Source organism: Actinoplanes subglobosus (assembly GCF_042650585.1).
GTDB classification, from domain to species: Bacteria; Actinomycetota; Actinomycetes; order Mycobacteriales; family Micromonosporaceae; genus Actinoplanes; species Actinoplanes subglobosus.
Genome location: NZ_JBHSBL010000003.1, coordinates 113,098 through 226,802, shown reverse-complemented (window position 1 = coordinate 226,802; position 113,705 = coordinate 113,098). Strand labels below are relative to the sequence as shown.

104 protein-coding genes and 1 pseudogene (1 of these 105 running past the window's edge) are annotated in these 113,705 nt (G+C 69.8%); 70 read left to right on the top strand and 35 right to left on the bottom strand.

What is annotated here, in order from left to right; genetic code table 11:
- The 5 genes in view from ACFO0C_RS03095 to ACFO0C_RS03075 are tightly spaced (at most 31 nt apart) and all read left to right on the top strand, a layout consistent with a single transcriptional unit that may run on beyond the window.
- Positions 1–1,425, top strand: the 3' portion of a protein-coding gene (locus tag ACFO0C_RS03095) for a menaquinone biosynthesis decarboxylase (RefSeq protein WP_378064928.1). The gene continues 36 nt to the left of window position 1, outside the view; the window shows 1,425 of its 1,461 coding nt (coding positions 37–1,461); the start codon falls outside the window, past its left edge; the stop codon is at positions 1,423–1,425.
- Positions 1,413–2,318, top strand: a complete 906-nt coding sequence (gene mqnP / locus ACFO0C_RS03090; protein ID WP_378064983.1) for a menaquinone biosynthesis prenyltransferase MqnP — start codon at positions 1,413–1,415, stop codon at positions 2,316–2,318. The genes ACFO0C_RS03095 and mqnP overlap by 13 nt, the downstream gene beginning before the upstream one ends.
- Before the next feature lie 31 nt (positions 2,319–2,349).
- The gene (locus tag ACFO0C_RS03085) at positions 2,350–2,862 is read left to right on the top strand and encodes a SigE family RNA polymerase sigma factor (protein ID WP_378064927.1); all 513 of its coding nucleotides are present in this window, start codon (positions 2,350–2,352) and stop codon (positions 2,860–2,862) included.
- Complete coding sequence (locus ACFO0C_RS03080; protein ID WP_378064926.1) at positions 2,846–3,880, top strand: hypothetical protein; 1,035 nt, start codon at positions 2,846–2,848, stop codon at positions 3,878–3,880. Before ACFO0C_RS03085 ends, ACFO0C_RS03080 begins: the two co-directional genes overlap by 17 nt.
- 16 nt (positions 3,881–3,896) lie before the next feature.
- Positions 3,897–4,520, top strand: a complete 624-nt coding sequence (locus ACFO0C_RS03075) for a UbiX family flavin prenyltransferase (RefSeq protein WP_378064925.1) — start codon at positions 3,897–3,899, stop codon at positions 4,518–4,520.
- Here ACFO0C_RS03075 and ACFO0C_RS03070 read toward each other — a convergent pair.
- A complete protein-coding gene (locus ACFO0C_RS03070; protein WP_045740459.1) occupies positions 4,517–4,792 on the bottom strand; it encodes a BldC family transcriptional regulator in 276 nt (91 codons plus the stop codon). The genes ACFO0C_RS03075 and ACFO0C_RS03070 overlap by 4 nt on opposite strands.
- Positions 4,793–5,004: 212 nt before the next feature.
- On the opposite strand from ACFO0C_RS03070, the gene ACFO0C_RS03065 reads away from it, so the two are divergent.
- The 4 genes from ACFO0C_RS03065 to ACFO0C_RS03050 are packed head-to-tail and all read left to right on the top strand — an operon-like array spanning position 5,005 to position 9,426.
- Positions 5,005–5,454, top strand: a complete 450-nt coding sequence (locus ACFO0C_RS03065) for an Lrp/AsnC family transcriptional regulator (protein WP_093620032.1) — start codon at positions 5,005–5,007, stop codon at positions 5,452–5,454.
- A gap of 8 nt (positions 5,455–5,462) precedes the next feature.
- Entirely contained in the window at positions 5,463–6,560 is a 1,098-nt protein-coding gene (locus tag ACFO0C_RS03060) for a PLP-dependent cysteine synthase family protein (RefSeq protein ID WP_378064924.1), read from the top strand.
- Between the two features lie 33 nt (positions 6,561–6,593).
- Positions 6,594–7,883, top strand: coding sequence for a hypothetical protein (locus ACFO0C_RS03055; RefSeq protein ID WP_378064923.1), 1,290 nt, complete (start codon positions 6,594–6,596; stop codon positions 7,881–7,883).
- 58 nt (positions 7,884–7,941) lie between these two features.
- A complete protein-coding gene (locus ACFO0C_RS03050; RefSeq protein WP_378064922.1) occupies positions 7,942–9,426 on the top strand; it encodes a hypothetical protein in 1,485 nt (494 codons plus the stop codon).
- Here the strand turns inward: ACFO0C_RS03050 and ACFO0C_RS03045 are convergent.
- The 5 genes from ACFO0C_RS03045 to ACFO0C_RS03025 form a co-directional block, all read right to left on the bottom strand.
- A complete protein-coding gene (locus ACFO0C_RS03045) occupies positions 9,410–10,039 on the bottom strand; it encodes a putative glycolipid-binding domain-containing protein (protein ID WP_378064921.1) in 630 nt (209 codons plus the stop codon). The two genes, ACFO0C_RS03050 and ACFO0C_RS03045, sit on opposite strands and share 17 nt — an antisense overlap.
- Before the next feature lie 346 nt (positions 10,040–10,385).
- Positions 10,386–12,278, bottom strand: coding sequence for a DEAD/DEAH box helicase (locus tag ACFO0C_RS03040; protein ID WP_378064920.1), 1,893 nt, complete (start codon positions 12,276–12,278; stop codon positions 10,386–10,388).
- 280 nt (positions 12,279–12,558) lie between these two features.
- A complete protein-coding gene (locus ACFO0C_RS03035) occupies positions 12,559–13,062 on the bottom strand; it encodes a hypothetical protein (protein WP_378064919.1) in 504 nt (167 codons plus the stop codon).
- A 745-nt stretch (positions 13,063–13,807) separates the two neighbouring features.
- Positions 13,808–14,107: a pentapeptide repeat-containing protein gene (locus ACFO0C_RS03030; RefSeq protein WP_378064982.1), complete on the bottom strand. Its 300-nt coding sequence runs from the start codon at positions 14,105–14,107 to the stop codon at positions 13,808–13,810.
- 1,387 nt (positions 14,108–15,494) lie between these two features.
- Entirely contained in the window at positions 15,495–17,105 is a 1,611-nt protein-coding gene (locus ACFO0C_RS03025) for a C40 family peptidase (RefSeq protein WP_378064918.1), read from the bottom strand.
- Positions 17,106–17,305: 200 nt separating this feature from the next.
- Here ACFO0C_RS03025 and mqnE point away from each other — a divergent pair, with 200 nt between their 5' ends.
- From mqnE to fliQ, 9 genes are all read left to right on the top strand, one after another.
- On the top strand, positions 17,306–18,475 hold the full coding sequence (gene mqnE, locus ACFO0C_RS03020) for an aminofutalosine synthase MqnE (RefSeq protein ID WP_378064917.1): 1,170 nt from the start codon (positions 17,306–17,308) through the stop codon (positions 18,473–18,475).
- Between the two features lie 20 nt (positions 18,476–18,495).
- Positions 18,496–18,906, top strand: coding sequence for a hypothetical protein (locus ACFO0C_RS03015; RefSeq protein ID WP_378064916.1), 411 nt, complete (start codon positions 18,496–18,498; stop codon positions 18,904–18,906).
- Positions 18,907–18,918: 12 nt separating this feature from the next.
- Positions 18,919–19,236 carry a DUF4229 domain-containing protein gene (locus tag ACFO0C_RS03010; protein WP_378064914.1) on the top strand — a complete coding sequence of 106 codons (318 nt, stop codon included), beginning with the start codon at positions 18,919–18,921 and terminating at the stop codon, positions 19,234–19,236.
- Positions 19,237–19,300: 64 nt separating this feature from the next.
- Positions 19,301–19,627, top strand: coding sequence for a PadR family transcriptional regulator (locus ACFO0C_RS03005; RefSeq protein ID WP_378064913.1), 327 nt, complete (start codon positions 19,301–19,303; stop codon positions 19,625–19,627).
- 104 nt (positions 19,628–19,731) lie between these two features.
- Positions 19,732–20,367, top strand: a complete 636-nt coding sequence (gene lepB / locus ACFO0C_RS03000) for a signal peptidase I (protein WP_378064912.1) — start codon at positions 19,732–19,734, stop codon at positions 20,365–20,367.
- Between the two features lie 226 nt (positions 20,368–20,593).
- The gene (locus ACFO0C_RS02995) at positions 20,594–21,532 is read left to right on the top strand and encodes an ABC transporter substrate-binding protein (RefSeq protein WP_378064911.1); all 939 of its coding nucleotides are present in this window, start codon (positions 20,594–20,596) and stop codon (positions 21,530–21,532) included.
- Positions 21,496–22,587 carry a FecCD family ABC transporter permease gene (locus ACFO0C_RS02990; protein WP_378064981.1) on the top strand — a complete coding sequence of 364 codons (1,092 nt, stop codon included), beginning with the start codon at positions 21,496–21,498 and terminating at the stop codon, positions 22,585–22,587. The genes ACFO0C_RS02995 and ACFO0C_RS02990 overlap by 37 nt, the downstream gene beginning before the upstream one ends.
- A gap of 5 nt (positions 22,588–22,592) precedes the next feature.
- Positions 22,593–23,354 carry an ABC transporter ATP-binding protein gene (locus ACFO0C_RS02985; RefSeq protein ID WP_378064980.1) on the top strand — a complete coding sequence of 254 codons (762 nt, stop codon included), beginning with the start codon at positions 22,593–22,595 and terminating at the stop codon, positions 23,352–23,354.
- Positions 23,355–23,482: 128 nt separating this feature from the next.
- On the top strand, positions 23,483–23,752 hold the full coding sequence (gene fliQ, locus ACFO0C_RS02980) for a flagellar biosynthesis protein FliQ (protein ID WP_378064910.1): 270 nt from the start codon (positions 23,483–23,485) through the stop codon (positions 23,750–23,752).
- A gap of 66 nt (positions 23,753–23,818) precedes the next feature.
- Here fliQ and ACFO0C_RS02975 read toward each other — a convergent pair whose 3' ends face one another.
- The 7 genes from ACFO0C_RS02975 to ACFO0C_RS02945 form a co-directional block, all read right to left on the bottom strand.
- Complete coding sequence (locus tag ACFO0C_RS02975; RefSeq protein ID WP_378064909.1) at positions 23,819–24,994, bottom strand: S8 family peptidase; 1,176 nt, start codon at positions 24,992–24,994, stop codon at positions 23,819–23,821.
- A gap of 105 nt (positions 24,995–25,099) precedes the next feature.
- Complete coding sequence (locus ACFO0C_RS02970) at positions 25,100–25,861, bottom strand: VOC family protein (protein ID WP_378064908.1); 762 nt, start codon at positions 25,859–25,861, stop codon at positions 25,100–25,102.
- 48 nt (positions 25,862–25,909) lie between these two features.
- Positions 25,910–26,650, bottom strand: a complete 741-nt coding sequence (locus ACFO0C_RS02965; protein ID WP_378064907.1) for an ABC transporter permease — start codon at positions 26,648–26,650, stop codon at positions 25,910–25,912.
- Positions 26,647–27,054, bottom strand: coding sequence for a hypothetical protein (locus ACFO0C_RS02960; protein ID WP_378064906.1), 408 nt, complete (start codon positions 27,052–27,054; stop codon positions 26,647–26,649). The genes ACFO0C_RS02965 and ACFO0C_RS02960 overlap by 4 nt, the downstream gene beginning before the upstream one ends.
- Positions 27,038–27,532, bottom strand: a complete 495-nt coding sequence (locus ACFO0C_RS02955) for an ATP-binding cassette domain-containing protein (protein ID WP_378064905.1) — start codon at positions 27,530–27,532, stop codon at positions 27,038–27,040. The genes ACFO0C_RS02960 and ACFO0C_RS02955 overlap by 17 nt, the downstream gene beginning before the upstream one ends.
- Positions 27,529–27,927 (bottom strand): winged helix-turn-helix domain-containing protein, encoded by a 399-nt coding sequence (locus ACFO0C_RS02950; protein WP_378064904.1) that lies wholly within the window; start codon positions 27,925–27,927, stop codon positions 27,529–27,531. Before ACFO0C_RS02950 ends, ACFO0C_RS02955 begins: the two co-directional genes overlap by 4 nt.
- Positions 27,924–28,556: a transporter gene (locus tag ACFO0C_RS02945; protein WP_378064903.1), complete on the bottom strand. Its 633-nt coding sequence runs from the start codon at positions 28,554–28,556 to the stop codon at positions 27,924–27,926. Before ACFO0C_RS02945 ends, ACFO0C_RS02950 begins: the two co-directional genes overlap by 4 nt.
- 62 nt (positions 28,557–28,618) lie before the next feature.
- Between ACFO0C_RS02945 and ACFO0C_RS02940 the strand changes: the two genes are divergently transcribed.
- On the top strand, positions 28,619–29,047 hold the full coding sequence (locus ACFO0C_RS02940) for a GNAT family N-acetyltransferase (protein WP_378064902.1): 429 nt from the start codon (positions 28,619–28,621) through the stop codon (positions 29,045–29,047).
- A gap of 142 nt (positions 29,048–29,189) precedes the next feature.
- Positions 29,190–30,743: a hypothetical protein gene (locus ACFO0C_RS02935; RefSeq protein WP_378064901.1), complete on the top strand. Its 1,554-nt coding sequence runs from the start codon at positions 29,190–29,192 to the stop codon at positions 30,741–30,743.
- Here the strand turns inward: ACFO0C_RS02935 and ACFO0C_RS02930 are convergent.
- Together ACFO0C_RS02930 and ACFO0C_RS02925 are read right to left on the bottom strand one after the other, a co-directional pair.
- Positions 30,724–31,590, bottom strand: a complete 867-nt coding sequence (locus ACFO0C_RS02930; protein ID WP_378064900.1) for an LLM class flavin-dependent oxidoreductase — start codon at positions 31,588–31,590, stop codon at positions 30,724–30,726. The genes ACFO0C_RS02935 and ACFO0C_RS02930 overlap by 20 nt on opposite strands.
- The gene (locus ACFO0C_RS02925; RefSeq protein WP_378064899.1) at positions 31,590–33,596 is read right to left on the bottom strand and encodes a HelD family protein; all 2,007 of its coding nucleotides are present in this window, start codon (positions 33,594–33,596) and stop codon (positions 31,590–31,592) included. Before ACFO0C_RS02925 ends, ACFO0C_RS02930 begins: the two co-directional genes overlap by 1 nt.
- 268 nt (positions 33,597–33,864) lie before the next feature.
- Between ACFO0C_RS02925 and ACFO0C_RS02920 the strand changes: the two genes are divergently transcribed.
- Complete coding sequence (locus ACFO0C_RS02920; RefSeq protein WP_378064898.1) at positions 33,865–34,716, top strand: menaquinone biosynthetic enzyme MqnA/MqnD family protein; 852 nt, start codon at positions 33,865–33,867, stop codon at positions 34,714–34,716.
- Between the two features lie 78 nt (positions 34,717–34,794).
- On the top strand, positions 34,795–36,312 hold the full coding sequence (locus ACFO0C_RS02915; RefSeq protein ID WP_378064897.1) for a hypothetical protein: 1,518 nt from the start codon (positions 34,795–34,797) through the stop codon (positions 36,310–36,312).
- Between the two features lie 17 nt (positions 36,313–36,329).
- Here the strand turns inward: ACFO0C_RS02915 and ACFO0C_RS02910 are convergent, their stop codons facing one another.
- The 3 genes from ACFO0C_RS02910 to ACFO0C_RS02900 all read right to left on the bottom strand — a co-directional run bounded on the left by ACFO0C_RS02910 (position 36,330) and on the right by ACFO0C_RS02900 (position 41,167).
- Complete coding sequence (locus ACFO0C_RS02910) at positions 36,330–37,286, bottom strand: aldo/keto reductase (RefSeq protein WP_378064896.1); 957 nt, start codon at positions 37,284–37,286, stop codon at positions 36,330–36,332.
- A 106-nt stretch (positions 37,287–37,392) separates the two neighbouring features.
- Positions 37,393–38,208: an SWIM zinc finger family protein gene (locus ACFO0C_RS02905; RefSeq protein WP_378064895.1), complete on the bottom strand. Its 816-nt coding sequence runs from the start codon at positions 38,206–38,208 to the stop codon at positions 37,393–37,395.
- Position 38,209: 1 nt separating this feature from the next.
- Entirely contained in the window at positions 38,210–41,167 is a 2,958-nt protein-coding gene (locus ACFO0C_RS02900; protein ID WP_378064894.1) for a DEAD/DEAH box helicase, read from the bottom strand.
- A 105-nt stretch (positions 41,168–41,272) separates the two neighbouring features.
- Here ACFO0C_RS02900 and mqnC point away from each other — a divergent pair, with 105 nt between their 5' ends.
- The 21 genes and pseudogenes from mqnC to ACFO0C_RS02795 all read left to right on the top strand — a co-directional run bounded on the left by mqnC (position 41,273) and on the right by ACFO0C_RS02795 (position 64,083).
- Positions 41,273–42,508, top strand: coding sequence for a cyclic dehypoxanthinyl futalosine synthase (mqnC, locus tag ACFO0C_RS02895; protein WP_378064893.1), 1,236 nt, complete (start codon positions 41,273–41,275; stop codon positions 42,506–42,508).
- Between the two features lie 294 nt (positions 42,509–42,802).
- On the top strand, positions 42,803–43,498 hold the full coding sequence (locus tag ACFO0C_RS02890) for a demethylmenaquinone methyltransferase (RefSeq protein WP_378064891.1): 696 nt from the start codon (positions 42,803–42,805) through the stop codon (positions 43,496–43,498).
- Positions 43,499–43,565: 67 nt separating this feature from the next.
- On the top strand, positions 43,566–43,808 hold the full coding sequence (locus tag ACFO0C_RS02885; protein ID WP_378064890.1) for a hypothetical protein: 243 nt from the start codon (positions 43,566–43,568) through the stop codon (positions 43,806–43,808).
- A 120-nt stretch (positions 43,809–43,928) separates the two neighbouring features.
- Positions 43,929–45,224, top strand: a complete 1,296-nt coding sequence (locus tag ACFO0C_RS02880) for a geranylgeranyl reductase family protein (RefSeq protein WP_378064889.1) — start codon at positions 43,929–43,931, stop codon at positions 45,222–45,224.
- A gap of 92 nt (positions 45,225–45,316) precedes the next feature.
- Positions 45,317–45,682, top strand: a complete 366-nt coding sequence (locus ACFO0C_RS02875; RefSeq protein WP_425319650.1) for an NADH-quinone oxidoreductase subunit A — start codon at positions 45,317–45,319, stop codon at positions 45,680–45,682.
- A 6-nt stretch (positions 45,683–45,688) separates the two neighbouring features.
- The gene (locus ACFO0C_RS02870; RefSeq protein WP_378064888.1) at positions 45,689–46,360 is read left to right on the top strand and encodes a NuoB/complex I 20 kDa subunit family protein; all 672 of its coding nucleotides are present in this window, start codon (positions 45,689–45,691) and stop codon (positions 46,358–46,360) included.
- On the top strand, positions 46,357–47,064 hold the full coding sequence (locus ACFO0C_RS02865) for an NADH-quinone oxidoreductase subunit C (RefSeq protein WP_378064887.1): 708 nt from the start codon (positions 46,357–46,359) through the stop codon (positions 47,062–47,064). Before ACFO0C_RS02870 ends, ACFO0C_RS02865 begins: the two co-directional genes overlap by 4 nt.
- A complete protein-coding gene (locus ACFO0C_RS02860) occupies positions 47,061–48,386 on the top strand; it encodes an NADH-quinone oxidoreductase subunit D (RefSeq protein WP_378064885.1) in 1,326 nt (441 codons plus the stop codon). The genes ACFO0C_RS02865 and ACFO0C_RS02860 overlap by 4 nt, the downstream gene beginning before the upstream one ends.
- Positions 48,383–49,153, top strand: a pseudogene (nuoE, locus tag ACFO0C_RS02855) (NADH-quinone oxidoreductase subunit NuoE); the annotation flags it as partial. The gene ACFO0C_RS02860 and the pseudogene nuoE, both read left to right, overlap by 4 nt.
- 62 nt (positions 49,154–49,215) lie before the next feature.
- Positions 49,216–50,532, top strand: a complete 1,317-nt coding sequence (gene nuoF, locus ACFO0C_RS02850) for an NADH-quinone oxidoreductase subunit NuoF (protein WP_378064884.1) — start codon at positions 49,216–49,218, stop codon at positions 50,530–50,532.
- Entirely contained in the window at positions 50,532–53,027 is a 2,496-nt protein-coding gene (locus tag ACFO0C_RS02845; RefSeq protein WP_378064883.1) for an NADH-quinone oxidoreductase subunit G, read from the top strand. Before nuoF ends, ACFO0C_RS02845 begins: the two co-directional genes overlap by 1 nt.
- Positions 53,024–54,409, top strand: a complete 1,386-nt coding sequence (gene nuoH / locus ACFO0C_RS02840; protein WP_378064882.1) for an NADH-quinone oxidoreductase subunit NuoH — start codon at positions 53,024–53,026, stop codon at positions 54,407–54,409. The genes ACFO0C_RS02845 and nuoH overlap by 4 nt, the downstream gene beginning before the upstream one ends.
- 1 nt (position 54,410) lies before the next feature.
- Complete coding sequence (gene nuoI / locus ACFO0C_RS02835; protein WP_378064881.1) at positions 54,411–54,986, top strand: NADH-quinone oxidoreductase subunit NuoI; 576 nt, start codon at positions 54,411–54,413, stop codon at positions 54,984–54,986.
- The gene (locus ACFO0C_RS02830) at positions 54,983–55,726 is read left to right on the top strand and encodes an NADH-quinone oxidoreductase subunit J (protein ID WP_378064880.1); all 744 of its coding nucleotides are present in this window, start codon (positions 54,983–54,985) and stop codon (positions 55,724–55,726) included. Before nuoI ends, ACFO0C_RS02830 begins: the two co-directional genes overlap by 4 nt.
- Entirely contained in the window at positions 55,723–56,022 is a 300-nt protein-coding gene (gene nuoK, locus ACFO0C_RS02825) for an NADH-quinone oxidoreductase subunit NuoK (RefSeq protein ID WP_093620071.1), read from the top strand. Before ACFO0C_RS02830 ends, nuoK begins: the two co-directional genes overlap by 4 nt.
- Positions 56,023–56,033: 11 nt before the next feature.
- On the top strand, positions 56,034–57,956 hold the full coding sequence (nuoL, locus tag ACFO0C_RS02820) for an NADH-quinone oxidoreductase subunit L (RefSeq protein ID WP_378064879.1): 1,923 nt from the start codon (positions 56,034–56,036) through the stop codon (positions 57,954–57,956).
- Positions 57,953–59,491, top strand: a complete 1,539-nt coding sequence (locus ACFO0C_RS02815; RefSeq protein ID WP_378064878.1) for an NADH-quinone oxidoreductase subunit M — start codon at positions 57,953–57,955, stop codon at positions 59,489–59,491. Before nuoL ends, ACFO0C_RS02815 begins: the two co-directional genes overlap by 4 nt.
- A gap of 1 nt (position 59,492) precedes the next feature.
- Complete coding sequence (nuoN, locus tag ACFO0C_RS02810) at positions 59,493–61,025, top strand: NADH-quinone oxidoreductase subunit NuoN (RefSeq protein ID WP_378064877.1); 1,533 nt, start codon at positions 59,493–59,495, stop codon at positions 61,023–61,025.
- Between the two features lie 335 nt (positions 61,026–61,360).
- Positions 61,361–62,320, top strand: a complete 960-nt coding sequence (locus ACFO0C_RS02805) for a polyprenyl synthetase family protein (RefSeq protein ID WP_378064979.1) — start codon at positions 61,361–61,363, stop codon at positions 62,318–62,320.
- 172 nt (positions 62,321–62,492) lie between these two features.
- Complete coding sequence (locus ACFO0C_RS02800) at positions 62,493–63,287, top strand: IclR family transcriptional regulator (RefSeq protein ID WP_378064876.1); 795 nt, start codon at positions 62,493–62,495, stop codon at positions 63,285–63,287.
- Between the two features lie 103 nt (positions 63,288–63,390).
- The gene (locus tag ACFO0C_RS02795) at positions 63,391–64,083 is read left to right on the top strand and encodes an anti-sigma factor family protein (protein WP_378064875.1); all 693 of its coding nucleotides are present in this window, start codon (positions 63,391–63,393) and stop codon (positions 64,081–64,083) included.
- A 4-nt stretch (positions 64,084–64,087) separates the two neighbouring features.
- Here the strand turns inward: ACFO0C_RS02795 and rarD are convergent, their stop codons facing one another.
- The 3 genes from rarD to ACFO0C_RS02780 form a co-directional block, all read right to left on the bottom strand.
- On the bottom strand, positions 64,088–64,987 hold the full coding sequence (gene rarD / locus ACFO0C_RS02790) for an EamA family transporter RarD (protein WP_378064874.1): 900 nt from the start codon (positions 64,985–64,987) through the stop codon (positions 64,088–64,090).
- A gap of 97 nt (positions 64,988–65,084) precedes the next feature.
- Positions 65,085–65,459, bottom strand: a complete 375-nt coding sequence (locus ACFO0C_RS02785) for a phage holin family protein (RefSeq protein ID WP_378064873.1) — start codon at positions 65,457–65,459, stop codon at positions 65,085–65,087.
- 85 nt (positions 65,460–65,544) lie between these two features.
- Positions 65,545–67,314: a type VII secretion protein EccE gene (locus tag ACFO0C_RS02780; RefSeq protein ID WP_378064872.1), complete on the bottom strand. Its 1,770-nt coding sequence runs from the start codon at positions 67,312–67,314 to the stop codon at positions 65,545–65,547.
- Between the two features lie 233 nt (positions 67,315–67,547).
- Here ACFO0C_RS02780 and ACFO0C_RS02775 point away from each other — a divergent pair, with 233 nt between their 5' ends.
- From ACFO0C_RS02775 to ACFO0C_RS02755, 5 genes are all read left to right on the top strand, one after another.
- Positions 67,548–67,865 (top strand): WXG100 family type VII secretion target, encoded by a 318-nt coding sequence (locus ACFO0C_RS02775; RefSeq protein ID WP_378064871.1) that lies wholly within the window; start codon positions 67,548–67,550, stop codon positions 67,863–67,865.
- Positions 67,866–67,886: 21 nt separating this feature from the next.
- The gene (locus ACFO0C_RS02770) at positions 67,887–68,180 is read left to right on the top strand and encodes a WXG100 family type VII secretion target (protein ID WP_378064870.1); all 294 of its coding nucleotides are present in this window, start codon (positions 67,887–67,889) and stop codon (positions 68,178–68,180) included.
- Between the two features lie 237 nt (positions 68,181–68,417).
- On the top strand, positions 68,418–71,579 hold the full coding sequence (locus tag ACFO0C_RS02765; RefSeq protein WP_378064869.1) for an SseB family protein: 3,162 nt from the start codon (positions 68,418–68,420) through the stop codon (positions 71,577–71,579).
- Positions 71,576–71,941 (top strand): hypothetical protein, encoded by a 366-nt coding sequence (locus tag ACFO0C_RS02760; protein ID WP_378064868.1) that lies wholly within the window; start codon positions 71,576–71,578, stop codon positions 71,939–71,941. The genes ACFO0C_RS02765 and ACFO0C_RS02760 overlap by 4 nt, the downstream gene beginning before the upstream one ends.
- 677 nt (positions 71,942–72,618) lie before the next feature.
- A complete protein-coding gene (locus ACFO0C_RS02755; protein ID WP_378064867.1) occupies positions 72,619–73,140 on the top strand; it encodes a hypothetical protein in 522 nt (173 codons plus the stop codon).
- Positions 73,141–74,113: 973 nt separating this feature from the next.
- Here the strand turns inward: ACFO0C_RS02755 and ACFO0C_RS02750 are convergent.
- The 4 genes from ACFO0C_RS02750 to acs all read right to left on the bottom strand — a co-directional run bounded on the left by ACFO0C_RS02750 (position 74,114) and on the right by acs (position 80,326).
- Positions 74,114–75,040 (bottom strand): alpha/beta fold hydrolase, encoded by a 927-nt coding sequence (locus ACFO0C_RS02750; RefSeq protein ID WP_378064866.1) that lies wholly within the window; start codon positions 75,038–75,040, stop codon positions 74,114–74,116.
- A gap of 66 nt (positions 75,041–75,106) precedes the next feature.
- Positions 75,107–75,601, bottom strand: a complete 495-nt coding sequence (locus ACFO0C_RS02745; RefSeq protein ID WP_378064865.1) for a hypothetical protein — start codon at positions 75,599–75,601, stop codon at positions 75,107–75,109.
- A 116-nt stretch (positions 75,602–75,717) separates the two neighbouring features.
- Complete coding sequence (locus ACFO0C_RS02740) at positions 75,718–78,075, bottom strand: immune inhibitor A domain-containing protein (RefSeq protein WP_378064978.1); 2,358 nt, start codon at positions 78,073–78,075, stop codon at positions 75,718–75,720.
- Positions 78,076–78,364: 289 nt separating this feature from the next.
- The gene (gene acs / locus ACFO0C_RS02735; protein ID WP_378064864.1) at positions 78,365–80,326 is read right to left on the bottom strand and encodes an acetate--CoA ligase; all 1,962 of its coding nucleotides are present in this window, start codon (positions 80,324–80,326) and stop codon (positions 78,365–78,367) included.
- 213 nt (positions 80,327–80,539) lie between these two features.
- On the opposite strand from acs, the gene ACFO0C_RS02730 reads away from it, so the two are divergent.
- Both ACFO0C_RS02730 and ACFO0C_RS02725 read left to right on the top strand, forming a co-directional pair.
- Positions 80,540–81,271: an oxidoreductase gene (locus ACFO0C_RS02730; protein WP_378064863.1), complete on the top strand. Its 732-nt coding sequence runs from the start codon at positions 80,540–80,542 to the stop codon at positions 81,269–81,271.
- A gap of 20 nt (positions 81,272–81,291) precedes the next feature.
- Entirely contained in the window at positions 81,292–81,765 is a 474-nt protein-coding gene (locus ACFO0C_RS02725) for a PH domain-containing protein (protein WP_378064862.1), read from the top strand.
- A 460-nt stretch (positions 81,766–82,225) separates the two neighbouring features.
- On the opposite strand, the gene ACFO0C_RS02720 is transcribed toward ACFO0C_RS02725, so the two are convergent.
- Positions 82,226–83,029 carry an HAD family hydrolase gene (locus ACFO0C_RS02720; RefSeq protein WP_378064861.1) on the bottom strand — a complete coding sequence of 268 codons (804 nt, stop codon included), beginning with the start codon at positions 83,027–83,029 and terminating at the stop codon, positions 82,226–82,228.
- 323 nt (positions 83,030–83,352) lie between these two features.
- Positions 83,353–83,700 (bottom strand): STAS domain-containing protein, encoded by a 348-nt coding sequence (locus ACFO0C_RS02715; protein WP_378064860.1) that lies wholly within the window; start codon positions 83,698–83,700, stop codon positions 83,353–83,355.
- A 230-nt stretch (positions 83,701–83,930) separates the two neighbouring features.
- On the opposite strand from ACFO0C_RS02715, the gene ssd reads away from it, so the two are divergent.
- The 8 genes from ssd to ACFO0C_RS02675 all read left to right on the top strand — a co-directional run bounded on the left by ssd (position 83,931) and on the right by ACFO0C_RS02675 (position 88,751).
- On the top strand, positions 83,931–84,986 hold the full coding sequence (ssd, locus tag ACFO0C_RS02710; protein ID WP_378064977.1) for a septum site-determining protein Ssd: 1,056 nt from the start codon (positions 83,931–83,933) through the stop codon (positions 84,984–84,986).
- On the top strand, positions 84,983–86,122 hold the full coding sequence (locus ACFO0C_RS02705; protein WP_378064859.1) for a TadA family conjugal transfer-associated ATPase: 1,140 nt from the start codon (positions 84,983–84,985) through the stop codon (positions 86,120–86,122). The genes ssd and ACFO0C_RS02705 overlap by 4 nt, the downstream gene beginning before the upstream one ends.
- A 5-nt stretch (positions 86,123–86,127) precedes the next feature.
- Positions 86,128–86,850 carry a type II secretion system F family protein gene (locus ACFO0C_RS02700; protein ID WP_378064976.1) on the top strand — a complete coding sequence of 241 codons (723 nt, stop codon included), beginning with the start codon at positions 86,128–86,130 and terminating at the stop codon, positions 86,848–86,850.
- Positions 86,847–87,035 (top strand): hypothetical protein, encoded by a 189-nt coding sequence (locus ACFO0C_RS02695; protein ID WP_378064858.1) that lies wholly within the window; start codon positions 86,847–86,849, stop codon positions 87,033–87,035. Before ACFO0C_RS02700 ends, ACFO0C_RS02695 begins: the two co-directional genes overlap by 4 nt.
- Positions 87,032–87,733, top strand: coding sequence for a type II secretion system F family protein (locus tag ACFO0C_RS02690; protein ID WP_378064857.1), 702 nt, complete (start codon positions 87,032–87,034; stop codon positions 87,731–87,733). The genes ACFO0C_RS02695 and ACFO0C_RS02690 overlap by 4 nt, the downstream gene beginning before the upstream one ends.
- Positions 87,734–87,871: 138 nt before the next feature.
- Positions 87,872–88,000: a DUF4244 domain-containing protein gene (locus tag ACFO0C_RS02685; protein ID WP_239143932.1), complete on the top strand. Its 129-nt coding sequence runs from the start codon at positions 87,872–87,874 to the stop codon at positions 87,998–88,000.
- Entirely contained in the window at positions 87,997–88,362 is a 366-nt protein-coding gene (locus tag ACFO0C_RS02680; protein WP_378064856.1) for a TadE family type IV pilus minor pilin, read from the top strand. The genes ACFO0C_RS02685 and ACFO0C_RS02680 overlap by 4 nt, the downstream gene beginning before the upstream one ends.
- Positions 88,359–88,751 (top strand): Rv3654c family TadE-like protein, encoded by a 393-nt coding sequence (locus ACFO0C_RS02675; protein ID WP_378064855.1) that lies wholly within the window; start codon positions 88,359–88,361, stop codon positions 88,749–88,751. Before ACFO0C_RS02680 ends, ACFO0C_RS02675 begins: the two co-directional genes overlap by 4 nt.
- Here ACFO0C_RS02675 and ACFO0C_RS02670 read toward each other — a convergent pair.
- Together ACFO0C_RS02670 and ACFO0C_RS02665 are read right to left on the bottom strand one after the other, a co-directional pair.
- The gene (locus ACFO0C_RS02670; protein WP_378064854.1) at positions 88,719–89,945 is read right to left on the bottom strand and encodes an acyltransferase family protein; all 1,227 of its coding nucleotides are present in this window, start codon (positions 89,943–89,945) and stop codon (positions 88,719–88,721) included. The two genes, ACFO0C_RS02675 and ACFO0C_RS02670, sit on opposite strands and share 33 nt — an antisense overlap.
- Before the next feature lie 99 nt (positions 89,946–90,044).
- Positions 90,045–92,360: a DEAD/DEAH box helicase gene (locus ACFO0C_RS02665; RefSeq protein ID WP_378064853.1), complete on the bottom strand. Its 2,316-nt coding sequence runs from the start codon at positions 92,358–92,360 to the stop codon at positions 90,045–90,047.
- 112 nt (positions 92,361–92,472) lie between these two features.
- Here ACFO0C_RS02665 and ACFO0C_RS02660 point away from each other — a divergent pair, with 112 nt between their 5' ends.
- The 6 genes from ACFO0C_RS02660 to topA all read left to right on the top strand — a co-directional run bounded on the left by ACFO0C_RS02660 (position 92,473) and on the right by topA (position 100,535).
- Positions 92,473–92,829 (top strand): STAS domain-containing protein, encoded by a 357-nt coding sequence (locus tag ACFO0C_RS02660; protein ID WP_378064852.1) that lies wholly within the window; start codon positions 92,473–92,475, stop codon positions 92,827–92,829.
- Positions 92,826–93,266 (top strand): ATP-binding protein, encoded by a 441-nt coding sequence (locus tag ACFO0C_RS02655; protein WP_127545046.1) that lies wholly within the window; start codon positions 92,826–92,828, stop codon positions 93,264–93,266. The genes ACFO0C_RS02660 and ACFO0C_RS02655 overlap by 4 nt, the downstream gene beginning before the upstream one ends.
- Before the next feature lie 345 nt (positions 93,267–93,611).
- Positions 93,612–96,023, top strand: coding sequence for a sodium-translocating pyrophosphatase (locus ACFO0C_RS02650; RefSeq protein WP_378064851.1), 2,412 nt, complete (start codon positions 93,612–93,614; stop codon positions 96,021–96,023).
- 100 nt (positions 96,024–96,123) lie between these two features.
- Positions 96,124–96,654: a hypothetical protein gene (locus tag ACFO0C_RS02645; RefSeq protein WP_378064850.1), complete on the top strand. Its 531-nt coding sequence runs from the start codon at positions 96,124–96,126 to the stop codon at positions 96,652–96,654.
- Between the two features lie 4 nt (positions 96,655–96,658).
- Entirely contained in the window at positions 96,659–97,513 is an 855-nt protein-coding gene (locus ACFO0C_RS02640; protein WP_449190668.1) for a hypothetical protein, read from the top strand.
- 193 nt (positions 97,514–97,706) lie between these two features.
- Entirely contained in the window at positions 97,707–100,535 is a 2,829-nt protein-coding gene (gene topA, locus ACFO0C_RS02635) for a type I DNA topoisomerase (RefSeq protein ID WP_378064849.1), read from the top strand.
- Between the two features lie 59 nt (positions 100,536–100,594).
- Here the strand turns inward: topA and ACFO0C_RS02630 are convergent, their stop codons facing one another.
- Entirely contained in the window at positions 100,595–101,893 is a 1,299-nt protein-coding gene (locus tag ACFO0C_RS02630) for a D-arabinono-1,4-lactone oxidase (protein WP_378064848.1), read from the bottom strand.
- A gap of 115 nt (positions 101,894–102,008) precedes the next feature.
- Here ACFO0C_RS02630 and ACFO0C_RS02625 point away from each other — a divergent pair, with 115 nt between their 5' ends.
- Positions 102,009–102,638: a TetR family transcriptional regulator gene (locus tag ACFO0C_RS02625; protein ID WP_378064847.1), complete on the top strand. Its 630-nt coding sequence runs from the start codon at positions 102,009–102,011 to the stop codon at positions 102,636–102,638.
- Positions 102,639–102,645: 7 nt separating this feature from the next.
- Here ACFO0C_RS02625 and ACFO0C_RS02620 read toward each other — a convergent pair whose 3' ends face one another.
- Entirely contained in the window at positions 102,646–103,896 is a 1,251-nt protein-coding gene (locus ACFO0C_RS02620; RefSeq protein ID WP_378064846.1) for an amino acid deaminase/aldolase, read from the bottom strand.
- 134 nt (positions 103,897–104,030) lie between these two features.
- Here ACFO0C_RS02620 and tmk point away from each other — a divergent pair, with 134 nt between their 5' ends.
- Positions 104,031–106,049 carry a dTMP kinase gene (tmk, locus tag ACFO0C_RS02615; RefSeq protein ID WP_378064974.1) on the top strand — a complete coding sequence of 673 codons (2,019 nt, stop codon included), beginning with the start codon at positions 104,031–104,033 and terminating at the stop codon, positions 106,047–106,049.
- Here tmk and ACFO0C_RS02610 read toward each other — a convergent pair.
- On the bottom strand, positions 106,026–107,303 hold the full coding sequence (locus ACFO0C_RS02610; RefSeq protein ID WP_378064845.1) for an SGNH/GDSL hydrolase family protein: 1,278 nt from the start codon (positions 107,301–107,303) through the stop codon (positions 106,026–106,028). The genes tmk and ACFO0C_RS02610 overlap by 24 nt on opposite strands.
- A gap of 150 nt (positions 107,304–107,453) precedes the next feature.
- On the opposite strand from ACFO0C_RS02610, the gene ACFO0C_RS02605 reads away from it, so the two are divergent.
- Positions 107,454–108,503, top strand: a complete 1,050-nt coding sequence (locus tag ACFO0C_RS02605) for an endo-1,4-beta-xylanase (RefSeq protein WP_378064844.1) — start codon at positions 107,454–107,456, stop codon at positions 108,501–108,503.
- A 102-nt stretch (positions 108,504–108,605) separates the two neighbouring features.
- On the opposite strand, the gene ACFO0C_RS02600 is transcribed toward ACFO0C_RS02605, so the two are convergent.
- Positions 108,606–109,805, bottom strand: coding sequence for a DNA polymerase III subunit delta' (locus ACFO0C_RS02600; protein ID WP_378064843.1), 1,200 nt, complete (start codon positions 109,803–109,805; stop codon positions 108,606–108,608).
- A 211-nt stretch (positions 109,806–110,016) separates the two neighbouring features.
- On the opposite strand from ACFO0C_RS02600, the gene ACFO0C_RS02595 reads away from it, so the two are divergent.
- Positions 110,017–110,343, top strand: a complete 327-nt coding sequence (locus ACFO0C_RS02595; RefSeq protein WP_378064842.1) for a YbaB/EbfC family DNA-binding protein — start codon at positions 110,017–110,019, stop codon at positions 110,341–110,343.
- A gap of 1 nt (position 110,344) precedes the next feature.
- Positions 110,345–110,641, top strand: a complete 297-nt coding sequence (locus tag ACFO0C_RS02590) for a hypothetical protein (RefSeq protein ID WP_378064841.1) — start codon at positions 110,345–110,347, stop codon at positions 110,639–110,641.
- A gap of 35 nt (positions 110,642–110,676) precedes the next feature.
- Here ACFO0C_RS02590 and ACFO0C_RS02585 read toward each other — a convergent pair whose 3' ends face one another.
- Positions 110,677–110,907: a hypothetical protein gene (locus ACFO0C_RS02585; RefSeq protein WP_378064840.1), complete on the bottom strand. Its 231-nt coding sequence runs from the start codon at positions 110,905–110,907 to the stop codon at positions 110,677–110,679.
- 188 nt (positions 110,908–111,095) lie between these two features.
- On the opposite strand from ACFO0C_RS02585, the gene ACFO0C_RS02580 reads away from it, so the two are divergent.
- A complete protein-coding gene (locus ACFO0C_RS02580; RefSeq protein ID WP_378064839.1) occupies positions 111,096–111,701 on the top strand; it encodes a hypothetical protein in 606 nt (201 codons plus the stop codon).
- Between the two features lie 225 nt (positions 111,702–111,926).
- On the opposite strand, the gene ACFO0C_RS02575 is transcribed toward ACFO0C_RS02580, so the two are convergent.
- Complete coding sequence (locus tag ACFO0C_RS02575) at positions 111,927–113,501, bottom strand: hypothetical protein (protein WP_378064838.1); 1,575 nt, start codon at positions 113,499–113,501, stop codon at positions 111,927–111,929.
- Positions 113,502–113,705 lie beyond the last annotated feature (204 nt).

The following is a 113,705-nucleotide window of genomic DNA, read 5'->3' as shown; positions in this document are numbered from 1 at the left end:
AGCTTCATCGCCGCCCTCGAGGCTGCCGGTGAGCTGCGACGAGTCCCCGTGCCGGTGGACCCGACGCTGGAGATCAGCGAGATCGTCACGAGGACCGTGCGGGCCGGTGGCCCGGCCCTTCTCTTCGAGCGCCCGACGCGCGGCGACATGCCGCTGGTGATCAACCTGTTCGGCACCGAGAAGCGGATGGCCATGGCCCTCGGCGTGGACCGGCTCGACGAGGTCGGCGACCGGATCGGCGCGCTGGCCAAGCCGGAGCTGCCGGTCGGCTGGTCCGGGATCCGCGAGGGCATCGCCAAGGTGCTCCAGCTCAAGTCGGTCCCGCCGAAGAAGGTGAAGAGCGCCCCCTGCCAGGAGGTCGTGCTCAAGGGCGATCAGGTCGACCTGGGCCTGCTCCCCGGCCTGCAGGTGTGGCCCGGTGACGGCGGCATCTTCCACAACTTCGGGCTCACCCACACCAAGCACCCCGAGACCGGCAAGCGCAACCTCGGCCTCTACCGGCTCCAGCAGCACTCGAGGAACACGCTCGGCATGCACTGGCAGATCCACAAGGACTCGACAGCGCATCACGCGGTGGCGGAGCGGCTAGGCGAGCGACTTCCGGTCGCTGTCGCCATCGGTTGCGACCCCGTGGTGTCGTACGCCGCGAGCGCCCCCCTGCCGGCTGACATCGACGAGTACCTGTTCGCCGGTTTCCTCAAGGGCGAGCGGATCGAGATGGTCGACTGCGTGTCCGTCCCGCTGCAGGTCCCGGCCGAGGCGCAGATCGTCCTGGAGGGTTATCTGGAGCCCGGCGAGCGCCTGCCGGAGGGCCCGTTCGGCGACCACACCGGCTACTACACGCCGGTCGAGCCGTTCCCCGTGCTGCACATCGAGACGATGACGATGCGGAAGAAGCCGATCTACCACTCGATCGTCACGTCCCAGCCGCCGCAGGAGGACCACGGTCTGGGCAAGGCCACCGAGCGGATCTTCCTGCCCCTGGCCAGGATCCTGATCCCGGACATCGTCGACTACGACATGCCGGCCTCCGGTGTCTTCCACAACTGCCTGATCGTGTCGATCCGCAAGCGCTATCCGAAACACGCCCAGAAGGTGATGAGCGCGATCTGGGGCGCCCACCTGCTGTCGCTGGTCAAGCTGATCGTGGTGGTCGACGAGGACGTCGACGTCCACGACTACAACGAGGTCGCGTTCCGGGCCTTCGGCAACGTCGACTACGCCCGTGACCTGCTGCTCACCGAGGGCCCGGTGGACCATCTGGACCACTCGTCCTATCAGCAGTTCTGGGGTGGGAAGGCGGGGGTCGACGCCACCCGTAAGCTGCCGTCCGAGGGCTACTCCCGGGGCTGGCCGGAGGAGATGACCATGTCTCCCGAGGTGGTCAGCCTGGTCGACAAGCGGTGGAAGGAATACGGGCTGTGACAGCTGTGGCTTCGCCGCAACCAGGGAAGATCAAGTCGTTCCTGCGGCTGGTGATGATCGAGCACTCGATCTTCGCGTTGCCGTTCGCCTACCTGTCGTCGCTGGTCGCGATCCAGTCGCTCGACGACAGGGTCGGGGAGCACTGGCTCGATCTGGTGCTGGTGACGATCGCGATGGTCTCCGGGCGTACCTTCGCCATGGCCGCCAACCGCATCCTGGACCGGAAGATCGACGCGCTGAACCCGCGGACGCAGAACCGGGAGCTGGTCACCGGCGCGGTCAGTGTGCGTACCGCCTGGACCGGCGCGACCATCTCGCTCGTCGTCCTGGTCGTCGCGGCCGGCCTGCTCAACCCGCTCTGCCTGGTCCTGTCGCCACTGGCGGTGATCCCGCTGGTGGTGTATCCGTACGCGAAGCGGTTCACGAACTTCCCGCACTACGTGCTCGCGCTGGCCCAGGCGGTCGCTCCGGTCGGCGCCTGGCTGGCGATCACCGGCACCTTCGCGGGCTCCTGGCCGGCCTGGGTGCTCGGCGTCGCGGTCGGCCTGTGGATCGGTGGTTTCGACATCATCTACGCCTGCCAGGATGTCGAGGTCGACCGGCGGATCGGTGTGCACTCGACCCCGGCCCGGTTCGGGGTGCGGACCGCGCTGCACATCTCCACGGTCACCCACGTGATCTGTTTCGCGCTGTTCGTGTGGTTCGGTCAGCTGGCCGCTTTCACCTGGTCCTGGTGGGCAGGCCTCCTGGTCACCGGAGCCGGCCTGGTCTACCAGCACGTCGTGGTGACCGAGAACGATCTCTCCAAGGTCAACCGGGCGTTCTTCACGGCGAACGGGTTCATCGCCATCGCCCTGTTCGCCTTCGCCCTGATCGATCTGTACCTGGTGTAACCGGTCCGGCCCGGCCTTCCGTCTTATCCGCGTGAGCGATAGAGACGCCGGATTCCGCGAGTTCGTCGCCGCGCGGATGGAGCCGTTACGCGGGCTCGCCTACCTGACGTGCGGCGACTGGCAGGTCGCCGAGGACGCGGTGCTGTCCGCGCTGGCCAAGCTCTACGTGAAGTGGAACCGGGTGGACAACCCGGAGGCATACGCGCGGACCGCCGTGGTGCGGGCCGCCATCGACGAGACCCGCCGCCCGTGGTGGCGCCGCGAGCAGTCCCGCAGCCACGCCATGCCCGACTCGGTGCTGCCCGACGACGCCACGGGGGCGATCGACGAGCGGTTGCGGTTGCGGCAGGCGTTGAGCGGGTTGCCGCCCCGGCAGCGGGCGGTGCTGGTGCTGCGCTTCCTGGAGGGGCTCAGCGTGCAGCAGACCGCCGCCGCCCTGCGATGCCCGGAAGGCACCGTCAAGGTCTACACCGCGCGTGGCCTCGGCGCACTCCGCCAGATTCTCGGCACCGAGCTGGAGGCCGGTCATGAAGCAGCTGTCTGATCTGTTGCGCGAGGCGAAGGCGAACCCACCGGCGGCCCGCTACAGCGTCGAGCAGGTGGTCGAGGCCGGGCGTCGCCGCCGGCGCCGGAGGAACGGCGGATGGGCGGTCGCCGCCGCGGTGGCGGTGGCCGTGGCGATCGGTCTGCCACGGGTCGTCACCCACGCCGACGGCCCGCCACCCCTCCCGGCCGAGCCCACGCCGGTCACGACGTACACGTTCCGCGGTTACACCGTCGACGGGTACGTGGTGAAGGACCCGTTCATCCTCGACGTCGGCGCCGTGGTGGCCGGCGTCGAGCGGAGCGGGGGCGGCGAGAAAGCGAGTGTCGGGTCGCTCACGGTCTATCGGCCCGGTGTCGCGCCGGAATACCCGCTGGCCGGCCTGACCGCCGCCGAACCGGTCGGCGGGCGTACCGCCTACTACCGGACCACGCAGCACCGGGACATCCTGACCTGGGAGTACGCCGACGGGACGTACGCCGAGCTGTCGACCGCCGAGAAGGCGATCAGTGAGACGGAGGCCTACCGGATCGCCGCCGGCCTGGTCATGGGTGGTGGCGTGGAACCGCGGATCGCCCTGCGGGTGGGCTACGTCCCGGCGGGCTACCGGCTGATGGAGACGTGGAGCACTCCGGGCGAGGTCACGCCGTTCCTGAAGTCGATGACGAACATCATGCTCGCGCCGGCCGACGCCCAGCGGGAACTGCTGACGAACCCGGGGCGGATGTTCAACCGGAACGGCGGCGCCGACCGGAAGTTCCACGATCAGCTCGTGATCGGCCTGTACCCGTCGCGTGCGACACGGAAGCAGATGCCGCCGAACCCGTGTGACGAACAGTCCTGCAGGCGGGTGCTGGACGACGATGTCAGCATGCTGACGGTCGGTGGCGACCTGCCGATCGAGGAGATCCGCAAGGTGTACGAGTCGGTCACCGTGGTCACCGATTTCACCGACGACGCCGGGTGGTACCCGTTGAGCGAGGCGATCCCCACCTCGGCGCAGCTCGTCGCGGAGTAGCGGCACACTTGACCACATGCGTGAACCATGGATCGTCGGCGTCAGCGGAGCGTCGGGAACCCCCTATGCCAAGGCGGTTCTGACCGCTCTGCTGGACGCCGGCGAATCCGTCGATCTGGTCGTCTCCCGGGCCGCCCGGCTGACGCTCCTGGACGAGACCGGAGCGACGGTGCGGGACGCGCACTGGAAGGACGATGTCGGGGCCTGGTTGGGCCGGGACCTCGGCGACATGGCCTACTGGCCGGCCGGGGACCTGGCCGCCGGCCCGAGCTCCGGGTCATATCCGGCGCGCGGGATGGCGGTGGTCCCGGCCAGCACCGCGGCATGCGCCGGGATCGCTGTCGGGCTGTCTAAGGACCTGCTGCAAAGAGCGGCCGAAGTGAATCTGAAGGAGCGCCGTAGGACGGTGGTCGTACCCCGGGAAACCCCGGTCACCCGCAGTCACCTGGAACATCTGATCGGCCTGCACGACGCCGGTGCCGTGGTGCTGCCGGCCAGCCCCGGATTTTACGGTTCCGGGGCCGGCGCGACGGCACAACAACTGATCGACTTCGTGGCCGGAAAGGTGCTGGACGCGCTGGGCGTACCACACACGCTTTTTCGCAGATGGACCGGCGAATTGGGTGAGAGGAACGCTTAGCGCAAGCCGTTGGGCGGGCCGTAGCCTGCCCCGGGATTGCTAGGACCGTTGTTCCGCGGCTTGTTCGCGGCGTCGTCCTCGCGCATCTCCTCGATCACGCCATCGCCCTCGAGCAATGCGCGAACTTCTGACTCACGGAATCGGCGGTGTCCACCCGGAGTACGGATACTGCCGATGCGCCCGGCGGCGGCCCAGCGTGTGACCGTTTTAGGGTCGACGCGGAACAACGCGGCCACCTCGCCCGGTGTCAGCAGACGATCTCCAGTGTCCACAACCCCCTCCTCGGTTTGGTTTCTGGAGCGGCCGGTGGTCACGGAGAGTGTCGGCGTGCTCGATCGGGACGTAAAGCCATTAGAGCACCGCCCCTGAACCAAGTCCGTGAAATGCGGAAAAAGCCCCGATTGCGACAGTGGTCATTATCCTGCCGCCCATTCGCCGCTACCGGGCGTGAAGGCGGGAGCGCCACCCGATTAGGGTTTCAAGCATGGACTCCATCGACCTCCGGCTGATCGACCTGCTACGGGAGAACGCGCGCTCGTCGTACGCCGAACTGGCCCGCAAGGTCGGCCTCTCCGCCCCCGCCGTGCACGAGCGAGTGGGTAAGCTCGAGACCGCCGGAACCATCCGTGGCTACCGGGCCGACGTCGATCACGAGGCGATCGGGCTCGGTGTCACCGCGCTGATCGGCATCATCGAGGACTCGGGCGCCGACACCGACGACGTGCTCGCCGCGGTCCGGGCCATGCCTGAGGTGGAGAGCTGCTATTTCATGGCTGGCGTCGAGTCCTATCAGCTCACCGTGCGAGTCGGCACGATCGCGGAACTGGAGCAGTTGATCGTGCGAATAAACCGGACACCGGGCGTCGCCTCGACCCGGACCGCGATAGCCCTCTCCACGAAGTGGGAGAACCGCCCGCAGCCCGGTCTGGGCTGAGGCCGGGGATGGACCTCACCAAACTCGACCGCTCCGACGGCGTGGCCCGTGACTGGGCCCGCGACGCGATCGCCCAGGTCGAGGCGGACGCCAACCGCTCCGCCGACACGCACCTGCTGCCGTTCCCGCTGCCGGTCTCGTGGGGCATCGACCTCTATCTCAAGGACGAGTCGTCGCACCCCACCGGCTCGCTCAAGCACCGGCTGGCCCGCTCCCTGTTCCTGTACGCGCTGTGCAACGGCTGGATCGGCCCGCGGACCACCGTCGTCGAGGCGTCCTCCGGTTCGACAGCGGTGAGCGAGGCCTACTTCGCCCGGATGCTCGGCCTGCCGTTCATCGCCGTGATGCCGGCCGCCACATCGCCGGAGAAGGTCTCGCTGATCGAGTTCCAGGGTGGCCGATGTCACCTGGTCTCCGAGGCGACCCAGGTGGTCCCGGAGGCGCGCCGGCTCGCCGCCGAGCTGGGTGGGCACTTCATGGACCAGTTCACCTACGCCGAGCGGGCCACCGACTGGCGTGGCAACAACAACATCGCCGAGTCCATCCACAGCCAGCTCGCCCTGGAACGGCACCCGGTCCCGGCATGGATCGTGGTCGGCGCCGGCACCGGCGGCACCAGTGCCACCATCGGCCGCTACGCGAGGTATCGCCGTCTCGACACCAGGGTCTGCGTTGTCGACCCCGAGGGGTCGGCGTTCTGGCAGGCTTACGTCGCCGGTGACTGGAACGCGGTGACCGGCCGGGGCTCGCGCATCGAAGGGATCGGCCGGCCCCGGGTGGAGCCGTCGTTCCTGCCCTCGGTCGTGGACCGCATGATCCACGTGCCGGACGCCGCGTCACTCGCCGCGATGCGGGCCGGGTCACGGACGCTGGGCCGGCGGCTCGGCGGGTCGACCGGCACCAACCTGTGGGGCGCGTTCCGGCTGATCGCCGAGATGCGCGCGGCTGGGCGTACCGGATCGGTGGTGACGTTGATCTGCGACGGCGGCGAGCGTTACGCCGACACCTATTACTCCGACGCCTGGGTGGCCGCCCAAGGGCTCGATTTGTCCCATTACTCCAGGGTGATTGAGCGATTCCTGGACGGCGGGGACTGGCCGGGCTGACATCCATCGACGGGCCGTGATTAGATCCGGCTCGTGGAGGACGATCATCGATCGACTTCGGACTGGGTGGCCCGGGGGTTCGGCGCCGTCGGCGTGCTGCTGCTGGCCGTCTCGTCGGTCAGCGTGGTCTTCTGGCCCCGGTCCGACCACCCCAAGCCGGCCACCGCCGCCCCGATCGTCACCGCCGCCGTGCCGGACCAGCAGACCCGGCTCGAGCGGGAGGTCCAGTCCGTCCTCCGAGTGCAGATCGACGCTCTGCTCGGTGGCGACGAGGCGGGCTGGCTGGCACCGGTCGGCCCGGAGGTGCGGAACCGTTACCGGTCCATCTACCGGAACCTGCGCAACCTGGAGGTCAGCCGGGCCGACTACGGCGTCGAGATCCTCGGCCGGAGCACCGAGACCGAGGTCAGCGCCCGGGTCATGATCGGTTACTGCCTCAGCGGCGCGACCTGCCCGGCATGGGAGAACCGGATCGACCAGGGTGCCCCGAAACTCCTCTACGACCTGACCTTCGAGCGGCGCGACAACGGTTACGTGGTCACGAAGATCGCCGACGTCGAGGACGGCAACCACCTCCAGCCGACCCCGTGGGAGCGCACCGAGCTCCGGTTCGCCCGTGGCGAGCGGGTCATCGTCGCCGGCCCGCGCGGCCAGGCGAAGAACCTCCGGAAAGTGCTGGCCGCCGCCGAGAAGGCCGCCACCGTTGTCGACCGTTTCAGCACCGAGCCGCCGAAGCGCTACCGGATCTATCTCGCCGACGACAAGACCTGGAAGACGTGGTACGGCGGGCAACTCTCGAAATGGGTCGTCGGCTATCACATCGCCCTGAACCAGACCGGCAGCGACATCGTCCTCAAAACCGGGGAACTCGTCGACTCCAACCGGCAGCTGGCCCTCACCGTCCAGCACGAGATGGCGCACGCCGTCACCATGGTCCCCTCCTACAACCAGGACCCGAACGAGGACCTGTGGCTGATCGAGGGTGTCGCCGAATACATCGGTTTCCTGCCCGGCAAGCCGCAGAACACCGAGAGCCGGTACTCACTGCGCTCCTGGTTCGACGAGCACGGTGCCCTCAAGTCGATCGTCCGGCCCGAGCTCACCGACGAATCGGACGATCTGACGGTCAGTGCCCTCTATGCGACCGGGCACTACGCGGTCGGATGCATGATCGATCGCTACGGCCAGCCCCGGTTGCTGGACTTCGTCAAACGGGTCCTGCAGGACGGGGAGGACCTCGATCCCGCCTCGCGGGCGGCCTTCGGGAAGCCCTTCAAAACCGTCGATCGGGCGTGCGTCAGCTGGATCACACAGCGGGTGTGATCATCGAGCCGAAACGGGATAGAGGCCGGTCTAATCAGCGTGGTTAGATCCTTCGATCATGGATGAGTCGCCGTCGCCGTCGGGCGAGCCTTCAACCCAGCCGCCACTCGCGGCTTCTTCGCTCCCGGCCGACCCGGTGTCCTCGCCCGCGGCCGATCCGGTGCCTTCGCCCGCGGCCGATCCGGTGCCCTCGCTCCCGGCTGACCTCGCCCCCGAGGCTTCGGTGGACCTGTCCGCTGAGCCCCCGGCTGAGCCGTCCTCCAGGAAGCCGTCGGTGCTGATCGCGGGACTGGCCGCCCTGGCGCTGGTCGCGGGGGCCGGCGCGGTGGTCTTCTGGCCGGAGAGCGACCAGCCCGCCACCGCGACACCCGTCGTCTCGGCTTCGGTCGCACCGTCGCCCTCACCCACCAGGAAGACCCCACTGGAGCAGGTCGACGCCCTGATCGACGCCCAGGCCCAGGCGCTGCTCAAAGGTGACGAGGCGGCCTGGCTAGCCCCGGTCGACGCGAAGCTGCACACGCGCTACCGGACGATCTTCCGGAACCTGCGGTCCCTCGACATCACCTCGGCCGACATGGCGATCGACGAGAAGCCGAAGATGAGCGGCGCCGTGATGAAGGCCCGCGTCTGGCTCAACTACTGCTTCAGCGGCATCGACTGCCCCGCCTACTCGTCCTTCGCCGACCGCGGAGCCCCCAAGATGATCAACATGGTCACCTGGACGCCGCGTGCCGGCTCCTACGTGATCACCGGGATCGGTTCCTCCGGCGTCGACAACGACCTGCAGCCGACTCCGTGGGAGAACACCACGCTCACCTTCGCCCAGGGCAAACGAGTGATCGTGGCTGCCCCGAAATCGCAGGCCGCCAACATCAAGCGGATCCTGCCGCTCGCCGAGAAGGCGGCCGGGGTCGCCGACCGCTACGGCAAGCTGCTGAACAATCCGCAGGAGAAGTACCGGATCTACCTCGCCGACGCCAAGGGATGGAAGACCTGGTACGGGCGTTCGGCGCCACCGTGGTCCGTCGGCTATCACCGGCCGCTCAACGATGCCGGCAGTGACATCGTTCTGAAGGCCGGCTCCGTGATGTCCGACAGTGATCGGGAGATCACCGAGCTCATCCAACACGAGATGGCCCACGCCGTGACGCTCAACGGCAGCCGCAACTGGGACTACGGGGCTGATCTGTGGCTGAGCGAGGGCATCGCCGAGTACATCGGTTTCCAGCCGAAGAAGCCGCGCAACACCTACAACCGGGACGAGCTCAGCTATGTCCAGTCCCGTCGCGGGGCCATCAAGACGATCGCGCAGCCGGCCCTGACCGCGAAATCCGACGACCTGACCGTGGCCCGGCTCTACTCCACCGGGCACTTCGCGGCCGGGTGCATGGCGGAGAAGTACGGCGAGACCAAGATGCTCAACTTCGTCCAGTTGGTGCTGGGCGAGGGGGTCGCCTACGACGCGGCCTCCCAGGCGGCCCTGGGTAAACCGTTCAAGACGGTCGACAAGGCCTGCGTCAGCTGGATCAGGAAGCAGACCTGACCCGCCGGGCCAGTCCCGGATGGTCGTCCACGAACCCGTCGGCGTCGCAGGTCAGATCGGCACTGGAGGTCTCGCCGGCGAGCCGGATCCGGTCACCGCCCAGCGGTGTCCAGATCTGGTCCGCCTGCACCACCTCCAGGCTCGGCACCAGCACCCACACCACGCTCAGCCGGTGTGACACGCCCGCCTCGGAGCCCAGCAGCCCCAGCCGGCGGATCGGCAGCGTGGTGAACAACGGCGAACCGCTCAAGCCGACGTCGAACGCCCCATACAGCAGATCCGGATCGGTGCACCCGGGCAGACCCGCTTGGGCGTGACCGTTTCTGGTCAGTGCGCCGTCAAGATCACCCTGCTCCGACGCGGTCGCCCGCCAACGGCCTGCCGCCAGCTCCAGCCGCACAGCGCGCGCCCAGCCGGCACCCTCGGCCCGCACATCCAGCCGCGCGGACGCCCAATCCGGCCCGGTCCGCACCTCGTAGTGGCACACGAACGGGACCGGCTTCGCCGCCACCACGGTCCCCCGCGCATAGAGGCCGTCGCTCGCGTCCAGCAGGGCATGCTCGGCACCGGAAACGTCGCTGCGCTCCCAGAACACCGCGATCGGCAACGGCATGCCGGTAACCTACCCGATTTTTACATTTTGTACGGCGCACTGAAGGTGCCGTGACCACCCGCGATGCAGTCGTGCGCCACACCGTGTGGTGACTTGCGGCGCGGTTCGGACCGTAGGTCGGCACGTTGGGCGGTGCCGTTGGGTGTGGCGAGGTGTAGCACGGTTCAGACCGTAGGTCGGCACGTACTGGTCGGGTGACGGATCGCCTCAGCCCGGAAGCCGCCCTTCGGCTGGGACGGGCCGCCTGCGTCGCGGGGTAGCCACGGCGCTTTCGGTACGGCGTACAAAATAAAAGGCCGAAGCCCCGGACCGCGCTGAGGCGACCGGGGCTCCGGAAAGGTTTTGATCAGTAGCTGCGTGCCGGGCGCGACGTGCCGTAACGGCCACCCGGACCCTCGCGGCGGTCGCCACGGTGGCTGTCGGTGCGGTGGCCCTCGCGACGGGCACCCGCCGGGCGGTCACCGAAACGGTCACCGGCCGGACGGTCGCCGAACGAACGCTGCGGACGGTCACCGGCCGGACGGTCGCCGAACGAACGCTGCGGGCGGTCGCCGTAGGAGCGCTGCGGGCGGTCGCCGGACGGGCGGTCGCCGAACGAGCGGTCACCGTAGGGACGGTCGGAACGCTGCCGGTCGCCGCCGAACCCGCGGTCGCCGCGGTCGCCACCGGACGGACGGTCACCGAAGCCACGGTCACGGTCGCCGAACGGGCGGTCCGAGCGGGGCCGGTCGCCGAACGAACGGTCGCCCGCCGGCCGGTCGCCGTAGGAACGCTGCGGCCGGTCACCGAAGGTCCGCTCGTTGCGGTCGCCGAACGAACGCTGCGGGCGGTCGCCGTAGGAACGCTGCGGGCGGTCGCCACGAGGACGGTCACCGAAACGGCCACGGGAACCACCGGAACGCTCACGACGAGGCTCCGGCTCCTCCACCACCGGAACGCCACTGGGCTCGCGGGCACCGGTGATCTCGGCCAGCTTCTCGTCGCCCAGGCGCACACGGGTCTCGCCCGGCGAGACCCCGGCCTTGGACATCATCTGCTGCGTGGTGCGGCGCTGCTTCGGCAGAACCAGCGTGACGACCGCGCCCGACTCGCCGGCCCGGGCGGTACGGCCGGCCCGGTGCAGGTAGTCCTTCGGGTCCTTCGGCGGGTCCACGTGCACGACCAGCGAGATGCCGTCGACGTGGATGCCGCGGGCCGCCACGTCCGTCGCGACCAGGACGTTCGTCCGGCCTTCCTTGAACTCGGCCAACGTACGAGTACGCACCCGCTGGGTCTTGCCGCCGTGCAGGGCACCGGCCCGGACACCGACCGCCGCGAGCTGCTCGACCAGCCGGTCCACGCCCATCTGGGTGCGGGCGAAGACGATGGTCTTGCCGTCCCGGTTCGCGATCCACGAGGTGATCGGGAACTTGTCGGCCGGCGGGATCAGCAGCAGGTGGTGATCCATGGTGGACACGCTCGCCTCAGCCGGGGCGGTGGAGTGCGTCACCGGGTCATGCATGAACCGCTTGACCAGCGTGTCGACGTCACCGTCCAGAGTGGCCGAGAAGAGCAGGCGCTGCGCGTTCTCCGGGGTCTTGGCCAGCAGATCGGTGACCTCGGGCAGGAAGCCCATGTCAGCCATCTGGTCGGCCTCGTCCAGGACGGTGACCTCGACGTCGTCGAGCTTGCAGGCGCCACGCTCGATCAGGTCGCCGAGACGGCCCGGAGTGGCGACGATCACCTCGACGCCGCGACGGAGCGCGTCCATCTGACGGTCGTAGGGAACCCCGCCGACCGCGGTCTTCAGGAACACGCCGACCGACCGGCCCACCGGCATCAGCGAGTCGGCCACCTGCATCGCCAGCTCACGGGTCGGAACCAGGATCAGAGCCTTCGGGTAGTGCGGGCGAGCCCGGCCACCCTGCGCGGTGCGGGCCAGCACCGGCAGGCCGAACGCCAGGGTCTTGCCGGAACCGGTCTGACCACGGCCCAGGACGTCACGTCCGGCCAGGGCGTCCGGCACGGTCGCGGCCTGGATCTCGAACGGGGTGGTGATGCCCTCACGGGTGAGGACGCGCACGATCTCGGAGGGCAGGCCCAGATCGGCGAAGGTCTTGGCGGGGGCCTCGACGGCCTCCGGGGTGGTCTCGGCGACCTCGGTGACCTCGACGGCCTCGGGGGCGGCCGGGGTGTCGCTCTCGGTGTTGCTGTTGTCGAAGACGGACGGGAACGTGCTGGGATCAGCGAAAGTGGTCAAGAGAACCTCTCTACGGGGGCGCATGCTCGCGAATGGCCCGCCGCGGTCATAGGAGACCGCCCGCTGAAATGCCCGCAAGAACGCCCGTGGCGTGCACCGGGTGGGCACGCCGCGTCAATAACTACCATCAGTGTACGGGTGAACGTCTGAACCGCCGACCGCATTCCAGCCGGGTAGTGGGCATGCTCACCCCGAAGCGCAACCGCTCCAGCTTAAATGTTCGAGGCCCCAGGTGCCAAAACAGCGGGGCCACGAAGACTGTCGGACCTGCGTCAGTTGCTCATTTACCAGTCAGATTGCCCAGAAAATCGGTGAACGCGTCACCCGCTGTGAACACGAACACCAGACTCACCGTGACCAGCAGGCCGAGCACCGCGAGCATGGCGATCACCACTTTCAGGTTGCTGCGGCGCTGGTCGACGGGAGCGTCATACCACCCCTGGGCCAGGATGTGGCCGGTCAGCGAACCCGAGTTCTCCACCGGGTCGGACACCGGCATCGTCATGTCGATCGCCGGATAGCCACCCGTCGAGTACACCGTGCCCTGACCGCGCTGCTGCGGCACACCGCCGGCGACGGGGCTGATCGGCGTGGTCGGCGGGTTGCCGTACTGGGTCGGCTGCGGGCTGGCGGCAGAGACCGGCTGGGTCATCTCGATGTTCTCCGGCGACGACGGGAAGCCCCGGTACGGCGTCCCCCGAGGGACACTCGGCGGAGCCGGCGGCAGACCTGCCGAGGCGGCGGTGGGCGGCAGGGTGTAGCTGGGCAGACCGTTTCCGATCATCGGAGCCGGAGGAACCGGAGGCGGCGGCACCGGGCCGGGGCCCGGCGGGATCGGGCTGGGACCAGGACCCGGCGGTACGGGACTCGGCCCCGGACCAGGCGGAATCGGGCTCGGCGGCACCGGCGTCGGTGGGATCGGGCTCGGCGGCACCGGACCGGGGATCGGGCCTGGCGGAACCGGGCCGGGGATCGGGCTCGGCGCGGGCGGCACCGGGCCTGGCGGAACCGGGCCGGGGATCGGGCTCGGCGCGGGCGGCACCGGGCCTGGCTTGGGCGGGGTCGGACCCGGTGTCGGCGCGGGCGGCGTCGGACCCGGTGTCGGTGTCGGTGGGATCGGCTTGGGTGCGGGCGGTGAGGGAACCGGAGCCGGGATCGGAGCCGGCGGCTCGGCGGGTTCCGGGTCGGCCGGCTTCGGTGGCGTAGGGCGAGCCGGAACCGGCCGCGGCTCGGCCGGCTCGGGGCTGGCCGGGTCGGGCTTGGTCGGCTCGGGGCTGTCGGGCTCCGGGCTTCCGGGCTCCGGGCTTCCGGGCTCCGGGCTTACGGGCTCCGGGCTTCCTGGCTCCGGGCCTTTTTCGGGGGCCGGGTCGGCGGGCTGCGGCTCGGCGGGCTCATCCGGCTCGGCGGGCTTCTCCGGGTCGGCCACGCCGTTGACACCCGGGACCGCTACCGAAGCGGAGCCGGTTGGTCGTGGGGCCGAGCCATACACCGTCGGCTGGGCCGCCGCCCGTGCCGAAGAGGGGACCTCGTCAGCGGTCGGGCGGACCACACCGGGCACGGAGACCCGAGCCGCACCCGAACCGGGAGCAGCCGAAACCGGCCGGACCGACGATCCGCCGGCCGGAGGCCAGGTCCCGGCAGCCGGAGGCCGACCCACGGACGAACTGGGCCCGTCGGAGGCGGGTGAGTCGGAGCCGGGTCCGTTGGAGGCGGGTGAGTTGGAGCTGGGCCCGTTGGAGGCGGGTGAGTTGGAGCTGGGCCCGTTGGAGGCGGGTGAGTTGGAGCTGGGCCCGTTGGAGGCGGGTGAGTTGGGTTTGGGCGCGCTGGATGCCGGCGTGGACGAAACCGGTGTCACGGACGCGGATGCCCGAGCGGCGGGAGCGGCCGACACGGGCGCTGATGCGGACACCGGGGCGGCGAACACGGGGGTCGACCCGGACAGCGGGGCGGCCGATCCGGGAGCTGCGGAGACGGGAGCGGAGGCGCTGGCCCGGACTGCCGGCGGCGTGGAGACGGGTACTGACGCGGACGCCTTCACGACCGGAACGGCAGCGGCTGGCGCGGGGGAGACGGGCGCAGCGGAAACGGGTGCGGTGCCAGGGACTGACGCGGAACCAGACGCGGACGCCTTCACGACCGGAACGGCAGCGGCTGGCGCGGGGGAGACGGGCGCAGCGGAAAGGGGTGCGGTGCCAGGGACTGACGCGGAACCAGATGCGGGCGCAGCCGAGATCGGAGCCGTCGAGACCGGAGCTGCTGAGGGATCGGTGTCTGCGGGCTCCGGGAAGGCCGATGGCTTGAGAACGGGATCCTCGGCGGGTGTGGAGGTATCCGGCGCCGCGGCATCCGGCGTGTCAGGGTGGTTCGCAGAGGCAGTGGAGTCGAGGGCACCCGGTGCGGAGGGATCCGCGTCAGAGCCGCCCGTGACCGGGACATCAGTGTCAGGAGCATCCCCGGTGGGCGCGTCGGTGTCAGAGATGTCCGCGGCGAAGGCGTCGTCCGAGGTCTCCGCGGCGAGGGCGTCCTTGTCAGAGGACTCGGCGCCGAGCGGGCCCTTGTCCGAGGCGCCAGGGGTGATGTCTTTCGCGTCAGGAGCATCCGCGGCCGGGGTGTCCGTGTCGGGGACGTCCGCGGTGGCGGCGTCAGTGTCGGCAACAGCGGCAGCACCGTCAGCGTCGGCGTCAGCGTGAGGGCCGGCAACGGCGTCGGGGTCGGTGTCGGCGGCGGCGTCAGGGTCGGCAGCACCGTCAGCGTCGGTGTCGGCGGCGAGGACGGTCGTCGCGGCGGGGGTGTTCTCTGTGGCGGCGGCTGCCGAATCCGGGGCGTCGGCATCGGCATCGGCGACGGGCGGCGATGGGGTCGAGGATCCCGGGGCGGTGGGAGGGCTGGAGGGCTTCGGCGTGCCGGCCGGGGTGGCCCACAACGCGCCCGGTGCCGGCGGCGGTGGTGGGGCGTAGCCGTCGGTGTCGTCGGCGGGCGGCGGCGTTGGGGGCGGCGTCCCGATCTCGCCGTCCTTGATCGCCTGCTGCTCGTCCATTGGTCCTCCCGACCACCGCTGCCGACGATGTCTCGGACGTCGGGCGCTGACCTTAACCGTGCCACATCAGCCGGTGTGAACACACCCGGCATCAGCGTCACTCGCCGGGCTACGACCGTCCGATAGCTGACCGGCCGTTTCGGCTCGGTGTACCGGATCCTCTCCGTCTGTTCGTCAGACTAATCGCCGGTGGCACCAGCGCTCGACGAAGCGGACTCCGACGCCGAATCCGACGCGGCCGCCGCCGCGCTGGAGGCCGCCTGGGAGACCGTTGCCGCGGCCGAGCCGGTCGTCGTGCCGACCGAGGTCGTCGGGGTCTCGACGGTGGGCGGCGACGATGAGGCGACCGGCGTCGTGGGGGCCGGGATCACCGGCGGCTCGCTGCTGACCGACGGCGACGGCGAGGCCGACGGTGAGGTCGACGCGGACGGCGAGGTCGATGTCGACGGGGACGTCGAGGCGCTCGGGGAACTGGAGGCGCTCGGTTTCGTCGACCCGGACGGGCTCGGGCTGCCCGACGGCTTGCTCGTGGGGCTCGCCGACGGCGACTTGGTCGGGGTGACCGTCTCGTCGGGGTCGGGGGAGCCGAGGTCGGGCGTCTCGGTCTCGCCCTCGATGGAGCCGTAGATCCGGGTCGCGGCGAACAGGCGGGTCCACCGGACCGGGGTGAGCCGGACGTTCAGGCCGGTGCGCGGGGCCTCGACCATCATGCCCTCACCCGCGTACATCGCGACGTGGTGAATGCCTGTCCAGCTGCTGGAGGAGCTGAAGAACAGCAGGTCACCGGGGAGCAGCGAGTAGCGGGAAACCTGCCGCTCACGGGTCTGGTAATACTGGTCGCGCGACACCCGGTTGAGCTGGAACCCGACCGAGCGGTAGGCGGCCCACATCAGGCCGGAGCAGTCGTACTTGTCCGGGCCCTCCTCGGACCACACATACGGGTCGCCGCGCTGAGCGAGTGCGAACTGGAGCGCCTGGACCGCCTTCGGGTCGGCGCCCCGCCCGTTCTCCGCGCCGGACAGATACTCCGCGCCGAGCTGCTGGTCGGCGGCGGACGCGGTGCTCTCGGCGGCGGTGATCTCGTCGCGGTTGTCGTTCTCCAGCTTGGTCTGCGCGGCCTGCTTCTTGGTGAGCTGGGTGTTGAGCTGCGTCCACTGGGCGGCGAGAGCCGCATACCGGGTGTTCGTCGCGACCTGGTCGGTCGTGGCGGTCCGGGCGGCCTCCTCGGCGGCGATCAGGCGGCGGGCGGCCGCCTCGTACGACGAGGTGGCGTCGCCCCGCTGCATGCGGGACAGGGCGTCGAGCTCGGCCCAGCGGTCGTCGATCGCACCCGGCGGCAGTGCGGCGGCCTGCTGCATGGCGGCGGCCGCGGACTCCTGCGCCTCGGTGCGGGCCTGGACGAGGGACTGCTGGGTCTCGGTGACCCGGGCGGTCGCGGCGGTGAGCTGCGTCTGGGCGAGGTCACGGTCCTGGCCGACGCGGATCAGCTGGTCACCGAGGGTGGCGATCTCGGCGCGGCCCTTCTCGACCTTCTGAATGATCGGGCTCGCGGTGACGCCGGGGGTGATCAGTGACGGCGTGGTCGGGGTGGGCGTGGTGGCCGGGGCGCCGGGCAGGACGAGGGTGCCGACCGGGACCGGCTGGGAGCCGGCGTCGGGCACCGCGTTGACCACCGGGGGAGGCGTCGTCGGCTCGGCCATCGCCGGGATCGGCTGGAACAGCGCCGCGATCGCGGCGGCGACCGCTGCCGAGCAGACGAGCGGGCGCAGACGAGGGCGCACGAAACTCATGCGATGAGTGGTGCCTCGCCGCACTGCCTTGGCCATGAGCTCCCCGTCCGCGACGGTTACGACCGTCACTTGTCGTCCCTAAAGGTTCTTACCGCAAGCCCCGTACCGGTGTCGATCGAATGAAGGTGAAAGCACGCTGAGAATTTTTCTGATCAGCGGTGCCGCAGGTCGCGGATGGGGGGCGACGTACCCTCGTGCACATGGATGCTGGGTTGAAGCGTGAGCTGGAAGCGAAGGTCTACGCGGGCGAGCGGCTGTCCCGTGAGGACGGTGTCGCGCTCTACGCGTGTGACGACCTGGCCTGGCTCGGTCGATTGGCACATCACAAGCGGACCGCCATGAACGGTGACCGGGTGATGTTCAACGTCAACCGGCATCTGAACCTGACGAACGTCTGCTCCGCCAGTTGCGCGTACTGCTCTTTTCAGCGCAAACCGGGGGAGAAGGATGCGTACACGATGCGCATCGACGAGGCCGTCGCCAAGGCCAAGGAGATGGAGGACGAGCAGCTCACCGAGTTGCACATCGTCAACGGGCTGCACCCGAGCCTGCCCTGGCGCTACTACCCGAAGGTCCTGCGCGAGCTGAAGGCGGCGCTGCCGAACGTGAAGCTCAAGTGCTTCACCGCGACCGAGGTGCAGTGGTTCGAGAAGATCAGCGGCCTGTCGGCGAGCGAGATCCTCGACGAGCTGATGGACGCCGGGCTGGAGTCGCTGACCGGCGGCGGCGCCGAGATCTTCGACTGGGAGGTCCGTCAGCACATCGTCGACCACGCCTGCCACTGGGAGGACTGGTCGCGCATCCACCGGCTGGCGCACGAGAAGGGCATGAAAACCCCGGCGACCATGCTGTACGGCCACATCGAGGAACCGCGGCACCGCGTCGACCACGTCCTGCGGCTGCGCGAGCTCCAGGACGAGACCGGCGGTTTCGCGGTCTTCATCCCGTTGCGCTACCAGCACGACTTCCACGACGCGCAGGACGGCAAGATCCGTAACCGGATCCAGGAGCGCACCACGATGGCCGCGCCGGCCGAGTCGCTGAAGACGTTCGCGGTGTCCCGTCTGCTGTTCGACAACGTGCCGCATCTGAAGAACTTCTGGGTCATGCACGGCCTGTCGGTGGCCCAGCTCTCGCTGAACTTCGGTGTCGACGACCTGGACGGCTCGGTCGTCGAGTACAAGATCACTCACGACGCCGACTCGTACGGGACGCCCAGCACCATGCACCGCGACGACCTTCTTCACCTGATCTGGGACGCCGGTTTCCAGCCGGTCGAGCGGGACACTCGTTATCAGGTGGTGCGGGAGTACGAGGCGGCGCCGTCGCTGGCCGAGCGCCGCAGCGAGCCTCAGAAGATCTGGGCCTGACCGGGGGAGACGATGAGCCGATGACCCAGCAGCAGAAAGACGCCGGCGGCCGGCTGGCGACCATCGGCGACCTGCTGGGCTCCGCGTTCGCCGGTCTGGCCGTCGGTGCCGCCGTCCTGCTGGTCTTCGAGACGGTGATGGCGCTGACCGGCCTGGGCGAGTTCGGCGAGTCCAACGGGTGGCTGCTGATGATCCTCCCCGTCTGGTTGTTCGTCGAGGAGTTCCGTGGTGAGGGCTTCGGCGCGCACCGGATCATGGTGGGTGGTCTGGCCGCCGGGTTCGGTGTGGCGGCCGGTATGACGGTGGCCGGTCTGGTGGCCGAGGTCGCTCCGGCCTTGGTCAGCGGCGGCTCCGGCGCGGTGACCGGTACGGTCGTGTATTGCCTGGTCTGGTTCTACGGCCTCCGGTGGCTCAGTCACCGGTCGGGCTGAGGGAGATAACGCATGAAGCCCGCCGTCAAGTACGCGCTCGGCCGCCTCGGCCTGTTCCTGGTCGTGTTCGCCGTGCTGATCCCGACGACGCCGCTGAACATCCTGGTAAAGGCGATGGTCGCGCTCGTCGCCGCGTCCGGCCTGTCGTTGATCCTGCTGCGTGGGTGGCGCAACGAGTCGGCGGAGCAGTTCGGCGAGATCGCCGCCCGCCGGTCCGCGGAGAAGGAGCGGCTGCGTTCGGCGCTGGCCGGTGACGAGTCCGCGGCTGCGGAGGGCGACCGCGTCACAGCCGCCGACATCGTCGAGCACGCGAAGCGCCCCGGCGCCTGATCCCGGCATCGATCGATGCCGGGTTCTTGACAGAGAGTAAGTCGAGTTATGTAGAGTTTCGGCCATGCCGAGGACACCGCATGCCTCACCGCAGACCCTGAGCCTGTTCGAGGCGCTCCTGAAGGAGCCGACCACCTGGCGTTACGGATATGACCTGAGCCGCGAGACCGGCCTGGCGTCCGGGACGCTCTATCCGATCCTGATGCGCCTCACCGAGCAGTCGCTGCTGGAGGCCGCGTGGGAGCCGTCCGACCAGCCCGGCCGCCCGCCCCGGCACACCTACCGCCTGACCGGCGACGGCATCGCCCTGGCCAAGGTCCGCCTGACCGACGCGGCGGCGAAAGCGGCCCGTCGTTCCTCCCCCGTTGCCAAGATCGTGAGGCCGGCGTGAAAGAGCAAGATCGTGAGGCCGGCGTGAAAGAGCAAGATCGTGAGGCCGGCGTCAAGGGGCAAGATCGTGAGGCCGGCGTCAAGGGGCAAGATCGTGAGGCCGGCATGAAGAGAATCGCCCACCGGGTGCTGACAGCGGCCGTGCGTGGCCGCAAAGAACGGGGAGGCCCGTGGGGTGAGGCGGTCCTCGCCGAGTTCGATCAGACGGCCGGGACCGCCGCGGCACTGCACTGGGCAGTGGGTGGCCTGCGTGTGGCGATCGCCGAGCGGTATTCGCTGCGCCCCAACCGCTACCGCGTGGCCCTCGCCGTGATCGCCGTGCTGGTGGCGGCCCCGTTCCTGGTCACCGTCAAATACGTGCCGAGCGGCAGCATGGAGCCGACGATGGTGATCTCGGGCCGCTACCTCGTCGACAAGGTCAGCTTCCGGCTGACCGGTCTCGACTACGGGGATGTCGTCGTCCACCCGCTGCCGGACCACCCCGAGCGGGACACCGAGCGTCGTGTCCTGGCCTTCGCCGGTGACCGCGTCGACTGCCGCGGCGGTCGGCTGCACCGCAACGACGAGGTCGTCGACGAGCCCTATCTGCCCGCTGGGACGGTCACGGAATGTCCACCGGTCACCGTCCCGGAGGGGTCGCTCTACACGCTCGGTGACAATCGGGATGTCGCCAACGATTCCCGGCTGTCCGGCTTCGTGCCGGAGGATTCGGTCATCGGACGAGTCGTCCTGCTGGGCTGAGATCGACACGATCGGCCGGTGGGTTAGCGTTTCAGGGACCGCGCCGCAGCGAAGCCGGTGTGAAACCGGAGCTGTCCCGCAACTGTGATCCCTCTTCGGAGGTCTAGCCAGGTCGCCTGGGCGTCGGTCGCGATTCAGCGCTCCCGGGGAGGGGCGCCTCGCGGACGGCGGCCGGTTGTTGGCCCCTGTCGGCGAAGCACCACCTGACCGGCCGACAGGAGGACCCATGAAACGCCTGATCACTGCGGCTATGGCCGTCACCGCGCTGGCCCTTGCGGGCTGCACGGGCAGCGACCCCGACCCCACCGTCGGCACGACCGCCGCCCCGGACGCGTCGAGCGCGCGCGCGACGTACCCCGTCACGGTCGACACGGTGACCCTCACGGCCCGCCCGGAGAAGATCGTCTCGCTGAGCCCGACGGCCACCGAGATGCTCTTCGCGATCGGGGCCGGGCCGCAGGTCATCGCGGTCGACGACCAGTCGAACTATCCGGTCGAGGCGCCGAAGACGGATCTGTCCGGCTTCAAGCCGAACGCCGAGGCGATCGCCGCCAAGGACCCGGACCTCGTGGTGATCTCCGGTGACGCCGACGGCATCGTCGCGCAGCTCGGCAAGCTGTCGATCCCGGTCTTCGTGTCGCCGGCCGCGGCCACCCTCGACGACACGTACGCCGAGATCACCGACCTCGGCGCCCTCACCGGCCACCCGATCGAGGCGAAGGCGCTGAACGAGGTGCGGGCGGCCGAGATCGACCGGATCGTCAAGTCGGTCCCGGCCCGGAGCAAGCCGCTCACCTACTACTACGAGCTCGGTCCGGACCTCTACTCGGCGACCTCGAAGACGTTCATCGGCTCGATCTTCGGCCTCTTCGGCATGACCAACGTGGCGGACGCCGCCGACCCCGACGGCAAGCTCGGCGGTTACCCCCAGCTGTCGCAGGAGTCGCTGGTCAAGGCCAACCCGGACATGATCTTCCTGGCCGACACCAAGTGCTGCCAGCAGTCGGCCGACACCGTCAGGGCACGGCCCGGCTGGTCGTCGATCACCGCGGTCTCGAAGAACCAGATCCACCCGCTCGACGACGACATCGCCTCGCGCTGGGGACCCCGTACCGCCGAATTGGTCAAATCGGTCGCCGACGCGGTGGGCAAGGTTCCCGCGTGACCGTGCGCCGGCCCGCCGGGCTGCGCCCGGTGTGGCTGGCGGCGGGAGTTCTCGCGGTGCTGGTCGCGACGATCCTGGGCCTCGCCTTCGGCTCGGTTTCGCTGCCACCCGCCGGCGTCGCGGTGGAGATGCTCAACCTCATTCCGGGGGTACGGCTGGACAGCGGCCTCTCCGACCGCGAGGTTGCCATCCTGACCCAGCTCAGGCTGCCGCGCGTGGTGCTCGGGCTGCTGGTCGGCGCCCTGCTGGCACTGGCCGGCGCCGCCTATCAGGGCGCGTTCCGGAACCCGCTGGCCGACCCGCACCTGCTCGGGGTGGCGTCCGGCGCGGGTCTCGGGGTGACCACAGTGATCGTGCTCGGTGCGTCCGGCAGCGCCGACGGCCTGACCGACCTGCCGATCGGGGTGCCGGCGGCCGCGTTCGCCGGTGCGGTCGGTGCCGTGGCCCTGACCTGGCTGCTCGGCGCCGCGGGCGGCCGCGACCGCTCACCGGCCACGTTGATCCTTGCCGGTGTCGCCGTCTCCGCCTTCCTGTCCGCGGCGCAGACCTACATGTTGCAGCGGCACCTCGAATCGGTCCGGGACGTCTACTCCTGGATGCTCGGGCGGCTCTCCACAGCCGGCTGGCACGACGTGCTCGTGGTGCTGCCCTATGCCGTCGTGACCTGCGTGATCGTCCTCGCCCAGCGCCGCGAACTGGACGTCCTGACCGTCGGCGACGCCGAGGCGACGAGTCTCGGCCTGCACCCGCAGCGCAGTCGCTACCTGCTGATCGTCGCGGCGTCGCTGGGTACGGCTGCCGCGGTCAGCGTGTCCGGGTTGATCGGGTTCGTCGGGATCATCGTGCCGCACACCCTGCGGCTGCTGGCCGGTCCGGGCAACCGGTCGCTGCTGCCGCTGTCGGTGTTGTTCGGTGCGGCGTTCCTGGCGCTGACCGACCTGCTGGCGCGGACCGCCGGCGGGGACGCGGAGATCCCGATCGGGGTGGTCACGGCCTTCCTGGGTGCGCCGTTCTTCGTCCTGGTGCTGCGTACCAGCCGGGCGGCACCGGAGTGAGCGCGATCGAGGTCGAGCGGCTGACCGTGCGCCTGGACGGGACGCTCATCGTCGACGGTGTGGATCTCGATGTCGCCGAGGGTGAGTGGGTGACGGTGATCGGACCCAACGGGGCCGGGAAGTCGACGGCGCTGCGGGCGATCGGCGGGCTGCTGCCCTTCGGCGGGGCGATCCGGTGGCACGGGCGGCCGGTCAGCGGGATGCACCGGCGGGAGCGGGCCAAAGCGGTGGCCACGGTTCTGCAGTCGCCGGTGGTTCCGCCGGGAGTGCGCGTCTTCGACTATGTGCTGCTGGGGCGTACCCCGTACATCCCGCCTCTCGGTCGTGAAAGTGCCGCCGACCTGGCGGCGGCCGACGAAGCCCTCGCCGCGCTGGACCTCGTGCCCTTCGCCGGACGCCGCCTGGACACGCTCTCCGGCGGGGAGAGGCAGCGGGTCTTCCTCGCTCGCGCGCTGGCGCAGGGTGCCGGGATCCTGCTGCTCGACGAGCCGACCAGTGCTCTCGACATCGGTCACCAGCAGGAGGTGCTGGAGTTGGTCGACCGGTTGCGCTCTTCGCGTGGCCTGACCGTGCTCGCCACCATGCACGACCTTTCGACCGCCGGGGAGTATGCCGACCGGATGGTCCTGTTGTCGGGCGGCCGGGTGGTCTCCGCCGGTACGCCCTCGGAGGTACTGACCGAGGAGAACCTGGCCGAGCACTATCGCGTGAAGGTCCGGATCATCCCCGGAGATCACGGTCCACTGGTCGTCGCGGTCCGCAAGTGACCACATTGGCCTGTCGGTGCGGCAGTGCCGGACCGGACTTGAGGGTTCCCGTGCGGGTGAACCGAACGGCAACCGAGTGGCGACCGGTCTGCACTCCGGGGGGCCGGGAAGCGCCCGAACTGATGGGCATGACGGACACGCTGGTAGTTGAGATCGCCCTTCAGGCCATGACCGTCGCCGCGAAGATGTCGGCGCCGGTGCTGCTCACCGCTCTCGCGGTCGGTTTCGCCATCTCGCTGTTCCAGTCGGTCACCCAGATCCAGGAGGCGACGCTCTCGTTCGTGCCGAAGGCGGTGGCGATCGGCGCGGCCCTGCTGCTCACCGGCAACTGGATGCTGCGGGAGATGATGACCTTCACTACGGAGCTGTTCGAGAAGCTGCCGGCCATGCTCGGCTGACAAGCGTCGCTCACGGAAAAGGCCGCCCGATCGGGCGGCCTTTTCGTGTCGGAAGTGTAGGAGAGATCAGAAGGCGCCGGTGTAGAGCAGGCGGTTCGGGGAGCCGCTGCCCGCGCTGGTGACCACGCCGGTGGTGGCGTTGTTGATGATCGCCGCGTTGACCGCGGTCACCGAGGCGCCCGGGTTGTCGGCCAGGTAGAGCGCGACCGCCCCGGCCACGTGCGGCGCCGAGAACGAGGTGCCGCTGCCGGTGTACGTGGCGGTGTCGCTGGTCCGCCAGGACGAGGTGATCGAGACACCGGGCGCGAACAGGTCGAGCACCGATCCGTAGTTGGACCAGGAGGCCTTGGCGTCGGTGTTGCTCGTCGCGCCGACGGTCAGACCCTCGGTGACCCGGGCCGGCGAGGTGTTCGCCGCGTTCACGCCGGAGTTGCCGGCCGCGATGGTGTACGGAATCCCGGCCGCGATCGACCGCCGGACAGCCGCGTCGAGGGTGCTGCTGGCCCCGCCGCCGAGGCTGAGGTTGGCGACCGACCGGCCCGGTGTCGCGTTCGCGGTCACCCAGTCGATGCCGGCGATGACCCCGGCCGTCGTCCCGGACCCGTTGTTGTCGAGAACCCGGACACCGACGACGTTGGCGCTCTTGGCGATGCCGTAGGTGCTGCCGACCGCCACGCCGGCGACGAAGGTCCCGTGCCCGTTGCCGTCCTGCGCCACGTTGTCGCCCTCGACCGCGTCGTAGCCGTAGGAGGCCCGGCCACCGAACTGCTGGTGGGTGATCCGGATGCCGGTGTCGACCACGTAGACGGTGACGCCGCTGCTCGCCGTGTAGTTGTAGGTGCTGTTGAGCGGCAGGGCGCGCTGGTCGCTGCGGTCCAGCCCCCACGGCGCCGACGTCTGGGTGTCGGCGATCCGGACCACCTGGTCGGCCTCCACCGACGCGACCGACGGGTCACCCGCGAGCCGGGCCGCCTGTGCGGCGGTCAGCTTCGCGGTGTACCCCTCGACGGCGTTGCCGAACACGCGGTCGACGTTGCCGCCGTAGCGCCGTGTCAGCCTGTCGGCGCGGGCCCGGTCGGCCTGTCCGCTCTTGAAGACGACGACGTAGGAGCCGTCGATCGCGGTGGGGCTGCCGGCGTAGAGGACGGTTCCGGTGGCCGGCGCGGCGAACGCCGGCGTGGTGAGGGAGAGGGCGATGGCAGTGCCGGCGAGGATCGCGGCACCTCGGGTGGCGGGTCGCATGGGTTCCTCCAGTGTCGTGGTGTCCGGTTCGGACGCCTGGCGATGACGCTAGAGAGAAACCTTTTATCGACGATCAACGATCCTTAAGCATCCTGACAACGGCTCTTATCGGCGATTGTTCAGAATTGCGAACATCCCACCCTGCGGGTCGGTGAGCACCGCATATCGCCCGACCGAGATCGTCGTCGGCGGCTGCAGGATCCGCCCGCCCAGCTGGTACGCGTGCTCGGCCGCCGCGTCGCAGTTGCCGACCGCGAAGTAGACCAGCCAGTGCGGGGGCAGATCGTCCGGGAAACCACTGCCGACCATCAACTGCATGCCGGCGACCGGCGCGCGCTCCCGGTCGCACATCACGTAGGGCAGACCGCTGACGTGCGCCTCCCGGAACGACCAGCCGAACACCGCACCGTAGAACGCCATCGCGCCCTCCAGATCCCGGGTGTTCAACTCGTTCCACGTGAGGGCGCCGGGGACGTCGAAGACCTCGGCACCCCGCATCGTCCCGGGCTCCCAGACACTGAACGGCGCACCGGCCGGGTCGAGGAACGCCGCCATCCGGCCCTGGTCCATCACGTCGAACGGCGGCACCAGCACCTTGCCCTGCGCGGCCTCCACCCGGGCGGCCACCATGTCGGCGTCGGCGGTCGCGATGTAGCTGCTCCAGGCGGTCGGCTGATCCCGCCCGAAGAGCGGCCCGGCACCGGCCACCGGCAACCCGTTGAGCAGGAAGGTGGTGTAGCCACCGAAGTCGTCGCCGGAGATCTGAGCGGTCCAGCCGAACAACTGCGAGTAGAACCGGATCGCGTCATCGACGTCGGCGGTGGCGAGGTCCACCCAGTTGGGCGCGCCCGGTGACGGAACGGTCATGCTGCGGATCGTCGCATTTCCATGCCACTCACCGGATCGAACTGTCGGTTAGCCGAACCGGCGCCCCTCGTCCCGGCGGTGTGCCCAAACCGCCAGCGCCGCGAACAGAACGGTCCATCCGGCCAGGGCCAGCGTCGCTTTCGGATCGAACGGGAAGTCGGTGACCGTCGCCCACATGAGGCGGGCGGCACCACCGGTCGGCAGGAACGGGGCGAGGTCCTCGACGAACCCCGGAGCACCGCCCGGCGGGGTGAGCAGTCCACCGCCGAAGGCCAGCGGCAGGAACAGGATCTGCGCCACGACCAGCGCGGCCTTCTGCGGCAGTGCATAACCGATGCTGAGGCCCATCAGGATGAACGGGATCGCGATCGCGGCACACACCCCGACCGCGGCCAGGAACGCGAGCGGGCTCACGACGGCCTCGGTGAACAGCGCGGCGATCAGCACCACCGGGGCCAGCGAGACCACCATCATCAGCAGACCGGTCAGGATCCGGCCGAGGAACCGGGGCGTCGCACCGGCGGCCAGCGTGCGGACGAACGGATCCCACGGCTGCGCGCGGTCCTCGGAGACACCGATGCCGTACTGGAAGAGGTTGGTGTTCATGATCGCGAACGTGATCATCGAGGCGGTGGCGTAGGTCGCGGCCACCGGATCATCGCCGGCGAACGGCACCACGAACGCGAGCATCGACGCGGCCGGCCAGAACGCGCTGCCCACCACCGCGATCGGGATACGGAAGAGCTCGAGCGTCTGGAACTTGGCGTGGGTCAGGACAAGGCTCGTCACTTCGGTTGTTCCTTTCCGGTCAGCACCAGGAACGCCTCTTCCAGCGAGGTGGGCCGGACCTCCAGATCGCGGAACGGCACCTTCCGCTCGACCAGCTCACGGACCATCCGGTCGGCGTCGGGCGTGAGGAGATGCAGGCGGTCACCCGCCTGCTCCAGGGCCATCAGACCTTCGAGATCAAAATCAGTCAGTGGTACGGGCGAAGTCAGGCTGATCCGGCTCACCTTGATCAGCCCACGCACCGCCGCGACACTGTCGTCGGCCAGCACCCGCCCCTCGGCGATCACCACCACCCGCTCGGCCAGAGCCTCGATCTCCTCCAGGTAGTGGCTGGTCAGTACCACCGTGCCGCCCTCGGCGTGGAACGAGCGCACCGCCTCCCACAGATCACGTCGCGCCTCCACGTCGAGACCCGTGGTCGGCTCGTCCAGGAAGAACGATCTCCGGGCGGCCGGCGAACGCCAGCGCCACCGCGAGGCGGCGCTTCTGCCCGCCGGAGAGGCCGCCGGTCTGCCGCCGAATCAGGTCACCCAGCCCGAACCGGTCGACCAGCTCGGACTTCGGCAGAGGATTCGGGAAGTGTGCCCGTACGAAATCGACGACCTCGCCGACGCGAAGCGAGGCGGGCAGACCCGTCTCCTGCGGTGTGACGCCCAGCGCGCGCCGGCTTTTCGGATCCCGCGGATCGCCGCCGCACAGCTCGATGCGGCCCGCGGTCGGGCGGCGGCCGCCGGTGAAGAGACTGACCAGGGTGCTCTTGCCGGCCCCGTTCGGACCCAGCAGGCCGACCAGCTCGCCGGCCCGCACCTCCAGGTCGACATGATCGAGGGCGAGGGTGGAGCCGAAGCTCTTGGTGACACCTTCGGCACGGGCGTGGATCATGATGGCTCCTCTCCCGGGGTGATCAGGGTGCGCAGGGCGGTGACGTACTCCTCGAAGGCGAACCGGCCGCGCTGCGTGAGATGCACGAGAGTTGCCGGGGTGCGGCCGCGATGGGTCTTGGTGACCTCTACGTAGCCGGCCTCCTCGAGCTTGCGGAGATGCACCGAGAGGTTGCCGGCGGTCATCCGGAGGATCTCCTGCAGCCTGGGGAACGTGATCCGGTCGCCACCGGGGAGCTGGGAGAGGGCGGCCACCACCCGCAGGCGTGCCTGGGCGTGGATCACCGGGTCCAGGTCGGGAAGCTCGTTCACCGGGCCGGCTTGTGGCTTGTTGTCCGGGCCGCCTGGTGGCTTGTTGTCCGGGCCGTCTGGTGGCTTGTTGTCTGGTGTCGTCATCGGCGGCGCATCCAGCCGACGAAGCCGGCCACCAGCAGGCCGCCGCCGCCCGCGACCGCCAGGACCAGGGCGTGCCAGCCCGGGCCCCAGAGGACGCCGATCACGTTGACCACGCTGATCCAGGCGCCGAGCACGAACATGTCGCGCACGTCCCAGATCGCGCTGCCGGCCATGTAGAGCACGCCGACCAGGGCGACCATGCCGCCGCCCCAGAGCAGACCGAGCATCTCGTCCGGCACGTGCTCGCTGACCCGGCCGAAGATGATCGCCAGACTGGTGAACCCGGCCGACCAGGAGATGCCGTAGGTGGCGCCCTGCCGGCTCGACGGGCCGGAGATGTGCCGGCTCGCCCGGGCGCCGACGACGCCGGTGAAGATGCCGGCGGCGGTCAGCAGAACGGTCAGCGCGAGCAGCGGCAGCCACGTCGGCATGTCCACGAACGTCTTGCCCTCGGGGCCGAACCGCAGGAACGACAGCCCGAAACTGATCAGCCAGGTGAGGCCCCACGGCCAATACATGAGCCGGGGGTCGGGAGTGACCTCCCGGAAAGTGTGGTGCCGCTCGTGCTCGATGAGCCGCAGCGCCTCCGCCGGATCCTCGAAGGTCGATTCGTCGTTCGTCGATGTCATGGCTCGACTTTACAACGCAAAGTCAAAGAACTTTGTGCCATAAAGTTGACTAGGGTGTCGGCATGGGTGAACTGATCTTGCGGCCGGCCACTGTCGACGAACTGCCCGCGGTACTGGGGTTCTGGCAGGTCGCGGCCGAGAATGGGAGCCGGCCGGCGGACACTTCGGACGCTGTCTCCGCGATGTTCCGGCGTGATCCGGAAGCGCTGATCGTCGCCGTCGACGGGGGCGAGATCGTCGGGACGGTCATCGCGGGGTGGGATGGCTGGCGGTGTCACCTCTACCGGCTCGCCGTTGCTCCGTGGCGGCGGCGGGAAGGCATCGGCGGGCTGCTGATCACGGCGGCGGAGGAGCGGTTCCGGGCTTTCGGCGGAACGCGGGCCGACGCCATGGTCCTCGACGAGAATCCGGCCGCCCACGCGATCTGGGCCGCTCACGGCTATCGTCGGCAGCCCGACTGGTCCCGCTGGGTCAAGCCCCTCACCGCCTAGCCGACCCTCGGGCAGTCGGAACGGGCGCGGTCAGTTCGCGAGCCGTCGCTCAGCGAGGGATTCGGCCTGCCGAAAGGCGCCTGAGCGACGGCTCGCGGGTCTTGTCCCTGTTCACGGCCGGTGCGTCCTAAGATCGATCGCCATGAGTGTCGGTGAGCTGTTGAACGGCCTGGCCCGCAATCCGTCACTACCGTCCGCACTCGTCGACCGGCTGATCGCTCAGGCCGACGACGACCTGGGCGGTGAGCTGGCTCAACGGGCCGACCTCAGCCCTGAGCAGGTGCGTGCCCTGGCCGAGCGTTCCGAGTCGGTGATGCTCCAGCTGGCCTGGGACGGCCTCCTCGACGCCGCGGAGGTCGACCCCGTCCGGTGGCCCGAGGTCGCCCTCGCGCTGCTCGATCAAGGGCTCGGCCGCGACGGGTGGGCCGAGATGCTCGCGGACGACCCGGATGCGGGGCGGCGGGAGAAGCTGGCGGCGTGTCCCGGTCTGCCGGCGGCGGTGCGTGCGCGCCTCGCCGGAGACCCGGATCTGGGCGTCGTGGCCGAGCTGGCGATCTTCACGACCGACAGCGATCTGCTGACCCGGCTGGCCGGCCATCCGCACGCCGAGGTCCGGGCCGGTGTCGCCGTCAACCCGGCGGCGCCCCCGGAAGTGCTGGCCGGCCTCATCGCGGTTCATCGGGGCAGTACGGGTGGGCCACTCCCGGAGACGTGTGATGTCTGCTCGCCGTTCGTCGACGACGGCGATCTGCCTCCCGGCGCGTCCTGCGACGGCACCCACGAATCAGTTATCCACAGCCTGCTGGCTCGGGCTGTGGATAACCCTGCGACCCCGGCTGATGCCGCCGCTGAGCTGGCTGAACACCCGTCGGGCTACGTGCGCTGGCCACTCGCCGGACGGCCCGACCTGCCCGCCGGCGCAGCCGAGCGCCTCGCCGGCGACCCGTTTCCGGGAGTGCGCGGAGACCTGGCCGAGAACCCGTCGGTGCCCGAGGACCTGCTCCGGCGCCTCGCCACCGACGAGAGCCGGGACGTGCGGCGGCGGGTCGCCCTCAACCCCAACGTCCCGCTGGACCTGCTCGGCCGTACGTCCGGGGCGGAACTCCTGCCGCGCATCGCCGCGGCCGGCCCGGACGAGGTCCGGCAGCTGGCCGGGAGCCGGGACCCGCAGCTCCGGATGCTGGCGGCGGAACGTCGTGACCTGCCGCCGGAAATCCGCGACCGGCTGGCCCGTGATCCGGACGCCAAGGTCGTCAAGGCGGTCGCACCGCATCCGGGGCTCGGCGAGGACCTGATGCGGGAGATGGTGTCCCGGCACGGCATCCGGGTGATCGCCAAGATCGCTGCCAACCCGGACGCGCCACCCGCGATGCTGCTCGACCTGGCCCGGCAAGCGCCCCCGGCCCAGAAGGTGTTCCGTGAGGTCGCCGCCCGTCCCGACGCCCCGGCCGAAGCCCTCGAGATCTGCCTCACCGATCCCCGGGCCCGGCCGATCGCCGCCGCTCACCCGGCTCTGCCCGTGGACCGGATCGTCGAGCTCCTGCACGACGCCGACGGATCGGTGGCGGCCGCGGCCGCCACCAACCCCTCACTGCCGGTGTCCGAAATGGATCGGATCATCGATCTGACACCTGTCGACCCGGCACCTGTCGACCCGGCACCTGTCGACCCGGCGCCTATCGACCCAGCGCTTTGAGTGCGGCCACCGCCTGGCCCAGGTGGTCGTCGCCGAACGGCCGCAGGATCACCGTGTCCGCGCCGCCATCGGCGAGGACCCGCACCCCCGCCGGCACGTCCGAGGCCGGCCCGATCAGCCCGAACACCTCGTCGACCGGCACACCGAGGAACCCGGCCTGACCGGTCAGCGCCGTGCCCCGGATCGCCGCGGCCCGCTCCGGATCGTCCTCGACGTGCAGGAACGCGAACGTGATGATCTCGTGGTCCTCGCCCGCACCGCCCCGGCGGATGTGCCCGATCGACTCCGCTATCTGCGCCGGTTGCAGGCCCTCGACCAGGATCGTGCCGTCGGCGACCCGGCCGGACAACTCCAGGGACTTCGGCTTGACCACACCGGTGACGATCGGCGGCACCACGGACGGCGGGTGGACCAGCTTGATGTCCTCCAGGAACACCTCGCGGCCGTCCACGCTCACCGTCTCGCCATTGAGCAGATCACGGATCGCGACGATGCTCTCCTCCAGCAGGGACAGCGGCGACTTCGGCGCGTTGCCGATGCGACGCATCCAGTCGCCCACGCCATGACCGATCCCGGCCACCACGCGGCCGGGGTGGATCCGGGCCAGGGTGGCGATCTCCATGGCGTAGACGGCCGGGCTGCGGAACGGCGCCGGGGCGATGCCGATACCGACCCGCAGCCGGGTGGTGGCGGCCAGGGCCAGGGCGGCGGCACTGACGCCACCGTTCCAGCCCAGGTCCTCCACCACCCACAGGTCGTCGGCACCGGCCGCCTCCAGTGCGGCGGCGAACTCGGGGAGCTCCTCGGGGGCGCGGTTACAGTCGAACATGACTCCGATACGCGGCATCAGGCGAGAGTAAGCGCCTCCGGCAGCGGCTTCGAATGCAATACCGAAAGGCGGGTGACCGCCCTGGTCAGGACCACGTAGAGGCGGTTCAGGCCCTTCGGCTCGGCGGCCACGATGTCGGCCGGCTCGTGCACGATGACGTGGTCGTACTCCAGGCCCTTGACGATCGTGGCCGGCACCACCAGGACGCGCGCCGGATTGTCGACGTCGTCGGGCGCCGCGTGCTCGATGCCGGCGGCGTCGAGATGACCGCGGAGGCGCTCGACCGCGGCGTCAGCGGCGATCACCGCGACCGAACCCTCGTGCGCCAGCGCGGCGGTCACCTCGGCCATCGTCCGCGCGTCCAGGTCGGCGGCCTCCGGCACGCCGATGACGGCGAGATCACCGTCGCGGCGCAGCGACACGGCCTCCGGCACATTCACCCCGAGCGCCGGCAGAAGGCGGTTGGCCAGGGTCACCACAGCCTCCGGTACGCGGAAACCGACCGTCAGCGGCACCACAGAGGCGTCCGGTTTGCCCAGGTGACGGAGAATGTCACGCCAGTCGGTCGTCGCCCATGGGGCGGTGCCCTGCGCCAGGTCGCCGAGCAGCGTGATGGACCCGTGCTCGCTGCGCCGGGCGATCGCCCGCGCCTGCATCGGTGACAGGTCCTGTGCCTCGTCCACCACCACGTGACCGAAACTGATCTCCCGTTCGAGGAGTCCGGCGGCCTCGTCGAGCAGCACCAGATCGGCCAGGCTGAACCGGGCCGACTTCACCGTTTTCGGTGGTTTCACCCAGCGGATCGTCTCGCGCTCCTCCTCGGTGAACACGTCACCGGCCAGCTCCGGCTCGGTCAGCAGCGCCACCACCAGCGACTCCGGGGTCACCGCCGGCCAGACCGCCTCCAGGAACCCGGTCACCGGCGCGATCTTGCTCATCTTCCGCAGCCAGGTCTCGCTCGGCGAGTTGCCGGTCCGGTACTCCGACTGGCGCTGCAGCAGGCCCACCACCCTGGCACGCACCCGTTCCCGGCCCACCGCATAGGGCAGGCTCTCACGGCGCGCCTCGTCGACGATCCGTCGCAGCGGCTCGGCGTCGATCCGCCAGCGGTAGGAGCCGTCCGACACCATGATCGGCTCGGCCGGCTCGGCGACCCGGTTCCACAGTGCCCGGTGGAGCGCCTCGGCCATCCGTACATCATGTTTGAGAGCGGTGACCTCGGCCGGATCGCCTGCCTTGACCGGCGCCCGGCCGACCAGCTCGTCCAGCGTCGACTGCTGCACCTCGACCTCGCCCAGCGTCGGCAGAACCGCCGAGATGTAGGAAAGGAAGGCGGTGTTCGGCCCGACGATCAGCACCTTCGACTTGCGGAGCCGCTCGCGGTGCAGATAGAGCAGGTAGGCGGCCCGGTGCAGACCCACCGCCGTCTTGCCGGTGCCCGGTGCGCCCTGCACGCAGATCGAATCGGCGAGATCGGCCCGGACCAGCTCGTCCTGCTCCGGCTGGATGGTCGCGACGATGTCCCGCATCGGCCCGACGCGTGGCCGCTCGATCTCCGCCGTGAGGATCCGGCTGCTAGTGCCCAGTTCCTCGCCCCGGTCCAGATGCTCGTCCTCGAAACTGGTCAGCTCACCCTTGACGAACCCGAACCGGCGGCGGGTCGTGATGTTCTGCGGGTCGCGGACGCTGGCCCGGTAGAACGAGCGGGACAACGGCGCCCGCCAGTCGAGCACCATCGGCTCCCCGGCGTCGTCGGTGACGTGCCGGCGCCCGATGTGGAAGTGCTCGGCCTCGATGTCGAGTTTCCCGAAGAAGAGCGGGGTGTCCGGGTCGTCGGCCAGCTCCTTGACCCGGCGGGCCATGTGCCGGCCGAGCTGCTCGGCGGTGTAGGAGTCCCCGGCGACCCGGTCACCGGTGGAGAAGAGTGCCTGGGCCCGGTCGCGCATCCGGCGCAGCGCGGCCCGGGAGCTTTCCAGGTGGTGGCGTTCGGCGGAGAGTTCGGCGTCCAGATCGGTAGTTGGCACAGGTCGTCCTCGAAGGTTGAACGAGCTGCTCGCGTATCCGAGAGGGCGGGTAGGCCACCCCACGGCGCGGGGGACGTCCGGTGCGGTGCATGCTCACCACGGCCGTCAAGCGGCCCTAAACCTTACGCCCTCCTCTGATCCCGTCCACCGAATTTGTCTTGCCCCCTCCCCGCCGGGGCTGCGAAGGTTCGCGGGCTGGAGTGCGATTTCAGCCACGGAGCACCTCGGCGACCAGCATGCGGGACGAGATCGGGGATAACGTCGCACCATGAGCGACAGCGTCCGTCGGCCCCGGGTCGGGCACATCCAGTTCCTCAACTGCCTGCCGATCTACTGGGGGTTGATGCGTTCGGGCGCTCTGCTCGACGTCGATCTGCACAAGGACACGCCGGAGCGGCTCAGCGCCGGCCTCGTCGCCGGTGATCTGGACATCGGGCCGATCACCCTCGTGGAATATCTGCGGCATGCCGATGAGCTGCTTCTGCTGCCCGACCTGGCGGTCGGCAGCGACGGCCCGGTGCTCTCGGTCAACCTGATCTCCACCCGGCCTCCGGCCGAGCTGGACGGGCGGCCGGTGGCTTTGGGTTCCACCTCGCGGACCGGCGTCATGCTGGCGCAGATGCTTCTTTCCGAGAGGTACGGCGCGGAGCCCGAGTATTTCCGCTGCCCACCCGACCTGTCGCAGATGCTCATGGAAGCCGACGCCGGTGTGCTGATCGGTGACCCGGCACTGCGGGCGATGTATGAGGCGCCCGGCAACGGCCTGCTGGTGATCGACCTGGCCGAGGCGTGGAAGGAGTGGACCGGCCTGCCCATGGTCTTCGCGGTCTGGGCGGTGCGCCGGGATTTCGCGGCCGCGCACCCGGGCCTGGTCAAGGATGTGCACGAGGCGTTCCAGCGGTCCCGTGACCTGTGCCTGGGCGAGCTGGACGAGGTGGCCGAGTCGGCGGCCCGGTGGGAGCCGTTCGATGCGGCGACGCTCGCCAACTACTTCCGGGCGCTCGATTTCTCGCTGGGGGAGCGGCAGATCGCCGGGGTGCGAGAGTTCGCCCGGCGTGCGGCGAATAGGGGTGAAGTGCCTGCTCTGCCCTCGGACGGCCCGGAATTCGCCGACGTTTGATCTTGATGGCCGGGCCGCTTTAGGATCCGCGGACTCGCCGACCGACCTCTCGGGCCGGCACCTTCGAGCCTGAAGTCGATGATCATGCGCCTGCGCGTCTTGACCAGCAGTTTCGCCTTGATGGGAGCGGTGGCAGCGGCCGGCCTCGCCCTGCCCGCACAGGCTGCGGAGGGCACTGGCGACTTCGCCTACGTCGGGATCTTCAGCCCGGAGACGGTGACTGTCATCAACGGTCAGTCGAAGACGGTGAAGTTCGACGTCTACAACCTCGGTACTTCGGCGGTCGAGGATGTGAAGCTCACCTTCGGCAGTGCCGCCAAGCCGATCAGCGCTGACCTCGGCTTCACCGCCCCGGCCGGCTGCGTCGCGAACGTGTGTGACATCGGCGACCTGAAGGCGGGGCAGCGGCGCAGTGTCAAGTTCACGCTGAAGCCCACCACGGCGGGCGCGGCGACTCCGGCGCGGACCATCGCGCTGGCCTCGTCGATCGGCGGGAAGCCCAGCGATGAGACGTCGATCGCTGTCGTGCGTACCGACAAAGGCGGTGTTGATCTTGAGGTTGACGACATCGCCGATCTGTCGCTGAAGCCCGGCGGATCGGCCGAGGTGCCGCTGGGCATCCGCAACAGCGGCAACAAGGACGTGACGGCCCTCGGCCTGGTGGTGCTCGCGCCGCTCGGGGTGAAGCCGGCCCTGGACTACAGCAACTGCGAGCAGGACGCCGAGATCGGCGGTTTCGTGTGCGTCTTCAACGACACGCTCGCGGCCGGCAGCGCCTTCACCCTGCCGGAGAACACCCCGCTGCGGGTGTCGGTGCCGGCCGACATCGCCGGGCCGTTCGACTACCCGGTGTTCGTGGCGGCGGTCGGTCTGACCGAGAAGTACGTCTTCGACTTCGAGAAGCGGACCGCCGGTGCCGCCGGTAAGGAGCTGAAGCTGGAGGCCGTCGCCGGTCTGTCGGCCGAGGAGCCGGAAGCGGTCGAGGACCTCAACGAGGAGGACAACTACGCCGAGTTCGCCGTGACGGTGCCCAGGACCGTCGCGGACAGTGCCGCGGTCGGCGGTGTCTTCAAGGGTGCGGTCGGCGACCGCAGCACGGTCAAGGTGGGCGTCCACAACCTCGGCCCGTCGGCGACCATCCCGCTGTCGCTGACGTCGATCCAGTACGCGCACGTCAAGCTGCCGACCGGTGTCGCGCTGACCAAGCTCGACGAGCGGTGTGTGCCGGGCACCTCGATCGACGACATCGACATCACCGGCCGGGAGCTGTCCGAGGTCACCGATCTCGTCTGCATCGTCCTGGAGAGCGTGCCGGACGACGCCCGTCACCTCTTCGCGCTCACCGCCGAGATTCAGGACGCGACCGACTACAAGGCCGGGTTCGTCAAGATCGACGGCAGCGTGCAGGACCCGAAGAGCGGCAACGACAAGGCCGCCCTGACGGTCGAGCTGACCGCGGGTGGCAGCGGCGGCGGCCTGCCGATCACCGGCGCCCCGGCCGGGCTGGTGGCCGGCGGCGGTGTCGCCCTGCTGGCGGCGGGCCTGATCGCCTTCCGCCTGGCCCGCCGCCGCCGGATCGTCACCGTCGTCGAGTAAGACCGTCGAGTAGGACCTCAGTCGTTCAGCAGGGCGTCGAGCGCGGCCACATCGGCCGCGCTCAGACGCCAGGCGCCGGCCGCCGCGTTGGCCTGGACCTGCTCGGCCGTGGTGGCGCCGGCGATCACACTGGTCACGCCGGGCTGGGCGGCGAGACCGGCGACCGCCACCTCCAGCACGCTGCGGCCACGCTCGGCGCCGAAAGCGGTGAGCGCCTCGATGGTGTCCCAGTCGGCGCGGGCCAGCCACGACGCATACCGCTCGTTCGCCATCCGGGTGCCGGCCGGTGGCTGCTCACCGCGCCGGTACTTGCCGGTGAGCAGGCCGGACTCCAGTGGGAAGAACGGGAGGAAGCCGAGCCCGAACCGCTCACAGGCCGGGATCACCTCGGCCTCGACGTCCCGTGCCAGCAGGCTGTACTGATTTTGCGCACTGATGAACCGCGTCCGGTTGCCGCTGCGGGCCACCCAGTCGGCGTCGGCGATCTGCCAGCCGGAGAAGTTCGAGTTGCCCAGGTAACGGACCTTGCCCGAGCGGACCAGGTCGTCGAGCGCGGCGAGAGTCTCGTCGATCGGGGTGGCCGGGTCGGGCGCGTGCATCTGGTAGAGATCGATGTGATCGGTCTCCAGCCGTCGCAGCGAGGCCTCGACCGCCCGCACGATGTAGCGCCGCGCGCCACGGGCCCCGAAGTCGCGCCCGTTGAGGCCCTCCATGTCCATGCCGAACTTGGTGGCCAGCACCACCTCGTCGCGGCGGCCCTTGAGCGCGGCGCCGAGCAACTGCTCGGAGGAGCCGTGCGGGGTGCCGTAGATGTCGGCGGTGTCGAACAGGTTGATCCCGGCGTCGAGCGCGGCGTCGACCACCTCGCGGGTGCCGTCGAGATCGAGTTTGCGGCCGAAGTTGTTGCAGCCGATCCCGACGACGGACACGACCAGGCCCGAGTCCCCGAGTCGGCGGTAGGTCATCTCGCTCATGAACCACTCCCACGTAACTAGTTGTCGATGAACACGCCTGGTAGCGTGACGTGACGCTGCGTCCATCGTGGACTTACCCACGATCGGTCCACGATGGATGCGGCCTCTATTCCTCCATGTCAGGTTTCGCCAGGTCACGATAGTGCGGCCGGAGCACATCGGTGAGTGGCACGTGCCGCACCTTCACCGGTGGCGCGTCGAGGGCCCGCAGCAGCAGCTCCGGTGGGGTCACGCCGCGGGCCGGGCGCTCCCGCAGCCGGCCCAGGCTGATCGCCGGCGACCAGAAATCGGCGAGCCGGGCATCGAGCGGTTCCTCCTCGACGGCCAGAGGATCGATCACCTCGGACGGCTCGGGAGTGCCGCGCAGTGCGTCGAGCAACTCCTCCCGGCCGCGGCCACGCCACGCCAGCACCAGGAACGGATCGTCGTCGAACGCCTCGGCCAGCACGTAGAGCACCGCCGAGCCGTGTTTGCAGGGCACTCCCCAGTCGGGGCAGTTGCAGTCGATGTCCAGCCGCTCGGGGAAGAGCGGGGAGCCCAGCTCGGAGAATAGGTCGACGATCTCGTGCGGCATGTCACCGGCCAGCAGCGCCGCACGGTAGAGCGCCCGGGACCCGAGGGCGTCGATCACCTCGGACCATCGGGCGTCGTCGTAGGCGGCGACGCGGATGGTCACCTCGTACGGTTTCGGACGGGAGCCCTGGACCCGGGCCAGCACCCGGCCCGGCGAGAGCGCGAAGTCCATCACCTGGCCCTTGCGTGCGTAGGCCCGCCCGCGGGACAGCCGGCCGGGGTCGCAGACGCCCTCCAGGACGTCCACGAAACGGCGGGACCACCATTGCTCGCCGATCTTGCCGCGTCTCGACCGGACGGCGAGGCCACCGTCGACCTCGATCGGGCGGCCGTGCTCGAAGAAGGCCACCTCAGCGCACCGCCCCCGGGTCCAGCGAGAACAGCTCCCGCAACTGGTCGGTGCTCAGGTCGGTGATCCACTCCTCGCCGGTCCCGACGACCGAGGAGGCCAGCGCCTTCTTGCGCTCGATCATCGCGTCGATCTTCTCCTCCAGTGTCCCGGTGCAGATGAACTTACGCACCTGCACATCCCGTGACTGCCCGATCCGGAAGGCGCGGTCGGTGGCCTGGTCCTCGACCGCCGGGTTCCACCAGCGGTCGAAGTGGACGACGTGGTTGGCGGCGGTCAGGTTGAGACCGGTGCCGGCCGCCTTGAGCGACAGCAGGAACAGCATCGGCTCGGCGGACGTCTGGAACCGCTCGACCAGTTCGTCACGGCGGGCCTTGCTCAGACCGCCGTGCAGCCAGAGCACCGGGCGGTCGGTGTGCGCGGCGAGATAGGGCTGGAGCAGGGTGCCCCACTCGGCGTACTGCGTGAAGATCAGGGCCTTGTCGCCGTCCTCGATGATCTCGTCGGCCAGCTCCTCCAGCCGGGCCAGCTTGCCGGACCGGCCGGGCAACCGGGAACCGTCCTTGAGCAGGTGCGCCGGATGGTTGCAGACCTGTTTGAGTTTCATCATCGCGGCCAGCACGTTGCCGCGGCGCTGAATGCCCTCGCTGCTCTCGATCTCGGCCAGCATGTCCTCGACGACCGCCTGGTAGAGGGTGGCCTGCTCGGGAGTGAGCGTGCACCACACCTTCATCTCGTTCTTCTCCGGGAGGTCCGAGATGATGCTCTTGTCGGTCTTGAGGCGGCGCAGCACGAATGGGCCGGTCGCCCGTTTCAGGACGGCGGTGGCGTCCTCGTCCTGCCGGCTCTCGATCGGCTCCTGGAACCGGCGCCGGAACCTCTTGGCCGGCCCGAGTAGCCCCGGATTGCAGAAATCCATGATCGACCAGAGCTCGGCGAGATGGTTCTCCACCGGGGTGCCGGTCAGGGCCACCCTGGTCCGCGCCGGGATGGCCCGGACCGCCTGCGACTGCCTGGTCCCGCTGTTCTTGATCGCCTGGGCCTCGTCGCAGACCACCCGGCTCCACGTCACGCTCCGCAGCGTCTCCAGGTCACGCAGCGCCGTCCCGTAGGTGGTGATCACCAGATCGGCGCCGGCGACCGCCTCGTCGAACTCCTCACCTCGCATCCGGGTGCCACCGTGGTGCACATAGACCCGCAAACCCGGCGCGAACCGCGCGGCCTCCTTGAACCAGTTGCTGACCAGCGACATCGGGCAGATCAACAGCGTCTTCGACCCGGCGTCGGTCAGCAGCAGCGACAACGTCTGGGCGGTCTTCCCCAGACCCATGTCGTCAGCGAGGACCCCGCCCAGACCGAGACGACCCAAAAAGGTCAACCACGACAGACCCCTCTCCTGGTACGGCCGGAGGGCCCCCTCGAATCCGGCTGGGGTCGGCATCGGGCTCAACCGCTCGGCGGCCTGCCCCGAGAGCAGGTCGCCGAGATCGCCGTCGGCGTCCACCTCGACCAGCGGCAGATCCTCGTCGCCACCCTCGACCACCTGCTGGAGCAGCTCACCCGCGGTGATCTCGCCCTCGCGTCGCTGCCCGACCGCCTTGAGCGCCGCCTTCAGCTGCCGGTCGTCGAGCTCCACCCACTGCCCGCGCACCCGGACCATCGGCACCTTGAGCCGGGCCAGCTCGGCCAGGTCCTCCGCGCTCACCACGCTGTCACCGATCACCAGGTCGAGGCGGAAGTCGACGAGCTGCTCCAGCCCGAACCCGGAGTCGGCCGCGGCCCGGCCACCGCCCGCCTTCGATTTCGTCCGCGTGGTCATCTTCAGCCCCACCGCCTTGCGGCCGGCCCAGGCCGGCAGTTGCACCCCGAAACCGGCCGCCTGGAGGAGCGGCGCCGCCTGGCGAAGGAAGTCGTAGGCCTCGGCGGTGCTCAGCGTCATCACGGCCGGCCGCTGCTGGAGCAGGGCCACGTGCAGCAGCGGGAAGAGGCGCACGGCTCGGCCCAGGCCGGCGAGCAGCGTCTCGTCGGGCCGCCGTGGCAGCCCCGGGAACCGCGCCCCCTCCCACAGATCCTCGGCGGGCAGGTAGAGAGCCGGATCCTCGGCGGACTGGAGCGCGAACTCCATCGCCCACTCGTCGGTCTCCGGCGCCGGCTCGATCAACCGGAAGCTGACCCGGATCGGCCCGTGCGCCTCGTTTGCCGCCCGCATCCAGTCGTCGAGGGCCCGGCGCAGGTCACGGACGTCGGCGTCGGAGGCGCCGGGCAGAGCCGGGTCGCCGGTGAGGGCGGCGAGCCAGCGATCGGGGAGCGCCGCTTTCGGGCCGGGGCGCTGGCCGACCATGAGCCGCTCCGGCAGGACGGCCCGGGCCGCGCTGTCGAGCATCCACTCGAGGGCGTCGCGCACCGTACGCCCGAGGGGTTGGCCCTCTCCCGCGGCCCGGACCACCGGCGGCATGCCGGCCGCGAAGTCCCGGAAGGAGGCGGTGTCGGACCCGGTCAGCACCGGCCGCCAGCGGGCCGTGGGCACGCCGCCCTCGGTCACCAGCTGCGGCAGCATCCGGCCGCGCCGGGCCAGGTCACAGGCGTATCCGGCAAGCAGGCGGAGGTAGCGCAGCGACGACCCGACGACCCACTGATCGTCGAGATCGGGCTCGGCGAGGGTCTCGAGTGCCCGGCCGGCGGGCACGGTCAGCACCGGAACCGTCCAGGCGCTGAGCTTGACTCCCCGGGCCGCGGTGTCGAGGCCGGTCTCCGGCGACGGCAGCGGGCCACGACCGGTGGTGGGGAGCATGAGCGGCATCGACCCGGCGACCGCCCCGGGCAGACTGGGGAGATCAGCTGTCGCGAACGGGTGTGGACGGGATCTCGCCCGGGAGCTCGTGGTCAGCGGCAGGCCCGGGTCCTCGGCCCAGACGATCAGCCCGCTGCCGGGCACCCACCCACCGTGCACGACGAGCACATCCACCCCTCCCTGAACGTTGCGTCGAGACTAGCCCCCGGCAGGTGACGAGCCGGTGACACGCGCCGCTGACGACGGGAGGCCGATGGACGTACGCTTCAGTTCGTGACCGCGAATCCGGAGATCGACAGCATCCTCCAGCGCGGCGCCGACGGCGGGCGGATCACGCCCGAGGAGGCGCTGCTGCTCTACACGGAGGCCCCGTTCCACGCGCTGGGCGAGGCGGCCGACGCGGTCCGGCGCCGGCGCCATCCCGACGGCATCGTCACCTACCTGATCGACCGCAACATCAACTACACGAACGTCTGCGTGACGGCGTGCAAGTTCTGTGCGTTCTTCCGGGCCCCCAAGCACAAGGAGGGCTGGGCGCACCCGACCGAGGAGATCCTGCGCCGGGCCGGCGAGGCGGTCGACCTCGGCGCCACCCAGGTGATGCTCCAGGGTGGCCACCACCCCGACTTCGGGGTGGCCTATTACGAGGAGCTCTTCTCCTCGGTCAAGCAGGCGTTCCCGCAGCTGGCGATCCACTCGATCGGCCCGAGCGAGATCCTGCACATGGCCAAGGTCGACGGTGTCTCCATCGAGGAGGCGGTGATCCGGATCAAGGCGGCCGGGCTCGACTCGATCGCCGGTGCGGGCGCGGAGATGCTGCCGGACCGGCCTCGTAAGGCCATCGCCCCGCTCAAGGAGAGCGGCGCCCGCTGGCTCGAGGTGATGGCGATCGCGCACCGGCACGGTCTGTCGTCGACCGCGACCATGATGATGGGCACCGGCGAGACCAACGTCGAGCGCATCGAGCACATCCGGATGATCCGTGACGTGCAGGACCTGGCCGTGGCCAACGGTTACCAGGACGTGCCGGTCGAGCAGTCCCACGAGGTCGGTGGCTTCCGGGCCTTCATCCCGTGGACGTACCAGCCGGAGAACAACCATCTCAAGGGCCGCACCCAGGCCACCACGATGGAGTATCTGCGGTTCATCGCGGTCTCCCGGCTGTTCTTCGACAACGTGTCCCACCTCCAGGCGTCCTGGCTCACCACGGGTAAGGACATCGGCCAGCTGTCGCTGCACATGGGTGTCGACGACCTGGGCTCGATCATGCTGGAGGAGAACGTGATCTCCTCGGCCGGCGCCAAGCACCGGTCGAACCTGCAGGAGCTGATCTCGATGATCCGCACCGCGGACCGGATCCCGGCGTGGCGTGACACGTGGTACAGGCACTTGGCCGTGCACCACACGCCGGCCGACGACCCGACCGATGACCGTGTCGTCTCTCACTTTTCGTCGATCGCCCTGCCCGGCGGGGGGCGAAAGCAGCTTCCGATGGTCGACGTCGCCTGAGCGAACCGGTCCCTTCGGGGGGTGGCAGTCAGCCGTTCGGCCAGGTTCGGATCGTCGGACCGGTGAGGCTGGGTTGCTCCTTCGTAACGAGCCCGGCGGTTGGCTGTACCGGGTCGTTCCCGCTGGTTACGTTGCCTCTTGTAAGGCACCGGTAACACTCATGCGTCGCCTGCCGCGGTCAGCGTCGGTGACGAGCAGTCGGACCCGACCGATGGCGGTCGTATATATAACGCACAAGGCACGGGCGGGATGGGCAACCATCCCGCCCGTTCTGTTATCTGGCAGGCTTGCCTGGTGACGCGCGCAGATCTGGACAAGCAGCCGCACGAGGTCGCCGAGATGTTCGACGGCGTGGCCCATCGGTACGACCTCACCAACACGGTCATCTCCTTCGGGCAGGACCGCGGGTGGCGCCGGTCCACCCGGGCGGCTCTCGGCCTCCGGCCGGGCGAGCGGGTGCTGGACGTGGGTGCGGGCACCGGGGTGTCGACCGAGGAGCTGAGCCGGTCGGGCGCGTTCGCGGTCGGTGCGGACATCTCGGTGGGCATGCTCCGGGCCGGCCGGCGGGTGCGGGCCGAGGTGCCGCTGCTGGCCGGTGACGCGCTGCGGCTGCCGTTCGCGGACGCCACCTTCGACGCCGTGACGATCTCCTTCGCCCTGCGCAACGTGGTGGACACCGGTGCCGCGCTGCGTGAGTTCGCCCGGGTGACCCGGCCGGGCGGCCGCCTGGTGGTGTGCGAGTTCAGCCACCCGGTCAACGGCCCGTTCCGGACGGTCTATCTGCGGTATCTGATGCGCTCGCTGCCGGCGGTGGCGCGTGCGGTGGCGAGCAACCCGGAGGCGTATGTCTATCTCGCCGAGTCGATCCGGGCCTGGCCGGACCAGCAGGGTCTGGCGACCCGGATCGCCGAGGCCGGGCCGTGGGATCGGGTCGGCTGGCGGAACCTGACCGGCGGCATCGTGGCGCTGCATCGAGCCACTCGGGTGTAAAACCACTATTCGCCGAACAAAGCGGTTAATGCACTGCTTTGCTCGGTTTATGACTGATATCGGGCAGTTGGACGACACCGACATCGACCTCGCCATCGACGACGGTGAGGCGGGCGAGCGTCGTGCCACCGAACTCGCCACCCGGCTGCGGATGGTCGCCGCACAGGACCCCGATCTTGCCCAGGATCTGGTCGAGGGGCTGATCGTTGCACTCGACCGGGCGATGGGCGGAACCATCCGTGAGCACCTTGACGGTCCGGCGCTCGGCGTGGCGGAGCGGGTCCTTCAGGTGCCTGAGCAGGGACGTTAGTGCCGTCGAAACAATTAGGCAGACCTAAGCGCAAAGATCTTCGATAGTCGGCCTACACTCCGATCGAGGCATGCTTGTGAACTAATTCACGAGCGTCCCGGGCGAGACGGAGGTTGGACCGTGAGCGACCACGTAGCGAGTGGACCCGTCACCGACGAGGCTGACGTGATCGTGGTCGGAGCCGGCCCCGGTGGGTCGGCGGCGGCGTATCACCTGGCACGTCACGGCGTCCGCGTGCTGCTGCTGGAGAAGACCGAGTTCCCCCGCGAGAAGGTGTGCGGCGATGGTCTCACCCCGCGCGCGGTCCGTCAGCTGATCCGGATGGGCGTCGACACCTCCGAGAAGGCCGGCTGGCTGCAGAACCGGGGACTGCGGGTGATCGGCGGCGGCGTCCGGCTCGAGCTGGACTGGCCCGAGCTGGCCAGCTTCCCCAACTACGGCCTCGTCCGTACCCGGATGGACTTCGACGACATGCTGGCCCGGCAAGCGGTCGAGGCCGGTGCCCTGCTGCGCACCGGCGTCAACGTCACCGGCCCGGTGCAGAACGACGACGGTTACGTGATCGGCGTCGAGGCCAAGGTCGGCCCGGGGAAGGAGCCGGTGCAGTTCCGCGCCCCGCTGGTGATCACCGCGGACGGTGTCTCCGGCAAGTTCCCGCTCGCCCTGGGCCTGGCCAAGCGCGATGACCGGCCGCTCGGTGTGGCGGTCCGGCGGTATTACCACTCGGCCGTGAAGGCCGATGACGACTACCTGGAGTCCTGGCTGGAGCTGCGCAGCGCGCAGGACCCGTCCCGGCTCCTGCCCGGGTACGGCTGGATCTTCGGCCTGGGCGACGGCCGGGTGAACGTGGGCCTCGGCATCCTCAACTCCTCCAACGCGTTCGGTAAGACGAACTACCGGCACCTGCTCACCGACTGGCTGGGTAGCACCCCGGAGGAGTGGGGCCTGCGCGACGAGGCCAACGCCGACGGCCCGACGCTCGGCGCCGCGCTCCCGATGGGCTTCAACCGGGTGCCGCACTACACCCGTGGCGTGCTGCTGGTCGGTGACTCCGGCGGCATGGTCAATCCGATGAACGGCGAGGGCATCGCCTACGCGATGGAGTCCGGCGAGATGGCGGCCGAGGTGGCGGTGCAGGCTCTGGCCCGTCCGTTCGGCCCCGAGCGCGAGCGGGCCCTGCAGGCGTACCCCGCCGAGTTGAGTCTCCGATTCGGTGGTTACTACCGCATCGGCGGGATCTTCGTGAAGCTGATCGGCAACCCGCAGATCATGCGGTTGGCCACCAAGTACGGCATGCCGCAGCCGCTGCTCATGAAGTTCGTCCTCAAGCTCCTGGCCAACCTCACCGACCCCCGGGGTGGCGACGCCATGGATCGCATCATCAACGGTTTGACCAAGGTGGCGCCGTCCGTCTGACTTCGAAATCAGGCAAATCAGGCACCCCGACCAAAGGACAGCACAACCACAGTAACTAGTGTGAAGCGGCTAACAGTCGTACGGGAGTAGAAATGACGATCAACCCTTATGTCCCGATCGTCGGGTTGCTGATTCTAGGCGCCCTGTTCGCGTTGTTCTCGGTGTCCGTCGCCCCCATCGTCGGGCCCAAGCGTTTCAACCGCGCGAAACTCGACGCTTATGAGTGCGGAATCGAGCCGGCGCCGACACCGATCGGTGGCGGGCGGTTCCCGGTGAAGTTCTACCTGACCGCCATGCTCTTCATCATCTTCGACATCGAGACCATCTTCCTGTACCCGTGGGCCGTCTCCTTCGACATGCTCGGCCTGTTCGGGTTCGTGGAGATGGTCCTGTTCATCCTCACCGTCTTCATCGCCTACGCGTATGTGTGGCGGCGTGGCGGCCTCAACTGGGACTGATGTGACATGGGAATCGAAGAGAAACTCCCGGCAGGCATCCTGCTGACGAGCGTCGAGAAACTGTCCAACTACGCTCGGAAGTCGTCGTTCTGGGGCGCCACGTTCGGCCTCGCCTGCTGCGCCATCGAGATGATGGCCTCCGGTGGTCCCCACTACGACCTCGGTCGCTGGGGGATGGAGGTGTTCCGGGCCTCGCCCCGTCAGGCCGACCTGATGATCGTGGCGGGCCGGGTCAGCCAGAAGATGGCCCCGGTGGTCCGGCAGATCTACGACCAGATGCCCGAGCCGCGATCGGTGATCTCGATGGGCGTCTGCGCCTCGTCCGGCGGGATGTTCAACAACTACGCGATCGTGCAGGGTGTCGACCACATCGTTCCGGTCGACATCTACCTCCCGGGTTGCCCGCCGCGGCCGGAGATGCTGATCGACGCCATCCTCAAGATGCGCGAGAAGGTCATGGCCCAGCCGCTCGGCCCCAACGGCCGCAAGATGCTCGAAGCTCGGCAGGCCGAGGGCCGAGTTCCGGTCGTCGCCCCGGGAGCCATGCCGTCGTCCTACCGCGCGGACAAGGCCCGTCGTGAGGAATGGACCCAGGCCGTTAAAGAGGGACGCGAGGAGCAATTGCGGATCGAGAACTGGATGAAACTCCAGCCGCATTTGCGGGAGGCTCACAAATGAGTATTGAGTCCGGAACTCAGGGTAGTGTCCCGGCGGGTGCCGAATTGGGTGCCCCGGCACAAACGCCGCCCAGCCCGGATAAGGGCATGTTCGGCGTCAAGGGGACCGGAGACGTCTCCGGCTTCGGTCGCCTGGTCCGCCCCCGACCTGCTGCTTTTGGCAGCGAACGGCCTTACGGCGAGTATTTCGACGACGTCTATGACGCGTTGGAAGAAGCTTATCCGGCTCTCTCCGAAGCCATCGAGAAGGTGGTCGTAGATAGGGCCGAACTCACACTCCACGTACGTGCCGAGCACATCGTCGAGGTGTGTCAGGTAATGCGTGACGACGCCTCGCTGCGCTTCGAACTGTGTTCGTCCGTTGACGGAGTGGATTATCTCGGCTCCGATGAGCGCCGTTTCCACGTCGCTTATCAATTGACTTCGATGACCTATCGCCGCCGGGTGCGGCTGGAGGTCGCGGTCGCCGAGGGTGTCACGGTTCCGAGCGTCACCCGGGTCTACCCGACCGCCGACTGGCAGGAGCGGGAGATCTACGACATGTTCGGCGTCGTCTTCGCCGGCCATCCGAACCTGACCCGGATCCTCATGCCGGACGACTGGGAGGGCCACCCCCAGCGCAAGGACTACCCGCTCGGCGGCGTGCCCGTCGAGTACAAGGGCGCCGAGATTCCGCCTCCCGACCAGCGGAGGGTCTACCAGTGACCACATCTGAGTACGCGACCGAGCGCGAGACCACCGAGGGCCGGGTCTTCACGGTCACCGGCGGCGACTGGGACAGCATCACGTCCAGCATCGACCCGCTCAGCAACGAGAAGATCGTCGTCAACATGGGCCCGCAGCACCCGTCGACGCACGGTGTGCTCCGGCTCGTGCTGGAGCTGGAGGGCGAGACGGTCACCGAGGTCCGTCCGGTCGTCGGTTACCTGCACACCGGGATCGAGAAGAACCTCGAGTACCGGAACTGGACCCAGGGCGTCACCTTCGTGACCCGCATGGACTACCTCGCGAACATGTCGAACGAGACGGCGTACTGCCTCGCGGTGGAGAAGCTGCTCGGCGTCACCGACCAGATCACCGAGCGGACCAACACGATCCGCGTCATGTTCATGGAGCTCCAGCGGATCGCCTCGCACCTGGTCTGGCTCGCGACCACGGGCATGGAGCTGGGCGCGATCTCGATGATGCTGTACGGCTTCCGCGAGCGGGAGTACATCCTCGACATCTTCGAGGAGACCTCCGGCCTGCGGATGAACAACGGCTACATCCGGCCCGGCGGTCTCGCGCAGGACCTGCCGGACTCCGCGGTCCGCAAGATCCGTGACTTCCTCAAGTACCTGCCGAAGAAGCTCAAGGAATACGAGGACATGCTGTCCGGCCAGATCATCTGGCAGCAGCGCACCCAGGGTGTCGCCGTGCTGGATGTGACCGGGTGCCTGGCGCTCGGCGTCACCGGCCCGGTGCTGCGCTCGGCCGGCCTGCCCTGGGACCTGCGCAAGACGATGCCGTACAGCGGTTACGAGACCTACGAGTTCGACGTGCCGACCGCGACGACCGCCGACGTCTGGGGTCGTTACCTGGTCCGGATGGCGGAGATCCGTGAGTCGCTGAAAATCGTCGAGCAGGCGCTGGACCGCCTCAAGCCCGGTCCGATCTGGATCGAGGACAAGAAGATCGCCTGGCCGGCGCAGCTCGCGCTCGGTCTGGACGGACTCGGGAACTCCCTCGAACATGTCGCCAACATCATGGGTCAGTCGATGGAGTCGCTGATCCACCACTTCAAGCTCGTCACCGAGGGCTTCCGGGTTCCGCCTGGTCAAGTCTATGTCGCGGTCGAGCACCCGCGTGGCGAACTCGGCGTACACGCGGTCTCCGACGGTGGCACCCACCCCTATCGGGTGCACTACCGCGAGCCGAGCTTCGTGAACCTCCAGGCCATCCCGGCGATGGCCGAAGGCGCCCTGCTGGCCGACGTCATCGCCGGCGGCGCCTCGCTGGATCCCGTGATGGGTGGGTGTGACCGATGACAACGGTGGACTTCTCGCCGGCCGCCGAACCGCTGGCGGCGAAGCTTCTCGAACCGGCCAGGGAGATCCTGGCCCGGTACCCGGCCGGCCGGGAGCGGTCGGCGCTGCTGCCACTGCTGCACCTGGTGCAGACCGAGGAGGGCTACGTCAGCCCGAGCGGTGTGGCGTTCTGCGCCGAGGTGCTCGGCATCAACAAGGCCCAGGTCGGGGCGGTCGCCACCTTCTACACCATGTACAAGCGCCGGCCGACCGGTGAGTACCTGGTCAGCGTCTGCACCAACACCCTCTGCAACGTCATGGGCGGCCAGGAGGTGTACGACGGTCTGGTCGAGCACCTCGGCGTCGGCCACGGCGAGACCTCGGCCGACGGCAAGATCACGCTGGAGCACGCCGAGTGCCTCGCGGCCTGCGACTACGCGCCGGTGGTGACGGTCAACTACGACTTCACCGTCGACCAGGCGACCCCGCAGAGCGCGGTCGAGATGGTGGAGAACCTGCGCCAGGGCCGAGACCAGACCCCGTCGCGTGGTGCGCGGATCTGCTCGCTCAAGGAGATGCAGTACCAACTGGCCGGATTCGCCGACCCGCGCGGCGGCGCGGTCGCGGACGGGGTGGCCGGTGCACCGACCCTGCGCGGTGTGCGGCTCGCCCAGGAGCACGGCGTGGCGGTGGCCGGGTTCGACCCGGACACCCCGATCACCAAGACCAAGCCGCTGCCCAAGGACGAGGTGACCACCAAGGCCGAGGCGGCCGGCGTGGCCGCGAACAAGCCGGCATCGGACGCCAAGCCTGCCGGTGACGCCCGCCCGAGTGGTGGGGAGGGAGCGAAGTGACCCAGCCCCGACAGGAGCTCCTCCAGAAGCTCACCCCCGTGCTGACCAAGCGCTGGCTCTCGCCGGACGCCTGGCAGATCGGGGTCTACGAACAGCTGGACGGCTACCGCGCGCTGCGCAAGGCGCTCGACGTGCACCCGGACGACCTGATCCAGCTGATCAAGGACTCCGGCCTGCGCGGCCGTGGCGGCGCCGGCTTCCCCACCGGTCTCAAGTGGGGCTTCATCCCGCAGGGCGACGGCAAGCCGCACTACCTCGTGATCAACGCGGACGAGGGCGAGCCGGGCACCTGCAAGGACCTCCCGCTGATGACCTACGACCCGCACTCGCTGATCGAGGGTGCGATCATCGCCTCCTACGCGATCCGCGCGAACCGGGCGTTCATCTACATCCGCGGTGAGGCGGTGCACGCCGCTCGCCGGCTGCGCCACGCGGTGCAGGAGGCGTATGCCAAGGGCTATCTCGGTCAGAACATCCTTGGTACGGGATTCGACCTCGACCTGGTCGTGCACAGCGGCGCCGGGGCGTACATCTGTGGTGAAGAGACCGCCCTGCTGGACTCCCTCGAAGGGTTCCGTGGGCAGCCCCGTCTCCGCCCGCCGTTCCCGGCGATCGCCGGGCTCTACGCCAGCCCGACCGTGGTCAACAACGTCGGCACCATCGCCAGCGTGCCCTACATCGTGCTGGGCGGCGCCGACTGGTGGAAGAGCATGGGCACGGAGAAGTCGTCCGGCCCGATGATCTACTCGCTGTCCGGCCGGGTGGTCAATCCCGGTCAGTACGAGTGCGGCCTCGGCATCACCCTGCGTGAGCTGATCGAGCTGGCCGGTGGCATGCAGCCGGGTCACGAGCTGAAGTTCTGGACGCCGGGTGGCTCGTCCACGCCGCTGCTGACCGCCGAGCACATCGACACCGCGATGGACTTCGAAGGTGTCGCGGCGGCCGGGTCGATCCTCGGCACCACGGCGATGCAGATCTTCTCGGACAAGGACTGCCCGGTCTACAACACGTGGCGGTGGCTGGAGTTCTACCACCACGAGTCGTGCGGCAAGTGCACCCCGTGCCGGGAGGGCAACTACTGGATGGTGCGTACCTACCGGCGGATCCTCGCCGGTCACGGCACCGTCAAGGACCTGGACACCCTCCAGGACACCGCGGACAACATCTTCGGCCGGTCCTTCTGCGGCCTCGGCGACGGCGCGGCGACGCCCGTCGTGTCGACGCTCAAGTGGTTCCGGGACGACTACCTCGGCTACATCGAGGGCCGCACCGCCCCGCGGCTCTCCGAGAAGTCCCTCGTAGGAGCTCACTGATGACGGACGTTCAGAAGAGGGCCGACCAGGTCACCCTCACCATCGACGGGGTCGAGGTCGTCGCGGAGAAGGGCGAGCTGGTCATCCGGGTCGCCGAGCGGATGGGTACGGCCATCCCGCGCTTCTGTGACCACCCGCTGCTGGCCCCGGCCGGTGCCTGCCGGCAGTGCCTCGTCGAGGTGGAGGGCCAGCGCAAGCCGGTCGCCTCCTGCACCCAGACGGTGGCCGAGGGCATGGTGGTCAAGACCCAGCTCAGCTCACCGGTCGCCGCGAAGGCGCAGGCCGGCGTCATGGAGCTGCTCCTGATCAACCACCCGCTCGACTGCCCCACCTGCGACAAGGGCGGTGAATGCCCGCTGCAGAACCAGGCGATGAGCACCGGCCGGGCGGACTCGCGCTTCCAGGAGGAGAAGCGGGAGTACGAGAAGCCGATCCACATCTCCAGCCAGGTGCTGCTCGACCGGGAACGCTGCGTGCTCTGCCAGCGGTGCACCCGGTTCTCCGAGGAGATCGCCGGCGACAAGTTCATCGACCTGATGGACCGGTCCTCCGGCGAGCAGATCAACGTCTACCGGGACGACTTCTTCGGCGGTACGGGCACCGGTGACGGGCAGGTCGGTGAGGGCGAGGGCGACGTCGCGTTCAACTCGTACTTCTCCGGCAACACCATCCAGATCTGCCCGGTCGGCGCGCTGACCGGCGAGCAGTACCGGTTCCGGGCCCGCCCGTTCGACCTGGTCTCCACGCCGAGCGCCTGCGAGCACTGCGCCTCCGGGTGCTCCCAGCGCACCGACCACCGGCGCGGGAAGGTGCTGCGGCGCCTGGCCGGCGACGACCCGGCGGTCAACGAGGAGTGGAACTGCGACAAGGGCCGGTGGGGCTTCCGGTACGCCGTGGCCGACGACCGGATCATGAACCCGCTGGTCCGCGACGCCAAGACCGGTGAGCTGCGGGAGGCCTCCTGGAGCGAGGCGCTGCTCGCGGCGGCCGAGGGACTCAAGGCCGCGCGCGAGCGTGGGGTCGGCGTCCTCACCGGGGGCCGGCTCACCGTCGAGGACGCCTACGCCTACGCGAAGTTCGCCCGGACCGTCCTCGGCACCAACGACGTCGACTTCCGGGCCCGGCCGATCCGCGCGACCGGTTCCGCGGTGTCCACGACCGAGGAGGCCGACTTCCTGGCCGCCGCGGTCGCCGGGATCACCGAGGTGACGTACGAGCACGTGGAGAACGCGCCGTCGGTCGTCCTCGCCGGACTCGAGCCGGAGGAGGAGTCACCGATCCTCTTCCTGCGCCTGCGTAAGGGCCACATCCGCCGGAAGCTCCAGGTGACGGCCGTTTCGCCGTACCTCTCCCGCGGTTTGGAGAAGATCGGCGCCGCGCTCGTCGCGGCAGTCCCCGGTGACGAAGCGCACATCCTCGCGTCCGACGCCGCCGTGGCGGAGGCGCTCGGTGCACCCGGCGCCCTGCTGATCGTCGGTGAACGTCTGGCCACCGTGCCGGGCGCGCTCAGCGCGGCGGCCGCCCTGGCCGGCCGCACCGGCGCGAAGCTCGTGTGGGTGCCCCGCCGGGCCGGCGACCGTGGCTCGATCGACACCGGTCTGCTGCCGAACCTGCTGCCCGGCGGCCGTCCGGTCACCGACGACGCGGCCCGCGCCGCGCTGTCGCTGACCTGGGGGATCGACGCCGGAGTGCTGCCCGGGACGCCCGGTCGGGACACCGACCGGATCATCGCGGCGGCCGCGGACGGCACCCTCGGTGCCCTGCTGGTCGGTGGCGTCGACCCGGCCGACCTGGCCGACCCGACGCTGGCCGAGGAGGCGCTCGACGCCGTTCCGTTCCTGGTCAGCCTGGAGCTGCGGCAGAGCGCGGTGACCCGGCGGGCCGACGTGGTCCTGCCGATCGCGCCGGCCGTCGAGAAGGCCGGCACGTACATGGACTGGGAGGGCCGGCTCCGCTCGTTCGGAGCGGTGCTGAAGAGCACCGCGATGACCGACGGCCGGGTGCTCGAGGCCATCGCCGCCCTGCTCGACGTCACCCTGAACACCGGGGACGTCAACGCGGTCCGTCGTGAGCTCGGCTCGCTGCCGGGCACCACGGAGCTGCGGTCCGGGCTGTCCGTCGCGGCTTCGAAAGCGGCCGAGGCCGGTCCGGGCGAAGCGGTTCTCGCCACCTGGCACCAGCTGATCGACCTGGGCTCGCTGCTCGACGGCGACCAGGTGCTGGCCGGCACGGCCCGGCCGCCGGTCGCCCGGATCGGCAAGGATCTGGCCGAGTCACTGCAGGTCGCCGACGGTGACCTGGTCACGGTCAGTACGGCCCGGGGTTCGATCACGCTGCCGGCCGCAATCACCGACCTGCCGCCGCGGGTGGTGTGGCTGCCGACGAACTCACCGGGCTCGACGGTCCGGCGCAGTCTCGGCGTCACCGCCGGCGCGGTGGTCAAGCTGACGGCCGGCGTCCCCGGCCCGATCCTCGCAGCGGAGGCCGTGCGATGACCTCGTTCGTGACGGCGGCGACCGCCGTCGACCCGACTCTCGAGACCTTCGAGAACCAGGTCTGGTGGATCGTCCTCATCAAACTGCTGGGCGTGTTCGTCCTGCTGCTGCTCCTGACGCTCTTCACGATCGTCTACGAGCGCAAGGTCGTGGCCCGGATGGCGGTCCGGCCGGGCCCCAACCAGGTCGGCTGGTTCGGCAGTCTGCAGAGCCTCATGGACGGCCTGAAGCTGCCGTTCAAGGAGGAGATCATCCCGAAGACCGCCGACAAGGTGGTCTACTTCATCGCCCCGGTGATCTCCGCGACGGTGGCCTTCACCGCGTTCGCGGTCATCCCGTTCGGCGGCGTGGTCAACATGTTCGGGCAGCAGACCCCGCTGCAACTCACCGACGTGCCGGTCTCCGTGCTGGTGCTCCTGGCCTGCTCGTCGATGGCGGTCTACGGCGTGGTGCTGGCGGGCTGGGCTTCCGGCTCGACCTATCCGCTGCTCGGTGGCCTGCGGTCGAGTGCCCAGATGATCTCGTACGAGGTCGCGATGGGCCTGTCCATCGTGGCGGTGTTCATGACCGCCAACACGATGAGCACCTCGCAGATCGTCGCGGCGCAGGCCTCCGGCAACCCGGTGGAGCTCTTCGGCTTCGAGGTGACCGCCCCCGGCTGGTACGCGGTGCAGCTCCTGCCGAGCTTCATCATCTACCTGATCGCGGCGGTCGGTGAGACCAACCGGGCCCCGTTCGACCTGCCCGAGGCCGAGTCCGAGCTGGTCGGCGGTTTCCACACGGAGTACTCGTCGTTCAAGTTCGCGCTGTTCTTCCTGGCCGAGTACATCAACATGATCACCGTCTCGGCCTTCGCGACCACGCTCTTCCTGGGCGGCTGGCGGGCTCCGGCCCCGATCACCACCTTCTGGGAGGGGGCCAACTCCGGTTACTGGCCGCTGCTCTGGTTCTTCGGCAAGGTGCTGATCCTGCTCTTCGGCTTCATCTGGCTGCGGGCCACGCTCCCCCGGATGCGCTACGACCAGTTCATGCGCTTCGGCTGGAAGGTCCTGATCCCGGTCAACCTGGTGTGGATCCTGTTCCTGGCGTTCTTCAAGGTCGCCCGCAGTGGCGCGATCTCGGACACCACCCGCTGGGTCATCACCGGCGCCGTCGCGGTGCTGGTCCTGGGCATCGCCTGGGGCTGGCCGTCGCCGAAGAAACCGAAGCAGCTCTCCATCGAGGAGGAGTTGCACCAGCGGCCGCCGGGCAGTTTCCCGGTCCCGCCGATGGACCTCCAGGTCCCGCCGAGTCCCCGCGCCCGCCGCGCCGTGGCCGAACGCGCCCCGGCCACCGTCCCCGCCTCGGCGGACGGCGACGAGCCCGAAACGAAGGAGGTGTGACGTGGGTACGTTCACCGGTTCCTTCAAGGGCTTCGGCGTGACCTTCGCGCACATGTTCCGCAAGGTGATCACGACCGACTACCCGTTCTCCCCGCCGAAGCCGGCGCCGCGCTACCACGGGCGGCACATCCTCAACCGGCACCCGGACGGCCTGGAGAAGTGCATCGGCTGCGAGCTGTGCGCCTGGGCCTGCCCGGCCGACGCGATCTACGTCGAGGGCGGCGACAACACCGACGAGCAGCGGTTCTCGCCGGGCGAGCGGTACGCGAAGATCTATCAGATCAACTACGCGCGGTGCATCTTCTGCGGTCTGTGCATCGAGGCCTGCCCGACCCGGTCGCTGACCATGAGCAACGAGTACGAGCTGGCCCGCGACAGCCGCCAGGACCTGATCTTCACGAAGAAGGAGCTCCTGGCCCCGCTGCTGCCGGGCATGGAGCAGCCGCCGCACCCGATGCGCCTGGGTGAGACCGACAAGGACTACTACGTCGGCGCTCTCACCAACCCGGGCACGTCGATCGGCGCCGAGAAGGCCCCGTGGGCGGTCGACTCCGAGACCAAGGGGACCGACGAATGAACGCCGTCTCCACCGGCGAGCAGGTCGCCTTCTGGATCCTCGGCTCCCTCGCCGTGATCGGGGCGCTCGGCATGGTGTTGGCCCGCAACGCGGTGCACTCCGCGCTCTGGCTGGTCGTCACGATGCTGAACCTCGGGTTCTTCTACGTGATCAACTCGGCGCCGTTCCTCGGCTTCGTGCAGATCATCGTCTACACCGGCGCGATCATGATGCTGTTCCTGTTCGTGCTGATGCTGGTCGGGCGGGACGCCTCGGACTCACTGATCGAGACGTTGCGCGGCCAGCGGGTCGCGGCGATCGTGCTCGGCATCGGGTTCGCCGCGCTGATCGGCGCCGGCCTGGCCCGGGCCCTCGGTTCCACCTTCACGGTCGGGCTGGACAAGGCCAACGCCAACGGCAACGTCGAGGGCCTGGCCTCGATCCTGTTCACCAAGTACGTGTTCGCCTTCGAGGTCACCTCGGCCCTGCTGATCACGGCCGCGGTCGGCGCCATGATCCTGGCGCACGTCGAGAAGGCCAAGGAGGACCAGCGTGACCAGGTGACCCGGATGAAGGAACGCTTCCGTCCCGGCAACTACCCCGGCCCGAAGCCCGGCCCCGGCATCTACGCGAACACCATGTCGGTGGCCGCGCCGGCCCGCCTGCCCGACGGCAACGGTGCCGAGCGGAGCATCTCGCCGATCCTCCCGATTCGCGAGCTGAGCGCCGACGAGGCCGCGCCGAAGGGAACCGAGAAGTGACTCCCGACTACTACCTGGTGTTGTCGGCCATCCTGTTCACCATCGGCGCTGCCGGGGTGCTCGTCCGCCGCAACGCGATCGTCCTGTTCATGTGCATCGAGTTGATGCTCAACGCCGCGAACCTCGCGCTGATCACCTTCAGCCGGATCAACGGCGGCCTGGACGGCCAGATCATCTCGTTCTTCGTGATGGTCGTCGCGGCGGCCGAGGTCGTGGTCGGCCTCGCCATCATCATGTCGATCTTCCGTACGCGACGCTCGGCGAGCGTCGACGACGCGAACCTCCTGAAGTACTGAAGGGGCATTTCGTGGAACACACCTACGCCCCGGCGACGGGAGTGCTGAGCAACATCTGGTTGCTCGTCGCCATCCCGCTGGCCAGTGCGACGATCCTGCTGCTGCTCGGTAAGCGGTCCGACCGCTGGGGGCACTGGCTCGGCGTGGCATCGGTCGCGGCGTCGTTCGTACTCGGGCTGGTCTTCTTCTTCAATCTCTCCGGTCTGGACGCCGCGAAGCGGTCCGCTGAGCTCAGTCTCTGGGACTTCATCGTGGTCGGCGATCTGAAAGTCGACTTCGGCCTGCTCTTCGACCCGCTGGCCGGCGTCTTCGTCCTGCTGATCACCGGTGTCGGCTCCCTGATCCACCTGTACGCGGTCGGGTACATGGAGCACGACCCCGGGCGGCGGAGGTTCTTCGCCTACTTCAACCTCTTCGTCTCGGCGATGTTGCTGCTGGTCCTGGGCAACAACTACGTGATGCTCTACTTCGGCTGGGAGGGCGTCGGTCTGGCGTCGTACCTGCTGATCTCCTTCTGGTACACCAAGCCCTCGGCGGCGACCGCGGGCAAGAAGGCGTTCCTGATGAACCGGGTCGGCGACGCCGGCCTGGCGATCGGCATCTTCCTGATGTTCACCGAGCTGGGCAGCACCCAGTACGACGAGGTCTTCAACGGCGTCGACTCGCTGGCCGCCGGAACCGTCCTGGTGATGGGCATCCTGCTGCTGCTCGGTGCGTGCGGTAAGTCCGGTCAGTTCCCGCTGCAGGCCTGGCTCCCGGACGCGATGGAGGGCCCGACCCCGGTCTCGGCCCTCATCCACGCGGCGACGATGGTCACCGCCGGTGTCTACCTGATCGCCCGGTCCAACCCGATCTTCTCGGCGAACACCACGCTGCAGCTGATCGTGGTCAGCATCGGCGCGATCACCCTGCTGATGGGCTGTCTCATCGGCGCCGCGAAGGACGACATCAAGCGGATCCTCGCCTGGTCGACGGTGTCCCAGATCGGCTACATGTTCCTCGGTGTCGGGCTCGGTGGCGGGGCGTACGCCCTGGCGATCATCCACCTGCTGGCGCACGGCTTCTTCAAGGCCAACATGTTCCTCGGGGCCGGGTCGGTCATGCACGGGATGCACGACCAGGTCGACATCCGGCGGTTCGGTGGCCTGTCGAAGCACATGAAGATCACCTGGTTGACCTTCGGCACCGGCTGGCTCGCGATCATCGGTATCCCGCCGCTCTCCGGCTACTTCTCGAAGGAGCCGATCATCGCGGCCGCCTTCGAGCGTGAGGTCGTGTGGGAGGCGTGGGTGTTCGGCGGCGCGGCGCTGCTCGGTGCCGGTCTGACCGCGTTCTACATGACCCGGCTCTTCGTGCTGACGTTCCACGGTCCGGCCCGCTGGACCGAGGACAACCAGCACCCGCACGAGTCCCCGGCGATCATGACGATCCCGCTGATCCTGCTGTCGGTCGGCTCGATCGGTGCCGGTTACCTGATGAGCACCAGCGTGCCGGACTGGCTGAACCCGGTCTTCGGCGAGCACGCCGAGGGCTCGCACGGGGTGCTGTCGCACACCGCCATCACCATCATGTCGCTGCTGATCACCGTCATCGGCGCGGGCCTGGCCTGGGCGCTGTTCCGCAACGGCACCGCGCTCGAACCGCAGCCGGCCGGCGTGCTGGTCACCGCGGCCCGGCGCAACCTCTACACCGACGCGTTCAACGAAGCGGTGTTCGAGCGTCCCGGCATCTACCTGACCCGGGCGCTCGTCTATCTCGACAACAAGGGGATCGACGGCCTGGTCAACGGGATCGCGGCCGGCGTCGGCGGCGGTTCCGGCAGGCTGCGCCGGCTCCAGACCGGATTCGTCCGCTCGTACGCGCTGTCCATGCTCACCGGCGCCATGCTCGTGGTCGGCGCCTTCCTCGCGATCCAGCTGGGGTGGTTGGCGTGAAAGACTTCCCGTTCCTTTCCGTCCTCACCCTCCTGCCCCTGGTGGGCGCGCTGGTGGTGGCCTTCATCCCCAGGACGAAGGCCGAGCTGGCCAAATCGGTCGCGCTCGGCTGGTCCGTACTCGTCCTGGCACTGAGCATCTTCATGTGGGTGGCCTACAGCGTCGGCGGTGACCGCTTCCAGTTCCGGGAGTCCTACACCTGGATCCCGGCCTGGGGCGCGAACTTCACCTTCGCCGCCGACGGCATCGCGCTCGTCATGCTGATGCTGATCGCCGTCCTGTTCCCGGTCGTGATCCTGGCGTCCTGGAACGACGTCGACCAGAGCACCCGGTCGGCTCCGGCCTACTTCGCGCTGCTGCTGTCCTTCGAGTTCACGATGATCGGGGTGTTCGCCGCGGCGGACATCTTCCTGTTCTACGTGTTCTTCGAGATCATGCTGATCCCGATGTACTTCATCATCGGGTCGTTCGGCAGCGGCCAGAAGCAGTACGCGGCCGTCAAGTTCTTCCTCTACAGCCTGGTCGGCGGCCTCTTCATGCTGGCCTCGGTGATCGGTCTGTGGGTGCTCGGCGGGAAGACCTTCGACTTCACGAAACTGGCCGAGGCGACCGCTTCGATCGACCAGAACACCGCCCGGTGGCTGTTCCTCGGCTTCTTCGTGGCGTTCGCGATCAAGGCGCCGTTCTTCCCGTTCCACACCTGGCTGCCGGACTCCGGTGGCGCGGCTCCGGCCGGTGCCGCCGCGCTGCTGGTCGGCGTGATGGACAAGGTCGGCACGTTCGGCATCCTGCGCTACTGCCTCTCGCTCTTCCCCGAGGCGTCGCGCTGGTTCGCCCCGGCCGCCATGGCCCTCGCGGTGATCGGCATCATCTACGCGGCCCTGCTCGCGGTCGGCCAGAACGACCTGAAGCGCCTGGTGTCGTACACGTCGATCGCGCACTTCGGTTTCATCGGCATCGGCATCTTCGCCTTCACCACCCAGGCCGGTACCGGCGCGGTGCTCTACATGGTCAACCACGGCCTGGCCACCGGCCTGCTGTTCATCGTGGTCGGCATGTTCGTGGCCCGGCGCGGGTCGTCGCTGGTCAGTGACTTCGGTGGGGCCGGCAAGCTGATGCCGGTGCTGGCCGGGGTGCTGTTCTTCGCCGGTCTCGCCTCGCTGGCGCTGCCCGGCACCGCGCCCTTCGTCAGTGAGTTCCTGGTCCTGATCGGCACGTTCAGCACCAACAAGGGGTACGCCGTGGTGGCCACCCTGGGCATCGTGCTGGCCGCGGCGTACGTGCTGTGGATGATCCAGCGCACCACCCAGGGCACCCTGAACCCGGCTCTCACCGAGGTGCCGGCGATGTCGAAGGACATCACCCTGCGCGAGAAGGTGGTCGTCGCGCCGCTGATCGTGCTGCTCCTGGTGCTCGGCTTCTACCCGAAGCCGGTCACTGACGTGATCAACCCCGCGGTACAGGCGACCATGCAGGACGTCGGCGTGAACGACCCGGTTCCCACGGTGGAAGCCGGCGGAAAGGTGGGCGGCTGACATGGAACCGTTGAAACTGCCCCCGATCGACTACGGAGCGCTGCTCCCGATGCTGATCCTCTTCGGCGCGGCATGCCTCGGCGTGCTCGTCGAGGTGGTCGTCCCGCGCCGGGCCCGCAACATCGTCCAGCTGTCCCTGGCCCTGATCGCCGTGGTGGCCTCGCTCGTCGCCGTGGTGATGGCGCGCGGCACCCGGACGATCACCATCGGCGGCGCGGTCGCCGTGGACGGACCGACCCTCTTCCTGCAGGGCGCGATCCTGGTGCTCGGCGGGGTGTCGCTGCTGCTGATCGGCGAGCGTTCGATCGAGCACGGCGGCGTGTTCGTCGCGCAGGCCGCGATCACCGTCGGCTCGCAGAAGGACGCCAGGCAGGCGAGCAGCGAGCCGGGTGCCACCGAGGTCTACCCGCTGAGCGTCTTCGCGCTCGGCGGCATGCTCCTCTTCGTGGCGGCGAACGACCTGCTCACCATGTTCGTGGCGCTGGAGGTCTTCTCGCTGCCGCTCTACCTGCTGTGCGCGCTGGCCCGTCGCCGGCGGCTGCTCAGCCAGGAGGCCGCGCTCAAGTACTTCCTGCTCGGCTCGTACGCCTCGGCGTTCTTCCTCTTCGGTGTGGCCTTCATCTACGGCTTCGCCGGCGGGATCCAGCTCGGTGAGGTGCACGAGGCGGTCGCCAACCCGCAGCGCAGCGAGGTGCTGCTCTACGTGGGTCTGGGCATGGTCGCGATCGGTCTGCTCTTCAAGGCCGCGCTCGCGCCGTTCCACGTGTGGACGCCGGACGTCTACCAGGGTGCGCCCACGCCGATCACCGCGTTCATGGCGGCCTGTACCAAGGTCGCCGCGTTCGGGGCGCTGCTGCGGGTGCTCTACGTGGCGTTCGAGGGCGTGCGCTGGGACTTCCAGCCGATCCTCGGCGGCATCGCGGTGCTCACCATGTTCATCGGCGCGGTCCTGGCGGTCACCCAGACCGACCTGAAGCGCCTGCTGGCCTACTCGTCGATCGCGAACGCCGGCTACCTCATGGTGGGCGTGCTCGCGCTCAACGACGAGGGCCTCAGCAGCACGATGTTCTACCTCGTGGCGTACGGGTTCTCGGTGCTCGCCGCGTTCGCGATCATCAGCCTGGTGCGCGACCCCGACGGCGAGGCCACCCACCTGTCCAAGTGGGCCGGCATCGGCCGGAAGAGCCCGCTGCTCGCCGGCATCTTCACCTTCATCCTGCTCGCCTTCGCCGGCATCCCGCTGACCAGTGGCTTCACCAGCAAGTTCGCGGTCTTCGGTGCGGCCGTCGAGGGCGGGCAGACCTGGCTGGTGATCTTCGGCGTGGTCACGAGCATGCTGCTGGCGTTCCCGTACCTGCGGGTCGTCGTGCTGATGTGGCTGTCCGAGCCGGGGGAGTCCACCCCGGCGGTCTCCATCCCGGGCTTCCTCACCTCGGCGGTGCTGGGTCTGGGCGTCATCGTGACCGTGGCGCTCGGTGTCGTACCGGCGCCACTGATCGAACTGACCAAGGAGGCGGCGGAGTTCGTCCGCTGATTCTGATCAGTGTGTGAAGGCCCCGGCGACCGCCGGGGCCTTCACCATCTGTGCCGACGTGGTCCTACCTGGACCGGGTGAGGACGTGGGTGACCGGTCTCTACCGCGGCCACCCGGCGGCACCCGGAACGGCGTGGCCCGGGCGGTCCGGTTCCGGGTCTGTGACGGGCGCTGGGTGGCCGTACCCCTGGTGTCGGATTTTTGATCTTGTCGCGCGCCACCCTGGGACAGAAAGCGGTAGGGCGGTATGGCAAGGTGAATGCGTGGTGAGCACCGGTGATCTGACCCCGCGCGATCTCGCGCTGTCATCGCTGGGCCTCGACGTCGATCCCGCGATGGACGAGTCGGTGTCTGCGACGCTGGCCGCTGTGGAGGTTGCGCTGCACGGCCATGTGGCCAGCGCCGACCCACTGGTGGCCGAGGCCGCGCGGCATCTGGCCGACGCCGGCGGCAAGAGGTTCCGGCCGCTGCTCGTCGCCCTCGGGGCGCAGTTCGGCGATCCGGAGTCCCCACAGATCGTCGACGCGGCGAATGTGGTGGAGCTGACCCATCTGGCCACGCTCTACCACGACGACGTCATGGACGAGGCGCTGGTGCGCCGGGGTGCGCCGAGCGCCAACGCGCGCTGGGGCAACTCGGTGGCGATCCTGGTCGGTGACTACCTCTTCGCCCAGGCGGCCGATCTGGCCGCCACGCTCGGCACCGAGGCGGTCCACCTCCAGGCGCAGACGTTCGCCCGGCTGGTGCACGGGCAGATCGCCGAGACGGTCGGCCCGCGCGGCACCGACCCGATCGAGCACCACCTGCACGTCATCACCGAGAAGACGGCGTCCCTGATCGCCACGGCGGCCCGGTTCGGCGGCCTCTTCTCCGGTGCGCGTCCCGAGTTCGTCGAGGCGCTCGCGGGCTACGGCGAGACCATCGGCATCGCCTTCCAGCTTTCCGACGACCTGCTCGACATCGCCAGCGAGTCGGTCCAGTCCGGCAAGACGCCCGGCACCGACCTGCGCGAGGGTGTCCCGACGCTGCCGGTGCTCTACGCGCTGGCCGGCGACGACACCGACGCCTCCGCGATCCGCCTGCGGGAGCTGCTGTCGGCCGGCCCGATCACCGACGACGAGCTGCACGCCGAGGCTCTGACGCTGCTGCGCGAGTCGGCGGCGATGAAGAGGGCACGCGAGACCGTGCGGTCCTACGCCGAGGAGGCGAGGGCTCGTCTGGCCCCGCTGCCCGCCGGCGAGGCGAAGCGGACGATGGAGGCGCTCTGCGACTTCATCGCCGACCGTACGAGCTGAGCCCTCTCGCCCCCGTTTGTGTGGGGCAAATCGGGCCTTTCGGAACTTCTCCACTGCGGACAGTTCCCTAGGTCGCACGCGCTGTGTAAATCGACCGTGATCCACTCCTGTTTGGCATTCCGTCCGAGGCCGATTGTTCATATGGTGTAAGTCCCTGGCCTCGGAGGTAGCTGTGCGTGACCCCCTAGCGGAGCCGTCAGATCTCATCCGGAGCGTTTCGCGTGCCCTGCGCGTGCTCGAGTCCGTGGGCCGGGCTCCGCGCGGACTCACCGTGAAACAGATCGCCCGCAGATGCGAGCTGACCGTCGCGACGACGTATCACCTCGTCCGGACCCTCGCCTACGAGGGCTATGTGATCCGGCGCGAGGACGGCACGTACATCGTCGGGCTCGAGATCGCCGATCGGTATCGCGAGCTGGTCTCCGCCTTCCGTGGCCCGCCCGCGGTCGGTGAGGCGCTGCGCCGGGCCGCCGTCGACAGTGGATACAGCCACTGCCTCGGTCGGTTCGTCGGCGGGCGGATAGCGGTCACCGCCTCCGCCGAGGGGGCCCGCTCACCGTTCCTGGACGACGTGGCGCCCGGCTTCGACGAGGGCGGCCATGCCACCGCGCTCGGCAAGGCCCTGCTCGCCACCCTCACGCCCGACCAGCGGTCCCGCTATCTCCGCGACTACGGGATGCGGGCGTTCACCCCGGCCACCCTCACCACGCCCGAGGCGCTGGAGGCCGATCTGGCCGCCGGAGAGCGCCGCGGCATGCAGATCGAGATGGGTCAGTTCCGGCAGGGCCTCGCGTCCGCCGCCGTGGTCGTCGTCGCCGACCGGGACATGGAGCGCCGGCTCGTCCTCGCCTGCTCGATGCCCGCCGCCGAGATGCTGACCTCGGCGCGCGTGGTCCGGGCCAAACTCACCGCCGCCGCCCGCAACGTGGCCGAGGCCCTGTCCGGAGGCGAGTCGGCAACCGCCTGAAAGGGTGGTCGCTCTCCGGATTCGGGACGCCACGGCTTGAGGTGGGGGTTTAAGGAATCGTTGAACCTTAGAGCCCGATGCCGCGTAACACAGACCGGGAGAAGTGACCCGGTTGGAGGCGGTACGGATGCGATGCGAGGACGGGCACGACGACGCCGCCTATGTCCTTGGCGCGCTGTCGCCGATCGAGCGGGCTGCATATGAGCGTCACCTGGCGACATGCTCGTTCTGCCGGGAGGCGGTGGCCGATCTGGCGCTCGTGCCGGACATGCTCGACCGGCTCGACGCCGAGGAGTTCGTGAAACTGCTCGACCCCAGCCTGTCGGCGCTGTCCCGCCCGGCGGCCGCTCCGTCGATCAAGAAGGTACGGGCCCGCCCGATCCGGATCGTCAGTTCCGTCGCGGCGCTCGTGTTGTTCCTGATCATCGGGGGCGGGCTGGCGTACTGGGGGTTCAACGCCGGGGAGGCGTCATCCCCACCACCCGGGCCGTCGATCGCGATGACCAAGGTCGACCCGGCGTCGTCGATCGCGGCCACCGTCCGGATCACCAGCACCGGCGCCGGTAGCCGGGTCGAGATGGAGTGCTCCTACAGCGCTTCGGCCCGGCCCTACACGTTCCGGCTCATCGCGTACGGGCCCGACGAGCAGACCGAACAGCTCGGATCGTGGCTGGCCCAGCCGGGCAAGAAGTTCCAGATGCCGGCAGCCACGCACTTCACCGAGGGCAGCCTGTCCCGTCTGGAGCTGGTCCGCTCCGACGACAAGGTGATGCTCGTCTACGAGCCCCAGAACTAGTTTCTCAGGCGGCAATCGCTGCTGTCGCCCGTATCCGGGCGCTGCGGATGCCGTCCGCGGTGAAGACGATCAGAGCCAGCCAGACCAGGCCGAACCCGGCGAGCCGGGCCGCCGGCATCGGCTCGTGGTAGATCAGCACACCGACGGCCAGCTGGAGGATCGGCGCCACGTACTGCAGGATGCCGAGACCGACCAGCGGCACCCGGTTGGTCGCCGCCGCGAACAGCAGCAGCGGGATCGCGGTCAGCACACCGGCGATCAGCATCAGCACGGTGTGCCGGGTCGACACGTGGCCGAACTCCGCACCGCCGGACAGGTTGAGCCACGTCAGGAACGCGAGCGCCGGCAGCATCAGCACCGCCGACTCGACGAACAGACCCTCCGCGGGCGGCAGCGACATCCGCTTCTTGATCAACCCGTAGCAGCCGAACGAGACAGCCAGGGTCAGCGCGATGTACGGCAGCCGGCCGTAGTCGATGGTCAGGATCGCCACCGCCAGCCCGCCGATGCCGACCGCGGTCCACTGCAGGGGCCGCAGTCGCTCGCCCATCACGGTGACACCGAGCAGCACGACCAGCAGCGGGGTGATGAAGTAGCCGAGGGCCGTCTCCACCACACGGGACGAGTTGACCCCGTAGATGTAGGTGGCCCAGTTCACGCCGATCAGCACGGCCGCCAGGGTGACCCCGCCGAGCAGTCGTGGCGTACGCACCAGACGGCCCAGGAACCGCCAGTTGCGCATCACGGTGAGCAGCAGGGCCACGAAGACGACCGACCACACCACGCGATGGGCCAGGATCTCCAGCGGCGGCGAGGGGCGCAGCAGCTTGAAGTAGATGGGGAAGAAGCCCCACATCGCGTAGGCCGTGAGGCCGTACACGTATCCGCGCCGCTCGTCGCTCATGCCCCCACCGTAAGGGCGGAAGCATGTTTCGGTCCTTGCAAATATGAAGCAGGTCACGAGGCCAATCCGGCCTCACTGGCCTGCTTTCACCGGTGGATCAGTCGCCGTCCGGAACCAGCATGTTCAGCAGCCAGCTCACGACGCCGACCAGCAGCGCGCCGAGCACCGCCGAGAGGACGCCGTCGACGTGGAAGGCCAGGTCGAGCTTGTCGGCGATCCAGCTGGTGAGCAGCAGGAGCAGACCGTTGACCAGGACCGCCACGAGGCCCAGGGTGAGGACGTAGAAGCCGCAGCCGATGGTTTTGATGATCGGCCGGAGAACCGCATTGACCAAGCCGAAGATCACCGCGACCGCGAGCAGTGTGCCCGCCTTGTTGGCGGCGGTGTCGGCGGTCAGCTCGATGCCGTCGATCACCAGCGTCGCGATCCACAGCGATACGGCGGTGATCACCAGCCGGATGAGGATGCCCATGGCCGGGAATGGTGCCATGGCCTGTCCACCAGTGGAAACGACACCCCGCGATCTTCTTGAGATCTATGCCGGAGTTTCTCGAGATCTATGCCGGAGTCAAGGCACCTCGAACCGGCTCACCGATCAGGCTCTGCTCGATCGGGGTCTGCGAGAACACCGCCCAGCGCACCGCCCGCCGGTTGATCACCGCGACCATGTCGGTGCGCATCCGAGGAAAATACGACGCTGTCTCGCCCAGCCCGAGCGTCCCGCCGAGCAGGGTCGCCTCGGCCTGGGTCAGTCGCTGGAGGATCACCAGATCGGCCTCGGTGGCATGCGGGAGGTCCGGAGCGCCGAACTCGTCCCGGACCACCATGGTGGTCTGCCAGCCCACATCCCGAGCCGGCTCAGGGCCACCGGGGGCCGAGCCGGTGTCGAGGATCGTCAGGGTCGGGTGCCGCACCGAGCCGGCCGGCGCGTCGAACGGGCGGCCCGCCGGAAGGATCGTGATCGCCTCACCCGGAACCGCCGCGCCCCGCGCGAACGGCTCCCAGGCGTGCGGCCGGGTGGTCCGGACCAGCACCCGTGCCCCGGTCGCCATCGCCCGGAAGGCCAGCAACTGCGCGCCGGGCAGGCCGCCCACCAGCAGCGCCCGCGTCGGCTCCGGCCGGAACAGCCGGATCAGGACCGCCCCGCCGCCCTGGTTGCGGCCGATCATCAGCCCGGCCGGACTGATCGGGAGCTCCGGAGCGCCGATCGCCTTACCGTCGACGGAGTGACCGCCGAGCGGCAGCGTGGCCGCCAGGCCCGGGAGCTGCGCGCCCTCCAGCCGGTGCAGCCGGACGCGGTCGGCGGAGAGCAGTGTGCGCAGCGCCCGGACCGCCGTGTCCAGCCCGGTCACGTCGGGAGCGGCGACCCGCACGAAGAGACCGGTCGCCGTCATCGACACCGTCGTGGCCGCGGCCGGCAGATGCAGGATCCGGGTGATCAGATTGCCGGTGAAATCGGCACCGGAGGCCGGACGGCACCGGAACGTCGCCTGAACCAGACCACCCAGGCGCAGCGCCGACCAGCTCTCCCGCGCATTGTCCGGAGTGCCGCCGGTCTCGGCGTTGGCCAGATCGGCGATCGCCCGCAGCGCGGCCACCTCACCCAGCGGCCGGGCCAGCGACGAACCCAGCCGGCGGGTCAGTCGCCGGGTCATCCCGGCGAGACTGCGGCGCAGCTCCTCGTCGGACCAGCCACCGGCCCGCGAGACCCGCAGCGCCAGCACCGCCCGCAGATAGCTGAGCGAACTGCCCTCGGCGAGCGTGCGGTAGGAGCTCTGCGCCGGGCCGGTGCCGCCCCGGGCCGTCGGGGCCGGGACCGCACTCAGCACCAGCTGGGCACGCACCCGGGGCTGGTCGCCGACGGCCTGGTCTCGACCGGTGGCGTGCAGCAGGGCGGCGAACGACGGAATCACGGAGGCCTCGTCCGCCGGGTCACCCAGCTCGACAAGCACGGTGAGACCGGAGTCGTCGGCGAGGACCGCGGCGGAGGTGCCCGGCAGGTCGAGGCTCGTCAGGCGGACCCGGGGCGCCGCATAGGCCAGTAGAGCGGTGCCGCTGCCGACCGAGGCGGAGCGGCGACGGCCCGAATAACGGGCCAGGACACCGAGCCACTGGAACGCCCACCGCCCGCGCAGCCGCAGCCAGGTCAGTGTCAGCAGTGCCGCCGCGAGGACGACAGCCGGAACCATGGCGAGCCCACCGGCCACCAGGCCGGCCAGCACCAGGGCGGCGGCGATCTGGGTGGCGACGATTTGCTCCGGCCGCCCTCCTCCGCGTCGTGGCCGGATCAGGGACTCGGCCATCGGGACCGCGCTCTCGGTGCTCACTGACCGTCCCTCCCCACCGCCGGGCATCCATTCACGCATATGCGCGGCTCATCGTAGGGCAGTTATCCACAGCTCGAAGGCCCGACCGACGGGTTATCCACAGGTTGCTGTTCCGGGGCAGACGGGGATCGTGCCGGGCGGCTAACGTCGTCGATGTTGTTTCGCGGCGGGCGGTATGCCCGATCGACCTGTGGTCCACAACGGATCAGACTTGCGAAAGGGGTGACGTCCTGATGTCGCAGACGGAGAGCCAGTCCGCACAGATGGCGAGTACCGCCAAGGAGTTCGACCGGATCAACGGTTCGCTCCAGAGCATGCTCAGCACGCTGATGCGGGAGCTGGAGATGCTCGGCTCCTCGTGGAAGGGGCAGGGCGCGGTCGCGTTCGACCACGTCAAGAACGAGTATGCGGCTGACCTCAAGCGGCTCAACGACGCCCTCGCCGAGACCGCCGAGGGGATCCGGACGTCCGGTGCCAGCTACGAGCGTTCCGACACCGAGGCCGCGTCCAGCATCGGCCGGACCGGCGGCCAGTTCACCCTGCCGCTCTGATCTGACCCACCGGAGGAAGTCATGAACGACGGTCACCTGCTCGTCAATTTCAACTCGCTCCACCAGGCGCGGATGGACATCGCCAAGGCGGTGAACAAGCTCAACGCCGACCTCGAGTACCTGGAGGGTGAGGGTAAGAAGCTCCTGGGGACCTGGTCCGGCGAGGCGCAGGGCGCCTACGAGGAGCGCCAGCGCAAGTGGCAGGCCGCCTCCCAGGACCTGCAGACCATCCTGGCGCAGATCGGCTCGGCGCTGGAGAAGTCGAAGGACGATTACCAGCAGACCGAGCGGGCCGCGGCTCAGCGGTTCCAGTGAGCCGTTCAGGTCGCCCGTTCGCGTAAATGGCGTCGCCGGTTCCCGCGGCTACCATCGGTTGTTGGGTGATCACATCGAGCCATCGGTGCACGCCCGCGGGGTCCGGACGGCCCTTTCCGGAGGCGTCGTCGGCCCAACCTGACGGTCAGCATGCCGCCGCCCATTGTGATTGTGGCCTGACCTTGTAGGTTATACGCGTTGAAGTTGGCTCGTTGACACGCGTGGGGAGAGGTGGACGTGTCCGAGTGGGAACCGGCTACGGACGCCGAGGCGGCGATGCGCGATGCGTTGCGCACGGACGACCAGGAGTCCTATTTCCGCATTCTCGCCGGTGTCGACCTTCTGTTACCGGTCTCCGCTGACGTCCTGGCAGGCAATTCGCCGATGGGCTGGGGCACGTGGAGCACGGGCGGTCGCACCCACGTGCTGGCGTTCACGTCGAACGCCGCGCTGCAATCCTGCCTGGCCGATTACACCGGCACGGCACGCCGGGTGCCGTATTCGGAGTTGGCCAACACCTGGCCCAACCTCGAGTGGTGGCTCGCCGTCAATCCCGGCCTGCCCATCGAGGGCTACCTGCCGGCCTGGTTCGTCGCCCAGCTCGCCCGTGGCGACCTGAGACTGCCCACCCGTGGCCCCGGGCGTGAGGCGCACACCACCTCCAAGATCCAGGAGCTGGGTGCGGCGGCGCTGGCGGCCAGCCGGGCGGGCGGTGAGAGCGCTGTCGGCGGCCCGACTCACGAGCCCGTGGCGGCTCCCGCGGCAGCCTCGCCCGAGCCTGCCGCCCCACCGGCCCCGGCGGCCCCGCCCGCGGCGCCTCCGGTCGCCCCCGCGGTGGCCCCGATCCCGCCGGTGGGCAACACGCCCCCGATGGGCCCGGGTGGCCTGCCCGTGCGGAGCCCGAGCGGCACCTCGCCGAGCGGTCTGCCCGTGCGTAGCCCGTCCTCCCCGCCCACGCCCGCCGGACAGCCGGTTCCCGGGCCCGCCGGACAGCCTGTTCCCGCGGCCGCCGCCCAGCCGGTGTCCGCGGCACCCGCGGCCTATGCACCGCCGCCGGTCCCGCAGAGCCCGGCGGCCTATGCGCCCCCGGTCCCGCAGAGCCAGGCCGTTCCTCCCGCTCCGCCCGCGCGGGGCAGCACCGGGTCCGCGATGGCCACCCCCGGCTGGGACAAGCCGGGCATGCCGTTCCGGCCGGAGGAGGACCCCCGTGGTCCGCTCCAGGACCTGGGCGCGCCTCTGCCGGTCCGCACCCCGATGGCCAACACGCCGCCGGTGCCCGAGCACGTCATGCCGTACAACCCGGCTGAGGCGCTGGTCGATCCGGCCTGGGCCGGAAAGCAGAGTCCCAAGCCGGCCAGTGCTCCGCCGTTCGCTCCGCCGGTCAGTTCCGCCCCGGCGAGTGCGCCGCCGTTCAGTGGCCCGCCGGCCAGTGCGCCGCCGTTCAGCGCTCCGCCCGCGAGTGCGCCGGCCGGTCCGCCCGCTGGTGGGTCGTCCCTGCCCCGGCGGCAGCCCGGTCAGTCGACCGGTGGCGGCCCGATGACCAGCATGCCCGGATTCGTGCCGGCCGCGTCGAATGCGGCGAACGCCGGCGGCCTCTCCGGCGCGAACCCCCCGAGCCCCGCGATCCGGCCGGCCTCCCCGGTGCCCGGCGCTCCGGCGTCGGCCCCTCCGGCCTACGCGCCCGGCTCACCCGCATCGGTCCCCTCGGGCTACACGCCCGGTGGTCCGGCGTCGGCTCCGTCGCCATACGCACCCGGTGCCCCGGCTTCCTCGCCCTACGGGTCTGGTACTCCGGCGTCGGCTTCCTCGCCCTACGCGCCTGCTGCTCCCGCGTCGGCGCCTCCGGCGTACGGGTCGCCGGTTCCCGGGTTCGGTGGTTCCTCGGCGCCGCAGCCGGCCGGTCCGGCTCCCGCCACGCCCGGTCCGGGTGGACTGCCGCGTCGTCAGGTGACCCCGCCGTCCGAGCGGCCGACATCGATGGCCGCCGCCGCTCAGGCGCTCGGGTCGCGCAATCCGGCCGAGCCGCCCGCATGGGACCGTCAGTCCCCGCCTCCGCCGCCCGCGGCCGACCGTTTCGGGCCTTCCGGTCCGGCACCGTCGATCACTCCGCGTCCGGAGACCGAGTCGCCCGCAGCGACGACGATGACGAACCTGCTGCCGCCGGTGATCCCCGGCGCTTCCGGTGCCTACCCGTCGTCCGCCCCCGGCTACACCCCGCCGGTGGCCCCGCAGGCGTACACGCAGCCCACGGCGGGCCCCGCCTACGGTCTTCCGCCGCAGGGCAGCCCGGCGTCGGCGTATGCCACGCAGTCGTTCAGCGGCCCCTCCTTCGCGACACAGGCACTGCCCGTCGCGACGGGTGGCTACACCCCGCCGGGGGCGTCGAACCTCGGTGTCTCCGGGTCGGCCACCGGTTCACGCGGCCCGTCCGCCACCGACTTCGTGCCGGCCAACGACGTCGAGCGCGAGCTCCAGGACGCCGCCGACACGGGTAACACCGACGTGTTCCTGTCGACGCTGCTGCTGGCGCAGGTGCTGGTCCCGGTGGCCAGCCACTCCCGCCCCGGCAGCGCACCCGGCGAGTCCGGCTTCGCCTTCCTGCCCGAGGAGGTCGAGGGCGAGCGCTACCTGATCGTCTTCACCAGCAAGGATCGGCTGTCCGAGCACTTCGGCGAGCCGACCCGGACGGTCGGGGTCCGCTTCTACGAACTGATCCGCAATTGGCCGGACCCGGCCTGGTCGTTCGCGGTCAACCCGGGTACCCCGGTCGGCGCCAAATATCCCGGCGCGCAGATCATCGCCCTGGCCAACTGGGCCACCGAGGCCGGCCTCGGTGCCGAGCCCGCGGAGACCGCGGTCGTCGAGGTGCTGCCCGCCCCGGTGCCCGCTCCCGAACCGGCCAGCGACGAGGCCCAGCAGGCCACCGTCATGCAGAAGACGATCGCGGCCGAGCAGGTCGACTACTACCTCGACCGGGGCTACGACCGGGTCGCCGGGTTCGTGCACCGGGCGTCCGAGGTCGAGCACCTGCGCACGCCGGGCGAGTTGTTCGGGGCTCTCGGGCTCTACTACGACTCGTCGCCGTTCCAGCCCGACGCCAAGGAGGCGTTCGTGCTGCGCTGGCCGGCGTACCGGCCGAGCCTGTACCGGATCCCCTACGGCGGGCAGAACGAGCAGGCTCTCCGCGCGATGGACGGCTGGGTGATCGAGCGCCCGCCGTTCCGTGGCAACGGCTTCGCACCGGGTGAGGGCCGCGACGTCATCGCCGAGTTCAAGGTGGACAGCGTGCGCCTGCCGCACGGCGCGCAGCTGTGGAGCATCGACGCGGACGGCAACGAGCGGATGTTGGCGATCTTCGACGCGGACGGCCCCCAGTGGCGCCGGGTGGGTGAGCAGTGATGCGCGACGGATACGTGGTCACCTGGCAGGGCCGGGAGTACGACGCGACCCCCGACGGCGACCGGGTCCGCATCTACAGCGCCGGCCCGGCCGACGGCTTCGAGGAGGTCAAGCCGGGCCGCCACGTCCGGGTCCTGGAGCCGGACGAGTACGACGAGATGTCCTACGTCCGCACCCTCTGCACCTGGCGCGGCGAGCCGTTCATCGTCCTGGCCGAGGCCGACTCCTGGCTCCGGCTGGAGTACACGGGCGGCCGCGCCCCGGTGGCCCGTCAGCTCGGCCTCGAAGAGTTCGACTACGGCGTCTACCAGGGCTGGGCCCCGGCCCACGAGGTCCGCGACCGCTACGAACACCGCATCTGACCCTTATCTTGTACGGCCAGCCGGCCCGGCAGACGCACCCACGCGTCCCGGGCCTACCCCGCGACGGGATCCGCGGCACCGGACCGAAACGCGACCGCCGGGCTGATGCGGTGCTCACCCCACTCCGGGAGTTCGGACCTACGCACTCGTCATGCGTAGGTCCGCACGAGGGATCGCGGAGCGGCCGGTGATCTTGTTGCTCTACCCGAGGACGTGCGATCGAGCAGTGGCCGGCCACGCGAACGTCCGGGTCGACAGTTCGATGCCCCTGCCGACCGGCGCGAAACGCAGACCGAGAGGCGTTCGGTCTGGACATCTTTCGAGGTCGAGATCCGGTTCTGCGTTGGGACCGACGGTTTCGGCACGGGCAGGTTGATGCCTTGATCAATTTGAGCTGAACGGCATTGACGACGATCCGGCGGGCTCTCAGTGGCGTCTCCGCTCGCCTGAGGCGGCGGTGAGAGCCAGCTGGACAAGATCCACCCACCAACCGGATGGCCATGCTCACGGCGTCCATCCTTTACACGATTCTGGTCGATTCGCCAGTGGGCGGCCAACCGGCCGAGATCGACGGGAGTCAGCCCCGGAGGCGCTGCCGTCCAGGCGAGGTCACCTCAGCCGCCGGTGTCCGGTGCGGTCGGGGCCTGCTCGGTTCTGTCGGTGCCACCGAGTGCCACGTGTCGCTGACCTCCAGCGCCAGCCCGCAGCGACCCGTCATGGTTCCCGGGTTTCCGGCCACCTATGTTGCCGCAGGTCACCTCGCTGCCGCCGCAGCAGAGTGGCGCTGGAACTCAGCGGCATTGACCTTGCTGGGTGGCGCCCGTGGTGGCCGACATTCGGCGCTCGTTGTCGCCTGCGTAACCACCCGCTGCACCGTCGATGTCTGTCTCGGCCACGGCCGAAGCGATGTCTGTCTAGGCCTCGGCTACGGCCTCGGCTACGGCCTGGGCTACGGCCTGGGCTACGGCCTCGGCTACGGCCTGGGCTACGGCCTGGGCTACGGCCTCGGCTACGGCCTCGGCTACGGCCTGGGCTACGGCCTCGGCTACGGCCTCGGCTACGGCCTCGGCCTCGGCTACGGCCTCGGCCGAAGGCCCTGTTGCCGAAACCACTTGAGTCTCGTCACGGCCGCCAGCACGCGAGTGAGAGCTTCGATGTGCTCCACCGCGCTCGTGACGCTATTCGGCTTGATCAACTGAGGCGACGGCGGCGTACAGGCTGTGGATAACTCTGTGGAAAAGGTGGGGCTCCCCGCCTGGGAGGCGGGGAGCCCGTCGACCGTTCCGGATGGTCGGCGACCTGAGGAGAGAAGGAATGGTCGCCAGCATCGGTGGTACGGCCGGACCGGTCGTCGCTCGCGGCGGGAGCAGGGGGATCGCGCCGGAACGACGAGGCGGCGGTGGCGGACGCCGGGGCCGATGACGAAAGGGGTTCGGCCCCGGCATCCGCCAGATCTGTGGCCGATCCGGGTTGGGGACCGGGCTGGCCTGATCCGGTGGGGACAGTGGGAACAGCGGGAACAGCGGGAACAGCGGGAACAGCGGGAACAGCGGGAACAGCGGGAACAGCGGGAACAGCGGGAACAGCGGGAACAGCGGGAGCAGCGGGAACAGCGGGAACAGCGGGAACAGCGGGAGCAGCGGGGACGGAGGGGGCAGTGGGAACCGGTGGGAACAGCGGGAACAGTGGGGCGGTGGGGACAGTGGGAGCGGCGGGGGCGTGGGAGCGGTGGGGACAGTGGGAGCGGCGGGGGCGTGGGGGCAGTGGGAGCGGTGGGGACGTGGGGACGGTGGGAGCCGTGGGGACGTGGCGACGGTGGGGATGGGGAGATATTGGGGAATTGGGTGGTGCTGGGTGGGGAGTCCGGTGGGGGTGGGTGGCGAATCAGGTAGGGGGCGAGAGAGTTTCAGTCGAGGAGATGTCGGGCCGGATGGCGCTCGACGGGAGAGCGGCCGGGCCCACGACGCCGCTGGCGGGCATGCCGGCCAGCGGCGTGGACGGCGAGTTCCCGGGTGTGTTCCCGAGGCATGGGGCCTCCCGATCTCCAGTCGCGAACGACTACCGTGAGTCACAGATGGGAGCGGGATCAACCGCAACCGACGGTGAGAATAGGACAGATCGGCGCCCTAGTTGATCTATTAATGACCACTTAAGGTGATCATAAGCGGAAAATCAGGACGGGGTTTTCAGCCACCGGAGGATCTCGCCGGTCACCACGTCCGGTGCTTCCTGGTGCAGGAAATGCCCGACCTCGGGCAACAGCCGCCACTCGTACGGCGCGGTCACGTAACGTCCCGACCCCTGCGCTGTCCGGGGTAGAACCGCCGTGTCCAGCGCGCCGTGCAGCTGCAGCGTCGGCACGCTCGACGGGCGCTGCATCAGCTTCACGAACCGATATCCCTGGAGTCGCAGGGCGCTCCGGGCGACCCACCTGTACGCCTCCAGGGCGCAGAACGACGCCTGCGGGATCTGCATGGCCTCCCGGCACCGCGCGACGTAATCGGCGAACTCCGGTGTGGCCGCCCACCGCGGGCTGCTCCACCGTGTCATCAGCTCACCCACCAGGGCCGCGTCGTCACGGGTCAGCACGTGCTCGAAACGTGGCACCTGGAAGCGCACGACCGTCGACGAGGCGGCGAGCTGCCCCCGGGGGTCGGCGAAGAGGGCGGCCCGCAACCGCAACGGGTGTGCGGCGCCGAGCACCACCAGCCTGTTGACCAGCTTGGGATGGAACGAGGCGGCCGCCCAGCCGATCATGCCGCCGGCGCCGGCCCCGACCACAGTCGCCGATCGCTCGCCCAGTGCACGGATCAGACCGGTGACGTCGGCGGCCATCGTGTAGCCGTCATAGCCGCGCGGGGGCTTGTCGCTCGCACCGTAACCGCGCAGGTCGATCGCGGCGGCCCGGAAGCCCGCGTCAGCGACCCGGACCATGACGTCGTGCCAGGCCCACCAGAACTCGGGGAAGCCGTGCAGAAAGAGCACGAGCGGGCCGGTGCCGACCTCGGCGACGTGGAAGCGGGAGCCGTTGGCGCCGACGAAACGGTGCCTCCACGGCCCCTCCGTCAGCACACACGACTCGTCCACCCGACCACCCATGTCGTCAGCCTAGGCTCCGCTGTCACGCATGACGTCGGGCAGTGGCGAAATGGAGCCGCACCGTGATCATTTGATCCGCTCGTAGCCGGTCATCGCCATCAATGTGCCGGGCCCGCAGTAGATGCGGATCGGTGTGGTCTCGAGCTGGACCTTCACCCGGTCGCCCTGGGTCATCTCGGTGCCGGCGGTGGAGTAGAGGGCGTACCGCTGACCGTCGTCGGCGATCAGGCCGTAGCACGGGCCTTTGCCTCCCCGCGTGACCATCCCGGCCACCCAGCCGGTGCTCGGCTGCTGGTCGGTGGGTTCCTTGGGCGGCTTGTCGGTCAGTGTGATCGTCGGGAGTGGTTTCCCGGTGGGCGGTTCCCCGGCCGGTGCCGTCGTCGACTCGGTGGCCGGGCTGGACGGTGCCGGGACCGAGGAGGGCGCCGCCGAGGGCGGGGGAGCGCTGGTGGGGGTGGAGGACGAGGACGTCGCCGGTGACTCCGAACCGTTCGCACAACCGGCGATGATCGCTCCGGCCGCGACGGCCAGGCCGATCCGGAACGTTGCATGAGTGCGCATGAAACTCATCCTTCCCGCGTAAGGCGTAGAAGATGGGACGAATCGCGGGTTGGTCCGGTTCCGTCAAACACGGACGGCGCCCGGGTTGCCCCGGGCCCCGCCTTGTCGTGCGTGGATCAGTAGACGGCCACCGTCATCGAGGTGCCGACCTGGCTCAGAACCGCGATCTTGACGCCGACGGCGGGGAGCTTGACGCCGTGGTTCGGCAGCTCCTCGTAGAAGTACTTGTCCTTGTCGTTGAAGATCGGGTCACCGAACTGCGGCTTGACGACCGACTTCGCGCCGTTCAGATGCAGCGTCATCCCGTCGGTCGGGTAGAGGCTGAACGGAGCGTCGTACACCTGGACCCGCGACCGCCACGGAACCCCGGTCGGGTTCAGGTTCGGCTTCGGGTGAGCGTCGATGTACAGGTTACGACCCTCGCCCGGGTGCACGTTGGTGTTGTTGTCGACCTGCGAGGTGTCCCAGTAGGAGACCAGCAGACCGGTCTGGTAGTTGTAGTGCTCCACCCAGTCCGGCTTGGTGTTCGCCCAGCCGAAGTTGTACGGGCCGGTCGCCAGGTACTTGTCGTACGAGGTGTAGCTGCGGTAACCGGCGATGTAGTAGTTCGGGTAGGTGCTGGTGATCGTGGAGCCCTCGATCGTGAACCCGCCGAGCGTCCAGGTCGAGGTGCCCTCGGCGCCCTCGGTGGAGATGGCGGCGCCGTCCGCGGTCACGGTCAGCTCGTCACCGAAGAAGCCGCCCTCGGAGACACCACCGTCGGTCACGTAGTGCAGGCGCAGGTCGAACTTCTTGCCCACGTACGCGTCCAGCGGCACGTTGATGTCGACCCAGGCACCGTCGGAGGAGCCACTGATCGCCGGGTTGCCGGCACCGTCCGCGACGAACGGAGCACCGGCGGCGGTGCCGTTGAGCTTGGTCCAGTTCGCGCCACCGTCAGTCGACACCTCGGCGTAGAGGTAGTCGTAGTCGGCCTCGATCGCGTACCGGCCCTTGAGCGAGAAGCTCGCGGAGCTCTTGCCGGTCAGGTCGACCGACTTGGTGAGCGCGACGTTCAGGTCGTCGGCGTTACCGGAGAAGAACTGCTTGCTGCCGGCGAACGGGGCACCGAGCTCGGTCGTGACCGGCTTGTCGGGCAGGTTCACCACGACGGCCTGCTTCTTCTTGGTGTTGTACTCCTCGGGGCCGAGGTTGATGACCTTCTTGTCACCGGCCTTGACCGTCTCGTAGTTCAGCCACCCGAGCTGGAGCTTGTTCCACGCGCCCAGGTCGCCGGGGCGGGTACCGATGCCCTGGTCGTTCTTGGCGCTCAGACGGCTCTGCGCCATCAGGGTCCAGTACTCGCTGTTGTTGTCGCCCAGACCACTGGTGTCGTAGTCGTCCGGCAGACCGAGGTCGTGGGTGTACTCGTGAACGAAGACGCTGAGGCCGCCGTTCTCGGGCTGGACGGTGTAGTCACCGACCCACAGGTTGCTGCTGCCGACCTTGGCGCCACCCAGCTTGTTGAAGGCCGGGCCGGTCACACCGGCACTGCTGGAGTAGGCGTACCAACGGTGGCTCCAGATGGCGTCCTCACCCTGGTACGGGTCACCGTCGGCCTGGTCGCCGCCGGAGTGGACGATCTGGAAGTGGTCCAGGTAGCCGTCGGGCTCGTTGAAGTTGCCGTTGCCGTTGTAGTCGTAACGGTCGTAGACGTCGTACTCAGCGAGCGCGGCGTTGACCTGGGCCTCGGTCTTGCCGGAGGCCAGCTGGTCCGCGTACCACTGGTTCACGCCGTCCTTGACCAGCTCCCACACGTTGGTGCAGTTGCTGCTCGCGCAGACGGCGGGGTCGTCACCGTTCTCGTCGGTCGGGTTGTCGCTCGACCGGCCGTACCGCGCCTCGTTGTACTTGACCTTGACCCAGTCGGAGACCTGGCCGTCGACGCTGTAGCGACCGGACGACTGCTCCTCGAAGTAGGTCTTGACCGACTCGGTGTTCTTGCCGGTGCCGAAGTACAGCTTCCGGAAGTACTCGGGCGAGTAGTCCGCCTGCCAGATGGTGGAGTTGTCGACCTTCCGGTCCGGCTCCGGGATCGCGTTGTGCAGCGGGCCCTCGAACGTCGAGGGGCCGGCGAACTGCGTCGTCGTGTCCTTGTCCGGGAAGTTCGGGTGCCGCTCGTTACCGAACTCGGTCAGGATGACGAAGATCTTGTCGGTCTTCTCCCGAGCGAGCTCGACGTACTGGTTCTTGCCCGGGTGGCCGAAGCCCCCGTTGCCGTAGGTCTTACCGAGCTTGACGACTTTGCTGCCGTTCACGGTCTCGACCTTGGCCTTGCCGCTGACCACCTCGGAGACGGCCTGCTCGCGCAGGGCGCGGCGCTTCTCCTCGAGAGGGTTGGGCAGGTCATGGTCGTCGACCAGGGCGGACTCGCTGGCCCGCGCAGCCGGCGCTGGGTCCGAGGGGGGCGCCGCCATGGCGAACGTCGGCGCCATCGCCCCGACACTCGTCACGACCGCGGCGCCGAGCAGTCCTGCGACCACCTTGCGCACTACGTTTACCTCCGCTTTCGCCAGCCGGAACACTGGGGTACGGGCGTCCGGCGTGAAACGGTCCCGTCGTTCGGGACTCAGGTGAACGTATGCAAACCAAACGATGTTCGGGGATCGCCAAGCATATTGATGACCAATGGTTACCCAATATGGTCCGGCCATAGCACGGGGACCGGCAAATACGACAAAAGGCTGGTGACATAGTTCTGTCACCAGCCTTTATTAATTGCCGTCAGTCTTCGGGTTTGGCAGTCTTCAGGCCCGACGAGATCAGATCCATCACGGTTGAGTCCTGAAGTGTCTGTACGTCACCGAGCGACCGGTTCTCCGCCACGTCACGCAGCAGTCGCCGCATGATCTTCCCGGACCGGGTCTTCGGCAGCTCGGGGACGAGCATGATCTGACGCGGCTTGGCGATCGGGCCGAGCGTCTTGGCCACGTGGTCGCGCAGGTCCTTGATCAGAGCTTCGCCGGCCTCGCCCGAAGTGTCCACATTGCCCCGCGGGATGGTGAACGCGACGATCGCCTGACCGGTCGTCGGGTCGGTCGCGCCGACCACCGCGGCCTCGGCCACCGACGGGTGCGACACGAGCGCCGACTCCACCTCGGTGGTGGAGATGTTGTGACCGGACACCAGCATGACGTCGTCGACCCGGCCGAGCAGCCAGAGCGCGCCGTCCTCATCCTTCTTCGCGCCGTCGCCGGCGAAGTAGTACCCCTCGAAGCGGGACCAGTAGGTGTCGATGAACCGCTGGTCGTCACCCCAGATGGTGCGCAGCATCGACGGCCACGGCTCGGTCAGGACCAGGAAACCACCGCCGCCGTTCGGCACCGACTGGGCCTGGTCGTCGATCACGTCGGCACCGATGCCGGGCAGTGCGGTCATCGCCGAACCCGGCTTCGCGGCGGTCACGCCCGGCAGCGGTGAAATCATGATCGCGCCGGTCTCGGTCTGCCACCAGGTGTCCACGATCGGGGTGCGCTCACGGCCGACGTTCTCCCGGTACCAGATCCAGGCCTCCGGGTTGATCGGCTCGCCCACGCTGCCGAGGACCCGCAGCGACGACAGGTCGTACTTCGCTGGGATGTCGTCGCCCCACTTCATCATGGTGCGGATCAGCGTCGGCGCGGTGTAGAGGATCGACACCTTGTACTTGTCGACGATCTGCCAGAACCGGCCACGGTCCGGGGTGTCCGGCGTGCCCTCGTACATCACCTGGGTCGCGCCGTTGGAGAGCGGCCCGTAGACGATGTACGAGTGACCGGTCACCCAGCCGATGTCGGCGGTGCACCAGTAGACGTCGGTCTCCGGCTTGAGGTCGAAGACGGCGTGGTGGGTGTACGAGGCCTGGGTCAGGTAACCACCGGTGGTGTGCAGGATGCCCTTCGGCTTACCCGTCGTGCCCGAGGTGTAGAGGATGAAGAGCGGGTGCTCCGAGTCGAACGCCTGCGCCTCGTGCGAGGGGCTGGCCTGCTCGACCGTCTCGTGCCACCACTTGTCCTTGTCGGTCCAGGCGACCTCCTGGCCGGTCCGGCGGACCACCAGCACGTGCTCGATGCGGTTGGTCCGGGCCACCGCCTCGTCCACGGTCGGTTTGAGCGCCGACGGCTTGCCCCGGCGGTAACCACCGTCGGCGGTGATCACCACCTTGGCGTCCGCGTCGTCGATCCGGGTGGACAGCGCCTCCACCGAGAATCCGCCGAACACGACACTGTGGGTGGCGCCGATCCGGGCGCAGGCCAGCATCGCGACCGCGGCCTCCGGGATCATCGGCATGTAGATCATCACCCGGTCGCCCGCGGTCACGCCGAGGTCGGTGAGGGTGTTGGCGGCCTGGCTCACGAGTTTGAGCAGCTCGGCGTAGGTGACGGTGCGCGTGTCCCCGGGCTCGCCCTCCCAGTGGATGGCGACCTTGTCACCGTGGCCGGCCTCGACGTGCCGGTCCACGCAGTTGTACGCGATGTTCAGCTCGCCGCCGACGAACCATTTGGCGAACGGCGGGTTGGACCAGTCCAGGATCTGGTCCCACGGCTTGGCCCAGGCCAGACGCCCGGCCTGCTTCGCCCAGAAGGCGAGCCGGTCGGCCGCGGCCTCCTCGTAGGCGTCAGCCTTGACGTTCGCGTTCGCCGCGAGATCGGCGGGCGGCGGGAACTGCCGCGTCTCCGAGTACAGGTTCTCCAATGTCTCGCTCATGAGGGCGGCTCCTCTGCCGTGACCGGGGTCTGTCGTCAACTGAACACTAGTTGTGCCGGTGGGCCCGGCGAAGGTTTGCACGCCAGCCCGCGCTCGGTGGTGTGGTGCGCGCGCCGACTGGCTGATTGATGCTCACTACTGCGCGAATCTTGCCAGTTCCGCGCTCGTTTGTGCACCCCGTGTTTCCGCACTTTTACCGGTTACCGTGTTCACGTGGATCCACTTGCCCCGTTGCTCGACCTCGCCGAGGTCGCGCCCGCCTTCGCGAGCGCACGAGAAGCCGTCGACGCCGCCCACAAGCACCGCGCTCTGCGCCGGCACGGTGGCCAGGTCGCCGCCGAGGCCAGCCTCCGAGCCGCGGTCGCCAGCGCGGCGCTGGAGGGCAACACATACGACCTGGAGGAGGTCCGCGGCGGGACGGTCACCGATCCGGTCGTGCAGGGCGCCCTCCGCGTCGCCGAGTCGCTGCCCGGCCTGGTCGACCTCTGGCCCCGCGCGCCCCGCCAGGTGCTCGCCAAACTCCACGTGCTCGCCGCCCGTGGCGTCGTCCACGACCACGAGCTCGGCCGGCTGATCGGTGGCGCCGAGCGGATCGATGCGCTCGCCGGTCTCGTCGCCGGTAACGAGACCACCCCGCCGATGCTGCTCGCCGCCATCGTCCACGCCGAGCTGATCACCCTGCGCCCGTTCGCCGGCCCGGCCGGTGTCGTCGCCCGGGCCGCGGCCCGCCTCACCCTCACCGCCCGCGGCTTCGACCCCCGCGGCCTGGTCGGCGTCGAGGCCGGGCACCTCGCCCGCGAGCCGGAGTACGTCGGTTCGGCCGGCGCCTATGCCACCGGCACCCCGGACGGCGTGCGTTCGTGGCTGCGGCACTACGCCGCGGCGATCACCGCCGGTGCCGAGGAGATCCGGGTCATCGGCGACGGGGTCCTGGCCGCCGTCTGAACGGCGGCATACTTTCTTGCGTGGGTTCGCACTGGGTCCGTCCCTATCCGCCGGGCACCGGCCGCTGGCTCGTGATCGTCTGGGAGGCTGTCGCGCTCGCCCTGCTCACCTGGGCGTCGATCCGCCAGTTCGACCTGATCGGGCACGGCATGCGTGCGGTCGCCGTAGTCCTCGCCGCGGTCTGGGTGATCGGCGCCTGGCGGATCATCCAGCACGGCGTCTACGTGAGCAGCGAGGGCGTGCTGATCCGCGGCCTGTTGCGGTCCCGGAGCATGCGCTGGCGTGACATCGCGGGAGTGCACCTGCACCAGGCCACCCGTCGGGTCGGCCGGTGGGAGCTCCAGCGGGACACGACGGTGCTGATCGAGCGGCACGACGGCGCCACGGTCAACACCGAGTTGTGGGCCCAGGGGGTCGACTTCCATGCCCGGCCCAAACTCTTCCGAGCCGTCTACCAGGAGATCCGGCGGCGGCACCAGGCTGCTGCGGGCTGACCGCCGGAAACGGCCTGGCCCCGGAGACCGAAGAGCCGGCGTCCCTCGCGGGGGCGCCGGCTGTGCGCGTCCGGACCGGGTTATCAAGCGTGCACCTGAGTCGTTGTCGACGGTCCAGCGCCCCGGAGAGCGGAGGTCCCGCCGCAACGTGCCTGCCGTGGCTGATCGCGCGTGGGTTCCCGGTGGCCGTGCACGGTGCCCGATGGTTCCGGGCCCGCGACTCATTTCTACGCCGCTCGCCGCTTGATCGCCAGATTTCAGGCAGAAAGCCGGTCGAAAGGAAAAACTCAGACCAATTTCCGTTTCCGGTACGGCCAACCGCGCGCCCACCGTCGTTTGCGCGGGTGGGCACACCGCTCGTCTTGGGCCGCATCAGCCCGGCGGACGCGTTTCGGTCCGGAGCTGCAGCCACCTCGCGGGGACAGCCCCGGGACTTTCGTAGCCGTACAAAATGAGGGTCTTAAGCGACCGCAGCCGCGCGGGTCCGCCGATGGCGACCGTAAAGTGCGACGCCGATGGCAACGCCCACGCCGACGCCGAGTGCCGCGGCGACCGGCACCGCCGGGCGGTCGCGCAGACGCCGGCCGAGAGGGACCGGATTGCGGAACTCGAGAATCGGCCAGGAGCGGAGTGCGGCCACGCGGCGCAACGCGCGATCCGGATTGACCGCACTCGGATGGCCGACCGCCTCCAGCAGCGGAAGATCACTGCTGGAGTCCGAATAGGCGTAACACTCGGCAAGGTCGTAACCACGCTCGTCGGCCAGCCGCCGCACCCCGGTGACCTTGGCCGGGCCGGCCGCGTAGAACTCGACCGCACCGCTGTAACGCCCGTCGGCGATCGCCATCCGCGTCGCGATCACATCGGTGATGCCGAGCAGTGCCCCGATCGGGCGGACCATCTCGTCGCCGGAAGCTGAGACGAGAACCACATCTCGCCCAGCCGCCTGATGCTCGGCGATCAGAGCGGCCGCCTCGGCATAGACGTAGGGATTGATCAGAGTGCCGAGGGTCTCGGCGACGATCTGCTGAACCTGCTCCACACGCCAGCCCTTGCAGAGGGCGGCCATGTAGTCGCGAGTGCGGGCCATGGACTGCTCGTCGGTGCCCCCACCCAGCCGGAACATCAACTGTGCATAGGCGGTCTTCACCACGTCGCGCCGGCTGATCAGCCCATCCCGATAGAAAGGCCGTCCGAAGGCCAGCGCACTGGACTTGGCGATGACGGTCTTGTCGAGGTCGAAAAATGCGGCACTCAGCCCCACGGGCCGAAAGTGTAGCCGCACCCCGCATCCGCCGGCTGTCCCGTACGGGCGACGCGCCCATCGGTGACAGCCTGTGAAATCGGTCAGACAGGTAGGAGCCGGGCCAGTCGGCGACATTCGGTACTCGACGCGGAGCGTGATCCTGAGGCAAACTTGTGTTTGCTACGAGGTGTGTGTTGTTCCCGCTTCAACCGGTTACCAAAAACCTCGCAATTCAGACCTCGGTGATCGCGCCCCCCGCGGTCACCGGGTGATTCGGCTCGACCCCCCCGGAGCCGAATCCCAGGACGGCCCCCGTCTCCCCCGACGGGGGCCGTTCCCTTTCACGTGCCGGTCGCCCGTGACGGCTCGGCCGCCTCGATCAGTCCGAAGAAGTCGGAGAGGCCGGTCACCGTCAGCACCCGGCGGAACGTGTCGCTCGGATTGACCACCCGGAAATCGATGCCCGCCGCGACCGCCGCGCGGTAACCCTCGATCAGCGCACCCAGGCCCGTCGAATCGATGAACGTGGCATTGCGCAGGTCCACCACCAGCGTCGGCGGCGACCAGTCGGTCACGGCATCGGTCAGGCCGCGGGCCACCTCGTCCGCGTTCGAGAAGTCGATCTCGCCCGACACGGTGACGGTGACCGTGCCGTCGTCGGCGAGCGTCGTGCGGATCGAGTTCTCCATGCCCACTCCATCGGTTCCCGTGAGCACACCAACATACCCATCGCGATCAGGACCATGCCTGCGCCGTAGCAGATCATCCCGGCGGGCGGTGGTTGTCCACCGCTCCACGTTGTCCACAGCCGGACGGTATCGGCGGTTGGCGAGGTCGTCGCGGCCCGGCCACGGTAGGCGCCCCGACCCGCCGTCCCCGCTGGAGGTCAGCGATGCCCGCTCCGCGCCGCCCCCTGATCGTGACCGCCGACCCGGACCTGCTCGACGAACTGTTGCGCCTCGCCGCGGCGGCCGGTGTCGAGGCCGACGTGTCGCCCGACCCGGCCGGCGCGCGGGCCCGCTGGTCCGCCGCGCCTCTCGTGCTCGTCGGCACCGACCAGGTCGTCCCCTGCCTGCGTGCCCGCCTGCCCCGCCGGAAACGGCTGATCCTGATCGGCTTCGACGGTGTCTCCGACCCGGCGTTCGACGTGGCCGACCTGATCGGCGCCGAGAACGTGGCGGTGTTACCCGCCGCCGAGCCGTGGATCATCGACAGGTTCACCGCCGAGGAGCGCCCCGATCCACCGGCCGACGGCCGCACCCTCGCCGTGATCGGCGGCCGCGGCGGTGCCGGCGCCAGCATCCTCGCCGCCGGTCTCGCCACCACCGCGGTCCGCACCGGCTACCGGACCCTGCTCATCGACGCCGACCCGCTCGGCGGTGGCCTCGACCTGGTGCTCGGCTGGGAACGGGTCGGCGGCCTGCGCTGGCCCGCGCTGGCCGACGCCGACGGCCGCGTCGACCCGCCCACCCTGCTCAGTGCCCTCCCGCATCGCGGCGACCTGGTGCTGCTCTCCTTCGACCGCGGCGAACTGCCCGGCGTGCCGATCGAGGCGATGGCGGCCGCCCTCGACGCGGCCCGGCGCGGACGTGACGTGATCGTCGCCGACCTGCCCCGACAACTCGACGACGCCGCCGTTCTCGCGCTGCAGGCCGCCGACCGGACGCTGCTCGTCGTCCCGGCCGAACTGCGGGCCACCGCCTCGGCGGCCCGGACCGCCGCCACCGTCGCCACCCACTGCGAGAACGTCGCCGTCGTGGTGCGCGGCCCGGCGCCCGGCCGGCTCAAGGCCCGCGAGATCGCCCGGGCACTCGGCCTGCCGCTGGCCGGCACGCTGCGCCCCGAGACCGCGGTCTGCCAGGGCATCGAGCGCGGCACCGCACCCACCGCCGACGGCAAGGGCGCCCTGGCCGGGCTCTGCCGGCAGCTCGTCGACGACCTCATGGGTACGGCCACGAAGGCAGTGGTCGCATGACGGTGGCCGATCGGGTGCGCAGGCGGTTCGCGTACGACGGGAAGGACGCGACACCGGCCGCCGTGGTGAGCGCGGTCCGCCAGGAGAACGGGGTCCTCGGCGACACCGCGGTGCTCCGGCTCGCCGGCCGGGTCCGGGACGAGCTGATCGGCGCCGGGCCGCTCGCGCCGCTGCTGGGTGATCCGGCCGTCACCGACGTGCTGGTGAACGACCTGCAGGTCTGGGTCGACCGGGGTGCCGGGCTGGAGCGGTCGGCGATCCGGTTCGCCGACTCCGCCGAGGTCCGGCGGCTCGCCCAGCGACTCGTCGCGGCGTGCGGGCGGCGTCTCGATGACGGGCAGCCGTATGCCGACGCGCGGCTCCCCGACGGGACACGTCTGCACGCCGTGCTGCCGCCGGTCGCCACGAACGGGCCACACCTGTCGCTGCGGACCTTCCGGCAACGGCCGTTCAGCCTCGACGACCTGGTACGGCACGGGACGGTTCCGGCCGACGCGGCGCCGATGCTGGCGGCGGTGGTGGCCGCGCGACTCGCCTACCTGGTCACCGGCGGGACCGGCAGCGGCAAGACCACACTGCTGGCCACACTGCTCGGGCTGGTGCCGCCGACCGAGCGGATCGTGCTCGTCGAGGACGCGGCCGAGCTGCGGCCGGTGCACCCGCACGTGGTGGCGTTGCAGGCGCGTACCGCCAACGTGGAGGGTGCCGGTGCGATCGGGCTCAACGACCTCGTCCGGCAGGCGCTGCGGATGAGACCCGACCGGCTGGTGATCGGCGAGTGCCGCGGGGCGGAGATCGTGGACCTGCTCGGCGCGCTCAACACCGGGCACGAGGGCGGGGCCGGCACGCTGCACGCCAACGCGCCCGCCGACGTACCTGCCCGGCTCGAGGCGCTCGGCCTGCTCGGCGGACTGCCGCGGGCGGCGTTGCACGCCCAGGTGGTCGCCGCGCTGCAGGTGGTTCTTCAGGTACGGCGTACCGGCCGGGGCCGCCTCCTGGAGTCGATCAGCGTCCTCATCCCCTCCGGCGAGGACCGGCTGGCCACCGTGGTTCCGGCGTGGCAGCGCGATCGCGGCCCCGGCCCGGGTGCACCGGTGCTGACCCGCCTGCTGGCCGACCGGGGGATCCGGCCGTGACCTGGATGCTGGCGGCGATTCTGATCGCCGGGGCGGTCCTCGTCGCCCGGCCGGGGGAGACGGCCCGCGACCGGCTGCCCGGACGGCGTGCACGGATCGACGTGACCGGGATGCGGCGTCGCGCGCGACTCCTCCTCGACGGTCCGGGGAGCCGCCCGGTGCTCGTCGCGTCCGTGCTGGCCGGGGCTCCGGCCGGGCTGTACGGCGGACCGGTCGCCGGATCCGTCGCCGCTGTCTACGCCGGACTGGCCGCATACGAATGGCGCCGCCGCGCGGGGCGGAAACGGTCCGCCGGACAGCGCGATGCTCACCTCGACGACCTGGCGTCCCTCGTCGCCGACCTGCGAGCGGGCATCCCGCCGGCGGCACTGACCGTCTCGCTCAGCGGTGCCGGCCGGCTCGGTGACCTGACCGAGGCCGTCTGGCGGCTCGCCGAGCGCACCGGTGCACCCGCTGCCGACCTGCTCGAACGCATCGAGTCGGACGCGCGTACCGCCGATCGTTCGGTTCGGACCGCTCACGCCCAGGCGGCCGGCACCCAGACCACGGCGATCATGCTCGCCGCCCTTCCGCTGGCCGGGATCGCTCTCGGGCACGCGATCGGCGCCGATCCGACCGGTGTGCTGCTGCACAGTCCGCTCGGTGCGGCCTGCGTGGCGGGGGCGGTGCTCCTCCAGTGCGCCGGGCTGAAGTGGGCGCAGCGGATCACCGAGGGGGTGCTCCGGTGACCGGGGGCTGCGGGGTGGCGGCTCTGCTGCGGCCGGGCGGTCCGGTCCGGGTCCCGCTGCGCGAGTGCTGTGTGGCCGCCCTGGTCGGAGCCGACGGCGTGATCACGAAATGCGGCGCGGTCCCGGCTGACGAGGCCGAGGGGCCGGACCCGGCGGCTCTCCGAGTGGCCGAGGTGCCCGGATGAACGGTGTCGTCGTCGCCCTGTGCACGGTGGCGGCCGCTGTCCTGCTGATGCTGCCGCGTGGCCGGTTCCGGCTCCCGTCCCGGGCCGTCGCACGGGAGCCGTCCGCCGACCGGACCCGGCTGCTGCTGTCCGTGCTGGCCGGGCTCGCCGTCGCCGGCCTGATCGGCACCGGGTGGGGCCTCGCGGCCGGGGCCGTCACCGGTATCGGGACCGATCGCTTCCTCCGGGGCCGCGAACCCGCCGATGTCCGTCGCGAACGCCAGGAAGCCCTCGCCGACCTGCCCCTCGGCGCTGATCTGCTGGCCGCGGCACTCCGGGGCGGCACAGCCGTGGACGGATCGATCGGTGCCGTCGCCGAGGCGCTCGGCGGGCCGCTCGGCGACCGGCTCCAGCGGACCGCCCGATCGTTGCGGCTCGGCGCCGAACCCGCTGAGGCCTGGGGACATCTGACCGGGATTCCCCAGGCCGAGCGGATGGTCGCGGCGGCCGTCCGGTCCAGTGCCAGCGGTGGCGCGCTGGCCGGGGCGCTGGAACGGCTCGCCGGCGACCTGCGCGCCGACCGGAAGGTGGCTGTCGAGGCCGCCGCCCAGCGGGCCGGTGTGCTGATCGTGCTGCCGCTGGGGCTGTGTTTCCTGCCGGCGTTCCTGCTCACCGGCTTGATGCCGACGGTCGTCGCCATCCTCTCCGACGTCCTCTGACCCGGCTTTCGGGCCCGAAGACCTCGCCGCCTCTCCGATCTGGCGGCGTGCTGTGAAACCGAACGGAACCAAGGAGGTCCTGTGTACAAACTCATCGCCCGCTACCGGCGGCTCCAGGCGGACGCCGCGGACGCCGGAATGAGCACCGCCGAGTACGCCATCGGCACGCTCGCCGCGGTCGCCTTCGCCGGAGTCCTGCTCAAGGTCCTGACGAGCGGCCCCGTGCAGGCGGCGCTCAGCGGCGTCATCGGCCGGGCGCTGAAGTGAGACGGCGCCGGCAGCCCGGCCGCGACCGGGGCTCGTTCACCGCCGAACTCGCGGCCGGGTTGCCGGCGCTCATGCTGCTCCTCGGCTTCGGCATCACCTCGATCACCGCGGTCGTGGCGAAGATGCGATGCCTCGACGCGGCCCGGGAGGCGGTCCTGGCCGGAGCGCGCGGGGAGGCGGCCGTCCCGGCGGGGGCCGAGCAGGCACCGGACGGTGCGACGGTGGACGTCGGCGGCACCGGGGAGAGCGTCACGGCCGTGGTGTCCGCGCCGATCCGGATGTTCGGCATCGACCTGCCGGGTGCGATCGTCAGCGGCGATGCCACGGCCGCCCGTGAACCGGACGGGACGGCTGTCGCGTGAAGCGGCTACGGGACGACCGCGGGGCCGCGTCGATCCTCCTGCTGGCGGTGGGACTGGTGCTGGTCGGGATCGCCCTCGCCGCCGTCACCGAGGGGGCTGCCCGGGTGGCACGGCACCAGGCCGGGGCGGCGGCCGATCTCGGCGCTCTGGCCGGCGGCCCGCACGCCATCGAAGGACAGACCGCGGCATGCGCGGTGGCCGGGCGGTACGTCGAGGCCAATCACGCCCGGATGACGGCGTGCGTGGTCGACGGGCTGGAGATCGTGGTCCGTACCGAGGTGCGCCTCATGCTCTACCCGGGGAGCGCCGAGGCCGCCGCCCGTGCCGGCCCGGTGTCAGCCGTCCCGGACGGGATCTCAGCGGGACACGTCCTGGAAGACGGAGGGTGACGACGGCTGGCGTGGTGACGGACTGACCGCGCCCCGACGCTCCTGGATCCCTTCGCTGTGCCCGGCGTGAACGGTGACCATGCTCGCCGCGGACGTCTCCGCCGCCGAGGCCCGCCGCACATCGGTGATCGACTGGCGCAGCACCTTCCGTAGCCGGCGGCTCAGCGGTCGCTCCGCGAACCGGTGCACGAGCCAGGCCAGCCCCAGCACCACCGAGATCGCCCCGACCAGCAGCAACCAGGCCGGCAGCCCGGTCCGCTCGTGGGTGTGGCGGATCAGGCTGTACCCGATGCGCTGGTGCAGCAGATAGAAGGGATAGGTGAGGGCACCCGCCGTGGTGAGCCACGACCACCGGATCCGGTCGGTCCAGCCGAGCGCGATGACCAGGACGGCCAGGTAGCACAGCGAGACGATCACGATGCCGGGCCAGGTCGGCACGTCGAAGCCGGGGTTGATGTCGGCCACCCGCTTCTCCACCCGGTCGAGGCTGACCAGCCAGGAGAAGCCGATGATCGCGAAAAGCAGCGGCGACCGGCCGAACCGGTGGATCAGGAACATCGCGATACCGGCGATGAAATAGGGCGCGTAGTGCGGAACGGCGAGAACATTGACGACATTGCTGCCGAGGGCCGGCCCGATCACCGCGACGATCATCCAGGTGGCACAGAAAATCACCGTCCGGCGGTACGTCAACCCGAACGCCACGAGCGCCGCGAAGATCAGATAGAACCGCAGTTCGACGAAGAGGGTCCAGTAGACGGTGTCGACGGCGGGAATGCCGAGTGGCTCGTGGAGCATGGTCATGTTGACCGCGATCTCGCGCAGATCCGGTGTCCCGCTGATCGGCACGCCACCTGTCACCGGCAGGATCGTGACCACCGCGACGGTGATCAGGATGCACACCCAGTAGGCCGGGTAGAGCCGGCTCACCCGCGACACGAAGAAGTCACCGAGGCTGCGCCGCCAGCTGCTCATGCAGATCACGAAGCCACTGATCAGGAAGAACAGCTCGACGCCGAGAAACCCGTACGCCGCGACGGGCGCGAGGTCGGGCAGGAAGTAACTCGGCGGTCGCTGCCCGTCGAGGCGCCACGAGACGCTGAGGTGGAACACCGCGACGGCCAGAGCCGCGATCAGGCGGAGGCCGTCGAGGGCCGCGAGGCGGGGGCTCGTGTTTGCTCGGTCGCGATTCATCGGGGACGCAGGCTACCGCTTCCGCTCATGGAGATCGTCAGGTCGGGGGCGAGATGTGATTCTTCCCCGAAGCCGTAACCTATAAACCGCAGTGAATGATCAGAGCGCGGCGAGTACGACGTCCAGCACCTTGACAGCGTCCTCTTTGTTCAAAGGGTTGTTTCCATTTCCGCACTTGGGTGACTGGACACACGAGGGGCAGCCGGCCTCACAGCCGCACGACGCGATCGCCTCCCGGGTGGCCCGTAGCCACTCCGCCGCCGCCCCGTAGGCCCGCTCGGCGAACCCGGCCCCGCCGGGGTGCCCGTCGTAGACGAAGACCGTCGGCGCCTCGGTGTCCGCATGGTTGGCCGTGGACAGCCCGCCGATGTCCCACCGGTCACAGGTGGCGATCAGCGGCAGCAGGCCGATCCCGGCGTGCTCGGCCGCGTGCAGGGCGCCGGGGAACTCGCCCGGCTCGATCCCGGCCCGGGTCAGCGCCTCCGGTGACACGGTGAACCAGACCGCGACCGTACGCAGCTCCCGCACCGGCAGGTCGAGCGGCCGGGTGTCGATGACCTCGCCGGTGCGGAGCCGCCGCCGCTGGTAGGAGACGACCTGGTTGGTCACGTCGACGTCACCGAGGAACAGCCCGACCGGCCCGGCGTCCACATACGACCGGACGTGCGCCACCGACAGGTTCGTCACGTCCCGCGCGTGGGTGGTCCAGTCCGGTTCCTCCTGGTGCACCAGCGCGATGGCGTCCTCCAGGTCCAGGTCGTCGACCACGAAGGTGACGCCTTGGTGCAGGTAGACCGCCCCGGGGTGCAGCATGGCGTGCGACGACCCGTGGTCGACGGTCCCGAGCAGCCGCCCGGTGGCCGCCTCGACCACCGACACCGGCGCTCCGCCGGTCCCGCGCAGGTCGACCTCGGGCCGCCCGCGATGGGTCCAGTACCACCCGGACGGGCGCCGCCGCAGCAGGCCCTCGGCGGTGAGCTGCCCGACGATCGCGTGCCCGCCGAACAGTTCCAGGTCGGCCTCGGTGAGCGGCGCCTCGGAGGCGGCACAGCACAGCTGCGGGCCGAGCACGTACGGATTACCCGGGTCCAGCACCGTCGCCTCGACCGGCCGCCCGAACACCGCCTCCGGATGGTGCACGAGGTAGGTGTCGAGCGGATCGTCCCGGGCCACGAGAACGGCGAGCGCCTCGTCGCCGGCCCGCCCGGCGCGCCCGGCCTGCTGCCAGAGCGACGCCCGGGTGCCCGGATAGCCGCAGATCAGCACCGCGTCGAGCCCGGTCAGGTCGACGCCGAGCTCCAGCGCGTTCGTCGACGCCAGCCCGAGCAGCTCACCGGAGAGCAGTGCCCGCTCGATGGCCCGCCGGTCCTCCCGCAGGTATCCGCCCCGGTAGGCGGCGACCCGGTCACCGAGCCCCGGCTCGACCTCGTTGAGCGACTGCCGGGTGGTCGACGCGATCACCTCGGCTCCGCGCCGGGACCGCACGAACGCGATCGTCCGTGTCCCGGCGATCACCGAGTCGGTGAGCAGGTCGGCGGTTTCGCGCAGGGCTGATCGGCGGATCGGCTGTCCGGGCTCCTCGTCCGGGTCGGCGGAAGGCGGAAGCAGAGGTGGCTCCCACAGCGCGAAGGTCACGGCCCCACGCGGTGATGAATCGGCTGTGACCTCGGTCACCGGAACCCCGGTCAGCCGGGACGCCGAACCGGCCGGATCGCCCGATGTCGCCGACGCCAGGACGAACGTGGGCGACGCCCCGTACCGCGCGGTGGCCCGCCGCAGCCGCCGCAGGACGTGCGCCACGTGCGAGCCGAAGACGCCCCGATACGTGTGGCACTCGTCGATCACCACGTGCCGCAGCCTGCGCAGGAAGACTCCCCACCGGCCGTGCCCGGGCAGGATGCTGTGGTGCAGCATGTCCGGGTTGGTGAGCACGAACCGCGAGTGCTGCCGGATCCACTCCCGCTCCTCGCGTGGGGTGTCGCCGTCATACGTCGCCGGCCGCACCCCGTCGAGTCCGAGGCGGGTCAGTGCGCGCAACTGGTCGGCGGCGAGCGCCTTGGTGGGTGACAGATAGAGCACAGTCGCTCTAGGGTCCGTGGCGAGCGCGTTCAGCGCCGGCAGCTGGTACGCCAGGGATTTGCCCGACGCCGTACCGGTGGCCAGCACGACGTGCGTGCCCTCCCAGGCGAGGGTGGCCGCGGCCGCCTGATGCTCCCACGGAACGCTGATCCCCTGAGCGACGAAGGCGTCGCGCACCGAGGGATCGGTCCAGCCGGGCCACGGTGCCGTGCGACCCTCACGGGCGGGCACCCGCTCGATGTGTGTGACCGGGGACACTGCCGTCCCGCCGCTGCGGGCCCGTAGCCGGTGAAGCAGCTCAGCAGGACCGAAAGCGGTTGAGGTCACGCATTGCACTGTGACACCGGTATGCCCCGAACCTCAAACGGGTAGGACGGTGGGTGCCACGCGTCGCCCCCTTCCCGTCGGTGGTTAGATTTCGCGGGGGAGAGATCAGGGAGGAGGACCGATGGAGCTGTCACTCACGACCCGGACCGTCGCCGGGCACACCGTGCTCGAGGTCGGCGGTGAGGTCGACGTTTACACCGCCCCCCGGCTGCGTGAGCGCCTCATCGAGCTGGTGGACGCGGGGGCGCGTGACGTGGTCGTCGATCTGGAGCGGGTCGACTTCCTCGACTCCACCGGGCTCGGCGTGCTGGTCGGGGCCCTCAAACGGCTCCGGACGGCGCACGGCACCTTCGGGCTGGTCTGCTCCAAGGAGCCGCTGCTCAAGATTTTCCGGATCACCGCGCTGGATCAGGTCTTCCCGATCTTCCCGACGGTCGATGCGGCGACGGAGCGCGACGGCAGCGGTCCCGCTTCGTGATGGCTACCGTTCGGCTCTCCTTCTCGCCGGCCCCGGTGCACGTGCGCACCGCCAGGCTCGTCGGCGTCGCTGTCGCGCGCCGTGCCGGGGTCGCGGAGGAGTTACTCGACGAGGTCCGGCTCGCCATCGGCGAGGCCTGCACCCGGGCGGTCACCCTGCACCGGCAGTACGGGTTGACCGATCTCGTCACCGTCGAGATGTCCGACTCGGACTCGTACACGGTTCGCGTCATCGACCACGCGCCGATCGAGGCGAGCGTCGGCCTGGCGAAACTGCCGCCCGACGAGCTGGCCGACGAGTCGCTGACCGACGACGCGCTCACCACCGGGGTCGGCTTCGCGCTGCTCGCCGGCTTCGTCGACGACCTCCAGGTGCGGCCGGTGGATGACGGCCCGGGCACCGAGGTCCGGATGATCTGGCCGGTCACCCGCCGCTGACGCGGCAACCCCAAAAGATCAACCATGCGGGGGTACGGCAGAACGCCGCGCCCACCATGGGCGATATTTCCGGAAATGACCCGCGATTTCGCGCGAGAATCCCGACACTGGCGTCTACCCGTGTACCCGAGATCGACTCCGGACTAACACAGTGGCGTTCATCGCCGCGACACGGCTGGTGCGACATGTGACGACCACCACGTAAGCCCTATACAGTACGCGAGTTGTCAGCTACTTACCGGCCTCGCGTCCGCAGGTCTGGTCGGTCGTTCCCCACTCCCCGGGGAATGCGCCCGGGAGGTTTCGTCCACCCCCCGGACGCCATCGGTGTACAGGAGGACATTGATGTCCGGGAACTCGATAGACCTCGCCGCCGAGGGTGGCGGTGTGTCCCTGAGCGGCTCAAACGTCACATTCGTCATCGTCGCGCTGGTGTTCGCCCTGGTGGCGCTCGGTTTCGCCGCCGCGTTCGTCCAATCCGTGCTGCGGACCGCCCGCGGCACACCGAAGATGCAGGAGATCGCCGGCGCGGTGCAGGAGGGCGCCTCGGCGTACCTGTTCCGCCAGTTCAAGACTCTCGGCATCTTCGTCGTCATCGCGGTCGTCCTGCTGTTCCTCCTACCGGTGCACGAGACCGACAACGAGACCTGGGTCAAGATCGGTCGCTCGCTGTTCTTCATCGTCGGCGCGGTGTTCAGCTCGTTCATCGGCGGTGCCGGCATGGCGCTGGCGACGCGGGCCAACCTGCGGGTCGCCGCGGCGGCCGGCGAGAAGGGCGGCCGGGAGACAGCGATGGGCATCGCCTTCCGCACCGGTGGTGTGGTCGGCTTCCTCACCGTCGGTCTCGGCCTCTTCGGCGGCGCGCTGGTCGTGCTGATCTTCCGTGGTGACGCGCCGACCGTCCTGGAGGGATTCGGCTTCGGTGCCGCGCTGCTGGCCATGTTCATGCGGGTCGGTGGCGGCATCTTCACCAAGGCCGCGGACGTCGGCGCCGACCTGGTCGGCAAGGTCGAGCAGGGCATCCCGGAGGACGACCCGCGCAACGCGGCGACCATCGCCGACAACGTGGGCGACAACGTCGGTGACTGTGCCGGCATGGCCGCCGACCTGTTCGAGTCCTACGCCGTGACCCTGGTCGCCGCCCTGATCCTGGGTTCGGCCGCGTTCGGTCAGGACGGCCTGATCTTCCCGCTGATCGTCTCCACGATCGGTGTGCTGATCGCGATCATCGGTGTCTTCATCACCAGGCTGCGGGCCAGTGACCGCAACGGTCTCACCGCGATCAACCGGGCGTTCTACATCTCGGCCGCGATCTCGGCGATCGCGGTGGCCGTGGTCAGCTTCGTCTACCTGCCGAACAGCTTCGCCGGGTTCGGTGACGCCGGCATCGCCGAGGACATCCTGAACAGCGGCCAGAACCCGCAGCTCGTCGCGGTCGGCGCGGTCGTCATCGGCATCGTGCTGGCCGCCGCCATCCAGGCGCTGACCGGCTACTTCACCGAGACCAACCGCCGCCCGGTGCAGGACATCGGCAAGTCGTCGCAGACCGGCGCGGCCACCGTCGTCCTGGCCGGCATCAGCGTCGGCCTGGAGTCGGCGGTGTACTCGGCGCTGCTGCTCGGCGCGGGCGTCTTCGGCGCCTTCCTGCTCGGCGGCTCGTCGCTCACCCTGTCGCTGTTCGCGGTCGCGCTGGCCGGCACCGGCCTGCTGACCACGGTCGGCGTCATCGTGGCGATGGACACGTTCGGCCCGATCTCGGACAACGCGCAGGGCATCGCCGAGATGTCCGGTGACGTCGACGAGCGCGGCGCGCAGATCCTCACCGAGCTGGACGCGGTCGGCAACACCACGAAGGCGATCACCAAGGGCATCGCGATCGCGACCGCGGTCCTGGCCGCCACGGCGCTGTTCGGGTCGTACACCAACAGCCTGGCCAGCGCGCTGACCGAGGCCGGCGTGACGAACGTCGGCGACGAGATCCTCCAGCAGCTGAACATCTCGAACCCGCGCAGCCTGGTCGGCCTGCTGGTCGGCGCGGCTGTGGTGTTCCTCTTCTCCGGCCTGGCGATCAACGCGGTGTCCCGTTCGGCGGGCGCCGTGGTGATGGAGGTCCGCCGGCAGTTTCGGGAGTTCCCCGGGATCATGGACGGCACCCAGCGCCCGGAGTACGGCCGGGTCGTCGACATCTGCACCCGGGACGCGCAGCGTGAGCTGCTCACCCCGGGCCTGCTGGCGATCATGGCGCCGATCGCGGTGGGCTTCGGTCTCGGCCCCGGCGCGCTCGCGGCCTACCTTGCCGGCGCGATCGGGGCCGGCACGCTGATGGCGGTCTTCCTGTCCAACTCCGGCGGCGCGTGGGACAACGCGAAGAAGCTGGTGGAGGACGGGTCGTTCGGCGGCAAGGGCTCCGAGGCGCACGAGGCGACGATCATCGGCGACACCGTCGGTGACCCGTTCAAGGACACCGCCGGCCCGGCGATCAACCCGCTGCTCAAGGTGATGAACCTGGTCTCGCTGCTGATCGCCCCGGCCGTCGTGACCTGGAGCTACGGCTCCGACGCGAACACACCGCTGCGTATCGGCGTGGCGATCCTCGCGGTGGCGGTGGTGACCGCCGCGGTGATCTGGAGCAAGCGCAAGCCGGTCGCGATCGGTGACGACAGCGCCTCGGCCTCGGCCGCCGGTGCCGCCGACACCGCTCGCGCGGCCCAGGACGCCCGCACCACCGAGGCGTCCCGGGTGAAGGACAACGTCTGAGGTAGACACACCAGGGCAAGGCACCCGGATTTCCGGGTGCCTTTCTCTTTGCTCCGATCGAGGCGTGTGGAGTGTCCTACCGGAGCCGTACCCTGCTTCCATGCGCGCGGTCCGACCGATCTCCCTTGCTCTGCTCCTGGTGCTCGCCGCACCGCTGGCGGCCTGTTCCAGCCAGCCCGGCGCGCACGCCTGGGCGGCGGTGGTCTGCACCACGCTGAGCCCGTGGCGCAGTGAGATCGACACCCTCACCAGCCGCACCCAGCAGACGATGACGACGAAGACGACACCCGGCCAGGCGAAGGAGAATCTCGCCCGGCTCTTCGACGGTGCCGCCACGGCCAGCGAGAAGGCACGGGAGGGCGTGGAGAAGGCCGGTGTCCCCGACGTGGCGAACGGGCAGGCCATCGCCGACGGCTTCCTGGCCTCGCTGGCCGGCATCCGGGACGCCTACGGCCACGCGCGCAGCGGTATCGAGGCGCTCGCCACCGCCCCGTCACAGAATTTCTACACCGAGGTCGGCAAGGTGGTCGCCCAGCTGACCACCGACTACGAGCGCAGCAGCCTCGACACGACGAGCCTGGAGTCGGTCGAGCTCAGACAGGCCTTCGACACCCTGCCCGAATGCCAGTGACGAGATGACCGAGACCGGCTGGCCGCTGATCCCGCGCGAGGTCCTTCCCCCACCGGTTCCGGTGGCGAAGAGGGCTGCCCAGCGCGGCGTTCCCGGTCCGCCGGCGGGACGCCAGCTGTCGATGTTCGGCGCCGAGACGACCGAGCCCTCACCGGCCGATCTCGCCGGCCTGCTGGCCGGTCCCGGCCACCTCGGCCGGATGGGCGGCACGGCCCGCGTCTCGGTCCGGGTGGATGCGGCCTGGCGGGTGCATGTCCTGGTCGGCGAGCTGGTCGCCCGAGGCCTCAAGGCGACGTGGGAGCCGATCGAGGAGGGGGTACGACCGGACGACCTCGCCGCCGCGGAAGAGGCGATCATCACGCCGGAACACCAGCCGGCGGAGGATCGACCGGGCGACACGGCCCCGGGTGACGAGCCGCCCGCCGGCGAGTCCGGCGATCCGGGGCCGGCCGACAGCGTGCCGGACGGTGACGAGCCCGACAGTGACGAGCCCGACCCGGCCCCGCCCCGGCCGGTCTTCGAGGTGCGTACGGCGTACTCCCGAAGGTTGAACGCCCTGGCGAACGCCTGGCCGGAGGCATCCGCGCAGCTCTTCCTCTCGGGCCCCCGGCTGCGGCTGTGGGTGGCCGCTGCCGGCAGCCCGCGGCCCGGCGGGTGGGTGCTCGGCCTCGACCCGGGCAAGGACCGTCACGCGGTGGAAGCCGCGCTGGTCCGGGCCGGTCTGGCGGGCCGGGTGTCGGAAGACGGACGGCGGTACCTCATCTCGGGTGCGCGGCGCCTGCGCCGGCTCGCTGAACTGGTCGGTGAGCGTCCCTCAGCAGCCCCGGAGGAGTTCTGGCCGGGCAACGTAGTCGCGTGATCTTCCGGGATTGTGTCCGACATAACAGTGTCTTCCCGGTGTACGGTGTCGCGGTCAGACGCATGCGGTGGCCGGACCGTTACCATCCGACTGCGGGGTTCCCCGGGAATGAGGGCTTGTCCGGCGCGTTACGTTGAACGTCTGTGCTCCGCCGGACGGAGCGGGGAGTGCTGAGGGCCAAATAAGGAGTGCCGTGCCGAGTGACACCAGGACGACCCGTCTGGTCATCGTCGAGTCCCCGTCGAAGGCCAAGACGATCGCCGGTTACCTGGGCCCCGACTATCTGGTCGAGGCCTCCGTCGGCCATATCCGCGATCTGCCGCGCAACGCCGACGAGGTGCCGGACGAGTTCAAGGGCCAGCCGTGGGCACGGCTCGGCGTCGACGTCGACAACGGCTTCCACGCCCTCTATGTGATCTCCGAGAGCCGCAAACAGCAGGTCGCCAAGCTGAAGCGGCTCGCCAAGGAGGTCGACGAGATCTTCCTCGCCACCGATGAGGACCGCGAGGGCGAGGCCATCGCCTGGCACCTGATCGAGACGATCAAGCCCAAGGTCCCGTTCAAGCGGATGGTCTTCCACGAGATCACCAAGCCGGCCATCCAGGCCGCGGTGGCCAACCCGCGTGACATCGACAGGTCCCTGGTGGACGCCCAGGAGGCGCGCCGCATCCTGGACCGGCTGTACGGCTACGAGGTCAGCCCGGTCCTGTGGAAGAAGGTGATGCGCGGTCTGTCCGCGGGCCGTGTGCAGTCGGTCGCCACCCGCATCGTCGTCGAGCGCGAGCGCCAGCGGATGGCGTTCCGCTCCGCGGAGTACTGGGACATCCTGGCCCACCTGGCCGTGCAGGGGCAGATCGAGGGTCCGCGCACGTTCAACGCGACGCTGATCGCGCTGAACGGGGACCGGATCGCCACCGGCAAGGACTTCGAGCCCACCACCGGGCAGCTCAAGGCCGGTTCCACGGCCGTGCAGCTGGACGGCGACGGCGCCCGCGGGCTGGCCGCCCGCCTGGAGGGCCGCCCGTTCCAGGTCACCCGGGTCGAGGAGAAGCCGTACCGTCGCCGGCCGTACGCGCCGTTCATCACCTCCACGCTCCAGCAGGAGGCGGCCCGCAAGATGCGCTACTCCTCGCAGCAGACGATGCGCACCGCGCAGAGCCTGTACGAGAAGGGCTACATCACCTACATGCGTACGGACTCGGTGAACCTCTCCGAGACCGCGGTGGCCGCCGCCCGCCGGCAGATCGCCGAGCTGTACGGGGCGAACAACGTGCCGCCGCAGCCGCGCAAGTACACGACCAAGGCCAAGGGCGCGCAGGAGGCGCACGAGGCGATCCGCCCGGCGGGGGACAACTTCCGGACCCCGGGCGAGGTGGCCAACGAGCTGAGCGGCGACGAGTTCCGGCTCTACGAGCTGATCTGGCGCCGCACCATCGCCTCGCAGATGACCGACGCGGTCGGTAACTCGATCAGCGTCCGGATCCGGGCGACCACGGTCGGCGGTGAGGAGGCCGACTTCGCCGCCTCCGGCAAGACGATCACCGACCCCGGCTTCCTGCGGGCCTACGTGGAGTCGTCCGACGACGAGAACGCGGAGTCCGACGACGCCGAGCGCCGCCTGCCGAACCTGGTGAAGGACCAGCCGCTGACCGCCGACCAGCTGAACGCGACCGGGCACCACACCACGCCGCCCGCGCGGTACACGGAGGCGTCGCTGGTGAAGGCGCTGGAGGAGCTCGGGATCGGCCGACCCTCCACCTACTCGTCGATCATGCAGACCATTCAGGACCGTGGCTACGTGGAGAAGCGTGGCCAGGCGATGATCCCGTCGTTCCTGGCGTTCGCGGTGATCGGCCTGCTCGAGGGGCACTACCCGCGGCTGGTGGACTACAACTTCACCGCCGCGATGGAGGGCCAGCTCGACGACATCGCGGCCGGTGACGGCACCCAGCTCGCCTTCCTGTCGTCCTTCTACTTCGGCAGCTCGGAGTCCGGGGCGGACGACGACATCGCCAAGGCCGGCGGCCTGAAGAAGATGGTCACCGAGAACCTCAGCGCGATCGACGCCCGCGAGGTCAACTCGATCCCGCTCTTCGTCGACCAGGAGAATCGCCGGGTCGTCGTCCGGGTCGGCAAGTTCGGGCCCTACCTGCAGCGCAAGGTGGTCGACGGCGGCGAGGACGCACCCGAGGACAAGGCGTCGCTCCCGGAGGGCGTGGCGCCCGACGAGCTGACCCCGGAGCGGGTCGAGGAGCTGTTCCTGGCCGGCAACGGCGACCGGGTCCTCGGTGACGACCCGGCCACCGGTGACGAGGTGACCGTCAAGTCGGGCCGCTTCGGGCCGTACGTGTCGGCCGGCGAGCGCAAGTCGTCGCTGTTCAAGAGCCAGTCGCCGCAGACGCTCACCCTGGAGCAGGCGCTCGACCTGTTGAAGCTGCCCCGGATCGTCGGCAAGGACGCCGAGGGCAACGAGATCGTGGCCCGCAACGGCAAGTTCGGGCCGTACATCTCCCGGGAGAAGGACTCGCGGTCGCTGGGCAGCGAGGACCAGTTGCTGACGATCACCCTGGAGGAGGCGCTGGCCCTGCTGGCGCAGCCGAAGACCCGCCAGGCCCGGACCGCGAAGCCGCCGCTGCGTGAGCTCGGACCCGACCCGGTCAGCGAGAAGCCGCTGGTGATCAAGGAGGGCCGGTTCGGGGCCTACGTCACCGACGGGGAGTACAACGCGACGCTGCGCCGCGATCAGACGCCGGAGGAGATCACTCTGGCCGAGGCGTCCCAGATGATCGCGGACAAGCGGGCGAAGGGCCCGGTGGCGAAGAAGACCGCCGCCAAGAAGGCGCCGGCCAAGAAGGCCACAGCGAAGGCGGCGACCGAGGACGGCGCGACCCCGGCCAAGAAGGCTCCGGCGAAGCGGGCGACCGCCGCGAAGAAGACGACGGCCGCCAAGACGACCGCGGCCAAGAAGGCAGCCCCCGCGAAGCGGGCCGCTCCGCGTAAGGCCGCGACCGCCGCCGAGTGAGTGCGAGCCGGCTCTCACCGCGTCCGAGACAGCGGTGAGAGCCGGCTTCGTTGCTTCTTTCAGGCGCCGAGGACTCTTCGCAGGTAGTCGTTGGTGAAGACCCGGTTCGGGTCCAGGCGGTCCCGCACGGCGATGAAGTCGTCGAAGCGGGGGTACGCCGCCCGCAGCGACTCGGCGTCCCGGTAGTGCAGTTTCCCCCAGTGCGGCCGGCCGCCCAGTGCCGAGCAGACCTCCTCGACAGCCCGGAAGTAGGGCTCGTAGGGCGCGCCGATGTACTGGTGCACGGCGATGTAGGCGGACTCCCGGCCGTACCCGTGCGACAGCCAGATGTCGTCCGGTCCGGTGAACCGCACCTCGACGGGGAACTGCACCTTGAACGGCAGTCGCTCGAAGATCCTGGCGAGCTCGTCGAGGACCTCGGGTAGGGCGGCGCGCGGTACCTCGTACTCCATCTCGGTGAATTTGACCTTGCGCGGTGAGCAGAAGACCTCGTCGGACCGGCCGGTGTAGGTGCGGGCGCTGAGCGCGCGGGCGGAGATCGCGTTGAACGCCGGAACCGTCGCCGGGAACCGCCGTCCCACCGCGCAGACGCCCTGCCAGACGGTGTTGGAGAGGAATTCGTCGTCGAGCCAGCCGCGGAAACGGCCCAGGGGTTGATCGTTCCCGGTCACCTTGCGGTTGCGTTTGAGCTGCGCCCGATCGGTGTACGGGTACCAGAAGAACTCGACGTGGTCGTTCTCCGGGATCCAGTCGTCGAGCCCGGCCAGCACGTCGGTCAGCAGCATCGGCCGCTCGTCGGCGAGCAGGGTGAACGAGGGGACGCAGCGCAGTGTCACCTCGACGATCACGCCGAGGGCGCCGAGCCCGAGCCGGACCGCCGGGAACTCGGGGGAGTCGGCCGTGTACCGCTCGACGGCGCCGGTGGCGGTCACCATGGTCAGCGCCTCGACGCAGGAGGCCAGTGTGGAGTGTGCGATGCCGGTGCCGTGCGTGCCGGTGGAGATGGCGCCGGCGACGGTCTGCGCGTCGATGTCGCCGAGATTGGGCATGGCCAGTCCGTGCTCGGCGAGGATCGCGTTCAGTGTGGACAGGGTCATCCCGGCCTGGACGGTGACGAGCGGCCCGTCGACGGAGAGGAGCCCGGCCATCCGGTGCACGAACATCCGCTGGTCGTCGGCGACCGCGATGGCGGTGAACGAGTGCCCGCTCCCGACGACCTTGATCCGCCCGCCGCTCTCCGCGGCCTGCTTCACCTGGGAGGCGACCTCGTCGATGCCGCCGGGAGTCAGGACGTCGGCGACCGACTCCTGATTGCGCCCCCAGTTGGTCCACCGGCGCGAGTTAACGGGTGTAGTCATTCCGGCCTTTGTCCTCCGTCCGAGCGGACACCGTCACCCGGCGTCCCGTCGATGCGCCTCGCTCGTTGATCCGAGTAACGTTCTTCTTAATACTGCTGAGAGGGAGTGGCGACGCGTGTCGACACCAACCGTCAGCACCGGACCGCTGAGGCGGGTTCCGGTGCAGGGCAGAAGCGTTGCCCGGGTGCAGCGCATGCTCGACGCATGCGCTGAGCTGGTGGACGAGGTCGGTTATGAGGGCTTGACCACGACGCTGCTCGCCGAGCGCGCCGAGGTCGCCATCGGCTCGGTCTACCAGTTCTTCCCGGACAAGCGGGCCATCGTCCAGGCGCTTGCGCTTCGCAACATGGACGCCTATTTGCAGAGTCTGTCCGACCGTTTCGCCACCGAGACCTTCACCCATTGGTGGGATGCGGTCGACGGGGCGATCGACGCGTACATTCACATGCACCGCAGCGTCCCGGGTTTCCGGACCCTGCACTTCGGCGACGTCGTCGATCTGCACCTGCTCGACTCCGACCGCGACAACAACGCGGTCATCGCCGAGCGCCTGGCCGAGCTGCTGATCGAGCAGTTCAAGCTGGCCGACCGGGGCAGGCTGAGGTTCGCGCTGCAGATCTCGGTCGAGGCCGCCGACGCGCTGATCAAGCTGGCGTTCCGGCGCGACACCGGTGGTGACGAGTCGGTGCTGACCGAGGCGAAGGCTCTCATAAGGGAATACCTTCACCGGCACGTGTCGGCCTGACGCCCGGTCACCCGAGGAAGGCACGGCCTTCTCCACGGTACGTGAGGGCCGGCGCGCTCGTCTCGCCGTCGACCAGCTGCAGCTCGTTGACGTGCTCGCACAGCTCGCCGGCCTTGGCATGCCGGAACCAGACGCGGTCGCCGGGGCGCAGCTGCTCGGCGGCCGCGCCGAGCAGCGGCGTCTGCACCTCGCCGGCGCCCTCGTCGCCCTTGAACCGCAGGCCCTCGGGCAGCCACGGAACGGGTAGCCGGGACGCCTCGGGCGTGCCGGAGGCGATCCAGCCGCCACCCAGCACCGTGGCGATCCGCGGGGCCGGGCGGCGCACCACCGACAGCGCGAAATAGGCCGCCGGGGTGGGCCGCCAGCTGCGGTAGGAGTCGAAGAGGGTAGGGCCGTAGAGCCCGGATCCCGCCGCTACCTCCGTCACCGTGGGATCGGCGCTGGTAGCGGAGACACTGCCGGTGCCGCCACCGTTGACGAACTCCAGATCCGCGTGCTCGCGGACCGCGCGGACCGCCGCGGCACGGCGTTCCCGCAGCTCGGGGAAGGCCCGGCTCTGCATCAGGCGGATGGCCCGGGCCCGCAGCGCCTGCCCGGGCGGGTCGTCGCCGACGCCGGCGATGTGCGCCTCGTAACACATCACCCCGACCAGCTGGAATCCCTCACGCTCGGCGATCTTGCGGGCCAGGCCGCCCGCTTGCGCGGCCGAATGGATCGGCGAGCGGCGCACGCCGATGTGCAACGGCCCGGCGGGGCGCCAGGAAGCATCAAGATCAATACACAGGCGTACGGCCGGACGCGCGCCCGGAGCGGCGACCTGATCCACCACGTCGAGGTGCGACGGATGGTCCACCATCAGAGTGACAGCGGCGGCCAGCTCGGGATGCGTGGTCAGCTCGCGCAGACCGGCCCGGTCGACAGTGGGATACGCCACCAGCACGTCGTCGGTCACACCGGAGCGCACCAGCCAGATCGCCTCGGGCAGGGTGTAGGCCATCACCCCGTGCCAGCCGGGACGGCTCAGCACCCGCTCCAGAAGCGTCCGGCAGCGCACCGACTTGCTCGCCACACGTATCGGTTTGCCGCCGGCGCGCGCGGTCAGGCGCTCCGCGTTGTCGTCGAAGGCCGCCAGGTCCACCACCGCGACCGGGGTCTCCAGATGGTCGGTGGCCTTGTCGAGCCGCTGGCGCAGGGCGATGCGGTCAGTGAGCACGCCAGAACGGTATCCCGTGAGCTGGGTAACACGAAAGACATTCATCTCTGGTCCACCCGATCGTGCTTGCCCCCAACCCGTGGGGGTGTGCGGTTACAGTGCTCCGAGCACTGACCACGGGAGGTAGGGCCATCAACACGGACACGCAGCAGGACCCGGGGCCCGTCGACCTCAGCGGTGTGGCGGCCCTGCGCTCGGTCCTGCGCCGCCGCGGCTTCCGCCGGCTCTGGCTGGTGCTGGCGGCCGCCTCCTTCGGCGACTGGGTCGGCCTGCTCGCCACCGCCCTGTTCGCGTCCGCCCAGTTCGAGAACTCAGCGGCCCAGGGTGCCGCGTTCGGTGGCACGATCGCCGTACGTCTGATCCCCGCTCTCCTGCTCGGCCCGATCGCCGGCGTCCTCGCCGACCGGTTCGACCGCCGCTACACCATGGTGACCGTCGACCTGCTGCGATTCGTGATCTACGGCTCGATCCCGCTCGCCCCGGTCTTCGGCGCGTCACCGACCCAGACCGTCGCCTGGGCCGCCATCGCGACCTTCATCGGCGAGTCGATCACGCTGATCTGGATCCCGGCCAAGGAGGCCGCGGTTCCCAACCTCATTCCGAAGTCGCAGATCGAGATCTCCAACCAGCTGACCCTGATCACGACCTACGGGATCACGCCGATCCTGGCCGCGCTGTCCCTGGCCGCGCTCACCGCCGGCCTCCAGCAGTCCGGCGCCTCCCTGCCGGACTGGGCGCAGCCGATCCAGCTGGCGCTCTACATCAACGCGCTGGCCCGCCTGGCCACCGCGCTGGTCGTCTTCTTCGGCATCAAGGAGATCGGCGGCAAGAGCCCGGAGCGCGAGAAGGCCGCCGAGCAGTCCATGACCCGCCAGTTCCTTGAGGGCTGGAAATACATCGGTACCACCCCGCTGGTCCGCGGCCTGGTGCTCGGCATCTTCGGCGCGTTCGGCGCGGGCGGCGTGGTGATCGGGGCGGCCGAGAAGTTCGCGAAGTCACTGGGCGCCGGGCAGCCCGCCTTCTATCTGCTCTTCGGCAGCATCTTCACCGGCCTGGCGATCGGCATCGGCCTGGGCCCGATGATCGTCAAGGAACTGTCCCGTAAACGCTGGTTCGGCATGAGCATCGTGCTGGCCAGCGGTTCGGTGATGTTCCTCGGCCTCTCCTTCCACCTCTCCATGGCGCTGGCCGGTGCACTGATGGTGGGTGCCGGCGCCGGCATGGCCTTCCTGGCCGGTACGACCCTGCTCTACGGCGAGATCGACGACGCGCTGCGTGGCCGTACCTTCGCCGTGGTGCAGATCGGCGTCCGCACCGTCCTGCTGCTGGCCATCACCCTGGCCGGCATCCTGGTCGGTCTCGGCAGCTCGCGCCGGATCGAGTTCGGCTCGCTGCACATCGACATCTCCTCCACCCGCATCGTCCTGCTGGTGGCCGGCGCCGTGGGCATCTGGGTCGGCATCGGCGCGTTCCGGCAGATGGACGACAAACGGGGCGTGCCGGTGCTCGCCGACCTGATCGGCTCGCTGCGCGGCCGCCCGCTGTCACCGCCCGAGGAGTTCGTCCGCTCCGGTGTCTTCGTGGTCTTCGAGGGCGGCGAGGGCGCGGGCAAGTCGACTCAGGTCACCCGGCTGGCCGAGGCGCTCAAGGCGGACGGGCACGACGTCGTGGTCACCCGTGAGCCGGGCGCGACCGACATCGGGTCCCGGATCCGTGGCCTGGTCCTCGACCGGGACAAGACCGAGGCGCCGTCGCCGCGGGCCGAGGCGCTGCTCTACGCCGCCGACCGGGCGCACCACGTCGCCACGGTGGTGCGGCCCGCCCTGGCCAGGGGTGCCGTCGTGATCAGCGATCGGTACGTGGACTCCTCGCTGGCCTATCAGGGCGCCGGGCGTACCCTGCCGGTCCAGGAGGTCTCCTGGCTGTCCGCGTGGGCGACCGGAGGCCTCAAGCCCGACCTGGTCGTCCTGCTCGATGTCGACCCCGGCGTCGGCCTGACCCGGGTGGACGCCCGGGGCGAGGGCGCCGACCGGCTGGAGAGCGAGTCACGGGCCTTCCACGAGCGGGTCCGGTACGCCTTCCTCGACCTGGCCGCCTCCGACCCCAAGCGCTACCTGGTGCTCGACGCCTCCCGCCCGGTCGACGAGATCGCCGGGGCGGTCACCGAGCGGCTGTCATCGGTGCTGGAAACCGCCTAGTTTCACCGCCGCCGCCATCGCCGCCATCCCGGCGTCGTTGGGGTGCAGATGGTCGCCGCTGTCGTAGGCGGCGGCCAGGCGCTGCGGATCGGTGGTGTCCCGGACCACGGCGTCGAAATCGATCACCTCGTCGTACTCGCCCGACGTCCGGATCCAGCGGTTCAGGGCGGACCGCTTGCGCTCGTTCTCCGGTGTGTAGAAGCCGAGTGTGTCGTCCTTGAAGGGCAGGATGGTCGCGCCGTGCGTGCGCAGCCCGGCGACCCGGGCGCGGGCGATCAGCTGCCGGTGCCCGCCGATCAGGTCGGCGGCCGTGACCACCTCGCCCGGCGGGGCGACAGTCCCCGGATGACCGAGATCGTTCACCCCGAGCAGGACCACCAGATGCGTGGCGCCGGGCTGGGCCACCACGTCCCGATCGAAGCGGCGCAGGGCGCTCTCCCCGAACCACGCCGCGAACGCCTCGGCCGGGTCGCCGGCCGGCGGGTTCGGGTCGTGCAACAGCCGGTTGCCGGAGATACCCACGTTCGCAACGCCCAGGCCGATGCGGGCCTTGCGGAACCGGGCCGCCAGCAGGTCCGGCCAGCGGTGGTTGGCGTTCGTCACGGTGTTCGCTCCGTTGGTGATCGAGTCGCCGAGCGTGACGACCGCTCCCGAGCCGCCGCCTCCGTGCACGCTGACCCCGGCCAGGAACACGTACTGCGGGATCGTGCTCGTCGGTGTGACCCGGGTGGCCGCGGTGACGTTACCGGTGGCGATCACGTTCTCCTGGAAGGCGAAGGCGGCCACCGTCGTGACCGGTGTGCGATCCGGCAGGTAGAGGCTGATCACGAGGTCGGCGCCGGGCGGCACGGTCAGGGCGACCGGGTCGCTGACCAGCGGAGCCCCGGCCGGTACGGTGGCCGACCGCTGCCCGCCGAAGGTGACCCGCCGGTCGGTGCCGGGCCGGGCGTCGGTGCTCGCGCCATCGCCGGCCCGGATCGCCACGTGCACCTCGCCGACGTGCAGCGGCGTGGTGCCGAACTCGTTGGTCAGGCGGATCCGCAGCCGGTTTCCGCCGACGCTGGTGTGCACCACCTGCCGTACCGTCTGGCCGGTCAGCTCCTGTGGTGTGCCGGGCGGGATCGTGGTCGGCGCCGCCGCCCACGTCGCGATCCAGCCGTCGTCGCGGCCACCGGCGTGGGCCGGTGCGGGAAGGGCGGCCGCGGTGAGGGCGGCGCCGGATGCCAGGGCCAGGATCTCACGTCGAGTCGACATGTTCACTCCGAAACTTTCGGAAACCGGGCAGTCGAGTGCCCGTAACGTAAATCGGCCCTGTTCCGCAGTCAACCATTGACCGACGTCGGTCTCTGTGCCTAGCGTTGCGCCCTGACACCGAAACATCTCCGAAACTTTCGGGAGGGTTGGATGGCTACCCGACGTAACGTCCTTGCCGTTGTGGCGCTGGCTCTGGCCACCGCCGTCAGCAGTGCCGCACCCGCCGTCGCCGGCGGCGACCCCGACTCGCTGCGCGCGGCCGCCCGCGGCAGCGGAGTGCGGATCGGAACCGCCGTCGACATGTCGGCGCTCTCCTCCGACGCCGCCTACCGGGCGATCGTGGCGTCCGACTTCGACTCGGTGACCGCCGAGAACGTGATGAAGTGGGAAGCCATCGAGCCCGAGCGGGGTCGCTACGACTGGGCCGCCGCCGACCGGCTCGTCGAGTTCGCCCGCGCCAACGGGCAGGTCGTGCGAGGACACACCCTGGTCTGGCACAACCAGAACCCGTCCTGGCTCACCGAGTCCGCCTTCACCCCGGCCGAGCTACGGCAGATCCTGCGCGACCACATCAAGACCCAGGTCCGCCACTTCAAGGGCAAGGTCTACCAGTGGGACGTCGTCAACGAGGTCTTCAACGAAGACGGCACGCTGCGTGACACCATCTGGCTGCGGGCGCTCGGACCCGGCTACATCGCCGACGCGTTCCGGTGGGCGCACGAGGCCGACCCCAAGGCCAAGCTCTACCTGAACGACTACAACAACGAGGGCGTCAACGCCAAGAGCGACGCCTACTACGCTCTCACCAAGCAGTTGCGGTCACAGGGCGTGCCGATCCACGGGTACGGAATGCAGGGGCACCTCGGCGTGCAGTACGGCTTCCCCGGCACCGTCTTCGACAACGTGCGGCGGTTCGACGCCCTCGGTGTGCAGACCGCCTTCACCGAGGTCGACGTCCGCATGATCCTCCCGGTCGACGCGACCAAAGAGCAGGCCCAGGCGTACGGGTTCGGCACCCTCCTGCAAGCCTGTCTGCTCGCCCGGCACTGCGTTTCCTACACCGTCTGGGGCTTCACCGACCGGTACTCGTGGGTGCCCGGAGTGTTCGACGGGCAGGGTTCGGCCACCCCGTACACCGAAGACCTCCAGCGGAAACCCGCCTACCAGGCGCTGCGCAACACCTTCCTGCTGGGCCGCTGACCCGGCGGGCTAGGCCCTCCGCTCCTCCCCGGCGGAGGGCCTAGCCCCTCCAGAGCGTGACCATCATCGCCTCCAGGGCGACGCTCCTCCCCGGTGGGTGGCCTAGCCCCGCCAGAGCGTGACCATCATCGCCTCCAGGGCGACCTGGGGTTTCACATTCTTGTCGATCGCCTCGCGGCAGGCCAGCACCGCCTCCAGCCGGCGCAGGGTGCTCTCCGGTGACCACTTCTCCGCGGCCGCCGCCGACACCGCCGCTAGATCGCCGTGCACCACCGGGACCGGCGCCCGCATCGAAGTGACCAGCACGTCCCGGTAGAACCCGATCAGGTCCTGCAACGCCCGGTCCAGCGCGTCCCGCTGGGCCCGCGTCGCCCGCAGCTTCTGATTGCGCTCCAACTCCTTCAGCTGGCCGGCCGCACCCCGCATCGCGCCCGTCGCGCCCCGGCCGGTGCCACCCGCCCCGAGCGCCCGCTCCAGCGCCGCACGCTCGGTGACGTCCAGCTCGGCCACCGAGTCGGCCGCCTCCAGTTTCGTCGCCACCTCCAGCTTCGCCGCCACGTCGAAACAGGCGCCGATGCTGCTCAGCCGCCGGGGGACCGACAGCACCTCCTCCCGGCGACCGCGGGCCTCCGGATCGGCGGACAGCTGCCGGGCCCGCTCCACGTCACCCTGCGAGGCCGCCGCCGCCCAGCCCGCCTGCTCCGGCTCGACACCGAACCGCTGCACCAGGAACTCGGCCACCGCCGCCGACGGAGGCTGACGCAGCGGCACCAGACGGCACCGGGACCGGATCGTCACCAGGATGTCGTCCGGATGCACCGACGGCGTGCAGAGCAGGAAGACCGTCCGCGGCGCCGGCTCCTCGATCGCCTTGAGCAGTGCGTTGCTGGCCCGCTCGTGCAGCCGGTCGGCCGCCTCGATGATCACCACCTGCCAGCGGCCACCGGTCGGCGCACTCGCCGACCGCAGCACCACGGCCCGCGTCTCCTCGGTCTTGATGGTCAGACCCTCGGTCGTCACCAACTGCACGTCGGCGTGGGTGCCGGCCAGCGTCGTATGACAGCCGTGGCACTCGCCGCAGCCGGTGCCGTCCCGCTGGCACTGGAGCGCCGCGGCGAACACCCGCGCCGCGACCGTGCGCCGCGAGCCGGGCGGGCCCGTGAAGATCCAGGCGTGGGTCATGCCACCGCCGGCCGCCGGCTCGCCGGCCACGACCCGGGCGGCGGCCGCAGCGGCCCGGCGCAGGGTCTCGACCGGCTCGTCCTGGCCCACCAGCTCCGAGAAGACGTCATGCGGAGTCACCGGACGATGGTATTGCGGACCACCGACACGTGACGCCACCGGTAAGTGTTGATCACTTAAGGTAGCCGCCTGTTCGCCCCAAGGTGACGCTGTGTGGTGCCTGTCAAAGTTATCCACAGGGGACACGCCACCGTAGCGGCGCGGCGGCTGGAGCGGGTACGGTCTCAACCCGGAACGCGACGGCTACATGACGCGCGGTGAGGAGCCATGGATGGCCCGCGAGATCGACGAGGCGTGGATCGACGAGGCGATCGACCGATATCGGCACATCGAGGACCTGCGTGCCGACTTCGACAAGGCGGTCGCCGCCCACACCGTGTCGGTGCATTCTCCGGACCAGTCCATCGAGGTGGTCGTGACCGCCGCGGGGGACATCGTGGACGTTCGCGTCCACGGGGCACTGCATCATCGTCAGCCGGCCGAGTTCGCCCGTGAGATTCGTTCCGTGGTCACCAGCGCGGCCCAGGCCGCCCGGTGGGCCAGGGAGAAACTGCACGGTGAGGTGTTCGGATCGTTCCGCACGCTGGAGGGGCACTGAAGTGGACCGACTCGCCGACCAGATCGACCATGCCGCCGAGGCGCTGGCCATCCTGGACCGTCGGGTGCCAGAGCTGCTGCCAGGCGCCGCCGACTTCGCCGCCGCCGACGCCGGCCGCCCCGGCCGGATCGGGCGAGCCCTCTATGCCGGCTGGTCCGCGGCGCTGTCGGCCCGGGCCCGCGAGGCAGCCGACGCGTCGACGAGGCTGACCGAGATGGCCCAGGCGGTCCGCGCCGCCTCCGACACCTACACCGACACCGACGATCTGGTCCGGCGCCGCTTCCAGCGAGGCCTCTGATGCCCCGATCGCGTACGCCGTTGTCGGCCCCACCGTCACCCGGTGCCGATTCCCGCGCTGCCCGGCGTTTTCGGCCCTTTGCTGGGTGGCTTTCTGATGGTCATGTCGGCCGTGCGGGCCGGCGTTTTCGGTCCTTTGCTGGGTGGCTTTCTGATGGCCATGTCGGCCGTGCTGGCAGGGGTCTTCGGCCCTTTGCTGGGTCGCTTTCTGATGGCCATGCGCGCCGGCGTTTTCGGTCCTTTGCTGGGTGGCTTTCTGATGGTCATGCCGGCCGTGCTGGCAGGGGTCTTCGGCCCCTTGCCGGGCGGCCTTCTGACCGCCAAGCCGGCCGGTTTTCCGAGCGGTCATCCGTCGGCTTTCCGGCGCGACTGTCCGGTGAGGGCTCCCGGCGGCTTTCCGGGCGGTCGCTCGACTCGCAGTCCGGCCGGGCTTTCGGCTGGCGGCGAGGCTGCTGATGGATCGGCTCGACGAGTTGTTGACGGCTGCCGACCCACTACTCGGACGGGTCGACCAGGTGCTCTCCGAGATCGGGGCGCCCGGCGGCCACGACGTCTGGCGTGAGCTGCGCCGGGTGCGTCTGCTTCCCGGCGACGCGGCCCGTGCGGTAGCGGGCCTGCGTCCCACAGCGATCCTCGACGCGGCACCCGAGTTGCGCGCCGACGCCCGTGCCTACGCTGATCTGGCCGACGCGCTGCCGCTGGCGAGCGGTTGGACAGGTGAGGCTTCGGAGGCTTACGAGAAGGCCCGCCGAAGCGCCGCCGAACACCTCAACGGCGGCCCCGACAGCCTCGGTCACCGGATGGCCGCGACCGCCGACCTGGCCGACTCACTGACCGCCTGGATGCTTCGGATCCGCGCCGACCTGGCAGCGGTACTGACCGAGGTAATGCCCTCCATCGAGGCGATCGTGCTCATCACCGGCGATCAGCTCCCATCCGACCAGGCCGCGGCCGCGGCAGCGATCGGTTCCCGGTTGCTGCGAGTCGTGGCGGACGGCTACGACGAGGCCGAGGATCTGCTGACCGGCTCGGCGGAACTGCAAACCCCGCTCCTCGTCTGACCGCACTCGCTGCGGTCCGTCGCCCCTCGGCGGTCCGTCTCCACCTGACGGTCCGTTTCCACCTGACGGTCTGTCGCCACTCGGCGGTCTGTCGCCACTCGGCGGTCTGTCGCCACTCGGCGGTCTGTCGCCACTCGGCGGTCTGTCGCCACTCGGCGGTCTGTCACCACTCGGCCGTCCGTCTTCGGTCAACGGTCGGCCTCTGTGGCTCGTCTTGGGGTCGTTTCAGGTGCGCTTGCGGCGGCGGGAACTCAGGACCACCGCGGCGACGCCGACGATGATCAGGGTGCTTCCGGCGATCAGGAGTGACACCACGCGAGGACCGGTGAGCGGGAGATCCGTGCTGCTCGAGGCCTTGCCAGGGCTGGCATCAGCGTCGCCGGGGGTGCCGTTCTGGGATGGCACATCACCTCGGGATGAGGTGTCGCCGCGGGTCGCGTGGCCCCGTGTCGCAGTACTACCCCGACCTGCGGTAGCACCCCGACCTGCGGTGTCGCCTTTGGCTGCGGTGTCGCCCTTGGGTGCTCTGCTGGCTTGGACCGGGGTGCTCCCCCGAGCGGCGTTATGGGTGTTTTGTTCCTTTGTGCTCGATTGGCTCGGGGTGCCGTGAGGGGATGCGCTGTCGGCGGCGTTGCCCCAACCCGATGAGTGCCCCTTCGTACTGGTCGGACCGGGTTTGCCGGAGGTCTTGCCATGGGGAGCTACGGCGGCCGCCGTCAGCATGCCGATGCCCAGATCCGCGGCCACACTGGACGGTGCAATGCCCGTCTGGGGGCGGGTGCTGTCCACATTGCGTGTCAGGATGACGCGGATTGCTGTGACGCGGGCCGCGATGGCCTTTCCTCTGGTCGCCTGGCGGACCTCGCCGAGGGAGATTCGCAGCGTCGAGCCTGGTTCGTTGCCGGGAGTGGGGGTCTGTTCGGTCACCGGAAGGTCGGAAACCTTCGGCAGCGGGAGGTCGCCGATCGGTTCGAGGCGAGGCGGCAGCGACTCCAGCGGACGCATCTCGTTACTCAGTGTGATGTCAATGTGGTCACCGGGTGTGGTGAGGCGGGTTCGCTTGCTGTTTGTTCCGGTGACCTCGACGACGGCCGGCTGATAGTCGACCCGGCTCCGGCCGGCCGCGGTCATGCTGACCCGCAGTTGAGGGGCGCGTAGCACCCGGATCCGCACCTCGTTGTCGACCAGGCTGATCCGGCCGGCGGTGATCGTCGCGGAGGCCACCGATTGCGGGGCGCCGCCGTGGAGACGCATCGCGGTGCCGCTGCGACTGGTGACCTTCTCGGGTACCCGGGCCAGCGCGGCGCTTCCACCTCCAGCGAGGGTGACACGGCTGATCTCGGCCGATGCCGAGGACGTGTCGCCGACGGCGTTGCCGCAGGCCATGCCGTGTGCCCAGACCGCGCGGGCGCTCAGTTTGCCGTCGCCCACCCTCATCGGGCCGAACCGTTTGGATCCGGTGCGTCGGCTGGTCGCCTGGGGGCTGACCGGCGGCGCCTTCTGGAGCACCAGGTCGGCCCGGTCCTTGGAGCCGGCGACCTTTCCGTTCAGGGTTCGTGCCGCGCTGCCCGAGTTGACCTTTCCGTCCGCGATCAGCACGGCCCGTGATTCACCGAGCCCGACGCCCCCGACGATCGGATTCGCGCCGGCACCGCCCGGCCCGCCACGGCTTTCGGCCGCACCGCCCTTGCCGCTGCTTGCTGCCGTACCGGAACCCAGATCCAGCCGATCGATCCGAAGAAGTTCGGCGGAGGACTGGGCGGCGTAGTGCGCGGGTCGTCCGCAGGCGGGTGGAGTCACGGCGGCGGTGGTGTGGGTGAGGGGAGTCGTGGAAAGGGGGGCGGCGGACGCCGGCAAGGGGAGGGTTCCCGCCAGCCCGAGCGCTACGACACTGACGGCCACTGAGCGGGCGGGGGTCATGGCGGGTCCCTTCGAGGCGTGGAGCGTCTTCGGGACTGGCCAACGAGGGTCGATTCGTCCGGTTGCGCGGCATCTATGCGACAA

What these genes read in the sequence shown, in the direction of transcription:
- ACFO0C_RS03060 (WP_378064924.1), top strand. Translation starts at nt 5,463, where the DNA reads ATGGACCTCACCAAACTCGACCGCTCCGACGGCGTGGCCCGTGACTGG.
- ACFO0C_RS03050 (WP_378064922.1), top strand. Translation starts at nt 7,942, where the DNA reads ATGGATGAGTCGCCGTCGCCGTCGGGCGAGCCTTCAACCCAGCCGCCA.
- ACFO0C_RS02650 (WP_378064851.1), top strand. Translation starts at nt 93,612, where the DNA reads ATGTCCGGGAACTCGATAGACCTCGCCGCCGAGGGTGGCGGTGTGTCC.
- ACFO0C_RS02920 (WP_378064898.1), top strand. Translation starts at nt 33,865, where the DNA reads ATGAGCGACAGCGTCCGTCGGCCCCGGGTCGGGCACATCCAGTTCCTC.
- mqnE (WP_378064917.1), top strand. Translation starts at nt 17,306, where the DNA reads ATGGATGCTGGGTTGAAGCGTGAGCTGGAAGCGAAGGTCTACGCGGGC.
- ACFO0C_RS02910 (WP_378064896.1), bottom strand. Translation starts at nt 37,286, where the DNA reads ATGAGCGAGATGACCTACCGCCGACTCGGGGACTCGGGCCTGGTCGTG.
- ACFO0C_RS02585 (WP_378064840.1), bottom strand. Translation starts at nt 110,907, where the DNA reads ATGACCATCAGAAAGCCACCCAGCAAAGGACCGAAAACGCCGGCGCGC.
- ACFO0C_RS02775 (WP_378064871.1), top strand. Translation starts at nt 67,548, where the DNA reads ATGTCGCAGACGGAGAGCCAGTCCGCACAGATGGCGAGTACCGCCAAG.
- ACFO0C_RS02705 (WP_378064859.1), top strand. Translation starts at nt 84,983, where the DNA reads ATGACGGTGGCCGATCGGGTGCGCAGGCGGTTCGCGTACGACGGGAAG.
- rarD (WP_378064874.1), bottom strand. Translation starts at nt 64,987, where the DNA reads ATGAGCGACGAGCGGCGCGGATACGTGTACGGCCTCACGGCCTACGCG.
- ACFO0C_RS02620 (WP_378064846.1), bottom strand. Translation starts at nt 103,896, where the DNA reads ATGAATGTCTTTCGTGTTACCCAGCTCACGGGATACCGTTCTGGCGTG.
- ACFO0C_RS02940 (WP_378064902.1), top strand. Translation starts at nt 28,619, where the DNA reads ATGGGTGAACTGATCTTGCGGCCGGCCACTGTCGACGAACTGCCCGCG.
- ACFO0C_RS02740 (WP_378064978.1), bottom strand. Translation starts at nt 78,075, where the DNA reads ATGGCGCCGACGTTCGCCATGGCGGCGCCCCCCTCGGACCCAGCGCCG.
- acs (WP_378064864.1), bottom strand. Translation starts at nt 80,326, where the DNA reads ATGAGCGAGACATTGGAGAACCTGTACTCGGAGACGCGGCAGTTCCCG.
- ACFO0C_RS02805 (WP_378064979.1), top strand. Translation starts at nt 61,361, where the DNA reads ATGGACGAGTCGGTGTCTGCGACGCTGGCCGCTGTGGAGGTTGCGCTG.
- ACFO0C_RS03015 (WP_378064916.1), top strand. Translation starts at nt 18,496, where the DNA reads ATGACCCAGCAGCAGAAAGACGCCGGCGGCCGGCTGGCGACCATCGGC.
- ACFO0C_RS02630 (WP_378064848.1), bottom strand. Translation starts at nt 101,893, where the DNA reads ATGACTACACCCGTTAACTCGCGCCGGTGGACCAACTGGGGGCGCAAT.
- ACFO0C_RS02865 (WP_378064887.1), top strand. Translation starts at nt 46,357, where the DNA reads ATGAGTATTGAGTCCGGAACTCAGGGTAGTGTCCCGGCGGGTGCCGAA.
- ACFO0C_RS03045 (WP_378064921.1), bottom strand. Translation starts at nt 10,039, where the DNA reads ATGCCGTTGCCGATCGCGGTGTTCTGGGAGCGCAGCGACGTTTCCGGT.
- ACFO0C_RS02610 (WP_378064845.1), bottom strand. Translation starts at nt 107,303, where the DNA reads ATGTCGACTCGACGTGAGATCCTGGCCCTGGCATCCGGCGCCGCCCTC.
- ACFO0C_RS03075 (WP_378064925.1), top strand. Translation starts at nt 3,897, where the DNA reads ATGCGTGAACCATGGATCGTCGGCGTCAGCGGAGCGTCGGGAACCCCC.
- ACFO0C_RS02975 (WP_378064909.1), bottom strand. Translation starts at nt 24,994, where the DNA reads ATGCGACCCGCCACCCGAGGTGCCGCGATCCTCGCCGGCACTGCCATC.
- ACFO0C_RS02770 (WP_378064870.1), top strand. Translation starts at nt 67,887, where the DNA reads ATGAACGACGGTCACCTGCTCGTCAATTTCAACTCGCTCCACCAGGCG.
- ACFO0C_RS02670 (WP_378064854.1), bottom strand. Translation starts at nt 89,945, where the DNA reads ATGAATCGCGACCGAGCAAACACGAGCCCCCGCCTCGCGGCCCTCGAC.
- ACFO0C_RS02595 (WP_378064842.1), top strand. Translation starts at nt 110,017, where the DNA reads ATGGCCCGCGAGATCGACGAGGCGTGGATCGACGAGGCGATCGACCGA.
- ACFO0C_RS02870 (WP_378064888.1), top strand. Translation starts at nt 45,689, where the DNA reads ATGGGAATCGAAGAGAAACTCCCGGCAGGCATCCTGCTGACGAGCGTC.
- fliQ (WP_378064910.1), top strand. Translation starts at nt 23,483, where the DNA reads ATGACGGACACGCTGGTAGTTGAGATCGCCCTTCAGGCCATGACCGTC.
- ACFO0C_RS03065 (WP_093620032.1), top strand. Translation starts at nt 5,005, where the DNA reads ATGGACTCCATCGACCTCCGGCTGATCGACCTGCTACGGGAGAACGCG.
- ACFO0C_RS02935 (WP_378064901.1), top strand. Translation starts at nt 29,190, where the DNA reads ATGAGTGTCGGTGAGCTGTTGAACGGCCTGGCCCGCAATCCGTCACTA.
- ACFO0C_RS02605 (WP_378064844.1), top strand. Translation starts at nt 107,454, where the DNA reads ATGGCTACCCGACGTAACGTCCTTGCCGTTGTGGCGCTGGCTCTGGCC.
- ACFO0C_RS02945 (WP_378064903.1), bottom strand. Translation starts at nt 28,556, where the DNA reads ATGACATCGACGAACGACGAATCGACCTTCGAGGATCCGGCGGAGGCG.
- ACFO0C_RS03035 (WP_378064919.1), bottom strand. Translation starts at nt 13,062, where the DNA reads ATGATCGGAAACGGTCTGCCCAGCTACACCCTGCCGCCCACCGCCGCC.
- ACFO0C_RS02645 (WP_378064850.1), top strand. Translation starts at nt 96,124, where the DNA reads ATGCGCGCGGTCCGACCGATCTCCCTTGCTCTGCTCCTGGTGCTCGCC.
- ACFO0C_RS02690 (WP_378064857.1), top strand. Translation starts at nt 87,032, where the DNA reads ATGAACGGTGTCGTCGTCGCCCTGTGCACGGTGGCGGCCGCTGTCCTG.
- ACFO0C_RS02955 (WP_378064905.1), bottom strand. Translation starts at nt 27,532, where the DNA reads ATGATCCACGCCCGTGCCGAAGGTGTCACCAAGAGCTTCGGCTCCACC.
- ACFO0C_RS02970 (WP_378064908.1), bottom strand. Translation starts at nt 25,861, where the DNA reads ATGACCGTTCCGTCACCGGGCGCGCCCAACTGGGTGGACCTCGCCACC.
- ACFO0C_RS02930 (WP_378064900.1), bottom strand. Translation starts at nt 31,590, where the DNA reads ATGCCGCGTATCGGAGTCATGTTCGACTGTAACCGCGCCCCCGAGGAG.
- ACFO0C_RS03080 (WP_378064926.1), top strand. Translation starts at nt 2,846, where the DNA reads ATGAAGCAGCTGTCTGATCTGTTGCGCGAGGCGAAGGCGAACCCACCG.
- ACFO0C_RS02660 (WP_378064852.1), top strand. Translation starts at nt 92,473, where the DNA reads ATGGAGCTGTCACTCACGACCCGGACCGTCGCCGGGCACACCGTGCTC.
- ACFO0C_RS02700 (WP_378064976.1), top strand. Translation starts at nt 86,128, where the DNA reads ATGCTGGCGGCGATTCTGATCGCCGGGGCGGTCCTCGTCGCCCGGCCG.
- ACFO0C_RS02685 (WP_239143932.1), top strand. Translation starts at nt 87,872, where the DNA reads ATGAGCACCGCCGAGTACGCCATCGGCACGCTCGCCGCGGTCGCCTTC.
- ACFO0C_RS02875 (WP_425319650.1), top strand. Translation starts at nt 45,317, where the DNA reads ATGACGATCAACCCTTATGTCCCGATCGTCGGGTTGCTGATTCTAGGC.
- ACFO0C_RS02745 (WP_378064865.1), bottom strand. Translation starts at nt 75,601, where the DNA reads ATGCGCACTCATGCAACGTTCCGGATCGGCCTGGCCGTCGCGGCCGGA.
- ACFO0C_RS02580 (WP_378064839.1), top strand. Translation starts at nt 111,096, where the DNA reads ATGGATCGGCTCGACGAGTTGTTGACGGCTGCCGACCCACTACTCGGA.
- ACFO0C_RS02830 (WP_378064880.1), top strand. Translation starts at nt 54,983, where the DNA reads ATGAACGCCGTCTCCACCGGCGAGCAGGTCGCCTTCTGGATCCTCGGC.
- ACFO0C_RS03005 (WP_378064913.1), top strand. Translation starts at nt 19,301, where the DNA reads ATGCCGAGGACACCGCATGCCTCACCGCAGACCCTGAGCCTGTTCGAG.
- ACFO0C_RS02715 (WP_378064860.1), bottom strand. Translation starts at nt 83,700, where the DNA reads ATGGAGAACTCGATCCGCACGACGCTCGCCGACGACGGCACGGTCACC.
- lepB (WP_378064912.1), top strand. Translation starts at nt 19,732, where the DNA reads ATGAAGAGAATCGCCCACCGGGTGCTGACAGCGGCCGTGCGTGGCCGC.
- ACFO0C_RS03025 (WP_378064918.1), bottom strand. Translation starts at nt 17,105, where the DNA reads ATGAGTTTCGTGCGCCCTCGTCTGCGCCCGCTCGTCTGCTCGGCAGCG.
- ACFO0C_RS03010 (WP_378064914.1), top strand. Translation starts at nt 18,919, where the DNA reads ATGAAGCCCGCCGTCAAGTACGCGCTCGGCCGCCTCGGCCTGTTCCTG.
- ACFO0C_RS02915 (WP_378064897.1), top strand. Translation starts at nt 34,795, where the DNA reads ATGATCATGCGCCTGCGCGTCTTGACCAGCAGTTTCGCCTTGATGGGA.
- ACFO0C_RS02750 (WP_378064866.1), bottom strand. Translation starts at nt 75,040, where the DNA reads ATGGGTGGTCGGGTGGACGAGTCGTGTGTGCTGACGGAGGGGCCGTGG.
- ACFO0C_RS02785 (WP_378064873.1), bottom strand. Translation starts at nt 65,459, where the DNA reads ATGGGCATCCTCATCCGGCTGGTGATCACCGCCGTATCGCTGTGGATC.
- nuoH (WP_378064882.1), top strand. Translation starts at nt 53,024, where the DNA reads ATGACCTCGTTCGTGACGGCGGCGACCGCCGTCGACCCGACTCTCGAG.
- ACFO0C_RS02640 (WP_449190668.1), top strand. Translation starts at nt 96,659, where the DNA reads ATGACCGAGACCGGCTGGCCGCTGATCCCGCGCGAGGTCCTTCCCCCA.
- ACFO0C_RS02950 (WP_378064904.1), bottom strand. Translation starts at nt 27,927, where the DNA reads ATGACGACACCAGACAACAAGCCACCAGACGGCCCGGACAACAAGCCA.
- ACFO0C_RS02995 (WP_378064911.1), top strand. Translation starts at nt 20,594, where the DNA reads ATGAAACGCCTGATCACTGCGGCTATGGCCGTCACCGCGCTGGCCCTT.
- nuoN (WP_378064877.1), top strand. Translation starts at nt 59,493, where the DNA reads ATGGAACCGTTGAAACTGCCCCCGATCGACTACGGAGCGCTGCTCCCG.
- ACFO0C_RS02845 (WP_378064883.1), top strand. Translation starts at nt 50,532, where the DNA reads ATGACGGACGTTCAGAAGAGGGCCGACCAGGTCACCCTCACCATCGAC.